Below are 112358 nucleotides of genomic sequence, written 5' to 3'. Positions count from 1 at the left end.
ACCAGTGGCCAGGCTTCAGCGCGAATGACTCGGGAGAGGCGAGTGATGAGAGGCGGGCGAAACGAGCGAAGGCGCCATGCTTGGCATGGCGCCCCTTGGGTTTGCTACCAGGGCAGTACCGCGCCGTCGGTACGCGGCTCGGTACCGCCGCACAGTACGCCGGTGGCGCTGTCGCGCAGGATGATCTGGCCGCGGCCGAAGCTGATCGGGTCGGCCGCCTTGACGATATGATGCCCGCGCCGCGCCAGCGCCTGGGCCAGGTGATCGGGGAAGTGCGGTTCCACTTCGACGGTTCGCCCCTGGGTCCACTTCCAGCGCGGCATGTCGAGTGCGGCCTGGGGGTTGAGGTGGTCGTCGAGCATGGCGGCGACCACCTGAACGTGTCCCTGCGGCTGCATGTAGCCGCCCATCACGCCGAAGGGGCCCAGCGCTTCGCCATCGCGGGTGATGAAGCCGGGAATGATGGTGTGATAGGGGCGCTTGCCCGGGGCCAGGGCGTTGGCGTGGCCGGGGTCGAGCGAGAACGACCAGCCGCGGTTCTGCAGGCTGATGCCGGTGCCCGGCACCACGATGCCCGAGCCGAAGCCTTTGTAGTTGCTCTGGATGAACGACACCATGTTGCCTTCGCCATCGGCAGTCGCCAGGTAGACGGTGCCGCCGCGGATCGGGTTGCCATGTTGGGGATCGAGTGCCCGTTCGCCGATCAATCCGGCACGGGCCTCGAGATAGTCGTCGGCCAGCAGCTGCTCCACGCTGGGGCCCATGCAGTCACGCTCGGTGATATAGCGCTGGCCATCGACATAGCCCAGCTTGGTGGCTTCGATGCGTCGATGCAGGGTCTCCACCGGATCGCGTCCCTCCTCGCCCAGGCGCTCCAGGATGCCCAGCGCCTGCAGGGCGATCAGCCCGCTGCCGTTGGGTGGGATCTCCCAGATGTCGTGGCCGCGATAGCGAGTGCTGATCGGATCGACCCACTCGGGCTGGTAGGCCGCGAGATCCTCGCGGCGCAGCAGGCCGCCATGCTCGCGGAAGAAAGCATCGATGCGCTCGGCCAGCTCGCCTTCGTAGAACGCCCAGCCGTGGGTGTCGGCGATGGCGCGCAGCGTGCGGGCGTGGTCGGGTGCCGCCCAGCACTCGCCGGGCCGCGGCGCACGGCCATCGGGGGCGAAGGTGTCGAACCAGGGCTTGAACGCGGCATCGTCATGCCGGCGATAGCTCTGGTAAGCCTCTTCCCACATCTGGTTGACGATAGGCGAGACCGGAAAGCCCTCTTCCGCCAATGCGATGGCCGGTGCCAACAGCTCGGCGAAGGGTAGCTTGCCGAAGCGCTCGGAGAGTGCCGCCCAGGCGGCGGGCGCGCCCGGCACGGTGACCGGCAGCAGGCCATGCTCGGGAATGCGCTCGTGGCCCAGCGCCTTGACCGCCTCGATGGTCGCCGCCCGGGGTGCCGGGCCGCTGGCGTTCAAGCCATGCAGCTCGCCGTTGACCCAGACGATGGCGAAGGCGTCGCCGCCCAGGCCATTGGACGTGGGTTCCACCACCGTGAGCGCGGCGGCGGTGGCGATCGCCGCATCCACGGCGTTACCGCCCTGTTGCAGGATCTGTATGCCGACCTGCGCCCCGAGGGCCTGCGAGGTAGCGACCATGCCGCGGCTGCCGAATGTTGCCATGCGTCGCGAGGGGCTGGGATAGTAATGGGGGTCGAAAGTCATCGGGAGTCTCTTCTGAACCTCTGTTCTGAACCTGTCAGGGGGTGCCGAGCAGAGTCAGGTTGCCACGTAGCCGGGCCTCCAGCGGTGTCAGGTCCACTTCGACATCACTGGGCCAGCCGACGCTGAGCAGGACGCCATCGCTGGCATAGTCGGCCGCCTCGACCGGTACATCGCGGCTTTCCAGCCAGGCGCGCGCTTCGGCTTCTCCGGCGAAGCCGACCTTGAGCCTGAGCGTGCTGCGTTCGATCACTTCCCGCCGGGGCAGGCCGTCGAGCGCTTTGGCCACGGCCTGGGCGTAGGCGCGGGCCAGGCCGCCGGTGCCGAGCTTGGTGCCGCCGAAATAGCGTGTCACCACGCAGCCTACCTGGCCCAGGCCGGCGCCTTCCAGCACCTGGAACATGGGACGTCCCGCGGTACCGCCGGGTTCACCGTCGTCGGAGAAGCCGATGGCGTTCTGCTCGCCGGGCGGGCCGGCGATGAAGGCACTGCAGTGGTGGCTGGCAGTGGGGTGAACGCGGCGGGCTTCGGCCAGCAGGGACTCGAAGGCCGCCACGTCGGGCGCATGGCAGAGCCAGGTGATGAAGCGGCTCTTTTCCACTTCGGTGACGCTCTCCCGCCAACTGCCGAGCGGCAGGTCGGGCACCGGGTAGCGCATCAGTGGGTCATCTCGTGCTGCTCCTGCTGGCGCACCACGCCCATCACCATGCCGAGCACCTGGATGTCGCTGTTCTTGAGGTAGATGGGCGCCATGTTCTCGTTGGCCGGCTGCAGGCGAACGCCGCTCTTCTCGATGTAGAGTTTCTTCAGCGTGACTTCCTGCTGGTTGATCAGCACCACGGCGGTTTCGCCGTTCTCCGCGCTCTCCTGGCGCTCGATGATGATCACGTCGCCGTCGAAGATGTTGCAGTCGATCATCGAGTCGCCGCGCACGCGCAGGGCGTAGGTGTTGCGGCGAACCATGCAGGCGGGGGCGCGGACGCTGCCGCCGCTGGGGCAGGCTTCGATGGGCAGGCCCGCCGAGACATCCCCTAGGAGAGGCACCTCGGTGAGGTCGGTGGCCTCGACACTGGCCCAGGAGGTGGCGATGGGCAGGTTCGGGCGTCGGTACAGGTACTGCATGGAAGGCGTTGGCATTGGCGTTCCCCCTCTTTGCGACCCTGTTGAAATGTACAGGTATCTTGCATCATACCAAGCGGTCGACGAGTGGCAAGTTTTGCTGATATATCTTTGCCTTGACCTGAGGCAAGGGTGGCGCCGTGACGCACCCGGATCGCTAGCGGCTCAAGGCCATTCAGTGTAGCATTTCCGTCGAATTGACCCTTTCCTGGAGAGTGCCGTTGAGCCTGCGTCTGCAAGCGCAAAGCCTGGCCTGCGAACGTGATGACCGCTGGCTGTTCCGGGGTTTGGACCTGGATATTCAAGCGGGCGAGATCGTCCGTGTGGAGGGCCCCAACGGCAGTGGCAAGACCACTCTGCTGAAGATCCTCTCGGGCCAACTGGCCGACTACGAGGGCGAATTGTTCTGGAATGAGCAGCCGATGCGCGAGGCCCGTGAGTCGTTCCTCGCGAACCTGCTCTACATGGGCCATGCGCCAGGCGTGAAAGCTGCACTCACGCCGCTGGAGAATCTCGCCTGGTACCAGGCGCTGGCCGGTCAGCCGGGCGGCGAGGCGGCACGCTTCAAGGCGCTGGAGGAGGTCGGCCTGGTCGGTTTCGAGGACGTGCCGGCCGGGCAGCTCTCCGCCGGGCAGCAGCGTCGCGTGGCGCTGGCAAGGCTCACGCTCACGCCGCGTCCATTATGGGTACTGGACGAACCTTTCACCGCCATCGACCGCGATGGCGTCGCGGCGCTGGAACGGCGCCTGGTCGAGCACGCTCGCCGTGGCGGCTGCGTGCTGGTCACTACCCACCACGAACTGACGCCCTGCGCCGAGCTGCGCCGCGTCCGCCTTGGCGGGGGAGGGGACGATGCCGGTATCTGATGGCGCACTGATCGAGGAGGTTGCGGTGGTTCGCGAGGAACCTCGCGGCGGCCTTGCTGTCGCAGTGTGGGCAACGCTGAAGCGGGACCTGGTATTGCTGCTGCGGCGTCGCAGCGAAGTGCTGAACCCCCTGGTGTTCTTCGCCATCGTCATTACCCTGTTCCCGATCGGCATTTCTCCCGATCCGGCGCTGCTGGCAGCCATCGCTCCCGGCCTGTTGTGGGTGGCGGCGCTGCTGGCGGCCCTGCTGTCGCTGGATAGCCTGTTCCGGGCCGATTACGACGACGGCTCGCTGGAACAACTGTTGCTGACACCCCAGCCGCTGGCGTTGCTGGCCCTGGCCAAGGTGGCCGTGCACTGGCTGCTGACCGGCCTGCCGCTGGCGCTGATGGCGCCCGTGCTCGGGATCATGCTGGCGCTGCCGGCGGGCAGTTATCTGGTGTTGGCCATTTCACTGGCACTGGGCAGTGCCAGTCTCAGCCTGATTGGTGCCATCGGAGCGGCGCTGACGGTGGGGCTCTCGCGAGGCGGCGTACTGCTGTCGCTGCTGGTGCTTCCCCTTTACATCCCGGTGCTGATCTTCGGTGCCGGGGCCGTCCAGGCAGCCATCTTCGGCGATGGCGTACTGGCGCATCTGGCGATTCTCGGTGCGCTGCTGGCGCTGGCGCTGATCTTTGCGCCCCTGGCGATCGCGGCATCGCTGCGCATCAGCATCAACGGTTGAGAGGTTGACGAGGCATGTGGGCCTTCATTAACAAGTTGCGTTCCCCCAAGTGGTTCTACGCCATCAGCGCCAGGCTCCAGCCCTGGTTCTGGGCGGTAGCGCTGATTCTTATCGTGACCGGCACCATCTGGGGGTTGGCCTTCGCCCCGGCCGACTACCAGCAGGGCAATAGCTTCCGCATCATTTACGTCCATGTGCCGGCGGCCTTCCTGGCCCAGTCGATCTTCGTTTCCCTGGCGGTGACGGGCCTGGTCTTCATGGTGTGGAAGATCAAGATCGCCGACATGGCGGCGGCCGTCATGGCGCCGCTGGGTGCCGCCATGACCTTCATTGCGCTGTTCTCCGGCGCGGTGTGGGGCGTGCCCACCTGGGGCACCTGGTGGATGTGGGACGCGCGCCTCACCTCGATGCTGATCCTGCTGTTCCTCTACCTCGGCGTCATCGCCTTGCGCGGCGCCTTCGCCAGCCGCGACAGCGCCTCCCGCGCCGCCTCGGTGCTGGCCATGGTCGGCGTGATCAACATCCCGATCATCAAGTACTCGGTGGACTGGTGGTACACGCTGCATCAGCCCGCCACCTTCACCGTCACCGGCCGTGCCGCCATGCCGGCGGAGATGTGGCTGCCGCTGCTGATCATGGTGCTGGGTTTCTACAGCTTCTTCATCGCCCTGACCCTGATGCGCACACGCAGCGAGATCCTGCGCCGCGAAGCCAACAAGCGCTGGGTGCGTGAGCTGGCCGAGGAGGTGGATTGATGGCTTTCGATACCTTCCAGGATTTTGTCGCCATGGGCGGGCATGCCCCCTATGTCTGGTCGGCCTGGGGCCTGACCCTGGCACTGCTGCTGGGCATCGTCTTGCATGCCCGCGCCGAGCGCCGCCAGCTACTGCGCCAGCTACAGCGTCGCGTGCGCCGCGAAGCCCGCCAGGCCGGAGCGCAATCGATTCAAACTAGCAGGGGTGGAAGCACCAATGACGCCTAAACGCAAACAGAAGCTGTTCATGGTCCTGGGCCTGGTGTCACTCGCGGCAATCGCCGTGGGGCTGACGCTCTATGCGCTGCGGGCCAACATCAATCTGTTCTTCAGCCCGATCCAGATCGTTGCCGGCGACGCGCCCTTCGAGCGCCAGCTGCGGGCCGGCGGCATGGTCAAGGAGGGCAGTGTGTCCCGTAATCCTGACAGTCTCGACGTCGAATTCACCGTGACCGATTACGTGGAGGACGTACGCGTCCACTACAGCGGCATCCTGCCCGACCTGTTCCGCGAAGGGCAGGGCGTGGTGGTGGTCGGCCAGTTGCAGCGCGATGGCTGGATCAAGGCCGACCAGGTGCTGGCACGTCACGACGAGAACTACATGCCGCCCGAAGTTGCCGACGCGCTGGAAGCGGCCGGCTACTCACCCGCCGACTTCCAGGTCAAGGCCGCCAGAGTGGCCGAGCGTGTCGAAGCACGCGAGGAAAAAGAAGGCGAGAGCCAGTACTGAGCCGGAGCTTCCATGCAGATTCAGATGATTCCCGAAATCGGCCACTTCGCCCTCGTCATTGCCCTGCTGTTCGCGGTAGTGCAGGCGGTGGTTCCGCTGGCCGGTGCCACCCTGCGCCGGCCGCTGTGGATGGCCTATGCCCGGCCCATGGCGGCCGGCCAGTTCCTGTTCGTCGCCATCGCCTATGCGGTGCTCACGGCCAGCTACATGCTGGATGATTTCAGCGTCGTCAACGTGGCCAACAACTCCAACTCCATGCTGCCCTGGTACTACAAGTTCAGCGCCGTATGGGGCAATCACGAAGGCTCGGTGCTGTTGTGGAGCCTGATGCTGGCGGGCTGGGGCTACTTCGCCGTGCGCTACTCGCGCGAACTGCCGCGCGACATGGTATCCCGGGTCATGAGCGTGCTGGGTATGGTGAGCGTCGGCTTCCTGCTGTTCATCCTGGTCACCTCCAATCCCTTCGAGCGAATCCTGCCCAACGTGCCGCAGGACGGCGCCGACCTCAACCCGCTGCTGCAGGACATCGGTCTGATCCTGCACCCGCCCATGCTCTACATGGGCTACGTGGGCTTCTCGGTGGTCTTCGCCTTCGCCATCGCTGCGTTGATCGGCGGTCGTCTCGATGCCGCCTGGGCGCGCTGGGCACGGCCCTGGACCAACCTGGCCTGGGCTTTCCTGACCATCGGCATCGCGCTGGGCAGCTGGTGGGCCTACTACGAGCTGGGCTGGGGCGGCTGGTGGTTCTGGGACCCGGTCGAGAACGCCTCGCTGCTGCCCTGGCTGACCGGCACCGCACTGATGCACTCGCTGGCGGTGACCGAGAAGCGCGGCTCGTTCAAGAGCTGGACCCTGCTGCTGGCGATCACCACCTTCTCGCTGTCGCTGCTGGGCACCTTCCTGGTGCGTTCCGGCGTGCTGACCTCGGTGCACGCCTTCGCCAACGACCCGTCCCGCGGCTTCTTCATCCTGATGCTGCTGGGTATCACCGTGGGCCTGTCGCTGCTGGTCTTCGCCCTGCGTGCGCCGCGCGTCAGCCACAAGGTGAGCTTCGGCTGGCTGTCCCGCGACGCCCTGCTGCTGGTCAACAACATCATGCTGGTGATCCTGACCGTCACCGTCTTGATGGGCACCGTCTATCCGCTGCTGCTGGATGCCCTCGACCTGGGCAAGATCAGCGTGGGCCCGCCCTACTTCAACGCCCTGTTCGTGCCGCTGACGCTGATCATGTGCATCTTCATGGGCCTGGGGCCGGTGGCGCGCTGGAAGGACACCAGCAGCAAGCTGCTGGTCCGGCGCCTGTGGATTGCCGCCGCCGTCGCGCTGGTGCTGGGCATGGCGCTGCCGCTGATCTTCGCCGAGCGCTGGAGTGCGCCGGTGGCCATCGGCCTGATCGCCGCGCTGTGGATCGTGTTGCCGATGTTTCGCGATCTCTTCGACAAGACCCGCAACGCCAGCTCGCTGGGCGCGGGGCTCAAGAAGCTGTCGCTGGCCTACTGGGGCATGCAGCTCGGCCACCTGGGCGTGGCGGTAACCATCGTCGGCGTGGCCGTGGTCTCGAACTACAACATCGAGCGCAACGTGCGCATGAGCGTCGGCGACAGCGTCAGCGTGGCGGGCTACAGCTTCACCATGACCGAGCTGACCAGCCGTCGTGGCGCCAACTTCCTGGCCGATCGCGCGGTGATCGAGGTGCAGCGCGACGGCAGCCGTCGCAGTTTCACCATGACTCCGGAGAAGCGCCTGTACATCGCCCGCGGCATGCCCATGACCCAGGTGGCATTGCGCCCCGGCCTGTTCCGCGACCTCTATGTCGCCATGGGTGAGGACCTCGGCGACAACAGCTGGGCCATGCGCGTGCAGTACAAGCCCTTCGTGCGCTGGCTGTGGCTCGGCGCCCTGTTGATGGCCGCCGGCGGCGTGCTGGCCGTGGTCGACAAGCGCTATCGGCGCCTGGCCACCGCGCCGGACCCGGAAGAAGCCGCCGCAGCGGAAAGCAAGCCGCGGGAGGCGACCGCATGACCCGTCGCCTGTTGTTGCTGCTGCCGCTGATCGGCTTCCTGGCGCTGGCGGTATTCCTGTACCAGGGGCTCTCGCTGAATCCCTTCCATCGCGATTCGGCGCTGATGGCGCGCGACTTCCCGGAGTTCGACATGGCCACGCTGGAAGACCCCGAGCGTCGCGTCGACCGTTCGCTGCTGGCCAACGGCGAGATCACCCTGGTCAACGTCTGGGGCGAGTGGTGCCCGGAATGCAAGCGCGAGATGCCGCAGCTGCTCGACCTGGCCGAGCGCGGCATCCGCTTGGTGGGTATCAGCTACAAGGATACCCGCGAGAAGGGACTCGGCTTCCTGAGCGACTTCGGCAACCCCTTCGAGGTCAACATCTTCGATCCCGACGGCGAGCTGGCCTTCGAGCTGGGTGTCTACGGTGCGCCGGAAACCTTCCTGGTCGACTCCGAGGGCATTATCCGCTACCACCACACCGGCTATATCTCGGCCAGTGACGTACGTGAACACATCCTGCCGGAGGTGCAGAAATGGCAGTGATTCGATTGGCCCTCGTTGGCATCCTGATGATGCTGGTGGCGGGTACCGTGCAGGCAGGCGCCATCGAAGTGCGTGAATTCGACGACCCGGTGCTCGAGCAGCGCTATCGCAGCCTGACGGCCTCGCTGCGCTGCCCGACCTGCGAGAACCAGGCCATCAACGACTCCAATGCGCCGGTATCCGGCGACATGCGCGACCGTGTCTACATGCTGCTTCAGGACGGCCGTTCCGACATGGAGATCCGCGACTTCATGGCGCAGCGCTTCGGCGACTACGTGCTCTACAACCCGCGCCTGGAAGGCCGCACCTTCATGCTCTGGGGGCTGCCGGCGGGGCTGGTGCTGGCCGGCGGCGTGCTGGTTGCGCTGGTGGTGCGCGCGCGGCGCAACGCCTCCGCCCGTGAACTGAGTGCCGAAGAGCGTGCCCGCCTCGAGGCCCTGATCAACCGCGGGAGGTCCGAATGACCCTGTTATGGCTTGCCTTTGCCATCCTGCTGCTTCCCGCCCTGTGGCTGCTGGTGGCCCCACTGCGTCGGGCGCGCCTGGTGCACGACGCCCAGCGCGACTTCGAGGTCAACGACAAGTCCGCCGAGCAGAACGTGGCGATCTACCAGCGCCGCCTGGCGTCGCTGGAGGCGGCGCTGGAGCGTGGCGACATCGATCAGGAGCGCTTTGCCACCGATCGCCTCGATCTCGACCGCAGCCTGCTCGAGGATACCGAGGGGCAGACCCGCCGGCCGCTGCAGTCGCCGGCCGCCGGCCGCATCGTGGTGCCCATCGTGGCCTTGGCGGTGGTGGTCGGCGCCGTGCTCTGGTACCAGCAGCAGGGCGCCGAGGGCGACCTGGCCCTGTTCAACGACTTCCGCCAGAGCGAGTCGCTGCCGGCCCTGGTGGAGCGCCTCGAGCAGCAGGCTCAGCGCCAGCCGGGCAACCCCAACGTATGGGCCTCGCTCTACCCGCTCTACCGCGATTCGGGCCAGGGTGAGGCGGCACTGAATGCGCTGGAGAACCTGATCGCCATCGAGGGGCGGGTGCCCTCGCTGTTGGCACAGAAGGCCCAGCTCAAGTTCTTCATGGCCGATCGCACCCTCACCGACGAAGTGCAGGCGCTGATCGACGAGACCCTCGAACGCGACTCCCGTGAACCCACCATCTTCGGCATGCTGGGCGTTCACGCCTTCGACCGGGGCGACTACGAGCAGGCCATCGACCACTGGCGGCGGGCCATCGCCGGCATGTCCGACTCCAGCTCCTCCCGGGCCCTGCGCGAGGGCATTCAGATCGCCCAGCAGCGCCTCGGTGTGGCCCCCGATGAGCAGGGGGCGATCGCCCAGGGGCCCGGGGTACTGGTCAGCGTCAGCCTGGCCGAGGAACTCCAGGGCCTGCTCGATGACGACACCCGCGTGTTCATCGTGGCTCGCGACATGGAGGGCGAGCTGCCGCCGCTGGCGGTGGCCCGGGTGACCCTCGGCGACCTGCCGGCGACCCTGGTGCTCGACGACCGCCACGCCATGTCCGATGCCGCCAGCCTGTCCCAGGCCAGCGAGGTGCGCCTGCTGGTCCGTGTGACCAAGAGCGGTGGTGCCACCCCCGAGACCGGCGACATGTATGGCGACCTGGAGGGCGTGCCGGTGGGCGACGTTGAAGGAGAACCCGTGGAGGTCGTGATCGACCGTGTCATAGAATAGCGGGATGCGACTCACCTCCATCCGCCTGAGCGGTTTCAAATCCTTCGTCGACCCGGTCACGGTGCCCTTCGACGGCAACATGACCGCCATCGTCGGTCCCAACGGCTGCGGCAAGTCGAACATCATCGACGCCGTGCGCTGGGTCATGGGTGAATCCTCGGCCAAGACCTTGCGCGGTGAGTCGATGACCGACGTCATCTTCAACGGCTCCACTGCGCGCAAGCCGGTGGGGCAGGCCGCCATCGAGCTGCGCTTCGACAACAGCGACGGCACCATGGGCGGAATCTACGCCCAGTACGCCGAGATCGCGGTCAAGCGTCTGGTCACTCGCGACGGCCAGTCCAGCTACTTCTTCAACGGTCAGAAGTGTCGCCGCCGCGACATCGCCGACCTCTTCCTCGGCACCGGCCTCGGCCCGCGTTCCTATGCCATCATCGGCCAGGGCATGATCTCGCGGCTGATCGAGGCGCGCCCGGAGGAGCTGCGCGCCACCCTCGAGGAGGCCGCCGGCATTTCCAAGTACAAGGAGCGCCGTCGCGAGACCGAGAACCGCATGCGCCGCACCCGCGAGAATCTCGAGCGCCTCGAGGACATTCGCGACGAACTCGACAAGCAGCTCGAACGCCTCCGGCGACAGGCCGAGGCCGCGCGACGCTACCAGACCCTCAAGGAAGAGGAGCATCGGCTCAAGGGCGAGCTGGCGCTGCTGCGTGGCCGCGCCCTGCGGGCCCGCCAGCGCGAGGAGGAGCACCGCGTGCGCGAGCTGGAGACCGCCGTCGAGCGCGAGATACTCGGCCTGCGTCAGTGCGAGACCCGCCTCGAGGAAGCCCGCGCCGATCACGACAAGCTGGCCGAGACCCTGGAGGCGCGCCAGGCACGCTTCTTCGAAACCAGCGGCGCCATCGCCCGGCTCGAGCAGAGCCTGGAGCACGCGCGCAGCCGCGAGGGCCAACTGGCCCGCGACCTGGAGAGCGCCCAGCGTGAGCTGGTCGAACTCGACCGCCTGGGCGAGCACGACCGCGAGCGGTTGGTACGGCTCGACGAACGGCTCGAGACCCTGGTGCCCGAACAAGAGGAGCTCGCCGAGCAGCTCGCCGAACTGGAGGCGATGCTGGAAGAGGCCGAGCCCGGCGCCGAGGAGGCCGAACTGGCCTTCGAAACCTTCAGCGAGGGCTGGCGCGCGGCCAGCCGCGATGCGGAGCGCAGCCAGGATCGCCTGCGCGAACTCGAGAGCCGCCTGGCGCGGCTCGAGGCCGATACCCAGCGTCGCCAACAGCAGCAGCAGGAGCTGCCGGACCTGGCCGAACTGACCGCCAGGCGCAACGAACTCAAGGAGCGGCTGGCGGAGTTCGGCCTGGCCCAGGAAGAGACCGAAGCGCGCCGCGAGCAGCTCCAGGTCACCCGTGAAGAGGCCCGCGAGGCCGCCGCCGCACTGGAAGGCGAGCGTGAGGCCGAGCGTAGCCGGCGCAGTAGCCTGCAGGGCGAACTGGCTTCCCTGGAGGCACTGATCCAGGCGGCCCTGACCGACCCCGACGACACCCTGACCGAGCACCTGGCGAGCCATGAGCTGGGCGAGCTTCCGCGGCTGGGCGAATCGCTCGAAGTCGAGCCCGGCTGGGAAGCCAGCGTCTCCTGGGTGCTGGCGCCCTGGCTCAAGGCACGGCTGGCCGCTCCGGAAGCCTTCCGCGCGGCGAGCGCCGAAGCGCCCGCCGAGCTTGGCGCGCTGTCGCCTGAAACCACTGTCGAATTCACACCGGCTAGCCTGGCCGCCCGGGTACGCGGTGCCGGTGCTGCCGCGGCCTGGCTGGCACCGATCCGCTGCGTGGAGAGCGACGAGCAGGCCTGGGCCGAGCGTGACGGCCTGGCTGCGGGCGAGAGCCTGATCACTCCGCAGGGCCTGTGGCTGGGGCGCGACTGGGTACGTCATCGCGGCCAGGGCGCCGGTCCCGATGCGCTGCTGGTCAGCCGGCGTCGCTTCGAGGAGGCGGCAGCCGAGCTCGACGAGATCGAGACCCGGCTGGCGGCGCGTGATCAATCGATCGAGGCCGAGCGCGAACGCGCCGAGCAGGCCGAGCGCGATCTCGAAGAGATCCGCCAGGAGGAGCGGCGCCTGGCTGGCGAGCAGCAGCAGTTGGCGGTGCAGGACAGCGGCCTGGCCAGCCGGCTGGAGCACCTGCAGGGGCGTGCCGGGGAGCTGGCCGAGGAGCTGGCGGGCCTGGACGAGGCCCGCGAGGAGGCGCGGCTGGCCATCGAGGAGGCCCGCGAGCAGTGGCAGCAGGCCATGGCGCGGCTGGAGGAGGGTGCCGAACAGCGCGAGCGCTTGGAGCGGGCGCGCAGCGAAGCCCGCGAACGCCTGGCTTCCCTGCGTGCACGGCAGCGCCCGTTGAACGAGCGGGTGCAGCAGTTGGCGCTGGAACGCCAGCGGCTCGCCACTGAGCGCGCCGGCCTGGCCGAGCAGCAGGGGCGCAGCTTTGAAGCCCGCGAGCGCCTGCTGGCGCGCTGCGAGGAGTTGACCGAGACCCTCGAACAGCTGCGTGAGCCCGACGAGGAACAGCGCGAGAAGCTCGACGAGCTGCTGCATCGCCGCGAAGGTGACGAGCGCTCACTCAATGAGGCCAAGGCGCGCGCCGCCGAGCTGGTGGAACGGCTGCGCGAGGATGAGCTGGCGCGGCAGAATCACGAGCGCAACCTGGAGGGCATCCGCGAGCGGCTGCAGGAGGCGCGCATGCAGGTGCAGGCGCTGGCGCTCAAGGCCGAGACCCAGGACGAACAGCTCGCCGAACTGGGCCACCAGGCTGCCGCGCTGGAAGAGAACCTCGACCCCAATGCCACCGAGTCGGCCTGGCAGACCCGCCTGGAGGAGACCGGCGAGCGCATCCGCCGCCTGGGGGCGATCAACCTGGCGGCGATCGAGGAGTACGACCAGCAGGCCGAGCGACGCAACTATCTCGAGGCCCAGCAGTCGGAACTCAACGAGGCGCTGGATACGCTGGAGCGGGCGATACGACGCATCGATCAGGAGACACGCACCCGTTTCCGCGACACCTTCGAGCGAGTCAATCAAGGCCTGCAGTCACTTTTTCCGCGAGTCTTCGGCGGTGGAACCGCATGGTTGACGCTGACCGGCGAGGATTTGCTCGACACCGGGGTAGCCATCATGGCGCGCCCTCCCGGAAAGAAGAACAGCACCATTCATCTTCTCTCCGGTGGGGAAAAGGCATTGACGGCCCTGTCGCTCGTCTTTGCCATCTTCCAGCTCAATCCGGCGCCTTTCTGCATGCTCGACGAAGTCGATGCACCACTCGATGATGCCAATGTCGGGCGCTATGCCAAACTGGTGAAGGACATGTCCGAGTCGGTGCAGTTCATTTATATCACCCATAACAAGATCGCCATGGAAGCTGCCGAAAGACTCATGGGCGTGACCATGCAGGAACCCGGTGTCTCGCGACTGGTAGCCGTCGGGGTAGAAGAGGCGGCGGCGCTGGCCGAGGCTTGAAAAGGGCTTGCAAGCGAGCGACAAACGCGATATCAGAAAGCACATCACGGTCATACCGCAGATTAGAAAAGCGAATTGACAGGGAAAGGCGCAGGGTCGATTTGACTCTCGGGCGATAATGCCGGGGCTTGACAAACAAAAAAAGTGGCCCTTTTTCTGGCAATCGCGCTATGCTGTTGACGAACATCCATCCGGCATGGCGCCCTAGTGATAGGCAAGACGACCCATGGAACTTAGAGAATGGCTGATCATTCTGGGGCTGGCCCTGGTAACGCTCATCGTGATCGATGGTGTGCGTCGCCTCAAGCGTCAGCGCCGAGTGCCCCGCCTGGACCAGGTAGGGGATAACAACAACCCAGGCAATGGCCAGGCAGCGGCCGACGATGAAGACAACTGGGAGTTGCCCAATGGCGGCGCCCGTGTCGTCAAGCCCGCCAGCTATTCCCAGATGCAAGCGAAGCCCAAGCTCGAACGTCAGGAGCACCCCGGGCCTTCGCGGGTACTGGCTGGCCTGAAGGGCGGCAGTGCCGATACCAAACCCATGTCGAGTCCCGACTCCGGCGCCACCGTGGCAACACGTCCAGTGGCTTCAGCCATGCCGGAAGCAACGGCCTCGACCGAGCCCGCCATGGCGGAAGCGAGCGGAAGGAATAGCGGAAGGAATAGCGGAAGGAATAAAGAGGTGGAAGCGCAGGCGGCGGATGCACAGGCCGCCCAGGTGCGTGACGATACGCCGAGCGTGACAGTCCGCCCTGCCGAGCCGGTTCATGCCGTGCGCGCCGAACCCGAAGCCGCCCTTGGCAATACCGAACCGCCCACGACCGCGCGTCAGGATGCGCCGCCTGCCAAGGCCTCCAGCTCTCCCCGGGGCGAGGTAGAGGCTACCGGAGCCACCGTCGAGCAGCCCGCCCCAGCCTCGCTGGAGCGGGATTCGCGTGAGGAGCGCCACGAGCCGACTCTTTCTGCCTTGGACGATGAGGCGGAACCGGTTGCCGAGGCCGCGCGGCTGGCCGCCGATCCCGACGATCACGATCCCCATCACGACGAGGACGAACGCTATCGGCTGGTCGACCTGGAAGGCATGGGCGACTCGATCAAGAGCGGCTCGCGCCGCATGGGTGAGTCGGTCCAGCGTTTCGGGCTTTCCATCCAGCAGCGGATGGCCAAGCGTCGGGAGCAGAAGCGCGAGGAGAAGGCACGCCGAGAGCAGGCGCGTGCCGAGAAGGCTGCGCTGGAAGCCCAGCAGCGTCGCGAGGCTGCCGAGGCCCAGGCCGCCCAGGAAGCCGAAAGGCGTCGCCTGGAAGCCGAAGCCATCGATCTGGCTGACGACGACGATCCTCTGTTTGCACCGCCACGCTCAAGGGCGGCAGAAGCCGATTACTCGGCGTATGCCGAGCCGGCCACTTCCGAGCCGGCCACTTCCGAGCCGGCCACTGCGGCGGCCGAGGCCATCAACGACGATGACGACGTGGTACGCGCCCACCCGACGCTGGCGCGGGCGCTGCGCCACAACGTCAATGCCGAGCGCGCCCGCGACACCCTGAGCCAGGCCGACGAGATCATCGTCATCAGCGTGCTGTCGCGCGAGGTAGAGGGCTTCTCCGGCGAAGCGCTGCTCAACCTGATGCTGGCTTGCGGCCTGCGCTACAGCAGCGACATGGGCATTTTTCACCGCTTCGAGACCGAGGACCCTGACAGCGAGCTGCAGTTCTCGATGGTCAACGTACTCAAGCCGGGTACCTTCCCGATCGAGGCGATGGACGATTTCCGCACGCCGGGTATCACCCTGCTGATGCCGCTGCCCGGTGCGCGGGACACCGCCGCCGCCTTCGAAGCGATGGTCGAGACCGCCATGGTCATCGTGCGCAACCTGGGCGGCGAGCTGAAGGACGAGAATCACAGCGTGATGACCGCGCAGACCGTGGAGTTCGCCCGCCAGCGCGTGCAGGAGTTCGAGCGCCGCAACCGCCTCAACCGCTACCAGGTGAACTAAAGCTGTAAGCTTGAAGTTTGAAGCTGGAAGACAACCCCCGTGAGGTAGCCCCACGGGGGTTGTTGCTTTGGTAAGCTAGGCGATCATGCCGGCTTCGAGCTTCGAGCTTCGAGCTTCGAGCTTCGAGCTTCGAGCTTCGAGCTTCGAGCTTCGAGCTTCGAGCTTCGAGCTTCGAGCTTCGAGCTTCGAGCTTCGAGCTTCGAGCCCTTCGCCATGGACGAGAACCCTGACGCAATGAGCCAGCCCGAACAGAACACCATTGATGAAGTCGCCAAGTTACGCGCCGAACTCGACGACGCCAACTACCGCTACTACGTGCTCGACGAGCCACAGCTTACCGATGCCGAGTACGACCGCAAGCTGCGTCGCCTGCAGGAACTGGAGCAGGCCCACCCCGAGCTGGTAACGCCTGATTCGCCGACCCAGCGGGTTGGGGCGCCGCCCGATGCCGGTTTCCCCGAGGTCGAGCACGCGGTGCCCATGCTGTCGCTGGACAATGCCCTGAACGAGGACGAGGTCGTCGCCTTCGTCAGGCGCGTGGCCGACCGATTGGAAACCGACGGCGAGACGATCCGTTTCTGCTGCGAGCCCAAGCTCGACGGTGCCGCCGTGTCGCTGGTCTACGAGCGGGGCGTGTTGATCAGTGGTGCAACCCGTGGCGATGGCCGCACCGGCGAGGGCATTACCTCCAACCTGCGCACGCTGCGCTCGATCCCGCTCAAGCTGCGCGGCGACGCGCCCGAGCTGCTCGAGGTGCGCGGCGAGGTGATCATGAGTCACGACGGCTTCGAGCGGCTGAACGAGCGCGCCCGCGAGGAGGGCGGCAAGGTCTTTGCCAACCCGCGCAATGCCGCGGCGGGCAGCCTGCGCCAGCTCGACCCCAGCATTACCGCCACGCGGCCGCTGGAGTTCAGTGCCTACCAGGTGGCACGCATCGAGCCGGACCCGGGCGATGCCAGCCACAGCGAACTGATGGCGCACCTCAAGGCCTTCGGCTTCCGTAGCAGCGCCCAGCTCAAGGTGGTCACGGGCAGCCAGGGAATCATCGACTACTGCCGCGGGCTGGGCGAGCGGCGCGACAGCCTCGGCTACGACATCGACGGGGTGGTGATCAAGGTCGACGACCTGCGCCTGCAGCGCGAGCTGGGCTTCGTCGCCCGGGCGCCGCGCTGGGCCACGGCCTTCAAGTTTCCCGCCCAGGAGGAGACCACGCGGCTCAACGATGTCGAGTTCCAGGTCGGCCGCACCGGGGCGATCACGCCGGTGGCGCGGCTCGAGCCGGTCTCGGTGGCCGGGGTCACCGTCTCCAACGCCAGCCTGCACAACGCCGACGAGATCGCGCGCCTCGGCGTGATGATTGGCGACACCGTGGCGATTCGCCGGGCCGGCGACGTCATTCCCCAGGTGGTGCGGGTGCTGGAAGAACAGCGCCCCGCCGATGCCCGCGAGATCGTCTTCCCCAGCCGTTGCCCGGTGTGCGACTCCGAGATCGAGCGCCTCGAGGGCGAGGTGGTGGCACGCTGTTCCGGCGGCTTGTACTGCGCTGCCCAGCGCAAGGAGGCACTTAGGTACTTCGCCTCGCGGCGGGCGATGGATATCGACGGACTGGGCGAGAAGCTGATCGACCAACTAGTCGAGCTCGACTGGGTCAAGACCCCCGCCGACCTGTTCCGGCTCGAGGCCGAGTGCCTCGCCACGCTTCCGCGCATGGCCCGGAAATCCTCCGAGAAACTGGTGGCAGCGCTGGAGAAGGCCAAGCAGACGACGCTGCCGCGTTTCATCTTCGCGCTGGGCATCCGCGAGGTGGGCGAGGCCACGGCGGCCAACCTGGCGCGCCACTTCGGCACCCTGGATGCGCTGATGGATGCCGAGCTGGCCGAACTCGAAGCGGTGGAGGACGTCGGCCCGGTAGTGGCCGCCCACGTGCATACCTTCTTCCGCCAGGCGCACAACCGCGAGACCATCGAGGCGCTGCGCGAGCAGGGCGTGACCTGGGCCGAGGAGACGGTAGGCGAGCGCCCCCAGCCGCTGGTCGGCCAGACCTGGGTGCTGACCGGTACGCTCGAAAGCATGACCCGTGACGAGGGCAAGGAGCGCCTGCAGGCGCTGGGCGCCAAGGTGGCCGGCAGCGTGTCGAAGAAGACCGCCGCGGTGGTGGCCGGCGAGGCGGCCGGCAGCAAGCTGGCCAAGGCCCAGGAACTGGGCGTCGAGGTGCTCGACGAAGCCGCCTTCCTCGAGCGGCTGGCCGCCTGGGAGCGCGGCGAAGGCGTGCAGGGCGACGAGGAGAGTGAGACATGAGCGGGCGCTTCATCGAGGTTCCCTACCGCATGCTGCCGGGCGAGACCCTGGACGCCCTGCTCGAAGCCTTCGTCACCCGCCAGGGCTACGACACCACCGACACCGGCGAGGGCATGCGCGGCTGGGTCGGCCAGCTCAAGCGCCAGCTCGAGCGCGGCGAGTTGCTCATCGCCCACGACCTGCAGACCGAAACCACCGAGGTGATGACGCTGGCCCAGTGGCGGGCCTTCGGGCGGGATCTTGCCGATGATGAGGAGGAAGGCTAGTCCGCCGTGATAGCGAAAGCCTGGCAATGCTGCATTGCACTACCAAGGTCCAACTGTGCTGGAGCGGAAATGTAGCCGGAAATTGATCCAGGTCAGAAGCTGAGATTCCTCATGCGGCAAGAATGACGCTTCTGATTCTTTCGCTGACGGCGGCTCCTCTAGGGATGGGTTGGCGCCTCACGTCGCGTCTGCCGAGTATCTTGATGTTCACCTACGCCCGCGCTTTTCTCGCTTGCCTGAAATCCCTGCAGGGGTTCGTGCTGGTGGCTATCCTTTCCGCCTCGCTCACCGTCTTCGTCGGCGTCACCCTTGTTTCATCGCTGCTCTACGAGAATATTCTGGTACGCCAGGCGGAGCAGACCTCCGAGACCCTGGCCCGGCAGAGCTTCAATGCCATGCTGCAGGTGATGCGCCAGGGCTGGAGCCGGGAGCAGATGGAATCCTTCATCGCGGAGACCAAGCGGGCCCATGAAGCCTCCGGCTACCGCTTCTCATTCTATCGCGGCGAGCGGGTCACGGAGCGCTACGGGGTGGTCGACCAGCCGCCCCTGGACATCGTCATCCGGTCCGCCCTGGCCTCGGGCAACGAGCGAGTGTGGCGCGAGGATGGCACGGTACGCCGGATCATGCCGCTGGTGGCCCGCCCGGAGTGCCTAGCCTGCCACCAGAATGCAGCTACCGGCGACGTGCTGGGCGTCATCGACATCCAGCACGACATAGCACCGATCAGCCGTGAAATGCGGCTCAACTACCTGGCCATGTTCATCGTTGCCGGCTTGCTCATCCTGCTGTTGGCACTGGGTATGTCGAAGGTGTTCGCCGAGCGCATCCAGGCCACCCTCAGGCAGTTCCGTGAGCGTCTGGATGCGGTCAACTCCGTCGAGGATTTCCGCAAGCTCGACGTCAGCGATACTCGGGTGCGTTTCCATGAGCTCGATGCGGCCCTGCAACAGGTCAATGCCCTGGTCGGCCGGCTCAGGAACGTGGCGGTAGACAAGGACATCCTCGAGTTCGAGATCCGCTTGCTGAGCAAGTTCATCATCACCTCCGATGTGGTGCGCGACTGGCGTGAGTTCATCAAGGAGCTGCTGGCCGACATCAACACCATCATCCAGGCGCATGCCCTGGTGACGATCTTCCAGGTGGAGGACGAAGGCTATGAGCTGGAGGTATTCTGGTACCGCGAAGTGGCGCCTGAAACCCGGGTGGCCTTCGAGCAGCTGCTGACCCAGCTGCTGGAGCGTAGGCACGAGGATCCGCCCGGGGTCAGTATCCTCAAGGTCCATCACCATACCGTGATGACCGGCAGTGAGTCGACGGCAAGTCTCTCGCCCGAGGACATCCGACTACAGACCAAGTCGCTGCTGCTCGAGGCGCCGAAGATCGGCGGCATCGTCGGCATCGGCGTGCAGTCGGACCTGGCCCAGGACCCGATCCGTCACATCGTCATCGACGGCATCCTGTCGACGCTGCTCAACCTGGTGGGCTCGGTCAAGGCGATCTACAAGTACACCCAGGACCTCGAGTACTACGCCACCCGCGACCCCCTGACCAGCCTGCACAACCAGCGCATCTTCAAGGACATGCTGACCTACGAGGTGGGCCGGGCGACGCGTCACCAGGACCACTTCAGCCTGCTGATGCTCGACCTGGACAACTTCAAGACCGTCAACGACCGCCATGGCCACGCCTTCGGCGACCAGTTCCTGCATGCCGTGGCCGATACCCTGAGCCAATCGATACGCCCCGGTGACTTCCTGGCGCGCTACGGCGGCGACGAATTCACCGTGATCCTGCCCCAGACCGGGGAGGAGCAGGCCTATTCGGTGGCGCTGCGCATCGCCGATAACCTCACCCGCCAGGCACTCACCGCACCCGACGGCACTACCGTGCGGGCCACCACCTCGATCGGCATCGCCAGCTATCCCAACCATGCCGGCAATCCCCACGACCTCTTCCTCATGGCCGACAACATGATGTACAAGGCCAAGCGCAAGGGTAAGAACTGCGTGGCCCTGCCGGAGCGGGAAGAAGTGGCCGAAGTGTTCCGCGAGGTGGGCGAGAAGAACCAGATGGTGCTCAGCGCGCTGGAGGAGCAGCGCATCGTGCCCTATTTCCAGCCCATCGCCGACGTGCGTACCGGTAAGGTCAATATCCACGAGCTGCTGATGCGCATCCAGCTCGACGACCGCCTGGTACCGGCCGGCGAGTTCATCGACATTGCCGAGAGCATCGGCGTGATCCACCGCATGGACTACCAGTTGATCGAGAAGGCCTTCACCCAGGTTCGCGAGCAGGGCTACGAGGGCATGCTGTTCATTAACCTCTCGCCCAAGTCGCTGATCGTCGGCGAGTTCATCGGCCGTATCCACCAGTTGGCGATCGATTATGACGTTCTGCCGGAGCGCATCGTTTTCGAACTGACCGAGCGAGAGACGGTAAGCAATCTCAAGCTGCTGGAGAAGTTCGTGCTCGACCTCAAGCTCGAGGGCTTCAACTTCGCCATCGACGACTTCGGCTCGGGCTACTCCTCGTTCCGCTACCTCAAGCAGTTCCCCATCGATGTGATCAAGATCGAGGGCGAGTTCATCCGCAACATGCTCGCCGACGAGACGTACATGGCCTTCGTCAAGAGCATCGTCACCTTGGCCCAGAGCCTCGGCGTGAGCACGGTAGCCGAGTACATCGAGGACGCGGACGTGCTGGAAGCCGTGAAGGCACTCGGCATCGACTTCGGCCAGGGCTATCACCTGGGACGGCCGGGACCGAGCTTCGCCGACCATCGGCAGCAGGTTTCGCACGCCAGCCAAGTTGTTGCTGATCGCAAGTAGGCGGTGGCTAGCGGTTTCTGATCAGGTCGCGTATGACCCGCCGCCCGGGGTGCAGGTGATCCACCAGCGGCCACTCCAGCGGCAGCGGCTCGTCGCAGATGCGCGAGGCGATCAGCTCGGCACACAGCGGCGCGCTGGCCATGCCGCGGGAGCCGTGGGCGGCGCTGATCCACAGCCCGGGGTGGTGACGCCCGGGCACGGCGGGCACCCGGGAGGCATCCTTGGCCAGCACGGCGTAAGCCGCGCGCCAGGCCTCGACGTCGGGCACTGGCCCGGCGTAGGGCGACTTGTCCGGGCTCGCCGCGCGCAGGGCAGCGCGACCCTGGCAGGCGGCAGGCTCGAGCGCCACGCCGGCCTCACGCAGCGCCTGGGCGAGGGCCGGCAGCTCCCTCTCCAGCTCCGCCAGGTTGGCGGCGTGGTCGGCCTCGCGCAGCGTGGTGTCGGTGTCGTTGGGCAGGAAGGTCGCGCCGAAGGTGAGCATTCCATCCAGCGCCGGCGCCACGTAGCCGCCACCGCACACCACCCGGGCCAGCCGTGGGGCGCCCTGGGGGAGTTCCAACTGGCTGACCTGGCCGCGAACCAACTGCAGCGGCAGCGCGGCGGTTGCGGCGAAGCGGTTGGCGGCGCCGGCATTGGCGATTACCACCTGGTCGGCTGCCAGCGTCTCGCCGTCGTCCAGTGCCAGCTGCCAGCCGCCATCGTTCTGGGCCAGGCCGGCGACCTCGGCCTGGCGATACTCGATACCCGGCCCCGCGGCCAGGAACTGACACAGCGCGCCGGGGCGTACCCAGCCGGCGGCAGGATAGGCCAGCCCGCCGTGCGCCAGGTCGATGCCGGCTGCCGCGCTGGCCTGCTCGGCATCGACGCCGTCCAGCAGCGATTCCGGTAGGGGGTGGGCAGCAAGGAAGCGCGCCTGGCGGCTCGCCTCGCGTTCGTTCATGGCCAACTGCAGCACGCCGCTGGGCGACCATAGCGAATGGCCCGGGTCGAGCTGTTCGAGCCAGCGCAGCGTGTACTGCAGGCCGGCCAGGTAGAAGCGGCTGTGGTCGTTGGCCTCGGCGGCGAGCTTGACGTAGAGCACGCCTTGACGATTGCCCGAGCCTCCCGCGCCGGGGGCCTCGCGGTCCAGCAGCGTGACGCGAACGCCGCGGCGCGCCAGCGCCCGGGCCATGCTGGTGCCGGCGATGCCGGCGCCAATCACCGCCACGTGGCCGGCCGGGCGCGGCGGCGGGGGGCTGAACCAGGGGGTGTGCTGGCGCCGCACCTGGGCCACGCCGGCCGGCGGAGCGGCGATCTCGCCAGCCAGCATTTCGCGCTTGCGCCCGTAGCCCGGCACCTTGCGCCAGGCGAAGCCGACCCCGGCCAGCCCGCGCTTGACCACCCCGGCGCAGGTGAAGGTGGCGAAGGTTGCCCCGGGCCGCGAGGCAGCGGCCATGGCGGTGAACAGTTCGGGGTGCCACATACCCGGGTTCTTGGACGGGGCGAAGCCATCCAGGAACCAGGCATCCACCTGGCCTTCGAGCAGTGTGAGGCGCTCGGCGGCATCGCCGAAGTGCAGGTCCAGCGTCACCCGTTCATCGAGCGGCAACCGGTGTACACCGGCCACTGGGTGTGGCCACTGGCGTATCAGCCGCTCGGCGCGCGAGGCCAGGTCTGGCCAGGCGGCCAACGCCCGGGCCAGGTCATCCCGGCGCAGCGGATAGCGCTCGGTGGAAACCAGGTGCAGCCGTGCCCCTGCCGGGGCGTGCGCGTCGAAACAGGCCCAGGCGCAGAGCATGTTGAGCCCGGTGCCGAAACCGGTCTCGCCGATCACGAAGGGGCGCTCGGCGGTCCAGGCGGCAAGGCGCCGGGGCAGGTCGTTGCCCTGCACGAAGACATGCTCGGTTTCCGCCCGGCCGTCGTGACGCGAGAAGTAGACGTCATCGAACTGCGTCGAGAGCGGGGCGCTCTCGCCGGTATCGTCGCAGCGCCAGTCGAGACGGGCGGGCTCCAGGCCGGCCAGCGGTGGAAGGGGGGTAACGGACACGGACTTCTCCAGAACCTGGCGCGACTGCTCAAAAAATGATCGAAAGCTCCACGGCGGCATGGGCTGGCGTATCGAGCAAGCCATCCGCGGCGTTTCAACAACGTTATCCACAGAAGCTGTGAGCAAAATTCCTGTGGATAATCGGGTTCGCCACGGCGGCCGTCGGGGCGTTTCGATGTGGCTTCAGGGCAGCACTTTCTTGAACGGTTTGACGGTCACCTTGGCGTAGACCCCGGCGATCATGTAGGGATCGGCGTCGGCCCAGGCCTGGGCGGTCTCGAGGCTGTCGAACTCGGCGACCACCAGGCTGCCGCTGAAGCCGGCATCGCCGGGGTCTTCGGCATCCACCGCGGGGTGCGGGCCGACCAGCACCAGGCGGCCCTCGTCGCGCAGCTTCTCCAGGCGCGCCAGATGGTCGGGGCGGGCGGCCAGTCGGCGCTCCAGGCTGTTCTTCACGTCTTCACTGATGATTGCGTACAGCATCGCAGCGTTCCTCGGGCAAGCGCGGTATCACCGCAGACTCCAAGCGTGCGTTGACCGCCCGCCGTCGGGCGCGCACCATGGGCCATCATTTTGACAAAGTTGCCTGCCTGCGTCATGCCACAGCCCTCCCTGCCCGAGCTTTTTGCCGGCGACCCCGGCCCCCTGGGGGTCGACCTGCACATGCACTCCACCGCTTCGGACGGCGCACTGGCGCCTGCCGAGGTCGTTGCCCTGTGTGCCGAGCGCGGCGTGACGCTGATGGCGCTGACCGACCACGACACCGTGGCCGGCGTGGCCGAGGCCAGCGAGGCGGCGAAGCGCCTGGGCGTGAGATTGCTGCCGGCGTCGGAACTCTCGACTCGCTGGCAGGGAATCGGCATCCATGTGGTGGGGCTGCTGCCGCAGGGCGCCCACGGGGCGCTTGGCGAAGGCCTCGAGGCCCAGGCCCGGGCACGCGAGGCGCGTGCCGAGGTCATCGCCAAGCGCATGGAGAAGATCGGGCTCGACGACGCCCTGGCCAAGGCCCGCGAGCAGGCCGGGCCCTATCGCCCCCTGGGGCGGCCCGACTTCGCCCGTGCCCTGGTGGCGGCGGGGCTGGTACCCGACGTGGCCACGGCGTTTCGCAAACACCTGGGCAGCGGCAAGGCGGGCGACATCAAGGCGCACTGGCCGGCCCTGGCCGAGGTGGTGGGCTGGGTGGTGGAGGCGGGCGGCGTGGCGGTGCTGGCGCATCCGTTGCGCTATGGGCTGACCCGGCGCAAGCGGGGGCAACTGCTGGACGACTTCGCCGCGGCCGGCGGCCAGGCCGCCGAACTGGTCAGCGGTTTCCAGAACGCCGATGTCACCCGCGACCTGGCCCGCCAGCTCGCCGAGCGGGAGCTGTACGCTTCGCTCGGCAGTGACTTCCATTTTCCCGGTGGCCACCTGGCCCCGGGCAGCATGAGCCCGCCACCGCGCACCGCCGTTCCCCCGGTGTGGACCCATCCGCGGCTGGCCGGCTTCGTCGTGGCGGGCTGCGACGAGCCCGCCTCCGGCGCGTTATAGTGGGCAGCGAGAATCGTCAATGTCAGGGAACATGACCATGAGCCAGTACCTCCAGATCCATCCGGAAAACCCGCAGAAGCGCCTGATCGACCAGGCGGTACAGATCGTCCGCCAGGGCGGGGTGATCGCCTACCCCACCGACTCCGGCTACGCCCTGGGCTGCCACCTGGGCGACAAGAAGGCAATCGAGAAGATCAAGTGGCTGCGCTCACTGGACGACAAGCACAACTTCACCCTGGTGTGCTCTGACCTCTCCGACATCGGCACCTACGCCAAGGTCGACAACAGCGTGTTCCGCCTGCTCAAGGCCAATACGCCGGGCGCCTATACCTTCATCCTCAATGCCACCTCCGAGGTACCGCGCCTGCTGCTGCACCCCAAACGGCGCTCCATCGGCGTGCGCGTGCCCGACCATCGCATCACCCACGCCCTGCTCGAGGCCCTGGGCGAGCCGCTGATGAGCGTGACGCTGATCCCGGTGGGCGAGGAGCTGCCGATGACCGATCCGGAGGAGATCCGCGATCGCTATGACGCCCACCTGGATGTGATCATCGACGGCGGCGCCTGCCACCTGGAGCCCACCAGCGTCGTCGACCTGCGCGAGCTGCCGCCGACCATCGTGCGCGAAGGCCGCGGCGACCTGGCGCCGTTCCGCAGCTGATCCCGATAGCCCTGCCCCGCCGATGCCCGGCTCATAGGCCGGCCCGCTTCATGGGGTGTCGCTGGGCGACGGCTCGGCGGCATTGGGGTCACGGTTTTTCTCGTCCAGCCAGGTTCCGCAGCGCAGGCAGTAACGAGCCCGCCGCTCATGCCGATCGTGCCCGCAGCCGGGGCAGGCTTCGTCCGAGTAACGTTCCTCGCGTATGGCACGAATGACCTCGGCCGAGAATACCCCGGTGGGAACGGCAATGATCGAGTAGCCGATCAACATCAGCATGACCGTGATCGCCTTGCCGATCGGGGTTAATGGCACGATGTCGCCATAACCCACCGTGGTCAGGCTGACGATGGCCCAGTAGATCGATATGGGAATGCTGGTGAAGCCGGCCTCCGGCGACTCGATCATGTGCATTACGGTGGCGAAGATGATGACCAGCATGAAGATGCCGAAGAAGAACAGGAAGATTTGACGTACACTGCGCCTCAATGCATCCAGCAGCAGGCGGCTTTCGCCGACGAACTGCATCAGGCGCAACACGCGGAAGATACGCAGCACACGCAGCAGACGCACGATTACCAGTGTCTGGGTGCCGGGCAGGAGCAGCATCAGCCAAGTGGGCAGTACGGCCAGGACATCGACGACACCGTAGAAGCTGCACAGATAGCGCCACGGTTTTTCCAGGCAGTAGATGCGTAGCCCCAGCTCGATGGTGAAGAGGATGGTGAAACCCCACTCCAGCCAATAGAAGAACTCTCCATAGGCGGCGTGCCAGGCGACAACGCTATCGAGCATCACCACCAGTACGCTGGCCAGGATCACCAGGATCAGAGCGATATCGAAGCCCTTGGCCAAGGGCGTGTCCGATTCGAAGATGATCTGGAACAGGCGCGTGCGCAGCCCCTCGGCGGCTGGCCGGAATGGATCGGTCATGCGATTGCTCCCTGTCTTGCTTCGCTCATTGCGTGAACATCCCTTGGTTGCCGTGCCGTCGCTCACGACGCCAGGCGATGCGCCAGCCGTAGCGCCGTACGGCCGAAGTCGACGTCGAGCCAGTCGTGGCTCTCCAGCATGGTGGCAAGCCGGCCCGCTTCGTCATCGCCGCTGGCCGCCAGCGCGTTCAGGGCCTCCCTGGCCACGGCACGCCAGGTATCGTCGCCGCTATCGGCCAGGGCATCCAGGGCCAGGATGGCGCGGTGCAGCCGCTCGCCAGCGCCATCGCCTTCCGCTGCTGCCCAGCGGCCGCTGAGTAGGGCGCTACCGCGGGCGGCCTTGCTGGCATCGGCGGGGCGCAGGGGTACCGTTTCGGCGAAGGCCAGCGCCAGGCTCCACAGCGCCTGCGGGTCACCGTCCTTGAGTTCCAATTCCAGCTCGCAAATCGGCACGCGCCGGCCGGCGGCGCGAATCTCACCCTGGTCCAGCGCTACCTCGATGGTGGCTTCGGCCAGCTCCAGGCGCCACAGGCGACGCTCGAAGTCGGTGGTGAAGCGCGGCTCGAGCCGTGCCAGTACCTCCGTGCCCAGCGCGGCCATGGGGGGCAGTTCGGCGAGCCCGTCGCGGTCGAGGCTGCCAGCCGCCACCGGCCACTCCCATTCGCGGCGGCGGCTGTAGCCACCACCGCCTTCGCCGCTGGTCTTGAGGGTCTGCACCCAGCTGTCGTCGCGGCGGCGCAGGCGCAGCGCCATGCGCGCGGCCTCCAGCTCGCCATCGGGCGTGTCGTAGTAGGTGTTGGCCAGGCGCTGGGCAGCATCCACCCCACCGCGCAGGAAGGGGTGCTGCAGCAATCTTTCCGGCCCTGTCTCGCCCAGCGCCAGCTTCATCTCGATCTCGTGGCTCATTCCGTTCCCGTTCTTTCGCCTAATATTTTCATGACGTGACAGGGTGCCATTCTTTATACTGGCGCCGCCATTTCACAAGCGCATCCTTTGCCATGGTCAAACCCAACCCCTTTTCGGCGATGTTCGGCCGTTCGCCGTTCCAGCCCCTGCTGGCCCATATCGCCAAGGCCAACGAGTGTGCCGACCAGTTGCTGCCGTTCTTCGAGGCATCGCTTACCGGCGACTGGGACGAGGCCGCCAAGATCCGCGGAGCCATCACCCAGTTGGAGCACGAGGCCGACAGTCTCAAGGCCGAGCTTCGCCTCAACCTGCCCAACACGATGTTCCTGCCCGTTTCGCGCAGCGACCTGCTCGACCTGATCACCGTGCAGGACAAGATCGCCAACAAGGTGCGCGACATCACCGGCATCATGCTCGGCCGTCGCATGCAGGTACCCACCGAGCTGGCTCAGCCCATGCGCGACTACATGCAGACCGCCGTGGCCTGCGTGGCCCAGGCACGCCAGGCCCTGGAGGAACTCCAGGACCTGCTCGAGTCGGGCTTCGGGCGACATGCTTCCGACGTGATGCTCAATCTGATTCGCGAGCTGCACATCCTCGAGCAGCAGGCAGACCAGCAGCAGATCGCCATCCGGCGCCTGCTCTTCGATCTCGAGGATCGACTCAAGCCGGTGGATGTGGTCTTCCTCTACAAGATCATCGACTGGGTCGGGGAACTCTCCGACCGTGCCGAACGTGTCGGTAGCCGCCTGCAGATTCTCACTGCCCGGTAGGACACCGCGACCGGCAATCCCGGGGCGATGTGCCCATAACCCGACAGCCACATAGGAACCAACCCTATGTCGATCATTGCGCAGCATGGTGAAATCTTCATCATCCTGGCCTGTCTCTTCGGCTTCTTCATGGCCTGGGGCGTAGGCGCCAACGACGTTGCCAACGCCATGGGCACTTCGGTGGGCTCCAAGGCCATCACCATCAAGCAGGCGATCATCATCGCCGTGATCTTCGAATTCCTCGGCGCCTGGCTTGCCGGCGGCGAGGTCACCGCCACCATCCGTGGTGGCATCGTCGACCCGGTATTGCTGCAGGCCAATCCGGAGCTGCTCGTCTACGGCATGCTCTCGGCACTGCTGGCCGCCGCCCTGTGGCTGCTGATCGCCTCGGCCAAGGGCTGGCCGGTCTCCACCACCCACTCCATCGTCGGCGCCATCGTCGGTTTTGGCGCGGTGGGGCTGGGCATGGAGGCGGTGGCCTGGGACCGGGTCGGTACCATTGCGTCGAGCTGGGTAGTCTCGCCGCTGCTGGCCGGTACCATCTCCTTCCTGCTGTTCAAGTCGGTGCAGTACCTGATCTTCGAGGCCAAGGATCCCTTCTCTGCGGCCAAGCGCACCGTTCCGTTCTATATCTTCCTGGTCGGCTTCATCGTCGCCATGGTGACGTTGACCAAGGGCCTGTCCCACGTGGGGCTGGACTTCACCTTCGGCCAAAGCTTCCTGCTCTCGGTGCTGCTGGGCATCGGCGTCATGGGCATCGGCATCGTCATGGAGAACCGGGTCAAGGGCGAGCGGCGCATCGGCGACCAGTTCGGCTATGGCAGCGTCGAGCGGGTATTCGGCGTGCTGATGATCTTCACCGCCTGCGCCATGGCCTTCGCCCATGGCTCCAACGACGTGGCCAACGCCGTCGGCCCCTTGGCGGCGGTGATCAGTGTGGTGCGCAGTGAAGGCGTGATCGACAGCGCCGCGCTGGTGCCCTGGTGGGTGCTGATTCTCGGCGGTGGCGGCATCGTGGCCGGCCTGGTCACCTATGGCCACAAGGTAATCGCCACCGTGGGTACCGGCATTACCGAGCTGACGCCCAGCCGTGGCTTCGCCGCCACCCTGGCCGCCGCTACCACCGTGGTGCTGGCCTCGGGCACCGGATTGCCGATCTCCACCACCCACACCCTGGTCGGGGCGGTGCTCGGCGTAGGCCTGGCGCGCGGCATGGCGGCGCTCAACCTGCGCGTGATCGGCACCATCGTCATGTCCTGGCTGATCACCCTGCCGGCCGGTGCGGGCCTGGCGATATTGTTCTTCTTCATGTTCAAGGGCTTTTTTGGGTAAGGGCAAGACACGAGCCACGAGCCACGAGCCACGAGCCACGAGCCACGAGCCACGAGCCACGAGCCTCGAGCCTCGAGCTAGGGAAGGAGCATAATCTGCCCGAAGCCCGAAGCCCGAAGCCCGAAGCCCGAAGCCCGAAGCCCGAAGCCCGAAGCCCGAATCGGCGGTACCACAGCAGTGGTGCCGCCGTTTTCGTCGCTCTGATATAGTCGAATTCGTAAACCCTTCTTCTCATCTGCTCCCGGAGAGCGGCCTTGGACACTCGTTTCCCCTTCGTCGACTGGTTCCGCAATTCCTCACCCTATATCAATGCGCATCGGGGCCGAACCTTCGTGATCCTGATCGAGGGCGAGGCCATGGCGCGAGGCCGAGGCGAGCAGCTGATCCAGGACCTGGCGTTGCTGCACACACTCGGGGTGCGGCTGGTGGTGGTGTTCGGTATCCGCCCCCAGGTGGATCAGGCGCTCGCCGAGGCGGGTATCGAGCCGCAGCGCCACGAAGGGCGCTGGGTTGCCGACGAAGCGATCATGGCCTGTGTCGAGCGAGTGGCAGCCGAACAGCGCCTGTGGCTCGAGGCGCGGCTGTCGCTGGGGCTGCCCAACACGCCGCTGCACGGCGTCGAGCTGACCGCGGTGTCCGGCAACCTGGTGATGGCCAAGCCACTGGGCGTGCGCCAGGGCGTCGACTACGACCACAGTGGCGAGGTTCGCCGGGTGCGGGTCTCGGCCGTGCAGGGGCTGCTCGACCGCGGCTCGCTGGTGCTGCTGCCACCGCTGGGCTTCTCCAGTACCGGCGAGGTATTCGACCTCGATGCCGCCGAGGTGGCCCAGCATGCGGCCATGGCGCTGGCCGCCGACAAGCTGATCCTGCTGGGCGAAGCCGCCGGGCTCTACGACGAGAATGGCGCCATGCAGCGGCAGCTCACGCCCGACGAAGCCGAACCGTTGCTGAACCAGATCGAGCCGGGCAGCGAGCAGGCGCGCCATATCGCCGCGGCCTGTGCTGCCGCACGCCACGGCGTGGCCCGCACGCACCTGCTCTCGTGGCACGACCACGATGCCCTGTTGGGTGAACTATTCACCCGCGATGGGGTGGGCACCATGATCACCCGGCATCGCTACGAGCAGCTGCGCCCGGCCGAACTCGGCGACATCGGCGGGCTGCTGGAACTGCTCGAGCCGCTGGAACGGCGCGGCATGCTGGTGCCGCGCTCGCGCGAGCGCCTGGAGCACGAGATCGACGACTACCTGGTGATCGAACGCGACGGCATGATCATCGGCTGCGCGGCGCTGCACCGCTTCGCCGAAGCCGAGATGGGCGAGCTGGCCTGCCTGGCGATCCACGTCGACTACCGCGGCGGGGCGCGAGGCGCACTGCTGCTTTCGGGAATCGAGCGCCGCGCACGGCGGCTCGGGCTCGGCGCGCTGTTCGTGCTGACCACCCACACCGCGCACTGGTTCGTCGAGCACGGCTTCCGCGCCTCCGACATCGAGTCGCTGCCCACGCTCAGGCGCGATACCTACAACCACGCCCGCAAGTCGAAAATCCTCGTCAAAGCGCTTTCCTGAAAGCCTGTTCGCAGGCCCTTTGCGAAGCCTTGCCGCCGCCTGAAAATTGCGTTCAGGCGGCGGCTGTCGCTTTGGGGCAACGCCAGCAGGATCGTTGTCTCAAAAAGGCAACAAGTTAATGCGTTGTTTTTAAAAAACTTCTTGAGACCTCTTCAGAATGGTGTCTCCAAACGGTGACGAAAAGCGGCCCTGCCACTCGCTTTTTTTCGCCGTTTTGCCGTTCGGTGACGGCGTGCCAGTTATTGTGTCGATTTAACCATCTGATTTTTATGGATTATAAAGATTTCTGGCACGCAACTGGCAATATGCAAAGCGAGCAACGATGAAGTGATTCAAACGGCTCGAATCACTTCGGATCGTCGAGAAGCTCGGGGAACACCACCCCCCCATGCCCTGTGCGACCCGGGCATCACGACGATAAACGTTCGCTCCGCGATGTGTAACTTAGGTTGCGATGAGACGGGTACCGCCGAGTCAGGCAAGGAATGGTACCAGATGGGCAAGGATGCCCCGGCAAGGATGCCTCATCCCCTTCGGGGGATCGAATTTCGCACCAGCGCTGACGTGTTTCACGTGGCGATGGTGACAAGGAACGAAGCAGGGCGGTTCGCCGCTCGCCCGTACCGACGGCTCCTGGTGGCACGAGGGTCGGCAACGGGGCTTCGGGGCCCTCGGGCCCGCTGAAAGTATGGGACATGGCTCGACCAGGCGATCGATGCCCATATTTTCACCCCCTTCAGTTCCCTGCGTATTAGGGCCGGCACTTGCCGGCCTTTTTTTTTCCGACAGGGTCGGGGGGGGCAGTAGCCGAGCGCGGAACTCTGTTATCCTTCAGGAACGTACCATGGTGGTCTCTTATCCTCTCCTGAATAGAACATTGGTCATGACCAAACGGGTCTCGCGCCGCTGGCGTCCACGCTCATTGCTGCAGCTCGTGCTGCTGGCATTCCTGGTAGTGATGCTACCGTTGGGAATTCTGATGTATCAGGCCGGTCAGGCCCTGTCCGAACTGTCACGCCTGGCGGATGTCAGTGCCCGCCAGGCGGTGGAAGAGAGCCGTCGTGCGCGGGTGCTCAGCAACCTGGCCGTCGAGATGGAGCGCAGTGCGCGCCAGTATGCGGTGCTGGAGCAGGAGAGCCTGCTCGAACTCTATGCCGAACGGCATGGCGAATTCCAGGAGCTGCTGGCGCAGCAGCGTCGTTTCCTGCCGAACGATCCGGATGTGCTAGCCCTGGAGGAACAGCTGCTGCTGCTTTCGCAACTGCCGGAGTTGGAGGCCGAAGCACTGGAGGTATGGCTGGCGCTGTTCGCCCCGTTCGCCGAGCATACCGAGGCGATGCGCCGGGCCACCAACCGCCAGATCGATGCCAGTATCGAAATGATCAGCGCGCGAGCGGAAGCCGTGCAGTCGCGGCTGTGGTTGCAGACCACGGCCCTGGTGTCCGCCAGTCTCCTGCTCATGCTGTTGTTCAGTTGGCTGATCATTCGCCCGGTGCGTCAGCTCGAGCGTCGCATACTCAGCATTGGCAGCGGCGTGGAAACCAACGACCGCGATAACATCCAGGGTCCTGCCGAACTGGTGCAGCTCGGCGACCGGCTCGACTGGCTGTCGACCCGGCTCAGCGATCTCGAGGCGCAGAAGCAGCAGTTCCTGCGCCACATGTCGCACGAACTCAAGACCCCCCTGGCCAGCGTGCGCGAGGGTTCGGCACTGTTGGCCGACGGCGTGGCCGGCGAGATGACGCCTCGCCAGCGCGAGATCCTGACGTTGATCGATGCCAGTGGCCGCGAACTGCAGCGGCTCATCGAACAGCTGCTCGACTACAACCTGCTGCAGCATAACCAGCGTATTACCCTCGAGCGGGTGGACCTGGCCACGCTGGTCAAGACCACCCTGGCCAAGCATCGGCTGGCGCTGGAGCACAAGGGCATGCAGGTAACCGCCTTCCATGGCCCGCAGGAGTGGGTAGTGGACCGTACCGCCATGGAGCGCATCCTCGACAACCTGGTATCCAACGCCATCGCCTACGGCGAGGACGGCGGCGAATTGATGATCCGCGCACATGCCGGGCGGGATCACCTGATCCTCGACGTGGCCAACAGCGGCGAACCGATTGCCGAGTATGACCGCACGCGGCTGTTCGAACCCTTCTACCAGGGGCGTTCGCGCCGCAAGGGGCCGCTCAAGGGCTCGGGTATCGGGCTCTCGGTGGCAGCCGACTGCGCGCGCATCCAGAACGGCAGCCTGGCGCTGATCGACGATCGCGAATTCGATGTGTGTTTCCGCCTGACGTTGCCGTACCAGGCGGTTCCCCTGACCAAGGAAAATAATAATATGGAGCCCCTGGAAGTGGGCCTCAACGCAAGGAGCGAGGAGCGATGGAGGTAAGAACTATCGGCTGTGCAAGAAAGGCCTTCTATGCTGGCGGGCTGGCTCTGCTGCTGGGTGGCTGCCAATACCTGCCCGAGCACGCCATGCTCGGCACGGAACCGGAAGAAGCCCAGCAGGCGGTCGCCTGCCGCGGAGCGGAACCGACCTTCGAGGACGAGGCCTGCCTGCTGCCCAACTGGGTGGCTTTCGGCCTGGCTTCGCAGCGGGGCGATGGAGAGTGGCGCCGCCAAGCGCTGAATGAGCTGGATAGTGCCTACGACAGGAGCGAAGCCGAACGCGAGCTGGCACGCGCCGTGGCGCTCTCCTGGGGCAGTGAGCGGGAATGGCAGCAGGCAGCGGAGCTTTACAAGGAGTATACGCATGCCGCGCCGGCCGACCTGCAGTCGTTGCTGCTTTATTGGCGCAACGAACTGGAAGGGCGGCGCTCCCTGGCCAGCCAGAGCACCAATGCACGCGCTCAGGTGGCGACCCTGCAACGTGAGAAGGCCGAGCTCTCCGAAAAGCTCGAAGCGCTTACCGCCATCGAGCAGAGCATGAACCTGCGACAGCAATCGCCCTGAGGGCGATCGGGCAACACGGGAGAACGATGTTATGGAAGCGGCTCGATTGACCGATACGCGCAAGAATGAGGCTCGCAGGCCGGCAACGGCTCGCACATCGGGTGCGAAAGCAGGCAATGCCCACGTTTTGCTGGTCGACGACGACGTCAGCCTGTTGCGTCTACTCGGCATGCGCCTGGAAAGCCGCGGTTACCGGGTCACCACGGCTGAGAGCGGCCCTGAGGCACTGCGCAGGCTCGAGGCCGAGCGCCCCGACATCGTGCTCTCCGACCTGCGCATGGACGAGATGGATGGCATGGCGCTGTTCCAGGCGATACAGCGCGAGGTGCCGGGGCTGCCGGTCATCATCCTGACCGCCCACGGCTCCATTCCCGATGCCGTGAATGCCACTCAACAGGGCGTGTTCAGCTTCCTCACCAAGCCGGTGGACCGCGACGAGCTGTTCAGCGCCATCGACGAGGCGCTGGCCCACATGCCCACCGGCAACAGTGGCGACAGCGAAGCCTGGCGCGCCAGCATCATCACCCGCAGCCCCGAGTTGGAGCGGGTGCTGGAGCAGGCTCGCATGGTGGCTGCTTCGGATGTCAGCGTGCTGATCACCGGCCCCTCCGGCTCGGGCAAGGAACTGCTGGCCCGGGCCATTCACGACGCCAGCCCGCGCGCCAGCAAGCCGTTCGTGGCGATCAACTGCGGTGCGCTACCCGAACAGCTCCTGGAGAGCGAACTCTTCGGCCACGCCAAGGGCGCCTTCACCGGGGCGGTGAGCGACCACAAGGGCCTGTTCCAGGCCGCCGAGGGCGGCACCCTGTTCCTCGACGAGATCGGCGACATGCCGCTGCCGCTGCAGGTCAAGCTGCTGCGCGCGCTGCAGGAGCGCCAGATCCGACCGCTGGGCTCGACCCAGTCGTTCCCGGTCAACGTGCGCATCCTCTCCGCCACCCACCGCGACCTCAGCCAGGCGATGCACCAGGGCGAGTTCCGCGAGGACTTCTTCTACCGCCTCAACGTGGTCAACCTGAAGCTGCCGGCGCTGAAGGATCGCGCCGAGGACGTGCCGCTGCTGGCGCGCCACCTGGTGGCCCAGGCGGCGGAGCGGCACAAGCCGTTCGTCAAGGGGTTCTCGCCGGAAGCGCTCAACCTGCTGGCCACCAGCGCCTGGCCCGGCAACGTGCGCCAGCTGGTCAACGTGGTGGAGCAGTGCGTGGCGCTGACCCGCTCGCCGATGATCCCCGAGGCCCTGGTGGCCCAGGCGCTGGCGGCGGAGGATTGCGCACTGCCGACCTTCAACGACGCCCGCGCCGGCTTCGAGCGCAGCTACCTGGTCAAGGTACTCAAGATCACCGAGGGCAACGTGACCCAGGCGGCACGCATCGCCGGGCGCAACCGCACCGACTTCTACAAGCTGCTCAGCCGCCACGAGCTGGAGCCGAGCACCTTCAAGCCCGAGTGACGCCAGCCCGGCTTGCCCCGTGAGCGCCTGTTACAGGCGCTCTTTTCATTTGAGGCGACGCTTCACCTCGACGCTCAACCTTCCCTCGCCGAGGCGGGCGGTCAGCGCCTGGCCGGGCTGGGTATCGGCCGCGCGCCGTATCACCTTGCCCTCGCCGTCCTGCAGGATGGCGTAGCCACGCCCCATCACCCCCAGCGGGCTCACCGCCTGCAGCTGTCGTGCCAGGCCGGCCAGGCGTTCGCGCTGGCGCGCCATGTCGCGCTGCATGGCCTGCTCGAGCCGGGCCCGGGCGCGTACCAGCCGCTCCCCGGCCTGCTCGACCCCACGCCGTGGGTGGCAGGCGCTCACTCTTCGCTGCAAGTGGCCCAACTGCTGGCGCTCGGTGGCGAGCCGTGCGCGCATGGCACGTTGCAGCCGGGCTTCCAGCTCGCCCAAGGTCCTGCGCTTCTGTGCCAGCACCTCGCCGGGGTGGCGCAGCCGGGCGCGCAGGTGATCGAGCCGCTGGGCTTCACGCTCCAGCCGCGCCTGGGTACAACGTGCGAGCTGGCGCTCCAGGCCGGCCAGGCGGCGCGCAAGGTCGCGCCCATCCGGCATCAGCATCTCGGCCGCGGCAGAGGGGGTGGGGGCACGCAGGTCGGCGGCCAGGTCCGAGAGGGTGGTGTCGACCTCATGGCCAACCGCCGACATGACCGGCAGGCGCGAGTGGAAGATGGCCCGCGCGAGGTGCTCGTCGTTGAAGGCCCAGAGGTCCTCCAGGCTGCCGCCGCCGCGAGTGATCAGCACCACGTCGCGGCTCGGGTCCAGCGCCTGCTGGCGGTTGAGCAACCCCAAGGCGGCGATCAATGCCGGGGCGGCCTCACGGCCCTGCACGGGAACCGCGATCAGCGTGACCCGGGCCAGCGGCCAGCGGACCTTGAGCACTGCCAGCACGTCACGTATCGCCGCGCCGGTGGGCGAGGTCAGCACCAGCAGATGGCGGGGCGGGCAGGGCAGGGCGCGCGCATTGGCGAACACCCCTTCGGCGGAGAGCCGTTGCTTGAGCCGTTCCAGCGCGATCAGCAGCTCGCCTTCGCCGGCCGGCTGCACCGCTTCGGCAATCAGCTGGTAGTCGCCGCGGGGTTCGAACAGCGACACCCGACCGCGCACACGCACCCGGTCGCCGTCGCGCATGGGGGCGGCCACGAAGCGGGCGCGATTGCGAAACAGCGCGCAGCGCAGCTGTGCCGAACTGTCCTTGAGGGTGAAATAGACATGCCCCGAGGACGGCCGCGACACGCCGGAAAGCTCACCCTCGACCCAAACCTCGCCGATGCCCTGCTCGAGCAGCAGCCGGGCGCGGCGGTTCACTTCGCTGACGGAAAGGGCGGTATCGGTGGGCTCAGGCATGGTGACTCCTGTCGGGCATCGAGCGTCAGGCCGGAGTCTATCACCCGGCGCCGGCATAGGGCTCTGATCGGGGGCACTGGGTGCGATAACGCCGTGTCAATCTTGGGGAGGGTCGGCTCGCCTCCGGTAATGGCGCTCGACCCGGGCGCGATTGCCGCAGACCTCCGTGCGGCACCAGCGACGCCGCTGGGCCTTGGACTGGTCGAGAAACAGCCAACTGCACCGGCCACACTCCTTGAGCCGGGGCAGGCGGCTGCTGTAGAGCAGTGCCAGGGTGGCCAGGGCGATGCGCTCGAGGAAGCACGGCTCGGCCGCGTGCAGAGGCGTCGGCTCGCCGAGCTCGAGCCGGCTAGAGGCGACGGCATCGGCGAGCCGGTCGCGTACCGGTTCCCAGGCCTCGGCGGGAGCGTGGCCCCGAGCGATCCCAGCGAACAGGGTATACAAGCATTCACGCAGGGCGAGCGCCTCGTCGAATTCCCGCTCGGAGAGCGGCAGCGCTGCCTCGGCCTCGACCAGACCACTGGCACGCGCCCAATCGATCAGCGCCTGGCGGTCCGTCAAGCGCTCCACCGACCGGGTCTTGCCGGTATCCCCCACTGTGTTGAGGAAATCGAGGCAAGGGTCGCCGGCAATGAAGTCGTGCTCGCTCCAGTGGTGTCGCTGCATGTGAGCCTGCCTCATTCGACTAATGGTATAAAACTACTTTACATGTTAATTGATCTGGTCTTGACTGTCTAACGCCATAAGCGAATTACAGGAGTTAGATAGATGAGCGAGCCAAGATCCGGATTCCGTTTCGAAGGACGTTTCGTGCATACCGAGGTGATCGGCGAAGGGCCTCCTCTGGTGGCGATTCACGGCACCCCCTTTTCGTCGCAAGTGTGGCGCCGGGTGGTGCCGCACTTCCGTCGGCAGCGTCGTATTCACTTGTTCGACCTGCTCGGCTACGGACGCTCGGAGAAGGCGCCGGGACAGGATGTCTCCCTGGGGGTACAGAACCGCTTGCTTGCCGCTCTGTTCGAACACTGGCAATTACAGGCGCCCGACGTCCTGGCCCATGACTTCGGCGGAGCCACGGCATTGCGTGGCCACCTGCTGAATGGCCTGGAGTACCGCAGCCTGACGCTGGTTGACCCGGTAGCGCTATCGCCCTGGGGGTCTCCCTTCGTGCAGCATGTCCGGCAGCACGAGGCCGCCTTTCGGGGATTGCCGCCCTACATTCACGAAGCGCTCCTAAGAGCCTACCTGCAGGGAGCGGCCTGGCGTGAGTTGCCGGAAGACGCACTGCGAATCCATGCCGATCCCTGGCAGGGGGAGGAGGGGCAGGCCGGGTTCTACCAACAGATCGCCCAGATGAATCAGTGTTATACCGACGAGATAGAACCCCTGTTGGATCGCATCCGCTGCCCGGTGCATATCCTATGGGGTGAGCAGGACACCTGGATACCCATCGCGAAGGGGCGAGAGCTGCAGGCGAGGATTCCGGGTGCATCCTTCACCCCCATCGCCGAGGCGGGCCACCTGGTCCAGGAGGACGCCCCGGAGGCCATCGTCGCGGCACTGGCGCGACTGCTGAATTGAAAGCACAAGAAGGGGCGGCGTTCTGTAGGTGGGGCGGCGTGAGACGAAAAAAGCGCCGGGCGGAGCCCGGCGCAAGAGTGTCATGGGGAGGGACACTTCAAGCTTGACGCTTAGTCGAAATCGTCCTCGATGTCGTCGTCGGTGTACTCGGCGTCGTCGGTGTCGCCCACGACATCGCCATCGGCTTCACCGTCGCGGAAGGCGGTATTGCCGTCGTCGCCCACGGCGCCGGTACCGGCGGTGCCGGTGGTTTGCCAGACGCTTTGACCACCATGCTCGCTGATGCGGCGATCGCGCTCGTCGTTGAACCACTCCTCGTCATACTCGGGGAAGTTCTTGAGTTCGTCCTCAGAGGCATCAACCAGGATACGGTGGGTCACGTCGCCCTGACCGAAGATACCGTCGTCGTCACGCTCGGTTTCCATGCTGAAATGCTCGATGCCGACGACGACATCGTCACCGCCCATGCCCCACAGGCCACCGGCGTTCACGATCAAGGCACTTACCTGCCCCTGATCGTCCAGCAGGATGTTCTCGACGCTGCCGACTTCCTCGTCGGGGTCGTTGGCGTGATAGACATCGGCACCGATGATGTCATTGGCGGAATAGAGGCCCTGAGCCGCCCTGGGGTCGTTCTCTGCCACTGCCTGCGTACCGAGGGCGAGGCTACCGGCGATGGTTGCGATTGCGATAGTCAGTGCACGCTTTTGCATTGCTAACTCCTTGACCTGTCCTTAGACCTTGGATTTGGCTTGCTAGCACTGGGTAGGTGTCAAAGACGCTGTGTCAAAGACCTCTTGCCCAGTCATCGACCTGGCGTTCCGCCTCCTCGCGCTCCAGGCCATAGCGCTGTTGGATCTTGCCGACCAGCTGATCCTTCTTGCCGCCGACCTGATCCAGTTCATCATCGGTAAGCTCGCCCCAGCTGCTGCGAGCCTTGCCCTTCATTTCCTTCCATTTGCCTTCAATCTGGTCCCAGTTCATCTCGCCACTCCTTTCCTTGAGTCGACCGTTTCCGTGATTGGACCCGTTGTGTTACTTCTTCAAGCTAGATCACCCAACAGCCGCTGTAAGTCAAAGTAAGTTTCGGACTGTTTCGAAGCGTAATTAGGATTTGGGGAAGCCAGGCGCGGCCCGGCCTGGGGCAGGCAGCTAGCCAAGCAGAAAGCCAAGCCAGAAGACCGGGCCTTGAAGCCGAACCCGAAGAGGGCGCTCGGATTGCCCGCCCCTCGGCCCGGGCGCTATAATGGTCGATTACTTTCCCCACTCCCCCCACCAGCACTGGGTGTTGCCGACTATGCTACGTATGGCCCAAGAAGCTCTTACGTTCGACGACGTATTACTCGTACCCGGCTACTCGGAAGTCCTGCCCAAGGACGTCAGCCTGCGGACCCGCCTGACCCGCGACCTCTACCTCAACATCCCCCTCGTTTCCGCCGCCATGGATACCGTGACCGAAGCCCGCCTGGCCATCGCCATGGCCCAGGAAGGCGGCATCGGCATCATCCACAAGAACATGGCCATCTCCGCCCAGGCGGCCGAGGTGCGCAAGGTCAAGAAGCACGAGAGCGTGATCGTCAAGGACCCGGTGACCGTCGGGCCCAAGGCCAAGCTCGAGGACCTGCTCTCCATGGCCCAGGAGTACGGCTTCTCCGGCTTCCCGGTGGTGGAGGGCGAGACCCTGGTGGGGATCGTGACCGAGCGCGACATGCGCTTCCAGCCCAACCACGGCGACCGCGTGGCGGACATCATGACCCCGCGCGAACGCCTGGTCACCGTGGCCGAGGGCACCGAACTCGACCTGATCAAGAGCAAGATGCAGGAACACCGAGTCGAGAAGATGCTGGTGGTGGATAACGACTTCCACCTGCGCGGCCTGGTCACCTTCAAGGACATCGAGAAGGCACGCACCTTCCCCAGCGCCGCCAAGGATGCCGACGGCCGCCTGCTGGTCGGCGCCGCGGTGGGCACCGGGCCGGAAACGCCGGACCGCGTGGCCGCGCTGGCCGAGGCCGGGGTGGATGTGATCATCGTCGATACCGCCCATGGCCACTCCAAGGGCGTGATCGACCGTGTGGCCTGGGTCAAGGAGCACTTCCCGCAGATCCAGGTAATCGGCGGCAACATCGCCACCGCCGCCGCCGCCCGCGCCCTGGCCGAAGCCGGCGCCGATGGCGTCAAGGTGGGCATCGGCCCCGGCTCCATCTGCACCACCCGCGTAGTGGCAGGTGTCGGCGTGCCGCAGATCACCGCGGTTTCCAACGTCGCCGAGGCGCTCAAGGAATTCGACATCCCGCTGATCGCCGACGGCGGCGTGCGCTACTCCGGCGACCTGGCCAAGGCGATCGCCGCCGGCGCCAGCGCGGTAATGGTGGGTGGCCTGTTGGCCGGCACCGAGGAAGCCCCGGGCGAGGTCGAGCTGTTCCAGGGCCGTACCTACAAGGCCTACCGCGGCATGGGCTCCATGGGCGCCATGGCCCAGAGCCAGGGCAGCGCCGACCGCTACTTCCAGGACAAGGACGCCGGCGCCGAGAAGCTGGTGCCAGAAGGCATCGAAGGCCGCGTGCCCTACAAGGGCGTGATGAGCGCCATCGTCCACCAACTGATGGGCGGCCTGCGCGCCTCCATGGGCTACACCGGCTGCACCAACATCCAGGAGATGCGCACCAAGCCGGAGTTCGTGCAGATCACCGGCGCCGGTTTCGCCGAATCGCACGTGCATGATGTGCAGATAACCAAAGAAGCCCCCAACTATCGAGCGGGCTAGCGACGCCGCTGATCTGGCGCCATGCGTTGTTGAAAACGGCCTCAGCATGCTCATTGACAACCACGTCAACTCCGCTGCTTTCGGCCGTTTTCGCCTAGCCTGACGCTCAGCCAGCGACGCCGCTCGTTCTTACTTATGTTGCCCGCCGCCATACGTTGCCTAGAGACGCCCAGATGACCGACATTCACGCCCACAAGATCCTCATCCTCGACTTCGGCTCCCAGTACACCCAACTGATCGCCCGCCGCGTGCGCGAGATCGGCGTGTACTCCGAAGTGCGTGCCTTCGACATCACCGAGGAGGAGATCCGCGAGTACCAGCCCAACGGCATCATTCTCTCCGGCGGCCCGGAATCCACCGTGGCGGCCGGCTCGCCCCGCGCGCCCCAGTGCGTATTCGAGATGGGCCTGCCGGTGCTGGGCATCTGCTACGGCATGCAGACCATGGCGGTGCAGCTCGGCGGCGAAGTGGAAGGCTCCAACAAGCAGGAGTTCGGCTACGCCCAGGTCAAGGTCGACGGCAACGACGACCTGTTCCGCGACATCAAGGACCATGTGGACCACGACGGCAAGGCGCTGCTCGACGTGTGGATGAGCCACGGCGACAAGGTCGCCCGCGCGCCGGAAGCCTTCACCGTGACCGCCTCCACCCCGAGCTGCCCCGTGGCCGCCATGAGCTGGGCGGAGAAGCGCTTCTACGCCGTGCAGTTCCACCCCGAGGTGACCCACACCCTGCAAGGCATGCGCATCCTCGAGCACTTCGTCGTCGGCATCTGCGGCGCCGAGAAGCTGTGGACCCCGGCGCGCATCATCGAAGACCAGATCGCCCGCGTGCGAGATCAGGTCGGCGACCGCCACGTGCTGCTCGGCCTCTCCGGCGGCGTGGATTCCTCGGTAGTCGCGGCACTGCTGCACAAGGCCATCGGCGACCAGCTCACCTGCGTGTTCGTCGATAACGGCCTGCTGCGCAAGAACGAAGGCGACCAGGTAATGGAAACCTTCGCCCGCCACATGGGCGTGAAGGTGATCCGCGTGGACGCCGAAGACCTGTTCCTCGGCAAGCTGGAAGGCGAGAACGACCCGGAAGCCAAGCGCAAGATCATCGGCAACACCTTCATCGACGTGTTCGATGAAGAGGCCAGCAAGATCGAAGGCGTCGACTTCCTGGCCCAGGGCACCATCTACCCCGACGTGATCGAATCCGCCGCCAGCAAGACCGGCAAGGCCCACGTGATCAAGTCGCACCACAACGTCGGCGGCCTGCCAGAAACCATGAAGCTGCAGCTGGTCGAACCGCTGCGCGAACTGTTCAAGGACGAAGTGCGCAAGCTCGGCCTGGAACTCGGCCTGCCCTACGACATGGTGTACCGCCACCCCTTCCCGGGGCCGGGCCTGGGTGTGCGCATTCTCGGCGAAGTGAAGAAGGAGTACGCCGACATCCTGCGCGAAGCCGACGCCATCTTCATCGAGGAACTGCACAACGCCGACTGGTACCACAAGACCAGCCAGGCCTTCGCCGTGTTCCTGCCGGTGAAGTCCGTCGGCGTGGTCGGCGACGGCCGCCGCTACGAGTGGGTCATCGCCCTGCGCGCCGTGGAAACCATCGACTTCATGACTGCACGCTGGGCCCACCTGCCGTACGAGCTGCTGGAGAAAGTCTCCAACCGCATCATCAACGAGATCCGCGGCGTCTCCCGCGTGACCTACGACGTCAGCAGCAAGCCACCCGCGACGATCGAGTGGGAGTGAGGCACGCCTAGGCTGAACGCCTGACGCGGCTAAGCTGACCGAGATCAAGGGCTTACCATTTGGTAAGCCCTTTTTCTTTGCAATTCGTTACAGGGTTTTGTTTACTCAGGTTAAGGTCGCCGAGACGACCGCCGATAGAACAGGTAGGACAACGCAGACAGGGCTGTCGCAGGGAAAGGATGTCATCCCCGGGCGGTAGCGTGATTTACACACAGGGGGCGCATCATGGAAATCTCTGAAGCTATTATTCATCAGATCGATAAGGCAAGCGGTAGTGATCAAGTCTCCCTCGACCTACGGCCCGACCGTTTGCCGATAGAAGACACACTCAGCAAATTGGTAACTGAGGTGTTGAGTATCTACAACCGTGTTTCCAACGGTTATGGAGCATTCGATGCGGATCAAATTATCTACCCGTTCTCAGGCCAGCTGCAAGCTTATTACCAAGAGGAAGTTGATTTTATTCAGCTGTCCGAGACTGCGTTGAGACTGATCGCCTCAAAAATGGGAAGTCAACGCTTTGCTACCGGTGGTTATGTGCTGTTGGTTCGCTATACTAATTTGGGTCGAGACTGGTTTCTAGTGGGTATTCTGAAAATGAGAGAAGCCACAGGGGTTGATCAAGACACTAAGGAATTGCTTCGACTTTTATCTTTGGACGTTGATCACCTGCATGAAGCAGCCCGAGTCGATATCAGAAAGTGGCAGGAGAATGAACAGTCATACCTTTCCTTCGTTAAAAAGCGTGCAGGAAAAGAGGACGTCACCAAGTATTTTCGTGAGGCTTTGGGCTGTACTGACTACACAGATTCAAAGCAAAACACTGTTGTTCTTTTAGAGGCCCTTCAGGCATATACCAACACCCAGACTGATTCTGCCAAAGGGGAGGATGCATGGACAAGAGAAAAAGCGAGAGAGGTCAGGCAAAAGACTTTTGAATATTGTCAAGAGAAGACGCGCAATAGGGAAGATATCAACCTAGGAGCACTCTCCAGCATTATTAATGATCGTGATCCAGAAGCATTTCGAAATTTTGTGCGTGACAATGGTTATCATCTTAACGATGAGTTTGCTCCTCATTCCAATACGTATCGAAAGCTTCAGCGCATTACCGGAAAAGCCAGTGGTAACATTAAGGTTGCGTTTGATGTCGATGACTTGGTTCAGAGGCGAATAAGTCTTGATGGGCAGAATCTAATCATTCAGGGCGCGAGCCCAGAGCTTATAGCGCAAATAGAGCAGGCTCAGGCGGATGATGATGATTCCGAATGAGAGCTTGGCGCTGACCGCGAAGTTATATTGTGAGCTACAAGATCTCACGGTAGAGGACAGATGCTTCTATGGTATATTGCCTGAAGGACAGGACTTCGATGCTGTATGCAGGCAGCTAGATAGCTATGACCTGCTTGAAAGCCATAACCCGAAGAGCCGAAAACTTGACGTGCGAATGCCTGGTCGCTCAAGCGGCTTTTTTGCGGTAAACCTTGCCGGGCTTATCCAAGCCTATAAATTAGAGTGTCCGCGGCGCTTTTATATCGCCGAGTTGAACTATTACCACGATCATGAGTCAGAGAGCATAGCGGACACTCCAGGCTTGGTTAATGACTACCTTAATACGCTTCAGCTTGTGGCGGTGCTTAAGGAGCTGGCTGAGCATGTATACATGGCTTCAGATGGTAATCAACACTTGGTTTTTCTTAGAGACCGCAAGGTTACGTTAGTTCTTGATTATGATGATGGAAGCCTGAGGCCGCTGGAGAAGTTGTCTGGGTTCAAAGAGCATTTTATTGATTCAAGGCAGCATCAAGATCAAAAAAATACGATAATTAAAACTTCTTTAATCGAGGTTTTGGAAGCAAGGCAAAGTGGCACAGAATATCGACTGTCTGACTTGTTGGACCAGTTTGATTTTTTCGTACAGAGAGTGTTTCAAGGCTATGAGCTCTACGTATCGGAGTTCTCGTTCAAGAAGGTCCGCCAAGAAGTTGAAAAAGAGAAGCTGGAATTTATTTTCAAGCTAAATAAGGTTTTTTCGGATATCCAGAATCAACTATTGGCTGTACCTTTGGCGTTGGTGCTGGTAGGGAGCCAGATGGAATTGGCTAACCCTTTCTCTACCAAGAACATCTTCATTATGGCAGGAATGTTGGCTTTTACTGTCTTTATGGATCTGCTAATCAGAAATCAGAAAAACAGTTTGGATGCTATAGGGGATGAAGTGAAACATCAGTGGGATAAGATCACACATGAACATAAAGCTATCGCTAACCGATTTGATGACATCTATAGAAAAATTAATCAACGGCTTAAGCACCAGAGACGCTTGATCAGAATAGTAGATGCAGTAGTGGCTGTTTCATTTGTTAGTGCTCTGGTTTTATGGATATCTGCAGGCGGGCTGTTGTGGCCTTTTTGATCTCTTCTAAGTATGGATGGACGATGGCGATAACCATGCCGCTAAGACATGGCTTTGGGAATTGCCTGAAAAGCAGCCAAAATGCTGGCTCTGGGCGTAAAGAGAGTTCCCTGGCACTGGTGATAAAAATGGTAATTATATGATTGATCCAGAAAGCCAAGCACAACTGAGAGAAGCCATAGCAGATTGCATTGGCTTTGATCAGGGGGTGCTTGATGCATTACGTGAAGAGATCCGGCCTTTAAAGAGCGTCACGCGCCGCATACAGCCGCGCGCCACGACATCGATTTCGCTGGTTGGCACCGATGGTGGTAATAATCAGCTCCAGTTCGACCCCTTCCTGATCCAACTGGTCCGGGTGGTGGACAGCAGCAACAACGAGTACTGCTTGGAGGCGGTTTCGCCCACTACCCCAGTCCAGCAGCTCAACCAGCGCCAGTTCGCAGCAGACGGGGTGGCCTGTACCGCGCTCGGCGAAATGATGTCCTTCTTGGGTGTGGATACCCTGCCATCCCTGTCCCATATGATTCGACCTAATGACAAGGGCAGGCCAGTTTCCCCCAGCTGGGTGCAGGTGTACCGGGAGCTAGTCGAATGGGCGACCCTGTTCGCCATCCTCAAGAAAGACTTTGGCACCGACACCTTGATCGTATGCGACGGTCTGTTGCGCAGCAAGGTTTTTGCCAAGGACTTGTTCCAACGCCTGCTACAAGGCATGAATGAACGCATCGACGCACAGTGGAGCAAGAGCCGCCGTCGTGTGTATCTGGCCGGTGTAGCCAAACACAGCAAGGTGCTTTCACGGTATCGCCTCGCCATGGCCTTGGAAGGCGTACTTCAGACTGACTACCCCGCCTACGTGGAGGTACCGCGCGAGGTGGAGGAGAAGGCCTACGTTTGGTCGGAGTTCGCGCGAGGAGATGACCGCGCTGATGAGGGGGGAGAGATTAATAAGTTCGTGGGCGGCAAGATGTTCCTGGTGAAGTTCGGCTCACATCGCCGGGATGCTGTATGGCCGATCGATATATTCGTACCGCAGGTCGTGGAAGCTCAGCCCATCCTCGGATCAATGCTCGCCGACGCGATCAATGGCTTCCCGGTACCTCACTATCCGCGTTGCCTGCAAAAGGCACATGAAAACGCGGCCTTGGTCGATTTTGATTTCGACATCCTACAGGACTTCATTTATGAAGGTGTGCGCTCAAGTCTCGGTAGTGACGCGGGGACTTTGGATGCGTTTCAGCTTCAAGATGCCGACCCAGCGCAACGCCGGTACGGATAAGGGAGAACAATATGGCAGAAATCCTACTCTTCCCTAGGGATCAGGTTGTCGGCATCTTCCGGGGCTTCCAGCAAGGGGGCATGGAGTTCCATGCCGATCTGGTCTTGCCGTACCGGAACGAGTTCCAGAACATCCCGATGCATGGGCAATTCCTTCTCGTGCAGCTGGAGACCCCTGATGAGGCCGTGTTAGGCCGCATTGCTTCCTTCTCCTCAGAAGGCAAGCTTTCATTCGGCTCCGGTGAGGAGTTCAATATCCGCGCAGTTCGCGAGGAGCGGCCGATCCCCGAAGATCTGCGCGAGCAGTATCTCAAGTACCGAGTGAACATTCGGGTTCTAGGCGTGCTGCGGCAAAACGGCAAAGGTCTGACCTTCGTCCCCTCCCACCGCCGTCTTCCCCACGTTGGCAGCAAAGTGGCTTTTCCAAGCAACGAGGTTTTACGCGAGATCGCGGGGCATAACATTGATGGGGCGCCCATCGGCCACCTAGCCTTCGGTGAGTACATCTATGCCGCAGGTGACAAATCATTCGAATCGCAGGAATGGATGCAGGTAGTCGACCCGGAGGTCTTGGTTCGTTTTCCTATCGAGTCACTGGTCTCTCGACGCAGCTTCATCTTTGCCCGAGCAGGCTTTGGTAAATCGAATCTTAACAAGCTGCTGTTTTCAAAGCTCTACGAGACGACGCCCTTTATCACGAAGCGGGCCGGCAAGCAGGTGCCAGTGGGTACAGTGATTTTCGACCCGGATGGCGAGTATTTCTGGCCTGACGACAAAGGCCGTCCCGGCCTCTGCGACGTCCCGGCCCTGGAGGACAAGGTCGTTGTATTTACCGACAGGAAGAACCCAAGCCCCTTCTATCAATCGTTCGTTGCCGGTGGTATCAAGCTTGATATTCGCCGTCTACGCCCAGGGGATGTGATCTCCATCGCGCTTGGAGCAGAACGCCAGGAGCAGCAGAACGTTAGGAAGCTGCGCGGGCTCCCCCAAGATCGGTGGGAGTCGTTGGTCAATCTGATCGACACAAACGGCAACACCACGCCACTTGATGACGTTTGCCGACTGCTCGACCTCGACCCACAACGACAGGAAGCCGAGGCGTTGGCTGCTAGAGGCAACATGACAGCGATCGTAAAGATGCTGCATGACAAAAGCAGCCAGCTCATGGATATGTTGGTTCACGCCCTCTCCGAGGGGAAACTATGCGTCATTGACGTTTCCCAGATGCGCGGCGGTCAGTCGTTAGTACTCTCGGGCCTGATCCTTCGGCGTATTTTCGATCGTAACCAGCAGGAATTCACTGCGGCGGACCCAAAGACCATTCCGACCATCGCGGTCGTCGAAGAGGCACAGTCCGTGCTGAACGAGAACGCGCCGGCTGCCGAGCCCTACGTCGCCTGGGTCAAGGAAGGTCGTAAGTACGATCTCGGCGCGCTGCTGATTACCCAGCAGCCTGGCAGCATTCCTGTCGAGATCCTCAGCCAGGGCGATAACTGGTTTATCTTCCACCTGTTATCGGCGGCGGATCTCACGTCCCTTAAGCGAGCCAACGCCCACTTCAGTGACGACTTGTTGAGCTCACTGCTTAACGAGCCAATCCCAGGTCAGGGTGTGTTCTGGAGCTCGGTGGGCGGAAAGCCCTACCCCGTCAGCCTTCGCGCCCTGTCGTTCGAGAAGATGTACTCGATGCGGGACCATGACTACAATCAGCTAGCCGGTCACACCTACGCCCAAACACTGCGGAACACCTTCGCCGGGATGAGGCAGATCGCGACGACTACCAGCGTTTCCGAAGACTCAGGTGCAGGCTCTTTGTTTCCCGAAGAAGCAGATACCGAAGAAGCCGAGCCGGTGGATGTCATGGCAAACATCGAGCAGCGGGCCATCGACGCCCTGCAAGCCGATGCCAATCTGATCGCAAGAATCGAATCTATCGATGGAGCTGCATGGGGCTCGATCAAGGCGTTCTTCCTCAATCAACTGCCGGAGCATCTGGATGACAGGGATACCCTAGCCTTCCGGCTTGTGAAAAAGGCGCTTGTCCATTTCTATGGCCCACAAGACCAGGGGTGGGAGCAATACCGCCATCCGACGCGCAACACTGCCTACGTCAGGAAGAGGAGTTAGGTAGTGACCAACGTACAAACGGCCCTGAACGGAATATGCCCCTACTTCACGATGTTCCCGCTCGACTTTCCGCTCAGTATTCTGAAGCGAAGAGCACGGGCAGGCGATGTAGTGCTTGATCCTTTCTGCGGTCGGGGCACCACCAATTTCGCTGCACGACTTGTCGGTCTCCGTTCCCTTGGGGTGGACTCCAGTCCGGTTGCTGCAGCCATTACGGCATCAAAGCTAACGACAGCCACCGTTGATGACATCCTTACCGAAGCACGCAGAATTCTGGCCGAACGTGAGGCGTGCCATATCCCGACTAGCGAGTTTTGGAAATGGGCGTTTCACCCGAACGTGCTTGACGCGCTGTGTCGATTCCGTGAGACATTTCTGGAGGACTGCACCACTGACACCCGCATCGCACTCCGTGGGATTGTTCTGGGTGCACTCCATGGTCCGAAGCAGAAGACCTTCCCGAGCTACTTCTCCAACCAATGCCCCCGAACCTACGCTCCCAAGCCTGCCTATGCAACACGCTTCTGGCAGGGGCGAGGGCTTGAGCCTGAGCCCATCGATATCTTGGCCGTGATTGAGCGGCGGGCGAAGCGCTACTACGGAACGTCTTCCGACATCACGGGAGCCGTGCGATTAGCGGACAGCCGGGAGGCCGAGGCGCTCCAGCCAGATACGCCGGAAGCTCGGTTCGACTGGGTGATCACCTCGCCCCCGTACTACGGTATGCGGACCTACATCCCAGACCAGTGGCTCCGCAACTGGTTCGTGGGTGGCCCCGATACTGTTGACTACACCAACCGCAACCAGGTTGTTCATTCGAGCCCCGAGGACTTTGCAGCCAACCTGCGTCAAGTCTGGCGCAATGCAGAGAACGTGTGCGCGGAAGATGCCAAGATGGTCATCCGGTTCGGCGGCATCACGGACAGACGGGCCAATCCGCTGGACCTCATCAAGAGCTCTCTCGGTGACAGCGGCTGGCGTATCACCACTATCAGGGAGGCCGGGGCTGCCACGGAAGGCAAGCGCCAGGCGGATTCCTTCCTGCGCACCAAGTCCCATCCGATGGTCGAGTACGATATTTGGTCTGTTAAGCAATGAGTCTTTATATAAGCAATCCGCTGAGACTAACGACGCCCAACAAGGCGCTGCAACTCCTCTGCGTTCCATTGCCGCCAGTGAGCTTGGGCGTGTGCATCCTCGGCGAAGTGAAGAAGGAGTAAGTCGACATCCTGCGTGAAGCCGACGTCATTATCATCGAGGAACTGCACAACGCCGACTGGTACCACAAGACCAACCAGGCCTTCGCCGTGTTCCTACCGGTCAAGTCCGTCGGCGACGGCCGCCGCTACGAATGGGGCATCGCTTCATGACCGCACGCTGGGCACATCTCCCGTAAAGAAAGTCTCCAACCGCATCATCAACTAGATCCGCGGCGTCTCCGCGTGACGTGCGACGTAGGCAGTAAGCCACCCGCGACGATCAAGTGGGTGTGAGGCTAGCCTAGGTAGAACGCCTGACACAGCTTAGCTGACCGAGATCAAGGACTTACCAATTGGTAAGTCCTTTTTCTTTGCATTTCGTTACAGGGTTTTGTTTTACTCGGGTTAAGGTCGCCGAGACGGCCGCCGATAGAACAGGTAGTACAACGCAGAGAGAACTGTCGCAGGGAAACGATGTCATCCCCAGGCGGTAGTGTGAACAGTGGAATTTAGCTTCGGCGTTTCTGAGGGTGCTGCTCCGGATCGCCCTTAGAGTAGATGGTTCTAAAACGATAGCGGCTGGCTATTACTTTTATAAGAATTAAAGAAAGTTTTAAAGCCTAATAATGGTTTTTGCTACATATGGTGAGCTTGTGTGGATTGCAGATGGTATTTTAAAATTTCAAATAAGAGAAACGTTAAATGCGGAATATGTTTGAGCTTGCTTCACTAAATAAATTTGATCAAGGTGTAATCTTTCAAGGGGGAGTTACCAATCTTCATCCGGATAAACCTTGTCTGGGTATTGTCCTGTCTGCAAGGTGTGACTTATCCCAGAAGAAGGTGGAGTCAGTAGCCTACGCGCCTGTGGTTAAAATGAGTGAATTTATTGAAAAATTCCTCTTTTTTAAAGCCGTGGAAGGTTTTGTAAAAGAAAAGAAAGGGCTGATAAAAAAACATCTTATACAGAGCAATCCTAAGTTAAGTAGTTGGATTGATGCAATAGGTGAAATGGCTGTTTTTGGTTATGAAAAAGATAATTTGAAACCCAAGTTGCGCGAATCTGTTGAAAAGTTATTTTCTGATATTGATACGGCATTAGAGCTTGAGTATTGTAAGCTAAATGGAAACGATAAAGTTGTGGAGTCTATAAGGAAAAAGATAAAAACACAAATTGAAGATATCGCCAAAGGAAAAGTGGAAGGGTATTTTATTATCGATAATATTTCCGATCCTCTAGAGGAGTCAGAGGGAGCGTATGTGGTGATTCTTAGAGAGGTAAGGTATTTGTCTATGCTGTTTTTAGAGTTGATAGCAAAAGGATTTACTGCTAGTCAGAAAGAAGAAATAAAGAAGAGCGATGTTTATTACAAAGAAGGTTTCTACTATTATTTGATTTGTCAGATGAAATCGCCTTATATAGAGCTTTTGATGCAGAGGTTTAGTAATTTATTTATAAGGATTGGGGTGGATGATATAGATGTTGGGGTTATATTGACAAACTCGGGGGTTGAGGTATGAGATATGTGGCAATAGATAAAAATGCAATAGAAGTTATCGTGCAAGAAAAAAGGTATCAAAGTGCTGAGTACGCAGAAGGCAAAGGCTTAGTAGAGATTTTTCTGGCAGATTCTAGTGAGTTAAATTTGCCTGGCCTTCAGGTTGTTGATAAAGAGAGCGGAAGGTATGTGTTCTCTTCAAACACTTTTGCTAGATGTTATTTAGTTGTAGATGTTGAGTCTTTTCTAGCTTTTTCTAGGCTGCCTGTTTCCCAGTCTCTTATAGTTCTGCAAAAAGTATGCAGGGCTAGTTTGAAAAGCTGGAATGGTAATCCATTAGCTAAAACTGAGAGAGTCACTAAAGATGATTTGTTGATTGTTTTTCCTTGGTCCTTTAGTAATGCAGATGGGAGCAGGGCGGTTATCGATAGGCGACCCGATAGGAAAAGACAGGAAAAGAGAAATACTAGGAATTTCCTGCTTTTTTCATTCTGTGATAAAGAAGTTGAAAAGCCCGAGTCATACACTGTCTTTAAGCGATTCTCGGAAGAATCAGGACTTATAGATATTCCTCAGTGCTCACAGCCAATCGAAAACAAAGGGCACTTAAAAGTACAGTCAGTTCAAGGTGGTTTTGTTCCCATTGACTCTCGCCAGTCTCTTGATACTTGGAGAGAGAGACTTACAGAAATACAGAAAAGTATTGCTTTTTCAACTGGAATGGGTCCAGAAAGAATTGAAGGCCCGGCTGGAACAGGAAAAACATTAAGTCTGGTCCTTAGGGCTGTTAATATTATAGAGGATGCTGTTAGAGCTGGCCTATCGAAAAAAATTATTTTTATCACACATAGTCATAGCACGAAAGAAAATATAGCAACAATTTTTGAGGCTAATGGTATAAATCAAGAAAAGCTGTCGTCAACTCTTGTTGAGCTTGTTATATCGACTCTGCAGGAGTGGTGCATTTACGAGTTGGGGAATAAAATAGAAGAAACTGAAATTATCGATAAAGATGCATCCGATTCGAAGGAGTATCAAAGAATAATTATTCAGGATGTATATGAAAAATACAACCTTGAGATTGACACGGCCAAGAATTTTCTCTCATCGCAACTCTACAGCTTTCTGCTGGAAAGCTCATCTAATGTTGAATACTTGATACACGTGTTACATCATGAGATTGCTGAGGTTATAAAAGGGCGGTCACAGCAAAGTATCGTTAACTATAAAAAAATACCAGCCGATCAGCATGCGATACCTGTTGTGACCGATAGTGATAAAGAGTTTATATTTAAAATATATAACGATTATCAAGATGCACTGCAGTCATCAGGGATGTTTGATACTGACGATATTGTTTTGTCTGCGCTAAGTCAACTAGATACACCTATTTGGAGACGCCGCGTAGAACGTGATGGTTTTGATGTTGCACTTGTGGATGAAACACATTTGTTTAATTTGAACGAACTTTCTGTGTTGCATCATTTATTAAAAGTCACGTCGAGAACTTCAATAATCTATACAATAGATAGATCGCAAAGCGTTGCTAATTCTTCACTTTCTTATTCGGATCTAAAATCGCTTCTTATTTCTGGGGATCAGAAAGAAACTTCATTGCTTAGTGTCTTTAGGTCTTCGCCAGATATAATGTCATTGGCTTGCGAGGTTTTGGCATCTGGCGCTGGTATATTTACTAGTTTGGAGAATCCGTTAAATAATGCCCAGTCAACTCTGACTTTGGCTGAAGAAAACAGGTGTGTTTACCCTAAGATAAAAGGGTATTCTTCTGAAGAAGAGATGATTTCTGCTGCATTTGAGGAGGCTAATTCATTAGCAGAGAAAATAGACTGCTCGAAGAGTAAAATCGCAATTATAGCTACAACAGATTCTGTTTTGGGCGATCTTAAAAGGCGAGCCGCGATAGAAAATAAGGCGCATGAAACTATTGAAAAAAGGGGTGATGTGGCAACCGTTGCTAAAGCTTCCCGTTCAGGAGGCTACTTGTTAGCAGGCATTGATTATGTTGGCGGGTTGGAGTTTGAAGGAGTAGTAATTTGTGGTGTTGATAAAGGAAGGCTGCCTCCAGCAGACTCTCTTGAAACTGATAGTAGGCATTTTCTTCGCCATGCATCATATAATAGACTTTATGTGGCGATGTCGAGAGCGAAGTATGGGCTTTCCATGATCTATAACAATAATCGTGGCCGCTCCTCACTTTTGGAAAGTGCGGCCCGTGGCGGGTTAATTGAGGAGGTTATATAGAATTTTGAGGTAATTGATTGTAGTGGCAGTGGTGGTATTAGCTCGACACTGTGTACAGTCCAAAAGGCAGGGAGACGTGGGTATCCCTGCGCCGAGTCTAACCAATACGTGAAGTTGTATAAAACGGGCGCCCTTGTGGCGCCCGTTTTCGTAGTGGAGTAGTGGCCTCACCTTCAGAAGCGATCGACGCGGAACGGAGCCATATCCATCGGGCGCTTCGCCATCGATCATCTGGGCGAGCCACAGCCCCTCCTTGCCGGGAGCCGGGCCGATTACCGGCTTCAATGTCGGGCAGGCAGGGCCGCGCGTTTTTCCAGGGCTGGCTGTCGCGACGCTTGCCCAGCGGGAACAGCTTGCGTGCCACTTTCTCGGCGGCGGCCACTGGGCGTTGCCAGTAACTCCCTCAGCTTCATCTTTTCCATCATGATGCCAGATAACCCTCGGTCTCGGATGCCTCGCGCGCCCGGTGGGAAGGGGAGTCGTGCCGCCATGTGCTAGCTTGAAGCGTAACTAAGCCAAGGATGGGGTTCAGCCTATGGGCGAGCCGGTGAGTTATCAGGATGCTGTGGCGTGCGTGGATCAGGTCGTCGATCGCGTGGGCAAGAACATAGTGTTGGGGCTGCCGCTGGGGTTGGGTAAACCCCTGCGTTTTGTGAATGCCCTCTATGCCCGTGCCCAGCGCGACCCGACGATCAAGCTGCATATCGTCACCGCTCTCTCCTTGCTGGCACCGGCGAGCGGCTCCTCCCTGGAGCGGCGTTTCCTGGGGCCTTTTGTCGAGCGCCTGTACGGCGATATCCCCGAGCTGGCCTATGCCCGGGATGCCCAGGCCAACCGCCTGCCGGACAATGTCACCGTGTCGGAATTCTTCTTCCAGGCCGGCAACCTGAAGAACAATGCCGACCAGCAGCGCCGCTATATCTGCACCAACTACACCCACGCGCTGCGCGATTTAATGGCCCAGGGCATCAATGTGATCGGTCAGTTGGTGGCGCCCGATGAGCGGGGCGAGACGGTGAGCCTGAGCTGCAACCCGGACCTGACCCTGGATCTGTTGCCCCGGCTGCGTGCGCAGCCCTATGCCACCGTTTGTGTCGCGGAAACCAATCGGCACCTACCGTATATGGGCAATGACGCGGCGGTGGCGCGTACCGAGTTTGACCTGCTGTTGGAAAAACCGGCTACCGACTACCCGCTGTTCAGCGCGCCCCAGACGCCCATCTCGTTGGCAGATCACCTGATCGGCTTCTACGCCAGCTGTTTGCTGAAGGATGCCGGCACGCTACAAATCGGTATCGGCTCCCTGGGGGCGGCGCTGGTGCACAGCACCCTGTTGCGCCAGCAGGACAATGCCCATTGGCAAGCGATTTACCGGGACCTGCAGGTGGCCCAGCGGTTTCCGGTGGCCGAGCAGTGGGGCGACACCCAGCCCTTCAGCCAGGGGCTTTATGGCTGCAGCGAGATGATGGTGGATGGCTTTGTCTACCTGATGGAAGGCGGGGTGCTCAAGCGCCAGGTCTTTGCGGACGCCGACTTTCAGGAAGCGATCAACCGGGGCGAGATCGACCCCGAGAGCAGCGACCACCCCAGCGCGGCCAAGGGGGTAGCGATGCACGGCGGTTTTTATCTGGGGCCACGGCGTTTCTACGACAAGCTGCACGCGCTGTCCGACGCCGAGCGCGCGCGCATCAACATGACCAGCGTCGGCTACATCAATGATCTCTACGATCACCGCTTCGGAGATCAGCGGCTCAAGGTGGCCCAGCGCCAGCACGCGCGGTTTATCAACTCTGCCATGCTGTGCACGCTCGATGGGGCGGTGGTCTCCGACGGCCTGGAAGATGGCCGGGTGATCAGTGGGGTGGGCGGGCAGTACAATTTTGTCGCCATGGCCCACGAGCTGAGCGGGGCGCGCTCGATCATTACCTTGCGCAGTACCCGCGAGAGCGACGGCGAAACCCGCTCCAACATTCTGTTCAGCTATGGCCACTGCACCATACCCCGCCACCTGCGCGATATCGTGGTGACCGAATACGGTATTGCCGATTTGCTCGGTCGGACTGATGAGCAGGTCTACCTGGCGTTGATCGCCATTGCCGATGCGCGTTTTCAGCCCGAGCTGCTGGCGCAGGCCAAGGACGCCGGCAAGGTGGCCGCCGACTTCGAGATTCCCGCGCACTGGCAGGACAATACCCCGCAGCGATTGGCGCAGCAGTTTGAGCGGATGGGGGGCGAGCAGCTCTTTCCCCGTTTTCCGTTCGGCACCGACTTCACCGACGACGAGCTGGCTCTGGGCAAGGCCCTCAAGCAGCTCAAGGCGCGCACCGCCACACGGCGCGGCAAGCTGAAAGCCCTGCTGGGTGCACTGGGCGCGGGCCAAGCCAACGACGCTGAACGGTCGTTGCTGGCCCGGCTCGAGCTGGATAAGCCCACCGGCTGGAACGAGCACCTGGAGCGGCGGCTGGTGCTGCAGGTGCTGCGATCGGGCTAGTGGGGCGGGATCATTCCGGGTGGCGGTGTTGCTTTTCTAGCCTTCTGCTAGCGATTGCCGCTGGAGGATTGGCTCCGTTCAGCCGCGCAGCTTGCGCACGTTCGAATGGGTCTTCGTGCTGTATGGCTTCAGCGCTGCCGCGGTGATCTTTGCGGGATCGGCGCCGCTTGCCATCGCCACTGCCGCTCGCTCGGTCGCCGTGGCGTAAATCGTCGCTTTTTCCATCATCATGCTCATGGCATCGGGCACGCTCATGGTGCCGCTGGCCATCATCATGCTGCGGCGGGCGATCACCTCACCGGAAGAAATCAGCATCTGGTTGTAGGACGATGCGATCTTCATCCATGCGAACATCATGTTCATCGGGTTGTTCGACATTTGTCTGGTACTCCTCGAAATTTAGGTCTTAGATCTGGTGCTTGTTCATGGGGATTGCCCTTGGAGATTGCTCCTGTGGATAGCGGTATCCACGCTGAGCCTAGCCATGAAGCCATCGGGACTCAGAGTTAGAGCCACACTAAACTGGCCTACGACCTGTGTCGGTGCGCTGGCCCACATTCACCAATCGGTTGTTTTCCGACCTTTCATGGTGGCTGGCCTTGCCAGATGATTGCTGGTCTATCTCGGGCGCAACTGGCCTGGCCCGGTGCACCGTTGGCGTACCAGCTTGCCGAGTTCTTCGCTGTGGCAAATGGGGGTGCCAGGTGGGCAGGGGAGTTGTAGGTAGGCATCAAAAAAGCGGATACCCTAAGGGCACCCGCTTTCGTCATGACCTCTCCTTCAGAAGCGATCGACGCGGAACGGGGCCATATCCACCGCGGGTTCTTCGCCATCCATCATCTGGGCGAGCAGCTCGCCGGTGGCCGGGCCCAGGGTAAAGCCCTGATGGCCGTGGCCGAAGGCGAGCCACAGCCCCGCCTTGTCGGGGGCCGGGCCGATCACCGGTTTCATGTCGGGCAGGCAGGGGCGTGCGCCTTTCCAGGGCTGGCTGTCGCGACGCTTGCCCAGCGGGAAGAGCTTGCGTGCTACCTTCTCGGCGGCGGCCAGCTGCTTGTACTGGGGCGGCGATTCCAGGTCGGCAAGCTCGGCGCCGGTGGTCAGGCGAATCCCGGCGCGCATCGGTTCGAGCAGGAAGCCCTTTTCGGCATCCATCACCCAGTGGTTGAGCTTGGCTTCCCCTTCGGCGGAGTAGTGCATGTGGTAGCCGCGCTTCACGAACAGCGGCACTTTCATGCCCAGCCTCCTCAGCAGTTCTCCGGCCCAGGGCCCCAGGGCCACCACCACCTCCTCTGCCTCCAGGGCTCCCTCGCTGGTCTGAACTCGCCAGCCGTCCTCACCCTGGGTCACGTCCTCGACGCTGGCCTGCATCACCCGGCCACCCTGTTCGGCAAAGCTGCGGGCGTAGGCCTGCACCAGGCCGCCCGGGTCCGAGACCATCCAGGGCTGCGTCCAGTGGATCGCTCCGATCAGCCCCTTGCCCAGATGCGGCTCCTTGGCGTAGAGCGCATCGGCGTCCAGCACCTCATACTCGACCCCAAAGCGCTCGTGGTTTTCCTGGGCTTCTTTCTGGCGCTCCTCCAACTCCTTTTGAGTGCGGTAAAGCTCCAGCCAGCCGCCCTTGCGCACCAGCGCCTCGGCGCCGGCGGCCTCGATCATCGGCGCGTGGGCATCCTGGCAGCGCATGATCAGCGACGCCCACTCGTTTACGATGCGCTCGTAGCGCTTACCGCTCGAGTTCAGCCAGTAGTCCAACAGCGGGCCCGCCGCGCTCAGCATGCCGGTGGGGCGGTAGCGGATGTCCACCTGGCGGTTGGGCACCACTCGCAGCAGGGTACCGATATCGCGGGGGAAGGCGTAGGGGCGAACCGCCTCGCGCTGTATGATGCCGGCATTGCCGAAGGAGGTCTCGAGCCCCGGCTCGCGGCGGTCCACCAGCGTGACGTCATGACCACGACGCACCAGATGCCAGGCCACTGAAACGCCGACCATGCCGGCACCAAGAACGATGATATTGCGGGCCATGAAGGTCTCCCTGCCGATGAATACGGAAAGCTCCGCCGTGGGCAGAGCCTGTCATGGGCGGAGTTTATCAGCACTTCCCAGAAAATCTGCTACCTGCTGATAATTAAGATTATTGCTCTAACTTTTGTATATAAAGCGGAATTTTTGTTCGCAGACAGAGTGATGAATGGAATTATTTGCGTATCTTTCTCCTGGCCTGCGTTCGATACGAGTCAAGCAGCGAGCCGCTAGCTGTCGAGTACGTTCCGCTCTCGCGCGACTGACCGGAACGGCATCGCCAGCGTGGATGGACAGCGCTGCGCGGACTAGGCTTTGTCTGAAAAGGCGACGAGCGTAGGCAGTTTACGGACAGAAGCCTAGCCTCAATGTAGTCAATTCTGCTGAGAAATGACGAGGAGAGACGCCGATGCTGAAGGCGGTCTTGCTCGACATCAGTGGTGTGCTGAGCGAGGACGGCGAGGCCTTGCCCGGCGCCGTGGACGCGGTGGCGCGGCTGCAGTCCAGCGGCCTGGCGCTACGTTTTCTGACCAATACCTCGCGCAAGACCTCGGCCGCTGTGTGTGAAGAGCTGCAGCGACTGGGCTTCGCCCCGGCGCCCGGGCAGGTGTTCACCGCACCGGTGGCCATCCGTCGCTATCTTGAGCGTAGTGGCCTTCGTCCCTACTTGCTGATTCATGAGCGGCTCGAGCCCGAGTTTGCCGACATGCCTCGTGAAGAGCCCAATGCGGTGGTGCTCGGCGATGCCGAGCAGCGCCTGGACTATGCCCACCTCGACGAGGCCTTCCGGCTGCTGCTGGAGGGAGCGCCGTTGCTCGCCGTGGGCACCAACCGCTACTTTCGCCATTCGGGCACCCTGCACCTGGATGCGGGCCCCTTCGTGCGCGCCCTGGAATACGCCGCCGGCATCGAGGCAAAGGTGCTGGGAAAACCCGCGAGCGATTTCTTTCATGCCGTACTCGACGAGATCGGCGTGGCACCCGGTGAGGCGCTGATGGTGGGCGATGACGTGGAGTGCGACGTGGTCGCCGCCATGGAGCTCGGCCTGCAGGCCTGCCTGATTCGCTCAGGCAAGTATCGCCCGCGGGATGAGGCGCGGGCGCCGCAGGCACGCTGCGAGGAGAGCCTGGCCGAGCTGGTCGATGCGTTGCTGGAGACGCGCTAGTCGTGGTTGCCACCTCTCCAACAGCACTTGCTCCAGGTATGATCCCGGTGTCTCGCAACGTAGTAGTTACCGCTCGGTAATTTTCATGGCGATGAAGACTTGAGTGAAGGAACAAATTACCGATCGGTAACTCCTGGCCGTATCCATGGGATCGGTCGACTGTCGCTGGTTATCGCGCAGCGCCGCGGATCTTATCCTCGCCTTCCGTCAATACGCTCCATGCCTGGCGCCTCAGCGCCTCGTCGCCCGCTGTCATCACTTCCAGCAGCCGGCGCTTCTCGGCCAGGTAGACCCGGGCGAAGCCACGGTCCCGCGCGACGATGCTGGTGGTGTTGTCGATCAGGTCGGCATACTTGATGGTCTGCGCCTCCGGGGAAACCTGGGCCAGCCTGTCACGCTCCAGCGCCTTGCGGTGAGCGCGGTTGCCGATTTCCGGATCGATGAATTGATCCGTCAGCTCCAGGACCAGGACGGCCACTCGTTCGCCGAAGCACGCCTCGATATCCAGCGCCGTCACGGCGGTATCCTCGAGCACGTCGTGCAGGTGGGCGGCGGCGATCATCTCCGCTGTCGCCGCCTCCACGGCCGCCACCATCTCGGCGACGGTGGCCGGGTGCTGCCAGTAGGGCTCGCCGGTGTACTTGCGCCGCTGCCCCACGGCTTGATGGGCGGCCCGGCTGAACAGCGCCGCCCGTTCGATCATGTCGTTCATTTGGGTAACGGCCTGCATTTAACATTCCCCATCAGGATGCCAGATATCTCTTGGCCTTGGGCCTCTCACGTAGGGGCAACATTGATAGGTGCTGCGTTGGCGTGCTCCAAGTAACGCGCCGCTAGCTCGGCTTGGGCCGGTAGGCAGGTGTCCGATTCATCGTTTGCATAGGTCTTGCATATGCGTGGCGCGGATACTATAGTGCCCTATGCAAAGCATATGCCCGGGGTGAGAAAAATGCGTACCGTGTCAATATTCAAGAACGGCAAGAATCAGGCAGTCCGACTGCCCGCCGACATGGCCTATGAAGGCATTAGAGAGCTGGAAATCACGCGGGAGGGAGATGTCATCACCCTTCGCCCTGTTCGGCCTTCCTGGGCGTCTCTGCATGATCTGCCGAAAGCCGATGACGACTTCCTGCAAGAACGGCCAACAGTCGTGGGCGATGAAGGTAGGTTCCATCTGTGACGACCTACATGCTCGATACATGCATTTGCTCATTCATCATGCGTGAGCACCCAGCATCGGTGATCCAGCGTCTGGCCACTGAAGTTGAGAAGGGCAACCGGATAGTCGTTTCTGCCATCACTTACGCCGAGATGCGTTATGGCCAAATTGGCAAGAAGGCATCAGCCAAGCACAAGATGTTGGTCGATGAGTTCGTGATGCGTCTTGATGCCGTATTGGCGTGGGATCAGCCAGCCGTGGATGCGACGGTGGTGGTGATGAGCGAGCTGGCTAGCGCTGGGACACCCATCGGACCTAACGACACGGCGATAGCAGGACACGCCATTGCCTCTGGCTGTACGTTGGTTACCAACAATGTTCGTGAATTCGGCCGTATCAAAGCCTTGGTTTACGAAGACTGGTGCCATTGACGGCCTTTCGTTGCGCATCGCCGGAAGGCGATACGCTTAAAGGTTAGGGGCGTTCTTCCGTTCAGGCTGCCTCAATCCCGCGGGAGCTTCTTCAAGCGCTCCTCGGCGCGCTTCACCGTTTTCATCTTTTCCGGCCGCTTCATGGCTTTCCACTGGCGAATCTCTTCCACCGTGCGGCCGCAGCCGATACATAGATCGCCTTTCAGCTGGCATACCGAGACACACGGGCTTTCGATCTTTTTCGCCATTCAATGCCTCGTTGGCTTGGTGCGTAGCCGACGTTGCCAGTCACCGCCGTGCTCGCGCCGGCACGCTTCTTCGCTGTCGAAATCGAGATGTCGCGAGACGTCGCCGATATCGAGGCCGGCCTCGGCCAGTGCCTCGGCGGTCAGGTCGGCGATACAGCGCCGGGCATCGCCCTTGAGTGCATTCGCCAGGTTGGAGTGGGTATCGAACACCCAGGTCACTACCAGGCTCTCGGGAAAGCGCTGGTAATCGACCTCGTGGGTCAGCCAGCAAAAGCCGGGCAGTAGAGGCTTGGCCTGCTCACAGGCATGGGACAGTGAAGCGACCAGTCGTCGCTCCATCTTGCCGCGTTCTCGCTTGGCAATCATTGCGTCTCCAAAACGTTTAGCCTGCCACGGGGAGCAATCCCGCGAAACCCTTGTCGCTACCGAAGGCCAGCCATGCGCCATTGGGCGACCAGGCCATGGTCGTGGACGGCGCCGTCTCCCGGCGGCTTTCGGTTCACCAGCGAAGACCAGAGCTACCTGCCGCCTTCTCTCGTAATAGGCATGGGGTGAGACAGCGTCGAATCAAGCGCTCGCTCCTCGCATGCTTCTCGGCCGCTCATCTGGCCGGCAAGGCAGCACTCGGCCACCAGTTTGGGCGGATCGCAAGGCCGAAAAACGAACGATTCTCCGACTGGTCTGTTACAACCGTTTAGATTGATTATACTTGGCCGCGAAGCGGCAGGGCGCCTTGGGCTGATGGGGCGGTTATTCAACTTAAGGGGATTTAATTCTCCGCCAGTTTGACACTTCCATAGGCCAAAAATAAGAAGGGTAGATGATGAAAGCCAAATGGCCTGGGGGGCTGGCTACAGCAACCCTGCTCAACATGGGTGTGCGAATTACCATCGTTATTATCGTTACAGCCTACCTTAGCTATCTACATATTATCAGTAACCTTGAGCAGCAAACGCTGAACAAGCTGCAAAAGTATATTAAGGAAAGAGCGCTTAAGGAATCTTCGGTTTTTATCCTTGCTCAGGATAATCACCGCGTGTTTAGTGAAAGCTTCCTTGAGCTCTGGCCCATGCGTCGGGATGTCCCTGCCGAACCAAGATTTTCCCAATTGTTCGAATCAAATTCCGATGGCACCGCCCATCTAGTACAAGCCGCTTTTAATGGAATGCCGCGTCAGCACAGTACAGGCAGCAGCTATATGGGAGAAAGCCGATGGATAAGTGGTTTTGTCGGCCTTGACACTCCAATTCAGGACAACCGATTCCAGAATCGTCTATTGCTGGCTTACGACCTCGTGGATCGCTTTGCCGAAGGCTGGGCAAACCGTTTTGCCAACACCTATGTCTCTTTTCCAGAAGGAGTAAACATCGTTTACTGGCCTCATCTCAACTGGGCGCAAGGTGCCACGGCCGATTTGGATATCCCCAGCGAAGAATGGGTTTATATCGCCAGCAAGGAAAACAACCCGACACGGGAGTCGGTCTGGACCGGACTCTACTATGACCAAACCGCCGATGAATGGATGGTTTCATGCGAAACGCCGGTCGATGGGCCTGACGGTCAACATCTGATCAACGTTGGTCACGATATTCTTCTCAACGACGTCTTTCAACGTGTATTCGACGACCATCTGGAAGGTGCTCACAATTTCATTTTTCGTCAGGATGGTCGCTTGATTGCCCATCCTAATTTCGTTGATGAGATCGAAGAAAGCGAAGGCTTGGTTAATATCCAAGACATCGGTAGCGAGTCTCTTCGGCATCAGTATCAAGCCATCATGCAATCGATGCGGGCGCACGGTGAGGAACCACAAATTATCGATGAAAACCGTTATTCCAACGCCTTTGTCGCTGTGGCTCCCATTGCCGGCCCTGGTTGGTTCTTTGTCACGGTTTATCCCAAAGCACTACTCTCGACTCCAGCTAAGCACGCAGCAGAGTTCATCTTGATGCTAGGTGTGATTTCACTTGTTGTTGAGCTTGTCATGCTATATCTGGTGCTGAGAGAGAAAGTTACACGACCATTGCAGCGTTTGGAAACGGCCTCTGGCCTGGTCAGTCAGGGTGAATATCATGGTTTAAAAGAAGTTCTGGCTAAGAATTTGAAACTCCAGCGTGATGATGAGATGGGAGAACTCTCCAGAGCCTTCATCCATATGGCTAATCGTATCCATGGTTATAGGCAGACATTGGAAGATAAAATTAAAGCCCGTACCCAAGAGCTGGAATTGGCAAGACGCGCTGCCGAAGAGCTAGCACGTACTGATCCTCTTACTGGCCTAGGTAACCGCCGTGCCTTTTTCGAGTTGGGTAACTATGCAATAGAAAATTCGAAGCGCAACGGCCAATGTTTGAGTGTAGTGATGCTCGATATCGATTTGTTCAAAAATATTAACGATACTTATGGGCACGCAGTCGGTGATCAAGTGCTGCTTGCTCTAGCCAGTGTGTTGAAAAAATCGCTAAGAGCCTCCGACCTTGTGGCCCGCCTTGGTGGAGAAGAGTTTGGCCTGCTTTTACCTGGCTGCGATTTACAAGAGAGTTTTGAAATGGCCGATAAGTTGCGGGCCCACCTGAAGAAAATTAACGTTCCTGCTGGTGAAAAAAATATCACTTTTTCCGCAAGTTTTGGGGTCGCCCAAGTCTCAGCCGATTTTCAGAGTCTGGAAAGTCTCTTAAAAGAAGCTGACATTGCACTCTATGAAGCCAAAAAATCGGGGCGGGACTGTGTCAAAGCTAAGGTGACCCTGCCTGGTTGTCATTCATGACGGTTCGGGGCGGTGCTCTACGAGCCTACGCTGTGCGGTGCTCCGGAGCTCGCTATGTCGTCAGCAGCAAGCCGCCCGCGACAATCGAGTGGGAGTGATTCAAACGGCGTAGGCTCGTAAGGTCGAAGTCAGTTCAGGGCGTCGATGACGGCTTCGGCCATGTACAGATCCTGAATGGATAGGCCGGAACTGTCGAAAACCGTGATTTCATCCGACTCCCTGCGTCCCTGAACCCGGCCGGAGAGCACCTCGCCGATGGCGATCAGTTCGGCCCCGCTCGGCGCGTGCTGAAATTCCCCGATGCGGCGCGATTGCTCGGGCAGGTCGCAGAACAGGCGCGCCCGTGGGAACAGGTCGGGCGGCAGTTCCTGCTTGCCGGTGGCATCCGAACCCATGGTCAAGACATGGGTGCCGGGCGGAACCCATCCCGCGTGAAAGAGCGGCGCGGTTGCCGTGGTCGCGGTGGCAATGATGTCGGCGGCGAGACAGGCAGGTTCGCCCTCGGCGGCTTCGGCTGGCAGGCCTTGCGCGCGTATATGAAGACCGCAATCTCCTCGCCGGAGTGGGTGGTCAATCGGTGAATATCGGCAAGTGCACGTTGGAGCCGTTAGCGGCGTTGGCAGATTACCCGGATTTTTCCGCCGATCCCAAAACGCAACAAGGCCCGCCTAGGCGGGCCTTGGTATCGAACCGGGGAGGTTCGAAAACTCGTGACCGTTAGGTCAGGCGAGTTTGATGTTCGAAGCCTGGAGGCCTTTCTTACCCTGGGTCACGTCGAAAGAGACGGCTTGACCTTCCTGCAGGGATTTGAAGCCTTCCGATTGGATCTCGGAAAAGTGGGCAAAGACATCGTCACTGCCATCGGCCGGAGTAATGAAGCCGAAGCCTTTGGAGTCGTTGAACCACTTGACTGTTCCAGTCGTCATAATATGTTCCTTCGCGCTGTCGCGCCTTGCAATGTTCCTGGTGTTACCCAGATGTTGTAGCGGGTAAAACAAAGGAAAAGATGCAGGGCTGCCGAAAGAATCGAACGCTACTGAAACTATGCCGCTTGCTTACCAACTGAGACCACGGTGTCATGCTTTGGTATCGCGGGTCAAAGGCTTTATTTTTTATTTTTTCGCCTCCGCGCTTCGGCAATGGTGCGATGGTGGGTGTCGGCCCAGGTCACCAGGGCTTGCATCGGTTCGAGGAAGGAGTGGCCGAGTTCGGTGAGGTCGTACTCCACACGCGGCGGCACTTCCGGATAGACCGTGCGGGTAATGAAGCCATCCTGCTCCAGGTGCTTGAGCGTACGCGAGAGCATCTGCTTGGAGATGTCGCCGATCTCGCGCATCAGTTCGTTGAAGCGCCTGGTGCCGGGCTGAAGGGTCAGCAGTACGAGGACGCTCCATTGATCGCCGATGCGGTCGAGTACGTCGCGAATGGGGCAGGGTGAGTCGAGTTCGACGATCTCGGGTTGTTGTTGAGGCATGGCGGGCTCCTGGGCGCTCATGGGTCATCGCGGTGTGACCGGGTCGCACGGCGGTGACTTCTTGCGGAGGGATGAGAAGTACCATAGTTTGCCGCCTAGGTCTATTTGTTAGACCTGGTCTCAAATTCAAGCCAAGGAAAACTTAGTCATGGCAAACGTCGCTCTCATCGGTGCTTCCGGCAACGCCGGCTCTCGTATCCTCGCGGAACTCTCCGAGCGCAGTCATATGGTGACTGCCATCGCTCGCCATCCTGAAAGAATTGCCAAGCTGCCTGGGGTCATGGTCCGCCATGGGGATGTCCACGACCGGGCGGGGTTGGCCGATTTGCTGCGCGGCCACGATGCGGTGATCAGCTCGGTGCATTTCGCTGCCAGCGATGCCGAGGCGCTGATCGGTGCGGTGCGCGACTCGGGTGTGAAGCGCTACCTGGTGGTGGGCGGCGCCGGCAGCCTGGAAGTCGCGCCCGGCCAGCGCTTCATCGACCAGCCGGACTTTCCGGCCGAGTACAAGGGCGAAGCGAGCGCAGGCGTGGTTTTTCTCGAGCGCCTGAGAACCGTCGAGGACCTCGACTGGACCTTCCTGTCACCCCCGGCGCTGTTCGTGCCTGGTGAGCGTACCGGCAACTTCCGCCTCGGCAAGGATGCGCTGCTGAGCAATGAGAACGGTTCCAGCATCTCGTTCGAAGACTACGCCATCGCCCTGATCGACGAGCTCGAGCGCCCTGCCCACATACGCCAGCGCTTCACCGTGGGTTACTGATTCCAGCGTTCTACACGCCGCACCACCCAAGATTGGAGTCGTCATCTATCGCTTCGCCCGGGAAACCCCGCACCGGTTCCGGACTGGACGAAGCGGTAGCCGGTAAGCTGTACTTCGACCAGCCCATGATCCGGGTAGCCTGGTGTCAGGCTCAGGTCCGTTGGGCCCTGAACGGAGCTGCCAGAGGGAAATGGCAGCAGGTACGCTCAAATCGGGAAGAGATGTATGAAACCAATCGGCTCATGCCTCCTTTGGGTAGCGTTGGCAGTGGCACTCACGTTTTCCAGCTTGGGTGTGGCGCAGGAGGAGGAGGAGAGCGAGGAGAGGGAGCAGTGGTTCTCTGTCGATTCGCTCAACGCTGGGCTGGGCGAGGTGCCCGAAGAGGTCAAGCGGCTGACGCCGCGCGATGCAATCCGTAGCTTTCTAGCGCTTGCCAAGGAGCAGGACTTCGCTGCTGCCGCTCACGTACTCAACCTTTCCGAGCTTGACGAGGCAGAGCAGCAGCAGCGGGGAGCCCAGTTGGCCATGCAGTTGGCCGAGGTGCTCAGGCGTGGTGAGTGGCTCAACGTTTCCAACCTTTCCGGGCGCCAGGATGCTGCCATCGAGGATCCCTCGGGCCAGCATCCCATGACCGGCCAGCCACGCCGGGACATCGAGCTGGCGTCGCTCACGCTCGATGGCGAAGCCTACGACATTCGCCTGGGCCGATATCGGATGGACGACGAGGAGCCGGTCTGGCTGGTGACCCCGGACAGCGTGGCGACCATCCCTACGCTCTACGAAGCTTACGGCCCCTCGCTGCTGGAGGAGTACATCCCGGATCGCTTCAAAACCTCGCTAGGCTGGCTCGAACTCTGGGAGTGGATCGCCATTCCGCTGTTCCTGCTGGCCATCGGCCTGGTGGGCTGGGGCGTCCATGGCCTGGTCGGGCTGCTGGCGCACTGGTTCCCCTCCGGCTGGCCGAGCATCTTCGCCGGCAGGATCGGCGGGCCCATGGCGCTGCTGGTCATGGCGTTCACGGCCCAGGCAGTTCTCGACTACTTGGTCTCCTTCACCGCCGTGGCGACCACGTTCATCCGTGTACTGCTGATGATCCTGATCGCCTGGGGGGTGGGCACGATTGCGCTGCGCCTGGTGGATACCATTTTGCTCAAGGTAACGCGGCGCATCGTCGGTGAGATCGACGACACCAAGCCCAAGGACGAGCGCAAGCTGCTGACCACGCTCTACGCCTTGCGCCGGGTCATCATCCTGATCACGGTCGTTGCCGTTTCCGTCTATGTGCTGAGCCAGATCCAGCTGTTCGAGACGCTGGGGTTGTCCCTGCTGGCGTCGGCCAGCGTGCTGGCGGTGCTGGTGGGTATCGCGGGCCAGGCGGTGCTGGGCAATATCCTCTCCTCGTTCCAGGTATCGTTGGCCAAGCCCATACGCATCGGCGACCTGGTGATGTTCGAAGGGCAGTGGTGCTATGTGGAAGGCATCTTCTACACCTTCATTCGGCTGAGAAGCTGGGATGAGCGGCGCCTGATCGTGCCGGTGACGTATTTCGTCTCCAAGCCCTTCGAGAACCTGTCGGTGAAGAGCGCCAAGATGTACCGGACGCTGGAGCTGATCGTCCATCTGAGCGCTGACATCCAGGTCATCAGGGAGAAGTTCCTGGAGTATGCCAAGGAGGAGGATAACGTCGTCGAGCACCACAAGCTCTCGTGCTATGTGACGGGGCAGACCGAGAGAGCCCAGACGGTCGCCTGCTACCTCATGGCCTCCGACCCCTTCGCCGGCTGGGTGGCGGAAATGAATATCCGCGAGAAGCTGCTGGCCTTCATCCGCGATAACCATCCCGAGTGGTGGCCGCGGGAGGTAGTGGTGCTCAGCCATCACGATATCGCCAAGGGCGAGCAGCCAGGTTCCCGCCCACCCCCTCATGAGGCAACGCCGGGTGGCGACGGGGAAGGCTGATGCCTCCTCTCGACATCCCGACGCTTCGGCACCTCGTGAGGGTCTCGTCGGCAGCCATTAATGACAGATACGACAGGGCCCGACATTGTGAACTGCACCCCGAAGGTTGGATCGGGTGTCCAACTATTGGGGGCCAGTTCAGTGCCGGGCCCATGGGAACTGCGTTGATTCCTCCTTCCTATTTAGGTCTCATCCTCTTCTTCGCCTAGGGAACTATCGGTATCGCTCGGGTCGGGCTCTTCGCCTCCCTGCGTGCCTTCACCTCCCTCTACACCAGGTGCGCCCGGGTCGCTGCTCACGTCGTCCGAGCCATCGCCGTTGCCTTCCAGCTCCATTCCGTTGCCGTTTTCCTCTTCCCATTTGGTGCCTTGCTTGGCATCCGCTCCAGCCGACCCGGAAGAGCCCGCTGTGCCGGAAGCGCCTTCCGTCATGGTGGAGGTACCGCTTTTCTCGCCGGAGGCATCCGTATACTTGTCACTACCGGCCGACCAGGCGAAGGGACTGGCAGCCAGGCCCATCGTCACCCCCAATACGCCGATTCGCTTGAGTACGTCGCGCGACAACATGGCATTACTCCTTGGACATCTTGTCCATATGCGAGCAGCCCCTACTCGTGGTGGCCGCTCCGCTCCTTTTGCCCGTGGCCTGGATGGTCGAGGCCACGATTGCCGCCGTCCCGTTCCTGGATTCTCCTGCCCGAATTACGACGGTGGCCATGAAATGGTCAAGGGTCTTGGTGAGGCCAGGAGGAGACGGTCCTTGAAGCATAGACCGCCGACAGAAGTTGCAGTGTTGGAAATTGAAAGCGTGGGTGTGAGTTCGAGACCCCGGCTGACCTGGCCGCCTCGTCAGCTAGGCCCTTCCCGTCTCGGCCGCGCGGGAGGCGGCTTTGTCTCGGTACATGGCGTCATCGGCCAGGGTGAACAGGGTGTCCAGGTCCTGGGTGTCATCCGGATAGAGGGCGATGCCGATGCTCAGGCTCACGGTGACCTCGAGGCCGTCTTCCATCTCGATGGGGGAGCGGCAGCAAGCCATCAGCTTGCGCTGGATCTTCTCCCGATCCTCCGGCGCCAGGCTCTCCAGCAGCAGCACGAATTCGTCGCCGCCCACCCGGGCCACGGTGTCGGTTCGCCGCGCAGTGGCCTGCAATCGCTGCGCCAGCTCTACGAGTACCCGGTCGCCGGAGGCATGGCCCAAGGTGTCGTTGATGGGTTTGAAGCCGTTGAGGTCTACCACCGCCATGGCCAGATGGCCGCCGTGGCGATCCACCCGGGCACGGGCTTCCAGGAGCCGCTCGTTCAATAGCTTGCGGTTGGCCAGGCCGGTGAGCACATCGTGGTTGGCCTGGCGCTCGAGCAGTTCGTGGCTTTGCTGGAGCAGGCGGTTGGCTTCCTCTAGGCGCTGGGTGCGCTCGGCGATCCTTGCCTCGAGCACTTGTTCGTTCTGCCGTCCCATTTCCAACATGCGTTGTCGGGTTGTCAGGGCTTCCGCCTGGGCGATGTCCTTCTGATGCTGCAGGTCGTGGATGCGGTCGGCCAGCGCCAGGGAGAGCAGCAGCATTTCCAGGGACGAGCCGATCATCATGGCATTGGTGACCCACAGATTGCTGGGCAGGATGCCGAGGTTATGCAGGATGTAGACCAGTACTCCCAGCAGCAGGCAGAACCAGGCCAGTACGAAGAAGCGGGCCCCCGGCTCGCGTCGGTAGAGGCTGACGCTGCCCATGCCCAGGGCGGCCGCCACGAACACCAGCGAGATGAGGTTTACGGCCAGGGTGGCCAGGTGATAGGACACCAGCAGTGAACAGAGAAAGGTCAGGCCATAGGCCAGGCTGAGACTCGGCATCAGCCACGACAAGCGCAGCTTGCGAGCTGTGCTGGCCAGGAAGCGCTGCACGAAAAGCCCACCGAACAGGCCGGCCAGGGTGACCCCACCGATCGGTGATAGGTTCGCCAGCCAGGCATTGCTTGGCCACAGGAACTGACTGGCCAAGCCGGACAGGCCGGCCTGTCCGATACCCAGGAAGCCGACGAAGCCCACGTAGGTCAGGTAGAGGGGATCACGCAGGGAGAGGAACAGGAAGAGGTTGTAGATGAACAGGCTGAGCAACAGCCCGTAATAGAGGCCCAGGACCATGTAGTGATGCTGGTCGCTCTGCCACAGGGCATCCGGTTGCCAGAGCGTCATGGGTACGGTCAGGGTGCCCTCGGAGCGGACTCGCATCAGCAGGATATAGCGGGTGGCCGGGGCCAGGTCCAGGACGAACAGGGGGTTGCGATGGGGCAGGGCGCGCTGGGTGAAGGGTTGCCGGTCGCCGTCATGGTATCGGCTGAAAGCGCCGCCTTCCTGGGCCAGATAGAGGTCGATATGGTCCAGGGAGGCGTGGCCAACTTCCAGTAACCAGCGCCGGGGCAGCGTCTCGGCGGTTTCCAGGGTGATCTGCAGCCAGAGTTCGTCTCGGGTCAGGCCGAAATTCAAGGCGCTGGTGGCATCCTCGGCTACGCGCTCGAAGCGCCCCTCGGCGAATCGCGCCTGTGCTTCCTCCAGGCTTAGCGGTTCGCCGGCATGGCGATGGATGAGAGCGCCATCCTGCAGCTGCAGGGAGCGATGGTCAGCGGTTACCTTCACCGTATCATTCGCGGCAGCTGGCTCGCAGATTCCGAGTAGTAGAATTAGGATGCCCAGCAGCCATCGATTCACCATGCACCCATCACTCCATCCTGCTTTACTGCCGTCAACTTGCGAGCCAGTGCCATCAGCCCCTGCTTTAGTCGGAAGTATACCGGAGCCTGACACTCTGGAACGCGCCATCCCCTCCCATCCTGTCAACGTTTAACCAGGCGGTGATGCGCATGCGTTGCTCCCCGGCGCGGCGAGGACGGCCGCGATTACTTGACTGTGCTACTCTCCTGACGGCTGGATGACAGGGGAGGGTGTTCGACATCCCGGTTTGTCGAGAAGGGTTGGCGAGAACAGCGCAAGGAAATGCCATGGCTTCGGTTCGTCATCAGCTGGTTGCCTTGATCGAGCGCGGTGCGATCCCGCGTGAGCAGGTGGCGCGGGCGGTCGCGCTTTCCGGGCTCCATCCTTCGGGGCGGGCCTGGGGGGTGTTCCTGGACCGCTTGCTGCTGTGGCTGGGCATGCTGGCGCTGGCCTGCGCGGTACTGTTCCTGATCGCCTACAACTGGACCGAGATGGGGCGCTGGCTGCGCTTCGGTCTGGTTCAGGCGGCGCTGGTGGCGGCCATCGGCGTGTACTGGTGGGCCGAGCGGCGCGGCGCAGCGAATGACGGCGCCGTGGGGAGCATCGTGGCCCGGGTGGCGCTGACGGCAGCCTCGCTGCTGCTGGGCGTGCTGCTGGCGCTGTTCGGCCAGGTCTACCAGACCGGCGCCGATCCGTGGCAGTTGTTCTTCTTCTGGGCAGTGCTGATGTTGCCCTGGGCGGTAGTGGCGCGCTTCGATGCGCTCTGGATACTGTGGCTGGGGCTGCTCAACCTTGCGCTGGCGCTCTACTTCCGCACCTGGGGCGGGGCGTTCGGTGCCCTGTTCGCCAGCGATACCGCCGCCCTCTGGGGGCTGTTCACACTCAATACCGTGGCACTCGCCCTGTGGGAGCTGGGTGCCCGGCACTGGCGCTGGCTGTCGACCGGATGGGCCACGCGCCTGCTGGCGCTGGGCAGCGGTATTCCCCTGACTCTGCTGGTAATCGTCTTGATCTTCGATGAGCGGGCCGATGTCTCGCCTGCCGTTCTGGTCTATCCGCTCTGGCTGGCGGCGCTCTACGTCGTCTACCGCCACTGGCGAGCCGACCTGTTCATGCTGGCGGGCGGCTGCCTGTCGGTCATCACGATCGTCACGTTGTTCCTGGCCCGCCACCTGCTGTGGCAGGGCGGGGCGGGCGGCTTCCTGTTCTTGTCCATGGCGGTGCTGGCGCTGGGGGCCGCCGCGGTGTTCTGGCTCAAGCGGCTACATGCCGAGATGCCGTCATGAGCCGCTGCGTGACACCTCTGCGAGGCGATCCAGCCAAGCCGACGGCTGGCCGAGATACCCCATGATATCCATGACCTCGTAGCGGCCTGCGCGCTCGAGTACCAGTGTCGGAAACCCCGCCCCATTCACGCGGGCCAGCAGTTCCCGGCTGGCATGGATATGCGCCTGGGTCGGTTCGCCCTGCTGCGTGGCATAGGCCGTGTCGAAGGCGGGTCCGTCGAGTCCGATATGACATGCCAATGCGCGCAGCACCAGTGGGTCGGCGATGTGCCGCCCCTCGACGTAGTGGGCTGTCTGCATGCGTGCCAGCAGATCCAGCCCACGGCCGGCGATCTCCTCCGCTGCCAGGATGGCGGTGATCGGCGGCTCGGAGTCGAAGAGGGCGCTTTGGTCGCAGAGCAGGCCGTTACGATAGGCTTCGCCAAACGTTTGGCCGCTGAGCTGGGCAATCCGCCGGTCGTGCGGTTCCACCATCTGGCGCAGCTGTGGCGTCACTGGGCGGCGGTTGGCGCCGGCCATCATGCCGCCGGCGTGTAGCTCTAACGGCAGGATGTGGTGGGCTGCCTGGACCAGCGGTGCGACGGCGTAGCACCAGCCGCACAGCGGGTCGAGGATGTAGTGCAGGGTTACCGCCCCGGCGTTGTCGGGGCGGAAAGAGGTTGCCTTGTCGTTCATGGGGTTACCACTCCATTTCGCCCGTGTTGACCTTGGCGCCGATCTCCAGCGCGATGTCCAGGCCCGCTTGCGGGTAGGCCTCCTGCATCGCCTCGATCAGTGCCGCGCTGTCCTCCGCTTGGGCCAATTCGGTCTCGAAGCGCTGCAAGTAGTCCTTGGTGTAAGCCACCTGCGAAGCATCCTGCGGCAGGCCGGGCAGCGAGTGGCCCGGTATCACGATGGCCGGATTCAGCGCGGCGATGTCGTCCAGTTTCTCCACCCAGGCTGTGCGCTCCGCCGCTGTCTGGGCATCGGCGGTCCATGCATGCAGACCGGCGTATACGTTCACGCCCCCGGCCACCGCTTTGATCGACGGAATCCACACATAGCTCCGGTGCGGCAGGCTGTCGTCCAGGCCGCGGATTTCCAGTACCTGATCCTCGAGCATGAGGGTGTTGCCGGACAGCACCTCGGGCAGCGGCACCTGCTGCGGTGCGTTGGCACCCATCCGCGGGCCCCAGACCTGCAGCTTGGTCGGCAGGGTGGCCTCGATCTTCTCCACCGTTGGCTCGGTAGCGACTACCTCCGCGTCGGGGAAAAACTGCTTGAGTACGTCGATGCCGAAGTAGTAATCCGGGTCGGCCTGGCTGATGTAGATCGTTTGCAGATTTTTTCCACTGTCCAGCACCATGGCCGCGATGCGCAGTGCGTCGGCGCGAGTAAAGCCGGTATCCAGCAGCACGGCGTCGTGCTCGCCGGACACCAGTACGGCATTGACATGGAAGCTGCCGGCATCGGCGTTATAGACCTGCAGCGACAGCGGTGCCGTCGTGGTCTCGTCGGTTTGCGCGTCGGCATTGGCGGATGCAAAGCCCAGCGCTGCTGTGGCGAAAGCGAACCAGCGGACCGTGGAGAGTGAATTCATCATCGCACTTGATTCCTGAAAGATGGGTGGAACGGTGTTGTGCGCATGGTATTGGTTCGGAATGGTGGGATATACGTTATTATGATGGATAGTTTGTCAACTATATCGAGCAAATAGATGGACCGTTTCACTGCCATGCAGGTATTCGTTGCGGTGACCGAGCGCGGCAGTGTGACCGCGGCCGCCGAGACGTTGGACATGTCGCGGGCCATGGCCAGCCGCTATCTCGAGAGCTTGGAGCGCTGGCTGGGCGCGCGGCTGCTGCACCGCACGACGCGGCGCATTGCGCTGACCGACGCCGGTCACGAGGCGCTTTCGCGCTGCCGCCAGATGCTGGACCTCGCTGATGAAGTTCAGCTTGCGGCCGGTGCGCGCGGTGTCGAGCCCAAAGGCCGATTGCGCATCGCCACCAGCCAATCGTTCGCCCAGGCCTGGCTTGCCGAGGCGGTGGCGGAATTCCTCGCCGGTCATCCACAGGCGCAGGTCGAGATGCTGGTGCTGGAGCGGGCCGTCAATCTGGTGGAGGAGCGAACGGACCTGGCGGTGCGCATCACCAACCAGCTCGATGAGTCGCTGGTGGCGCGGCGGCTGTGTACCTGCCGCTCGGTGCTGTGCGCGTCTCCCGGCTATATCGAGCGGCACGGCATGCCGCAAACGCCCGAGATGCTGGCTGAACACGATTGTGTGGCACACTCCTATGTCAGCCGTAGTGAGATCCGACTGCGCCGGGAGGGCCGCAGCGTGAGCGTGCCGGTGAGAGGAAAACTTTCCAGCAACGAGACGGGCGTCGTGCGCATGGCCACGCTGGCCAGCGCCGGGATTGCGATGCTGCCGACCTATTTCGTTGCCGACGACCTTCGCCAAGGCCGGCTGGTGCCCGTGATGCCCGCCTGGGAGCCGGAGCCACTGGGCATTCATGCGGTGTACCTGTCGCGCCGCCATCAGCCACTGCTGTTGCGGGCGATGATCGACTTTTTGGCGGAACGGCTCGGCGGCGATGTCGCGCCCTGGGATCGCGATATCGCCATTGATCGCTCCATTTATCCGGAGACAACTTGATGGGCCGCGCCACTACGCCGCTGAAAGATCAACTTGCCCAGGCCGGCATCGACGTGACCGAAGACAGGGGCGAGCCGACACTCGAGACACCCTGGTTCGTGCGGGCGCTGCAGGCGTTCTCGGGTTGGCTGGCGGCCCTGTTCCTGCTGGGCTTCATCGGCATGGGTGCAGTGTTCGTGCTCGACAGCAGTGCGGCCGCTGCCACGCTGGGGCTGGTGATGGTTGCTGGCGCCTTCGCATTGCTCAAGGCGGCCCCCGGCGACTTCCTGGAACATTTGGCACTGGCTGCCAGCTTGGCGGGGCAGTTGCTGGTGGCCTGGGCGGTGGTCTCGCTGCTGGAGGGGGAGACCGCCGGTTTATGGTGGTCGCTGCTGGTGTTTCAGGTGATTCTTGCCGTGGTCATGCCGAGCCTCACGCATCGCGCCTTCTCTGCCTTCGCTGCGAGCGTGGCGCTTTATCTGGCGTTGACTGTAGGTGTCGCATTGCCTTCCGTTGCCAGCGGCCTGGTGCTGCTGGCGCTGACCGTTGTCTGGCTCAACGAGTTTCGCTGGCCGGCACGGCTACGGGCGCTACAGGCGCTGGGCTACGGTCTGTTGCTGGGGCTGCTGGTCATCCAGGCCATGGGATACTCCGGCCAGTCGCTGCTCTTCTGGCGCTATTACCCCAGCATCGGCTTGGCCTGGCTGGAACCCTGGGCCGGGGATGCCCTGGGCCTGCTGGCGCTGCTGCTGCTGATCCGAAACGTCTTTCAGCACCATGCCGGTACAGTCGTGCCGTCCGTGCGCTTGGCAGCCTATGGCGCCGTGGCCGTGCTGATGCTGCTCTCGCTCCAGGCCCCTGGCCTGAGCCAGGGCGCGGTGGTGGTCGCGCTGGGCTTCGCCATCGGCAATCGTTTGGTCATGGGGTTTGGGGGGCTGTTACTGCTGCTTTCTATCACGAGTTACTACTACTGGCTCGAGGCGACGCTGCTGACCAAGGCGCTGACGCTGTTCGCCATGGGCGTGGTGTTGCTGGCGATACGCTGGGCCATGCGGCACGGCCGGTGGGCCAGGGAAGCGGAGGGCGCGGGCCAATGATAGCGGCAGCCAAGCTGAACAGGACCATCGTGGTGGCGACCCTGGTGCTGATTCTGGCGCTGGTCAACTGGAGCATCTGGGCCAAGGAGCGCCACCTGGCCGCAGGCGAGGTGGTGTACCTGGAGCTGGCGCCGGTGGACCCGCGCTCGCTGATGCAGGGCGACTACATGGCGCTGAACTTCGATATCGGCAACCGTATCCAGGACGCGCTGCTCGAAAGGCGCATGCAGAGCGGCGAGATGGATGCCGCCGATGGGCACGTGGTCGTTCGCCTGGACGCGCAGCGGATCGCGAACTTCGAGCGGTTAGATTCCGGGGAGAGTGCGCTGGAGGCCGACGAAATGCGCCTGCGCTACCGGATGCGCAACGGCCGGGTCCGGTTCGCCACCGATGCCTTCTTCTTCCAGGAGGGCCATGCCGAGCGCTACGAACCTGCCCGCTATGGTCAGTTCCGCGTCAACGGCCGCGGCGAACCCCTGCTCGTTTCCCTGCACGATACCGAGCTGGAGCTGCTGGGGGAGATGGAGCGGTGATATGGCTTCGTAGTTTATATGGCGCCGGGGTTGCTCACGAGCTAGCTCAAACCGAACAGCGCATGCGCCAGGTGTCCGCTGATGAAGGCGAGGCTGGCGGCGGCGCCTCCTATCAACAGGGTACGAAGCCCCGAGCGTAACATCGGCCGGTGGTAGACCAGGCTCTTGAGCATCCCGATGTTGAAGAACATTGCACCGGCGATAAGAAGACTTGCCAGGAATTGGGTGGTGGCATCCAGGCCCGGTAGCGCATAGGGCAGTAGCGGCATGGCGCCTACAATGATAAAAGCGAAGAAGGTCGTCAGCGCGGCGCGCAGGGGGCTCAATCCGACAGGCTGCAGGGAATACTCTTCCTTGAGCATGGTGTCCACCCAGATATCGTGATCGTCGGTCAGGGTTTCCACCACTCTTTCCAGCAATTCCCCCTCGAAGCCTTTTGCACGGAAAATCTGCCGTATTTCTTCTCTCTCTCCTTCGGGGATCAGCTGGATATGGTGATATTCGCGACGAGCGACACTGTCGATATGTTCCTGCTGCGCTTGGGAAGCCTCGTAGTTGCTGACGGCCATGCTGAAGCCGTCGGCAAGAAGGTTGGCGAAACCGAGTACCAGGGCGACCGTAGGGGAAAAGCCTGCGCCGAAAGCGCCAGAAACGACGGCGAATGTGGTTACGCACCCATCGATGCCCCCGAGTATTGCATCGGGCATGGAGTTCGCTTGCGGCGGTTGGGACAGGCGCTTCTTCACTGCCTCGGGGCGGTGCTCGGGCTCGAGATCTTCGCGGTCTTGTGCCATGGCGCCCATCCGGAGTGGGTATTATGCGTCTCTTCTCTATCCAAGGAGAATAGAAGAGGGCATCGGTAAACGTTAGCAGATGACATTAGGAGAGCAGCAGTGCACGGACCAGACCCGACCAATAAGCACCCCATGGAAGGGTTTCCCCAGGTGTGCTTCATCAAGAACGTGATCAAGAGCCCGAACATCGTCGTCGGCGACTACACCTACTACGACGATCCGGAGGATTCGGAGAACTTCGAGCGCAACGTGCTCTACCATTTCCCGTTCATTGGCGACAAGCTGGTCATCGGCAAGTTCTGCGCCATTGCCCGGGGGGCGAAGTTCATCATGAACGGGGCGAATCACAAGCTTTCCGGTATCTCCACCTATCCGTTCCAGATCTTCGGCAACGGGTGGGAGAAGGTCATGCCGGAGCCGGGCGAGCTGCCCTATAAGGGCGACACGGTCGTTGGGCACGACGTGTGGATCGGTTATGACGCCCTCATCATGCCCGGCGTGAAGATCGGCAACGGCGCCATCGTATCGTCGCGCTCGGTAGTGGTGAGCGACGTGCCGCCCTACACGGTGGTCGGCGGCAACCCGGCCCGCCCCATCAAGCAGCGCTTCCCGCCGGAGGCGGTCGAAACCCTGCAGGCCATTGCCTGGTGGGACTGGCCGGTGGAGAAGATCACTCGGTACCTGCCGCTGATCGTGGCTGGCGATGTCGAGGCGCTACGGCAGAATGGATTTAGCGAATGAGCGTATGGCAGGCAGGAGTATGAACAGGGAGTTGTGCCACAGGATCCTGATCGTTGCCGAGATGCTCTTGCTGGCACTGCCGGTTAGCGTGTTCTGCCTGTTTTTCGGTTTGGCCCTGCTAATGACGGTGGGATTTCCCTGGGGGCTGGAAGAACTCGCGATCATGATCTTCGTGTTGGTCGGCACGCTGGGTATCGTCGGGCTGTGGTGTGCTGCCATCACTTACCTGACCCGGCGGACGCGGTCCATCTGGTGGTGGCGGGCCGCCTGCATGGGCGCTGGGCTGGTGAGCGTTTCCCTGATGCTCTTCTGCCTGATCGCCTTTGGCTGGGAGCGGCCGGAGTGGGTGGTCATCATTGCCCTGGGGGTGTTTGCCAGCCCGTTGTTGATACCCTTTCTCCACCTTGCCTATCTGCTGCGAACGCCCCGGGAGCCTCTGTCGACTCAGGCGCAGCAATAACCTTTGAGGTAAGCTCGAACTTCGGTGGCCGGTATGCAGCAGGCGGCGTATTGAATCTACAAGGAGATGGCCGTGGAGTGGTGGACCTGGATAACCTACGTGGGTGTGATAACGGCCCTGATCATCTTCCCCGGGCCGGTGGCGCTGCTATGCACGACCCATGGCCTGCGCTTCGGTCGGCATCGGGCCTTCGCGACCGTACTGGGCGGCGGTATGGCTTCTCTCGTGCTGATGGCGCTTTCCGCGCTGGGCCTCGGCGCCGTTCTGGCCACCTCGGAAACGGCCTTCTTCGTGCTCAAGCTGATCGGCGGCGCCTACCTGGTCTACCTGGGGCTGCAGGCTTGGCTGACGGTGCCCCGCTCGCCGATGGACGAGGTGCCCCAGGCGGGGCCGGCAACGCGGCAACCCGTCCCCGCCCTGTTCCGCCAGGGTTTCCTGGTGGGGATCGGCAACCCCAAGGATCTGCTGTTCTTCGCTGCCCTGTTCCCCAACTTCATCACCATCGGCGAACCGCAATTGCTGCAGTTCGTCATCCTGGCACTGACCTGGCTGGTCATCGACACCACCCTGATGACGCTCTACGCCACCCTGGGCTCGGGCCTGGGCCGCTGGTTCGATAGCCCCGGCAGGATGCGCGCCTTTCATCGCACTACCGGCGGGCTTTTCCTGGGAGCTGGAGGCACCTTGATCGTCTCCAGCGCCAATAGGTGAGTCCACGCGTATGTAAAGGTAAGCCATTTCTACACCGTTATCGGCAACGTGCCACAGATACCCGCCGCTGCGATTCGTATGCTTTCCCGCGCGAGACCGACTCGAACCCCGAACCTTAACAGGCTATCTTTTGTCGGACTGGCATGGGGGCTGCCGCCTCCTAGCGGAGTGCCATGCCATATACCCCCGACAGGAGTCTTCATGAGCCAGGAACACGAGTACGTACCGCCGAAGGTGTGGAAATGGGAGAAGGCCAGCGGTGGCCAGTTCGCCAACATCAACCGCCCCATCGCCGGCCCGACCCACGACAAGGCGCTGCCGGTCGGCAAGCATCCGCTGCAACTCTATTCGCTGGCCACGCCCAACGGGGTGAAGGCCACCGTCATGCTCGAGGAGCTGCTGGCGCGGGGGCACGAAGGCGCCGAATACGATGCCTGGCTGATCCGTATCGGCGAGGGAGAGCAGTTCGGCAGCGGCTTCGTCGAGGTCAACCCCAACTCGAAGATCCCGGCGCTGATGGACCACAGCACCACGCCGCCTACCCGGGTGTTCGAATCGGGCTCGATCCTGCTCTACCTGGCCGAGAAGTTCGGCGAGCTGTTGCCCCGCGATCCGGCCGGGCGTACCGAGACCCTGAACTGGCTGTTCTGGCAGATGGGTAGCGGGCCATACCTGGGCGGTGGGTTCGGCCACTTCTACGCCTACGCCCCGACCAAGATCGAGTACGCCATCGACCGCTTTGCCATGGAGGCCAAGCGCCAGCTCGACGTGCTGGACCGGCGCCTGGCCGAGAGCCGCTACCTCGGCGGTGACGAATACACCATTGCCGATATCGCCAACTGGTGCTGGTACGGTCAACTGGCGCTCGACCGCGTCTACGATGCCGGCGAATTCCTGCAGGTGCAGGAGTACCAGCACGTGCAGCGCTGGGCCAGGGAGATCGACGCTCGCCCGGCGGTGCAGCGCGGGCGTATGGTCAACCGCACCTTCGGCCCACTGGAGCAGCAACTGCACGAGCGCCACGACGCCAGCGACTTCGAGACGCAGACGCAGGACAAGCGCTAGGTGACGGTCATAGCGCCAAGACGACTGGAACACCGTGACCTGGAAGCCTGCGCGGCACTGTTCGCGCAGGTGTTCTCTGTGGAACCTTGGAGCGAACCTTGGGGTGCCGATGGGGCTCTGGCGCGGCTCGAGCATTTCCACGCGTCGCCCGGCTTCGTGGGGATGCTGTCGTCGGGCGACAAGGGCGACGTCACGGGCTTCGTGCTGGGTAACCTCGAGCCCTATCTGGATTGCCACCTGTTCTACCTGAGAGAGATGTGCGTCGCCTCGCATCGGCAGGGCCAGGGTATTGGCTCGCAGCTCTATCGGGCCCTGGAGAGGGAACTGGCCTCGCGTGACGTTCGCGCGGTGTACCTGGCCACGGGCCGCAACGTTCCCGCTGCCGGCTTCTACCAGCGCCTGGGCTTTCGCTGCAGCGAGAGCATGGCGTTCTATGCCAAGGGCCTGCAGGGCTAGGCGACGCCTCGTTGGACACCTTCGGGGCGCTCTGGCATGCTTCGCGCTTCGCGAAATCCGCCCAAGAGAAACCCATGACTGCACTGCCGAACTGTCCCGCCTGCCATTCCGAGTACACCTACGAAGTTGCCGACATGTATGCCTGCCCCGAATGCGGCCATGAGTGGTCGGGCCTGGCGGAAGCCGAGCCAGGCGATGGGAAGGTGGTACGCGATGCCAACGGCAACGAGTTGCAGGACGGCGACAGCGTCACCGTGATCAAGGACCTCAAGGTCAAGGGCACCTCGTCGGTGGTCAAGGTGGGTACCAAGGTGAAGAGCATTCGCCTGGTGGAGGGCGACCACGACATCGACTGCAAGATCGATGGCTTCGGGCCGATGAAGCTGAAGTCGGAGTTCGTCAAGAAGGCATAAGCGTCGAGACCCAGGGCGTTTGGCCGGGTGCCCCGCAGGTTCAGCGGGGCACCCAGTCTTCGTTCAGGCAACCTGTCGCGGCCGGTCGCCAAGAGCGATTGCCCGATTCAGGAAGGCGCGATTCAAGGGGCTGAACGGCTTGATGGCCAGGCGCTCATGCGCCAAGCCCTCGGCCACGTCGCGGTAACCGCCACGCAGGGCGGCTTCGGTCAGCGTCCAGTCGATGATGTCGCGCTGGGCATGGCTGCCGCCGAAGCCGTTGGCGATGAAGCGCGCCGGATGCAGGCGCTCGACGGCAGTGCCATAGTCGCCCTGCCAGAACGCGATGAATCCTTCCACCAATGGCAGGCCCGTCTGCCTGGCCCAGACGCTCGCCTCCCGGCTTGCGCCGTTGTCTCGAAGCGCCGACAGCAGCCGGTCGATCCGGTCGCCACGGCCGGCGCCCAGATAGGCCATGACGGCATGCCAGTCGTTGAACGGGTAGAGCTTGCCATCGGCATGGCTGTCCCAGGCTTGTGCCAGTTCCTGCCAGCGGTTGCCGACATCCTGGCCGGTGAGGTGCAGCCGCCAGAGCAGGGCGGAGGCATCGACCATGTCGAGTACCACGGGGCTGCGCTCCTGGCGGATCGGGCCGTCATACAGCGCCAGTGCCCGCTCGGTCTGGCCCAGGTCGAGATGGCACAGGGCCAGGTGCCACCAGTTGTGCACCTTGAACAGGTTGTCCTCGCCCGCCCAGTGCGGTTTGCGCACCGTCATCCAGCCGATGCCATCCTCGGCGCGGCCCTGCATCTCCATCACGTGGGCCACGGCATGGTGCGCCCAGCAGTCGAGCGGCTGCCTGTCCAGGGCGTCTCGGCCGGTCGCCTCGGCCCGGGCGTAGGCGCCGGTCTCCTCCAGCCCGAAGGCGTAAAGGCCAAGGACGATCGAGTAGCCCGGGATATCGGGTGTCCACTTGGGTAGCACCCGGGCGATGCGGTCTCGCAGGTCGCGGGCATTGGCACGGTAGAAGTCGGTCAGGTGCCCGGCCTGCAGGGCCAGCAGGTCGTGCGGATAGCGCATGTTGTGCCGGTCCAGCGCGCAGGCACCCGCGCTCCACTCCCCGGCCAGCAGGTGATCGAGGGCGGCGACGTGGGAGGCTTCGCGATCACTCAGGCGATACGATTTCACGGCCGCGACATCGGCCCTGGCCGCTTCGGCGGCGTCGGGCTCGGTGGCCAGCGCAAACAGGTAGGCCCGGAGGATTCGCGCCATGGCGAAGTCGGGAGCCGACTCGATGGCCTGGTCCAGCGGTGTCACGGGGTCGCCGCGATAGAGGTTGAAGGCCTCTGCCGAGCGGGAATAGAGGTCCAGGGCTTCTGCGGTGGCGCCGGACAGGGTGTTTCCTTGCAGGTCGGTCAGCATTGTCGTTGTCGCTCCACATTCCGTCGTTTCGTCGGGGGAAATGGCGCCGGTCTTTGCCTGACGCCATGCTGCTAAACTACTGGCAGGCGCGGCGGACGATAATGAGCGAGACGCCGGACTTCTTGTCCGAGCCGCCGCCATCACGGGAGCGATGCTCGATGGAGGCTTCTCTCGATGTGCTGCGCACGATCCGCCTGACCGGGGGCATCTTCCTCGATGCGGAATTCACTGCGCCCTGGTGCGTGGCCGCCCAAGTCGCCCCGGAAGACTGTCACCCGTTCACGCCCCTGCCCAAGGGCATCATTGCCTACCATTACGTCAGCGCTGGCCGGCTACTGTTGCGCGTGGGCGAAGGGGCTCCGCTGGAAGTCCCGGCCGGGCACCTGGTGGTGCTACCGCGCAATGATCCGCACGTGCTCGGCAGCAGCCTGGATTGCCCGCCCGTGAGTGCCGAAGGACTCATGCAAGAGACCGTCGAGAGCGGCATCACACGGATCGTTCACGGCGGCGAGGGCGAGGCGACACGGCTCTGGTGCGGCTTCCTGCTCAGCGATACGACGACCGATCCTCTCGTTGCCATGCTACCGAGCGTGATGACGCTGGACGTGGCGCAGGGTGTCGCGGGGCCTTGGATCGAGAGTTCCTTCCGCCTGGCCGCCAGCGAGTTCGCGACAGGAGAGGTGCGCTCGCCGGCGCTGCTGTCGCGGCTGGCGGAGCTGCTCTTCATCGAAGCCGTGCAGTGTTACTTCGCCGGCCTGCCGCCGGAGCAGCTCGGTTGGCTGGGCGGGCTGCGCAACCCCTTCGTCAGCCGCGGCCTGGCACTGGTGCATGACCGCCCGTCCCGCCACTGGACGACCGAAGCGCTGGCGCGGGAAGTGGGGCTCTCGCGTTCCGCCTTCGCCGAACGCTTCACCGAACTGGTGGGCGTGCCGCCCATGCGCTACCTGGCGGGGCTGCGCATGGAATTGGCGGCGCGCCGCCTGCGGGAGTCGCGTGACCCCATTGCGCTGATTGCCGAGGAGGTCGGATACGAGTCGGAAGTCTCCTTCACCAAGGCGTTCAAGCGCACCTTCGGGACGCCGCCGGCAACGTGGCGACGGGGGCAGAAGGGAGGGCCGGCTACCCCAAGTGATAGGCACGATGAGGAGAGTGAGGAATGCTGAGTCCTGATGATTTACGTCATCTCCGCCGCTGCGTGGAGTTGGCCGCTGAAGCGCTCGAGAAAGGCGATGAGCCCTTCGGCTCCGTCCTCGTCGATGGTGGCGGCCGCGTGCTGGGCGAGGATCACAATCGTGTGGCCTCCGGTGACAGTACCCGCCATCCCGAATTTGCGTTGGCACGCTGGGCGGCTGCTCACATGAGCCCGGAAGCGCGCCGCGCGGCTACCGTCTACACCTCGGGCGAACATTGTCCCATGTGTGCCGCTGCGCATGCCTGGGTTGGGCTTGGGCGTATCGTCTATGCCAGCTCCTCGGAGCAGCTGTCCGCTTGGCTTGGCGAGCTGGGGGTTCCGCCGGCTCCTGTACATCCTTTGCCAATCCAGCAAGTTGCTCCAGGCATTATCGTGGAGGGGCCGGCACCCGAGCTGGCGGAGCAGGTGCGCGAGCTGCACTGTCGCTTTTATGGGGCTGGGCCACACTGAAGGCATGTCTCAGCGACGGAGCGACAGCGGAGGGAGCCATGAGCGAGACTACGCAGCGAAAGCGCCAGGGGCGGCTGCGCATCGGTACGTCCGGCTACCAATATCGCCACTGGAAGGGGCGCTTTTATCCGAGCGAGCTGGCCCAGAACGAGTGGTTCGGCCATTACGCCGGACAGTTCGACACGGTGGAGATCAACAACACCTTCTATAACCTGCCCCAGGCGGACACCTTCGACAAGTGGAAAGAGGCGGCGCCTGCCGGCTTCGAGTACGCGTTGAAATTCAGCCGCTACGGCAGTCACATGAAGCGCCTCAAGGATCCCGAGCAGAGCCTGGGAACCTTCCTCGAGGTGGCTCGGCGGCTCGACAGATGCCTGGGTCCGATCCTGGTGCAGCTGCCGCCTAACTGGAAATCGCGGCCAGAGCGGTTGCATGCCTTTCTCGCCGAGGCGCCGAAGCAGTATCGCTTGGCCGTCGAGCTGCGCGACCCCGACTGGTTGAACGACGAGGTGTATGACGTGTTGTGCCGGCACGACGCGGCGCTGTGCCTGCATGACATGCTGGAGCGCCATCCTCGGGTGTTTACCGCCGGCTGGACCTACCTACGCTTTCATGGCAAGCGGTATGCCGGCAGCTACTCACGCCAGTATCTCGTGGCCGAGGCAAAGCGTATCGCTGAGCTGCTGCGCGAGGGCTGCGATGTCTATGCCTATTTCAATAACGACCAGAAGGCTCATGCACCGCGCAATGCGCTGGATCTGAGACGCTTCGTGAACGACAGGCAATGAAGCGGGCGTTCCGAGGCATGCTACCTGGGCTGGCAGGAGTCGCTGACGCTGCTGGCGACACTGGTCGAGGCGGAAATTCCAGCCTGACGGCCCTGGCTGGCACGGATTGGCTGAGGGGGCCAATAGGCGCTGGGCACCGTTGAAATCTTGCCGATGAGAAACGGACCAAGGAGGATCAAGGCCGGAAGGGATACCCCCCGGCCTCTGCTTCCCTTGTGAGCGTCAACCGAGGCTGTATTCTTCCGCGGCTTCCTGAGAGATCAAGGCGTCGGCCAGTGCCCGCGAAGCAAGGGCGAACTCTATGCGTGCCGCGCTGAGGGCGCTCAAGTCCTTGCAGGAGTCGTCACGCTCCAGGCGGTCGAGCTGTATCTTGGCCATGACCAGGCGCTTGCACAGCGCCTCATTGGCGCTTGGTCCCACTACTTCGTCGGAAGAAGCTCCCGGCATACTCAGCATGTTCATCATTACGTCCCCCCTGCGTCCTTCGAACCGAAAAAGCGTTGCGATGCCCCTCGCTTGCACGCTTTTAAGCTTTATCGGTCAAGACGGGAGAAACTGTAGCCCTGATGAAGGTGAAACGCGTGGCGTCTTGCACCGCCTCACAGTGAGGCGATGCAAGTCGAGTGGCTTACAGGACGGTGACCATGACCGGTACCGTACCGCGCCGCAGCATGCCGAGTTCGCGTGCCGCCCGCTTGGAGAGGTCGATGATGCGTCCTTCGACGAAGGGACCGCGGTCATTGATCATCACTTCCACTTCCTGCCCCGTGTCTGCCCGAGTAACGAGCACCTTGGTGCCGAGGGGGAGGCTAGGATGGGCAGCCGTCAAGGCTTGCTGATCGAAGGAGTCGCCGCTGGCGGTGGTGGCGCCCTGGAAACGGTCGCTGTAGAAGGAGGCAATGCCTTCTTCCTGGACTTCAGCCTCGTGGGCCAGGGCATTGGCGGCGGATACCGCAAACAATCCTGCCAGGCAACAAGCGAGCAATTTTCTCGGTAGAGCTCCCATGGTATTACCTCAGGTTATCGTGTGGCGGTTATCGCTTTCATCGATGAGGTGCCGGGTGAGCGTTAGGGATAGTACCTTCCTTGGCCACATTGGGCAACCTAAGCCGTACGCTTCGATTCGCGTTCGTGGAAGAAGCCGTCGCGTTGGGCGGCGTTGGGCGCTGATCGATAAAGGGGTTTCGCTGTCGGCGGTACTGTAGCCGTGAAGAAGGGTTGATCGACAAACCGGGCGATACCTTGATAAGTATCATTTGTTGCCCTGCGGTGAGTGGATGTTCAATCGTGTCTCTTATATGCAGTACCCCTGATGTCATAGGCGACGTGACAGGAGGAGTTCCCCCTGTTTGCCGTCCGGCTCGGCTAGAGAACTGCTCCGTCCGATCGCACCTGCGGAATGGCCATGATGTCGGCGACGAGGTGCTGCGGATCGTAGCCGCCAGGCTGCGTTACCATCGGCGCCCCGGCGACCTGATGGCGCGGCTGGGAGGGGATGAGTTCGTGGTGGTGCTGCATGCTTGCTGAAGCAGGCCGGCTTGGCCTATACCGCGGGCCAAGCAGGCAGGAAGGGGGAGGGTAGCGGGCTTCGAAAGCAAGCTTGACTGCTTCTCGAAGCATGCACGTGCTGTCTAGCCGGCGCCCTGGGCACGGTTGGGCCAAGGGCTCGGCTCTTGCTCATGAGCGATGAGCCGCAGGTTCGGCACGGTTGCCGTGCGATTGCGCCCATTCTCCTTCGCCGCATAGAGGCCTTCGTCGGCCTGCTGCACCAGCACGGAGCGGTTGGCATTGCGTACCGGCAACATCGTGGAGACACCAATGCTGACGGTGACATGCTTTGCCACGGGCGAAGCGGGAAACGGGAGGGCTCGTTCCGCGAGCATGGCATGGACGCGCTCGGCCATGCGTACGGCACCTTCCATACCGGTATGCGGCATCAGCAGCACCATTTCCTCACCGCCATAGCGGGCCACCATGTCACCCGGACGTGCAGCGGCAGTACGGAGCACGTTGGCCACTCCACGCAGGCAGGTGTCGCCGGCCTGGTGTCCGTAGGTGTCGTTGAAAAGCTTGAAGCAGTCGATATCGATCATCAGCAGGCTGAGTGGCTGACGCTCGCGTGCCGCCCGGCGCCATTCCAGCTTCAGCACGCGCTCGAATTCCCGGCGGTTGGCAATGCCCAGCAGGCCGTCGCTGGCGGCCTCGTGAGCGAGTTCCGCATTCTGGGCGGCCAGGCGCTCGCGCTCCCGCAGTAGCCGGGCTTCCCGGCTACGGTAGATATGGTGCATCGGCAGGATGATCAGGGTAAGCGCGAGGGCGATGCCGCTGGCGAAGCCGGCAAGCGCGATGCCGGGGGGCAGCAAGTCCGCCGCCAGGGCTTCCAGGGAGGCGCTAACGCTGGGAAAGAGGGTGTTCTGCTCAGGTACCAAGCCGTTGAGGGAAAGGGCAGCGTCGAGCAGCAGGGTGGCGGCCAACACGCAGCCGGCAAGACAGGTCCTATTGCTCAGCGGAGACTTGGGCTTCGTATGCATGGCGTTCGTCTCGTTCCTGGGCCGTTCGGGCTGTTTGCCCGTGACAGGGTAGCGACTCTGGCCAGCTTTCGCTCGCGTGTCCTTGGCGTTCTGCTGCGTTTCTTGCGGTTAAAAAAAGGGCCGCAGAGCGGCCCAAGTACGCAGGGAACTAAAGGATAGTGCTAACTCATCGCAAGAGCGTGCCTTCGGCCGGTGGAAACAGATGAGGCTTGCTTGTCGGATTCCATCCCGCATTGCGCCGATCCGTGACGCTGCAAGTACCTCTGGTGACGAGCGGTGGCCATTTCGTATTGCCTGGCTCGTCATACCTTTGCCATTGCATTGGCATAAGCGAAAATAGTGCCATTTCTTAGTATTTTGTTTAAAAAACATGCAGTTAAAATAAGAATGGGAAGAGGTGGTACGTTTGGAGCGGGATAGCGGTACAGAAAAACACGTCAAAGTGTCCCTTAATGACGACGCCTATTGATCTTCTCTTGGAATTTTCAATAAAAACAAAGTGTTGCATGTCTCCTTTTGGAGACAGTGGGCGGGTGGTATCCAAGCCACAGGCCGGTGAGAGCGAACCGGACAGGGGAAACCTCGGAATTTTCCCAGAGAAGCCCGGGTGAACAGAGTGAGGGTAGACCGAAGGCGTCGCTCAGGCGAGACTGCCTTCGTACCTCTGACCTTTCCTGACAGGGAGAATCGAAATGGCGAGCATCTTCAGCCGTATCATCCATGGCGAGCTACCCGGCGAGTTCGTCTGGTCCGACGAGCAGTGCGTGGCCATCATGACCCTCAACCCAATGAAGCCCGGCCACCTGTTGGTAATTCCACGGGAGGAAATCGACCACTGGGATGACATGCCGGCCGGGCTGAGCGCTCATCTGATGTCGGTGTCGCAGAAACTGGCCAAGGCGCTCAAGCAGGCTTTTCCCTGCGAGCGCGTGGGAATGATGATCGTCGGCCTCGAAGTGCCCCATGCGCACGTGCATCTGGTGCCGATCGATGCGATGCAGGACATCCGCCTCGAAGGGCTTCCCCAGGCTCGGCCTGAGGAGCTGGCGGAGCATGCCGATCGTATTCGTGGGGCTCTCTAGGCGAGCCGGCCTTAGCCCAGGCGTGGCAGCCGGCTGCCTCTATGTACGCCATGGCTTACACACTTTAGCGCCGATGTCTGATAGCACTTCCGTGGCACTGGTCTAGTATGGGTATCTTCTTAAGCCTGCTGTGGTCACGGTGGGCAGTACCCGTCCAAGAGCTGGGCTTATGGAGGACACGGTGCACGAAAAACTGCTGGAGACTCGGCGGCAATGGTATGCCGCCTATATCGATGGAAACGTCGGTCAGTTGGATCATATCGAGCTCGACGACTTCGTCTTGATCGATGAAACGGGCTTGGAGGGCAAGCTGGATCAACTCGGTGGCATCGCCGAAGCCGTAGCAGCGGATCGGTGGTTTGCCCGTGGCAGCCACGCCGAGGACATCATCCTGAGACTGGTGCCGCTCGGCGATGCCGTGTCGATACACGGGCAAGGCCGGATCGTCGATGACGCCGGGATTCGACCCAGCCTCTATTTCAGCGAGCTGTGGCAGAAGGAAAATGGGGAGTGGCGGGTGCTGTCATTGCACTTCACGCATGCCGCCACTCCCTCGGGTTGAGTCGCTGGGGTTGTCTTCGTCGCGTCTTCAATCGCGCTGCTGGACACAGTTGGCATAGAAGCTCACGGTCGCCGGCCAGTCGGTGAAGATACCGATGATGCCAACGTCCTGCACCAGCGCATCGAGTGTGATCAGCTTGTCGCCTTCGCGGCGGATCACCTCTTCCGTAGTCTGGTGGTACCACTGGCCACCCTCGGCCAGCGGGCCGGAGCGCTCCAGGGTCCAGGTGATCAGCTCGAGCCCCGCTTCCTTGGCACGCTCGGCATATTCCGAAGGTACGATGCGGCTGTCGTCCTCGCCGAAGTCGGGATTGGCAGCCAGCAGCATCCAGGTCGGTGGCGCGAGAATCTGCACGCCCCGTTCGGCCAGCTCCTCCATGCTCGGCGACCAGGTGTCCGGGGCGGTATGGTCGAAGCCGTCGTCATCGTAGCGACCGTCCAGGTAGACCGCCTGCTCGCCGAACTCGGGTTCGTTTTCGATCCAGTAGAGCACGTCGTCGAGGTTGAACGACTGGGCAAAGACGTCACCGGGCGCCACATCCGCTGCCTTGTACTCGTCGATCAGCTTCTGCGCGTAATCCTGCTGGCTCATGCCGTTGAAGGGCATCTCCACCTCGGGCGCCTTGAGCTCGGGGGTCATCTTCACGCCGAGTTCCTTGAACAGGGCGATGGTGTCGGCGTGGCTCATCAGGGTGCCACGCGTGGCGTAGAGGTCGGTGCGCCAGCCTGGCGTTCCGGCCAGGTACTCCTCGAGGCTGCGCGCTTCGCGGTTGGCGCCTTCCATGGTGCCGCGCAGGGTGCGGTACTCGGCCAGCGTGATGTCGCTGGTACAGCAGCGGATCTCGGCAGCGTTGCTCAACTCGCCGCTCTCGGCGTCGATCTCGGGCGGTACGCTGCACTTCTGGGCCAGCTCGGTTTCCACGATGTTGGTGGTGTAGTGCAGGTCGCACTGGGAATGGCGGCAAACGAGTTCGTTGTCGCTGGTGAAGGTCACGTCGCATTCCACGATGCCAGCACCGCCCTGAGCCCCAGCCAGGTAGGATTCCAGGGTGTGCTCGGGAAACTGCAGTGGGGCGCCGCGATGGGCAATGACGAGATCCGAAGGCTGCCAGTCGGTGTGCCGCGCGGCGCATTCGCGCAGTTCGGCCTTGAGCTCGCGCTCGCGTTCGGTTTCCTCGCTCATGTCGTTGACCAGAAACAGCGGGCGTGGCCCGAGCGTTACCTGCCTGGCGGCTTCCACCAGGGCATCGTTCCACTCGGGAGCGTTCCCGGTCGTTTCCTGAGCCATCGTCGAGCCGGCGGCCAGCATGCCTAGGCAAGCTAGGGTGGGGAGTGTCTTGTTCATGGCGTGTCTCGCTTTCTTCCTTGTTGGCGTGGGCCACAGTTGACGCCTGTAGCCAGACTTGAGCGTAGCCATGCGTGACGAAGCGGGCTAGCGCTCCGATATCGCCAGGCGTACCGCCAGGGCGAGGAAACCCGCCGCGAAGGCGCGTCGCAGCCAGGCGAGAACCCGCGGACGTGTCAGGATCCGCTGGCGCGCGGCAGCCGCGCTGACGCCATAGACGATAAACAGCGCAAATGTCATTAGCATGAAGACGAGGCTCAGCTCGAGCATTTGTGTGAGCGGGGCCCCGTCGGTATCGACGAACTGCGGCAGGAAGGCGAGAAAGAACAGGGTGAGCTTGGGGTTGAGCAGATTGAGCAGTACGCCGCTGCCGATCAGTTGTCTCGCCTGTAGCGGCGTCTGGTCGGCGGCAGGGAGTGCGGTTTCACGCGACTTCAGCACGCTCCAGGCAATGTAGAGCAGGTAGGCGACGCCCAGCAGCTTGAGTAGCTGGAAGGCCGTGGCGCTGGCATGCAGCAGCGAGGCAAGCCCGGTGATGGCGGCGAGCATGTGCGGCACGATGCCAAGGGTACAGCCGAGTGCCGCCAGGATGCTGGCGCGTACGCCTCGGGCAAGGCCCGTGGCAAGCGTATAGAGCACTCCGGTACCGGGTGAGGCGACGACGACCAGAGAGGTCAGCAGGTATTCGAGGGTCATGGGCAGGCTCCGATAACGCAACCACGCTAGCGTGGTGCTATCGCCTGGCCGGGTCTTGAACGAAATTGCAGCCTCTCAGTGGGCTTGGATCGCGCGGCGGTAGCGCCCCGGGGAGAGCCCGAGCTGGCGGTTGAATGCCCGGCTCATCGCCATCAGGCCATCGACTCCCGTGGTGTGCGCGGCTACGTGATGACGCTCTTCTGGCATGTCGATTTTCCTGGGCCTGGAATGGCATCCACAGCCGGCTGAGGCCCAGCCAAGACTGAACGCTCCTTGGCAGGCCTCATCTCCAGTAACACTATATTTGTTACTTTAAAGATATATTCAAATGAATTATTTGAGAGGGGTGAGAATGTCAGCTTCCGGTTAGCCTAGTCAAGGCTGCTCTTCGGATGAAGAGCCGGGTGCCGGGCGCTCAAGATAGCGCCACAAGGCCTCGTGCGCAGCCTGTAACTGGCTGGCCTGGTGGGCCCAGCAGCGAAGTACTTCATCGTCGTAGCGTGCGGTAGAGGAGTAGATATGTGTCATGAACTGGTCCTCCTTCAGGACTACACCTCCAGCGTAGACGCTTTTTGCTGCAATGCAGCAAAAGATTTGTAACTGTCTGTCCCGTATCCATTCTCCAAACGCAAAACGCCCCATCCGGCGGTGGCCGAATGGGGCGTGAGTTGCTGTTGCGGTGAAACGTCAGCGCTGCGGATGTTCCTCGAACAGCTCGGCCTTGGCCTCGCGCATCACGTCCTCGCATGCGGCCTGGTGGGCGAGCTGGGTCAACAGGCTATGGGTCACGGCGAAGCCCTTGCCGAGACAGGTATCCACATCTTCGCGACTCAAATGAGGGGTCACGTCATAGTCGATCTTGATCGTTCTGCCACTACCGTCCAGCTTGTCGGCGAGGCTGCGGATGAACCAGGCGAAGCGCCCGCGCCAGCCGCTGGTCTCTTCCGTGCCTTCGTTCACGCTGAACGTACACCGCCACTCAGGTTTGTAGACTCGCATGAGTTATCTCCTGTACTGGCTTGGGTTATGGATGTTCGATCGTGATGCTCGGCTCCGCTTCTTCGACAAGACTACTTTTCCAACATAACAAAATTGTACCGAACTTTCACGGACTGTGCTGATTCGCTACGCATGCTGCTCATGGCTCTGAAGCAATGGCTGCGTTGCAGCAAGTCCTGTTCGGAACGACGCACAAGTACCCTATCGGCACAGTGACAGAAATCCTGAATGGATTCGAGCGGTATTCAAGCAGGCAAGAAGGTTGGCGGCATGCCGCTATCGGTCGGGCTGGTCGAGCCATCCGGAGAAATGGATCAGGTGAGCAGCCAAGTGCCCGCTCCTGGCGGGAGCGGGCACTTGGCATGATGGCGCACTCGCTGTATCGCCTGCTGGACAGTCCTCGGACTGCTACTCAGAGCCGTACCAGCATCTTGCCTCGGTTGGCCCCTTCGAACAGCTTGAGAAAGGCGTCGGGGGTGCGCTCCAGCCCCTCCTCGATGGTTTCCTCGTAGTCGATCTCGCCTTGGGCGACACGCGGTCCGACCTCCTCGAGGAAATGCGGATATTCGGTCCAGTGATCGAAGATGATGAAGCCCTGCATGCGGGCGCGCTGGACCAGCAGGTTCGCCAGATTGCTCGGGCCTTGCGCCTGGGTTTCGTCGTTATAATGCGAGATCAGCCCGCAGATGGCGATGCGTGCACCGACCTTGAGATTGTTCAGTGCCGCTTCGAGGCAAGCGCCGCCAACGTTCTCGAAGTACACATCGAAGCCTTCGGGACAGGCTTCCTTGAGGGCGGCACTCAGTTGCCGGGCATCCTTGCCCTTGTAGCTCACGGCGCGGATATCGTGCTGTTCCAGCCATTCGAGCTTGTCCGCTGCACCGGCGATACCGACCACCGTGCCACCCCTGGCCTTGGCCAGTTGCACGGCGAGCGAGCCTACGGCACCGCTGGCGGCGCTGACCAGTACATTGTCGCCTTCACGCAGGTTGGCAATGCGGTTGAGCCCCGTCCAGGCGGTCATTCCCGGCATGCCGAGCACGCCCAGATAGGCTTGCTCGGGGATCTGCATGTCGGGCAGGGGCTCCAGTACCTCCCCCTTGAGCTGAGCGATGTCCCGCCATCCCGCCATGTGGCGCACCCTGTCGCCCGCCTTGAAACGGGCATGACGCGACTCGATCACCTCGCCGATGGCGGCGCCTTCCAGCGGAGCGTTCAGATCGAACGGTGCGACGTAGGTCCTGACACCGCTCATGCGGCCCCGCATGTAGGGGTCGACCGAGAGCCAGGTATTGCGAATGCGTACCTCACCTTCATCCAGCGCGGGTAGCGCCTGGCTGTGCAGCTCGAATAGCTCTCTTGGCGGCATCCCTTTCGGGTAGTCGCAGATGGTGAAATAACGTGACTGCATGTCGGCTCCTTGACCAGCTTGCATCCTGCACTGCCTGGTAATTTCAGCGCGGTGGCCCTTGTTCGTACAGCTCGGCCTTGGCATCGCGCATCACGTCCTCGCAGGCGGCCTGCTGCGCCAGTTGGTTGAGCAGGGCGTGGGTGACCTCGAAACCCTTGATCAGGCAGGTATCGATCTCCTCCGCTGTCACGGCGGGCTCGACATTGCACTCGATCGTCACCGTGCGGCCCTTGCCGTGGAGCCTGTCGGCCCAGCGTCGAATGCGCCAGGCAAACCTTTCACGCCAGCTCGCTGACGCTCCGGCGGCTTCGTTCACGGTGAAAGTGCAGTGCCATTCCGGCTTGTAGATTTTCATACGAACCTCCCGTTCCGGCTGGGAACATCCCGCTGTCTCTCCTTGTTTACCGTGGTTAACGGTCGAGACGTCCATGTTTCCAGCATAGAAGCTTTATTGGCTGGGAGCAGGTTAGCGAGTGTGAAGGCCAAGTGAGAAAGCGCATACGGTGCGCAAGGCGGGGGCGGGATTGGACCGATTCCGTGTCTCTGTCCATGGTTAGGGTATCGATCAATTTCACAACCATGGACGGAATGGTGAACAAGGTCGCTCGTCGAGTTGCCATGACAATAGGGGCAGTGCTGCTGGTGCTGGTGGCCGCGGCGCTGTTCCTGGAGTCCGCCTGGTTTCGTGGCTGGCTGGAAGACCAGGCCGGCGAACAGTTGGGGCGTGAGGTGGCGATCGGTGATCACGGCATCGATTGGGGCTTGCCGTTGACCCTGCGGCTCAACGAGGTGCGCATCGCCAATGCGAGCTGGGCCGACGATCCCATGGCCCGCCTCGATGAACTGTCGGTGACCCTTGATGTGGGCGCCTTGCTGCAAGGCGAGATCGAGCTGGAACGGATTGGCATCCGCCGGCCGGAGGTGCTCCTGCTGCGCCGTGAGGACGGCAGCACCAATATCGATGACCTGCTGCAGGGTAAGCCGACCGAGGAGCAGGAGATTCCCCTTTGGCCCAGAGCCTTCGATATCGACCAGGGGCGGCTGGTTTTTCGCGATGCAGGCCATGGCGTCGAACTCGACATCGCTTTCTCCACCCCCGGTGAGAGTGTCGAAGAGCTGAGCGTGGTTCTTCGCGGGGAGGGTAGTGCACAAGGCGAGCCCGTCCGGTTTCAAGGCCTGCTGCACCTGCAGATGGAAGAGCGCCGTGGTGCCATCGAAGCATTCCAGGGGCGAATCGGAGATGGTCGCCTGCGCGGTGCCTTGGCGCTGGATCTGGGGCGCGAGATACCGCGCTTCGCGGCCAATCTCGAAGCCGACAGCCTCGACCTGGACCGCTGGATCGGTCTGTTTGCCGATGATATCCAGCCGGCCGAGCCCGATCCTGCCGGGCCGGAGCGCCCCTTGACGGACAGGCTGGGAGTGCTGCGCTCCTTCGAGGCTGAGGTCGATCTGGACATCGGCCGGCTGCAGCTCGCCGAGCGCGCCTTCCACGAGGTGGTAGTACAGGCCGCGCTACGAGAAGGGCGGCTGTCGATCGGGCGGTTGCAGGCGAGAGAACCGCTGGGGAATGGCGGGGAGCGCCTGTTGCAGGTTCAGGGGCGGGTGGACGTCGAGACCCGAGCCGCTGCCGTCGAGCAAGGGCGGCTGCGTTACCGGGATACGGTGCAGGATATCGAGCTCGAGGCGATCTTCGAGACCCCCGCTGAGGCCATCAACGGGCAGCGCCTGGCCGTACGCGGCGAGGGGCACGTTCAAGATGACCCCTTGGCGTTTCATGGCCTGCTTCGCCTTGACCTGGACACATGGCGCGGCGGCATCGACGGATTCGAGGCGAACATTGGCGATAGTCGCCTGGAGGGGCGGCTGGCGTTCGACCTGGGACGCGACGTTCCACGGCTGGCGGCCGAGCTGGACGCCGATGTACTCGATCTGGACCGTTGGGGCCTGTTCGAGGACGCCCAGGAAGATGCAACGCCTGGGGATGAAGATGCAGTACAGGATGATGAGGAGTGGGACCATCGCGTAGCCCAGGCCCTGGCAGGGCTGGAAGCGTTCGAGGCTTACCTCGACCTGGCGCTCGGGCAGCTTCGCTACGCCGGCCAGACCCTGCATGCCCTGACCTTCGATGCGACCCTGGAGGAGGGGCGGCTCTCCATTGCCCGGCTTCAGGCCATGCAGCAGGTCGATGAGGAGGCGCCGCGCTCGCTGAACGTCCAGGGCTGGATCGAGGTCGATGAGCAGCGCCTGGTAGCCGACCTGCAGGCGCAGTTGGACCGCATCGATCTGACCGCAGCGCTATCCCCGTTCGGGTTTGGTCCCTTGGGTACACTGGACGGCAACCTCAACACCCGCGTGGTCGACGGTGGGTTGCTGTTCGAGAATACCGCGCTGGACTATCTCGCTCCGCATTGGGGGCTTGCGCTCTCGTTCACTGCCGACACGCTCACCGAGGGCGTGGAGGGGCAACGGGTGCACCTGGTCGGCGAGGGCAGCTACGAACAGGAGCCCTTCGGCTTCGACCTGCTGGTGGGGCCGCTGCTGGACCTCACCAATCCCGATAGACCTTATCCGGTAGCCGGAGAGCTCGCCAGCGGCGATACCCGGCTTTGGATCGATGGCAGCGCGGTGCAGCCCTTCGCCCTCGAAGCGGTAGAGGGCCGTGCCCGCCTCGAGGGACCCAGCCCGGCGGAGCTTACCGACCTGACCGGCATCATCCTGCCCGAACTGCCGCCCTATCGGGTCAGCGGTTACCTGCGCTACCAGGATGGCCAGCTCGATATCGATGGCCTCGAAGGCGGCTTCGGCGACAGCGACGTGGCCGGTGACGTGCGCATGCACTTCGGTGACCGTCCCAGGATATGGGCGACGCTCGTCTCGCAGCAACTGGAAGCGGACGATCTGTTGCCGATGCTGGGCATGTCGCCGGAAACCGGTACGGACGAGACGGCTTCGCCCGAGCAGCAGCAGTGGGAGGCGGAGGAGCAGCGTGCTGGGATACTGTTCCCCGACCGTGAATGGGACCTGGAGGCGCTGCGCAACACCGACATCGTGCTGGACTACGAGGCGGTCGACGTGCAGGCGAAACACGTCCCGTTCGAAAACCTGGCGCTCGCCCTGGAGCTGGAACAGGGGGTAATGACGGTCGAACCCCTGCGGCTGGGGCTCGGTGGCGGCCGGGTCAGTGCCTCCTGGGTCATGGATGCACGCCAGGCGGCCTTGGAGGGCAACCTGCAGCTGGCGCTCGACCAGGTCAATCTCAGCGCGCTACTGGAAGAGGCCGGCCTGCCCGAGGTGGCCCGAGATACCCTGGGATTGATCGGTGGCCGTGGCGATTTCCGCTACCGCGGGCGCTCCATGCACGAGGTCATGGCCGGGCTCGATGGCGAGCTGGAGCTGGCCATGTCCCAGGGCTGGCTGGACATCATCGCCGCCGAACTGCTGCCGCTCAATGTGGCCAATGCATTGGTGGCGGCACTCACCGGCGAAGGTCAGGTACAGCTGGAGTGCACCTACCTGCGTTTCGTTGCCGATAGCGGCCTGGTCGATCTGGATGAGTTCTTCATGGCCACGGAGATCGCTCACTTCGAGGGAGCCGGTGCCATCAACCTGGCCACCGAGAGAATGGACTTGGCCTTCCAGGGGCACAATCTCGATCCCACGCTGTTCACCGGTAACTCGCCGGTGGAACTGAAAGGGTCGTTACGCGAGCCGGAGGTGAACGTCATCACCCAGGAGTTGATCGCGCGTGGTGCCCTGTCGCTACTGGGCGCCATCGTCGCGCCCCCCCTGGCAATTCTGCCGTGGATCGATCTGGGTGGTGGCGAACGGGTCGGGATGGGCTGCGAGCGGGCGCTCTCGGCGTTCGAGGAGTAAACCTGCCAAGGCGGCCGATAAGCAAAGGGTTACTGCGCCTCGTGCCACGCCTCATGGCCACAGCTCAGGCAATGGAAAAGCGCCTCATAGCCGGAATCGGTCGCATCCGAACGACGCAGCGTTCCCGCCTGGTAGGTGAAGGAGCGCAGCGAGCAGAGCGGGCAGCGAATCTCCTCGTGGCGCGGACCTCGCGGCAGGGCGGGTGACGTCGCGTTGACAGGGGCAGGCGCGCCGGCTGCTTCAGCGATGGCGCTATCGAGTTCCTTTTTCACCGACTCCGCCAGGTGACGTGCGGTATCGGCCTGGTCGGCAGCGGCGAGCTCGGCCAGTCGCTCGATGTCTTGTTGTACGGCTTTCAGCCGTGAAGCGATATCGGCCATCGGGGTCACCTGCCTCATCGTTTGCGCTCTCGTTCTATCAGCATAACCCGGACTTGCCGATATGCCATTCATCGTGTGTCAGTCAATTCACCGTGGCCGGCTCCAGTTCAGGAATGGAGAGCGGCCCCGGCGCGTATTTCATTGTTTTGTCAACGCTACTTTCCGTTACGCTATGCCGAGCTTCTTCCGCTGCCAGTCGAGAAGCGTCAAGGCCAGCGGCAGGACAGGTGCGGAGGCGAACATGAACAGGCCCGAACGGTTCCCCGAGGAAAAGCATCTTTCCTCGGTTGGCGACGACTTCCAGGAAGGCCCGCAAGGGGCCGTCTCGCGACTCTGGCGCGACCTGATGACCTCGGGTGGTCGCACCTCGGAGGGTTCCCCCACTATCTGCGCATTACTCTGCTGAACCTGATTCAGGGCGCGGCCATTTTCGTCTGGTCCCTGTTCCTGGTCTTGATCCTGTTCGGCGTGCTGGAATCCTCTCCGGGGCGCCTGGCCATCGATTCCGCAGGCCTGATGGTGGCGATCGGGGTCATCACCGGCCTGCGCCTGGGGCTTCCTGTCGCCTGGGCCGTGCATGTCACCCACGTCTTTCTCTTCGTTTGCCTGCTGGGGCTGTCGATCGTTCGGGCCGACAACCCTCTGACGATGACCCTGCCGCTGATCTACCCCGCCCTGGCATTCCTGCTGCTCGACGACATCCGCCGCGGGCTCGCCGGCACCCTGTTGATGACGGCGGCGCTCAATATCCTGCTCGCCACCGGGTTCGGCCCCACCCTGCACGATGGCACGATGCTGCTGGACGGGGCACTCACCGTTACCGTGGTGATGCTGTTCCAGGCTGCAGTCATGGCGCTCTACCTGTACCACCGCAAGCAGGCGATCCTGATGTTGAGGAGGATAAGCCTGAGCCTCAACGAACTCGCCAGTCACGATCCGCTGACCGGGCTCTACAACCGCCGTACCTTCATCGAAGTGCTCGAGCGTGAATTGTCGCGCCGGGATGACGACGAACGCCAACTGGCTTTCCTGCTGTTCGATGTCGATCGTTTCAAGGCGTATAACGATCACTTTGGCCATCCCCAGGGCGATGAGCTGCTGAAGCAGCTTGCCGGCACGGCCAGCGAGGTCTTCTCCCGTGGCGAGGACGTGGTGTTTCGTCTCGGCGGTGAGGAGTTCGGCGTGGTGTATCACACCGAGACGCCGGAACAGGCGGCGCACATGGCCGATCGGCTACTGGCCTCGGTCGAAGCCATGGGAGCCCCGGCACCCGCAGGACCACATGACAATGTCACGGTCTCAGCCGGGCTCTACCTGGTACAGAGGCGGCATGCCACTACCGCCAACCATGTCTACAGCCGGGCGGACCAGGCGCTTTACCGGGCCAAGGAGGCGGGCCGGGCACGCTGGCTGCACGCCACGCCATGAGCCTTGCCTAACCCCCGGGGCCATACTCGAGGCAGCGCTCGGTCATGGCCGGGCCCTGCAGCAGGGCGCTGTTGAGGTCGCGCAGGGCGCTGCGCAGGCCCTCCTCCAGTACCGGATGATAGAAGGGCATCTCCAGCATGCGCTCGACGCCCATCTTCTGCTCCAGCGCCCAGGCCAGCAGGTGAGCGATATGTTCCACGCGGGGGCCGAACAGCTCGGCACCGAGGAACTGGCCGGAACCGTGCTCGGCGTACAGGCGCATCAGGCCGCGGTTCTGGCGTATCACCACCGCGCGGCCCTGATCCTCGAAGGTGGCTTCACCTTCGGCGACTCCATCACAGCCGAAGCGCTGCGCCGCTTCGTCGCGGCTCAGGCCCACCGTAGCCATCTGCGGCTCGGTGAAGACGATCGACAGCGGCATACTGCGACGGCCTGCGCGGCGCTCGGGGTAGCGGCCGGCGTTATGCCCGGCGATACGGCCCTGCTGGTTCGCTTCGTGCAGCAGCGGTAGTTCCTGGCTGGCGTCCCCGGCGATGAAGACATGACTGCCATCGCCCTGGTCGCCAGCCTGGCGGCACTGCATGGTGAAGCGGTTGTAAAGGGGAACGCCCTTGTCGTCCAGCGCCAGGCCGGCGTTCTGCAGGTCGAGGCGGTCGAGGTTGGGGCGGCGCCCCGTGGCGGCCAGCAGGTAGTCGAAGCGTTCGGTCAGGCGGCGGCCGCTGCCGCGCTCGATGAAGCTGATCGCCACCTGGTCCCCGTCGCGCTCGATGGCTTCTACCTGAGCCGCGGGGTCGAGGTAGAACTCATCGTTGAAGATGCGTTCGGCGTAGTCACGCAGCGCCGGGTCCTGGAACGGGCCGAGCGAGCCGCTCCTGCCGAACATGCGAATACGCACGTCCAAGCGGCCGAGCGCCTGGCCAAGTTCCAGTCCGACGATGCCGGAGCCGAATACGGCCACCGATTCGGGCAGCTCTTCCCATTCGAAGATGGCGTCGCTATCGACCAGGCGATCGCCGGCCGGGGCGAAGGCCTTGGGCCAGTGGGGACGCGAGCCGGTTGCAATGATGATGGCCCGGGCGCGCAGGCGCAGATCGTCGCCGACACGCAGCGTATGTGGATCCTCGAAGCGGGCGTGGCCTCGGATACGATTTTCGGGCTCGATACGCTGCATGGAGGCGAGCACGCTCTCGACGAAGGCGTCGCGCTGACGCCTGACGCGGGCCATGACGTCCCGGCCGTTGACCTCGATGCTCCCGACTTCGATGCCGAAGCCAGCGGCCTCGCGGACCTGATGGGCCGACTCGGCAGCGGCGATCAGCAGTTTGGAAGGCATGCAGCCCACCCGGGCGCAGGTGGTTCCGGGCTCACCGCCCTCGATGAGTACTACCCGATCATGGTACTGCCTGGCCGTCTGCCAGGCACTCAGGCCGGCGGTGCCGGCTCCTATCACAGCGACTTCGACGTTGCTTTCCTGCATCGCTCGCCTCCCTTGACCCATTAGCATGGGCTCGAATGGCCCGACATGGTTAAAGCCTAGACGCCATTTGCCGGGAGTGATCGGTACAAGGCGGCGTGCTCACGACTTGCGGTTGTGGGTGGGTTTGTCCTTCTGGCTGGTCGAAGCCATCTTCTCGAGTTCCTTCTCGTCCATGGACTCGTACATCTGCTTCGATGCGCCTTCGAGTTCGCCGACCTTCTTCTCGCCGCGCTTGGCGGCAAGGGCGGCCCCGGCGGCCATTTGCTGGGCTTTTGATTTGGCTGGCATGGTCTGGTTCCTTCCTGTCGACACGGGATGGGTTTACCGATGTTCAGCTTAGTTTCAGCTTACTGTCGTAAAAGTTAGCCTGTGGCAAGGAAGCTTGTCGTTTCAATGTGTTACGGATGTCATGATTTGTTAGTCAAGAAAACACCGTTCTGCATGTAGGTGGCTGAGAACAGAACGGAAATAACTAAAATACGTTTTCCGGGGGTTTACAAAACCCCTTTTGACTGAGGGCTGTTTGCGTGATATTTGGACAATGCAAGACGGAAAATTATAACAATCTGGCGTGAGTTCATTCGGTTTGTCAGGAACACTTGATTCAAACTTTACGAATAAATCCGTTGATTCGCGGGGAAAGGAGTCTCATGCGCCAGCTTGTCATCCAGAGCCGATCCCAGGATCCGGCCAGCCAGTCCTGCCATGACGATGTCACTGGCCTGCACACGCGCCGCCACGCCGAGCATCATCTGGCGTCGTTGCTGGCGCGAGCCGCCGAGCAGGGTACGAAAGTCGCCGTCCTGCACATCGACATCGATCGCTTGAAGGAAATCAACCATTCGCTGGGAAGGCCCATGGGCGATGCCTGCCTGCGCTTGGTGGCGCAGCGGGTTACCGACATCGTCGATTTCAAGGGCGATGTCAGCCGACTCGACAGCGATGAGGTCATGGCCGTGATGCCCGACGTGGCAGCCTTGGAGTCGGTCATCCCGCTGGTCGAACGATTGCTGGAGCGTACCCGCCAGCCCATCGAGCTATCCGGGCGAACCCTCTTTGCCAGCTGCTGCATTGGGCTCGCGCTGTATCCCGACCATGGCGATACGGTCACCGAATTGATGCGACACGCCAACCTGGCCCGACGTAAGGCGCAGGCCAGGGGTAGCATGCAGTATTGCGTCTTCTCGTACGACCTGCTCGACAGCGGCCCCGATCGTATCGCGCTGCGCTGTGAATTGCGCGATGTCTTGGCACGCAGTGAAATGGAACTGCGCTATCGTCCCTTGCTCTGCGCCCGCAGCGGCCAGGTCGTGGCGGTGTCGGCCCAGCCGCGCTGGCGTTCGCCCCGCTTCGGTCTGCTGGAGGCGGCACAGTGGTTGCCTGCCGCCCGGGACAACGACCAGTTGCAGGAGATCTGCTGTTGGGTGCTGGCCAGGGCCTGTCGGCATGCTCGGTCCTGGTTTGAAGCAGGTTCCGGACTGCGGGTCGTCGTCAGCGTGCCGGCCGAAGGAGTGGTGGGCAACGTGCTGGTCGAAAGCGTCCGTGCCGCGCTCGAGGAGAGCGGCCTGCCAGCGGGGCTGCTCGAGATCGGGTTGACCGAAGGCGGGTTGATGCAGGAGCCCGATCATGTCGGCGCAGTGCTCGAGCGGCTCAAGGCGACAGGCGTGCGGCTTTCCATCGACGGTTTCGGCAAGGGGCCCTCCATCCTTGGCCACCTGAGCCTGTTTCCCATCGACACGCTGAAGCTCGATGCGCTGTTCATCGATGATTGCCTCGACAATCCGCGCCGCCAGGCCGTCATCCGCTCGGTCATCGGCATGGCGCACGAGCTGGGCGTACGCGTGGCGGCGAGCGGGGTCAGTTCACGCCACCAGGCCAATTACCTGCGCGAGCAGGGCTGCGACTTGTTGCAGGGCGGCCTGTGGGCGCGTTTGGAGTATAGCGACCCGCCCTCGGAGTAGCGGCGCCGCAGGGCGAGCATGCAGACGTGAGGTTGCGGCAAGGCCCCTTTGGGTCGACCATGAAGCCTTTCCATGACCCCCGCCCATGACAGGAGCCGACATGCCCATCGTGACCATCCAGCAGTTCCCGCGCGAGCTGGCGCAGAAGCGCGAACTCGCACGCCGTATCACCGAGGCCTTCGTCGAGGTCTATGGCGTCTCCGAGCAGAGCGTGCAGGTATTCTTCAACGAAGTGGACGGCGAAAGCTGGGCCAAGGCGGGAATGATGGGCTGCGATCGTAGCGGTGGGCAAGGCTGAACACGAGGAGGCGACATGCGACTGCAGCACGCTACCTGGCAGGAGGTCGAGACCTACCTGCAGCGCGAAACCGGTATCATCGTGCCAATCGGTTCTACCGAGCAGCATGGCCCCAACGGCCTGGTAGGCACCGACGCCATCTGCCCCGAGACGATCGCCTGGGAAATCGGCGAGCGCCATGGGGTGCTGGTGGCACCGACCCAGAACCTGGGCATGGCCCAGCACCACTTGGCGTTTCCCGGCACCATCAGCCTGCGTCCCAGCACGCTCATTGCCGTGCTGCAGGACACCGTGACTTCGCTGTCGCGTCACGGCTTCACGCATGTGTTCTTCCTCAACGGCCATGGCGGCAACATCGCTAGCCTGAGTGCGGCCTTCGCCGCAATCTACACCGAGCGCAGCATGGGCTTGGGTCTCCAGCCCGCCGGCGAGCTGCACCTTGCCACCAACAACTGGTTTGCCGGCCCGCGGGTGCGCGAACTGGCCGAGTCGCTCTATGGCGATGCCGAGGGCACCCATGCTACTGCCTCGGAGGTGGCGCTCTCCTGGTTCGCTCGCCCTGAAGCGATCAAGCGAGTGAGCATGTCGCCACGCATCGCCCCCCGCGGCAGCGCCCAGTGCGATGCCGACGAGTTCCGCCGTCGCTTCCCCGATGGCCGCATGGGCTCGGATCCGTCACTTGCCACCCTGGAGCATGGCGAGCGCTTCCTGGAGGCCAGCGTGGCCGATGTGTGGGAGGCGTACCGGGCTTTCACGCAGCCGGGCTAACGGCCAAAGAGAGAGGAGGATGAATGCTGCGCGTGATCTCCTCCCTGGCCGGTGTCTACGGCCTCGTGGTGTTGCTGGCCTGGTTCTTCCAGGAGCGACTTCTCTATCTGCCGCACATGGGGCGGGAACATGTCGCCACGCCGGCCGATCGCGGCCTGGCGTGGCAGCAGGTCGACCTGGTGACCGAGGATGGCGTGACCCTCGACGCCTGGTGGATCCCCGTCGAGGATGCCCGCGGCTACCTGCTGTTCCTGCATGGCAACGCCGGCAACATCTCCCATCGCCTCGATTCGATCCAGCAGTTCCATCGCCTGGGCCTGTCGGTACTGATCCTCGACTACCGCGGCTACGGCCGCAGCGAGGGCCGCCCCTCCGAGGAGGGCACGGCACGGGACGCCCGAGCCGGCTGGCGCTGGCTGACCGAGCAGGTGGGAGCGTCCGCCGATGAGATCGTGCTGTTCGGGCGCTCGCTGGGGGCGGCCGTGGCGGCAGAACTGGTCGCCTCGCTGGCGCCGCAGGTCCAGCCGGCGGCCGTGATCCTCGAGTCGCCGTTCCGTTCGGTGCCGGCGTTGGGGCAGCAACTCTATCCCTTCCTGCCGGTTCGCTGGCTGGCCACGCTGGACTATTCCACAGAGCGCTACGTGGCGCGTATCGAGGCGCCGCTGCTGGTGATCCACAGCCGCGATGACGAAATCATTCCTTTCTCTGAGGGTGAAGCGGTATTTCGGGCCGCAGGCGAGCCCAAGGAGTTGCTCACCATTCGTGGTGGCCACAACACCGGTTTCATCGAGAGCGAGCCGGAATATTCCTCGGCTATCGACGATTTCCTCGAACGCCATGCCGGAATGGCCACGCGGCCTTGAACTCTGTCATTCGACCTATTCTTGCCTGATTGTAGTGGTGTATCTCCCTGTTGGATTTGAGGCCATGAAAGGTAATCTTTTTTATCCGCCCATTGCGCTATTGTCATGCGCTTTTCTTCTCTCATGGAAAGCGAATTGACAGGCCTGCCACGAAGACTATTTTTCGAGTATCAGCCAAATTTTACGTCTGGATTGGACTGATTGCATGGAGCCCTTCTTGGGCGTGACGGCACATGGCAAAACATGGAGGTGGCAAATGAGTGATACCCATAGCCGCATGGATTCGGAGGCAAGTGCCGGCAACGGTAGCGGCCGGCATGGTCTCGATCGCGAGGAAATCCGCCACCAGGCGGAGGAGGCACGCGACGAACTGCGTGAGGCGGCCCGAGTGCAGGCCGAGAGCCTGCTCGATCGGCAGAAGGCTGCGGCGGCCGACCAAGCCGCGAAAGTGACCACGGTGCTGCACAAGATGGCGGATGAGTTCGAGCGCCAGGAGCAGCCCTACTTCTCCGGCTGCGTGAACGAGCTGGCCAAGCGCTCCGACGCCTTTTCACGCCACCTGCGCGAACGCGACCTGGAAACGCTGATGGAGCAGACCCGCCACTACAGTCGCCAGCACCCGGCATTGTTCATGGGGGGGGCCATTGCGGCCGGCTTCATGCTGTCCCGTTTCATGCGTAGCTCCAGCCACGGCAGCACCAGCCACAGCAACGTACCGGACCATTGAGTCGCAGCATGAGACGAAAGCGCTGGCTTTCGTCGAGTGAAGCTTTGCCGAAAGATGCAATGGAGGCGACACCTCATGGAAGCGAAAGACAGAATTCGTACGGGAGAGTCCACGATCGGCTCTCTCTTCTCTAGCCTGGCACGGGAAGTGACCTCACTGGTACGCAAGGAAACCGAGCTGGCCAAGGTCGAGATGAGCGAGAAGACCAGCCAGGCGGTGGGCGCTCTTGCATCGATCGCTATCGCCGGCGCGGTGCTGATGTGCGGTTTTCTAGTGCTGCTTGCCGCCGCGGTCTTTGGCCTCAATACCGTTCTTCCTCCCGAAACCACACCTTGGCTCTCCGCTCTTGTCGTCGGTGGGGTCGTGGTGGTGATCGGCCTCATCATGCTTCAAGCGGGGCGCAAGAAACTCAAGCAGGGAAACCTGATGCCAACGCGCACCATGGCGAGCCTGCGGCGCGACAAGGCGTTGACCCAGGAGCATGAAGAAGCGGTCAAGGAGGAGCTGAGATGAGCCAGGACGGTCGGCGCCGTACCGACGAGATCGAGAACGAGGTATACCAGGCGCGGGCGCGCCTGGACGAGACCCTTCATCAAATCGAAGAGAGACTTTCTCCAGAGCAGCTTATGAACACGACCTATGACTACCTACGCCAGGGCGGAGCCGAACGGCTCGTTTCCCGCCTGGGAAATACGATCAAGGAAAATCCGCTGCCCGTGATGGTAACCGGCATCGGCCTTGGCTGGCTGTTGCTGGCGCAGCGCAGCTCGCACCACGACCATGGGCAGTATGCCGTGCAGGGGGGCTACCCTGGCGCCACCATGCCGCGCACGCGGATGCCCAGCGGCGACGACATGCCCGCCAGCGGCGGTCATGAAACCATTAGCGGAGCCGGCACCACGACCCTCGGGCATGACCCTGCGGCGCTGGGGGCGACACCCCGGCACGGCGACGAGGCGCATGGCCACGGCATGACCCGCAAGGCGCACCAGATGGCCGAAAACCTGCGTGACAGGGCCGAACACCTGGGCGACCAGGTCAAGGAGCGTACCCAGAATATGAGTGAGCAGATGCGCGAACGCTCCTCGCACCTGTGGGATCGCCAGCATTCCGCCATGCAGTCGGTCACCCATCGCGCTCAGGATGCGGGTACCCAGGCCACTCACTTCGTGCAGGAACATCCGTTGGTGGCCGGCGCGCTGGGGGTGGCCGTGGGCGCCGTGCTCGGCAGCCTGTTCTCGCCGACCCGCGTGGAGAACCGCCATCTTGGCGCAATGCGCGACCGAGCCCTGCTTCGCGCCGAGGAGGCTGGCCAGGAGCAGCTCGAGCGGGCCGAGGAAAAGATCCATGAGACCGCCGAGCGGGTCAAGGAAGAGGCTCGTTCGATGCACTCCTCACACGCGACGTCCCCAAAGGCGCCGTCGTCGAACTCCTCGGGCTATGTAGAGAATCCCTCCAGCGAGGAACGCTTCGCCAAGGCCGGCGCTTCCGAGCCGGGCAGTTCGCAGCCGTCCGCCGGCGAAGCGGTCAGGAAGGGCGGTACCAGTGCGCCCAGCGCAAAGCCGCCGGGCAGCAGCTCTTCACCTGCCAAGGGCGGTTGATACCGCTTGGAGCCACTGTCGAGCGACGTGCCGTGCCGGTGACTCCGGCGCGGCGCGTCAGGATGCCACTTCGGCGTTGTGGAAGACGTTCTGCACGTCGTCCAGGTCGTTGAGGGCGTCGATCAGCTTCTCGAACATGGCCACGTCGTCACCCTCGACCGGAGTCGTGGTCTGGGGCACGAACTGGATCTCGTCGACCTCGAACTCGATCTCGCCGAAGGTGTCGATGAGCGCCTGCTTGGCCTTGGCATACTCGGTATGCGGGGCGAAGACGGTGATATGGCCCTCTTCATTCTCGATGTCGGTGACGTCGACATCGGCCTCCATCAGCGCTTCCAGCACAGCCTCCTCGTCGCTGCCGGCAAAGGCGAGAATGGCGCAGTGGTCGAACATGTGGCTGACGCTGCCCGGGGTGCCGAGCTTGCTCTTGGCCTTGTTGAAGCAGGCGCGCACGTCGCCGAAGGTGCGATTGGGGTTGTCGGTCAGGCAGTCGACGATGACCATGCAGTTGCCCGGACCGAAGCCCTCGTAGCGGGCCGGTGAGTAGTCCTCGCCGCCCACGCCGCTGGCCTTGTCCAGCGCCTTCTCGATCACGTGGCTCGGTACCTGGTCCTTCTTGGCGCGCTCCATCAGGCCGCGCAGTGTCAGGTTGCCGTTGGGGTCGGTGCCGCCCTGCTTGGCGCAGACGTAGATCTCGCGCCCGTACTTGCTGTACACCTTGGTCTTGGCGGCGGCCGTTTTGGCCATGGATTCCTTGCGGTTCTGAAAGGCCCTGCCCATAAACGTTGTCCTGTTGCATCGGATACGAGGCTGGATTCTACGAAACCGGCCTGTCCGGGAACAGCCCTATTTCGCCTTGCTGACGGCTGACGTGATACGGAGCACGACTACACTGCTCTGAGATTCCCGCGATTGACGGAGCCACGCCATGGATCATCACCAGTATCGCCACGCCCTGGCGGCACGGCTCGAGGCCAGCGAACTGGCTTTTTCCGAAAGCGAGTTCGATGCCCGCCTGGCCCGCGTTCGCCGCGCCATGCAGGAGGCCGGCCTGGACGCCCTGCTGCTGACGGACCCCGCCGACATCTACTACCTGACCGGTTACAACACCTTCGAGGTATCGGTGCATACCTGCCTCGTCTGCTCGGTCGAACGGCTGGTACTGCAGGTGCCCTCCATCGAGACCGGGCCGGCGGTGGTCACCGCCCGGGTCGACGAGTTGCTGGGCTATCGCTGGGAGGGCATCGCCGAGGTGCTCGATCCCCTGACCGAGACCCTGGCCCCCTTTCGCGCCATTGGCCTGGATCTCTACGGGGCGGGGCTGCGCCACGGGGTACTGCGCGAGCTGCAGAGGCGCCTGGGCGTCGAGCGCTTCCGCGACGATGGCGGCGATCTGCTCGACCGCATTCGTATCGTCAAGAGCGAAGCGGAACTCGCCTGCCTGCGCGAGAGCGCCCGGATCACCTCGCTGGGGATCGCCGCGGCCACGCGGGTCATTACCGCCGGCATGACGGACAGCGACGTGGCGGCGGAGGGCGCCCGCGCCATGCTGGCGGCCGGCAGCGAGTTCATGAGCATGCAGCCCATCGTCACCGCCGGCCGGCGCATCAGCGTGATCCACATGAACCATCAGCGCCATCGCATCGCGCCCGACGAGCCGGTGTTCCTGGAGTTCGGCTCCGCCTACCGGCGCTACACCGCGCCGATGATGAAGACGGTCGTGGCGGGCCGCGCCTCACCGCAGATGTTGGTGCTGCGCGATGTATGTCGCGACCTGTTCGAGTCCTTGGGCGCCTCGATGCGCCCCGGCAACACCTTCGACGATGCTGCCCGGGCCGCCGAGGCCGTGCTCGAGCCCCATGCCGATCGGGTGTTCTTCTCGGGCGTGTTCGGCTACGCCGTGGGCGCCCAGTTTCCGCCCAGCTGGGTCGAGGGCAGCGGCTATATCGCCCGTGGGCAGCAGCGCGAATTCGAAGCCGACATGGTCTTTCACCTGCCGCTCTGCCTGCGTGTCCCGGGCGTGTGGGGCGTTGGGCTCAGCGATACCGTGCGGGTCACGCCGCAGGGCGCAGAGCCGCTCACCGACAATGACTGGAAGCTGGTCGAGAGCGATGCCACCTGAGCGGGCAAGCCGACGGTGGTTGAGCAAAGAGAGGCCTGGCCCGCGATGGCGGGCCAGGTGGGTCAGGCTGAACGGGCCAGCTCCATCGGGGCGATGTTCTGGTTCACGCGGAACAGGTTGTCGGGATCGTACTGCTGCTTGAGCTGCTGCAACCGGAGGTAGTTTTGCGCATAGGCGCTGTCGACGCGGCCGTCCTCATCCTCGGTGAAGAAGTTGACGTAGCCGCCGCCGGTGGCAAACGGTGTGGTGTCGCGAAACACCTGCCGTGCCCAATCGCGAACGGTGTCATCCTGCCCCGGGTCCTGCCAGCGACCATGCACGTTCATCACGAAATTGGCGTTGCGCCCGGCGTAGGCGGTAGCGGTCTCGTCCACGTCGCCCATGGCACCTCCCAATTGGGCAATGAAGGTTTCGCACTCGGGGCCGGGCAGCGTCGCCGCTCCCTGGATCACGGCGTCGATCAGGTCGTCGCTGACCTCGACGAAGTTGTGGGACTTCCAGTAGTTCCTGGCGCCCGGTGCCAGCAGTGGGTCGAATGCGGTCTGGAACCCGGCGTAGGGCTGGGGGCCAAGCATGCTACCGAGCGGGTCGCCGAAGCCGAGTACCTCCGTGGCCAGGCGTTCGCCCGTGGCGATATCGCCGTGGTGCAGCAGGGCGAACACCACGACTTCCTTGCCGTGCACCGACTCGGGCAGGAAGGGCAGCGGAGGCGCCTGGCGCAGCACCGTCCATATGCTGAATTCGCGGGGGGCGTTGGCGGCAAAGTCGCGCCAGGCCTGCAGCACCTGCTTGGCCTGGGCGAAGGGGAACACGACCAGGCCGGCATAGACCTCAGGCCCCACGGGGTGTAGCTGGAACTCGAAAGAGGTGACCACGCCGAAGTTGCCGCCGCCACCGCGAATGGCCCAGAACAGCTCCGGCTCCTGAGTGGCCGAGACGACGCGCAACTCGCCGTCGGCGGTCACGATATCGGCGGAGAGCAGGTTGTCTGCGGTCAGGCCATGTTGGCGAGTCAGCCAACCGAAACCGCCGCCCAGGCACAGGCCAGCCACTCCGGTGGTGGAATTGATGCCGAGTGGCGTGGCCAGGCCGAAGGCTTGGGTTTCATGGTCGACGTCACCCAGCAAGGCACCCGCGCCAACGCGTGCGGTACACTGGTCGGGATCGACCCGTACGTGGCGCATCGGTGAGAGGTCGATCGTCAGGGCGCCGTCGGCAATGGCATTGCCGGCAATGTGGTGACCGCCACCGCGCACGCTGAGCAGCATACGGTGCTGGTGGGCAAAATCGACCGCATGGCGCACATCCTGGGTACCCAGGCAGCGGGCAATGAGGGCGGGGTGGCGATCGACCATGCCATTCCAGACGCGGCGCGCTGGCTCGTATTCGTTATCGGCAGCGGTTAGCACGCCGCCGCGGATGTGCTGGGAAAACGATTCGACCTGCTCGGAGGATAGCGAGGCGAGTTCGCCGTCCAGGCTGCGGTAGGTCAGGGATTGCATGGTGCTTCTCCTTGCTTACGTCTGCAGTTGTCATGAATGTTGTTGCGACGTAAGCCAGTATCGATTCTTGTCACTCTGCGTGACTGACTGGGACTCCAGACGAATTGCTCCGAAATCCGATTCCGGCATGGCGATTGGCGGCATCGTCCCCGATACTGCTTCAGACAGGGCGCGCGCTGCCATCTCATCGGCCCTGGGCGGGGCAGGCATGAGCCAGGACACGTTGTCGGTTGTTCTACGCTGCGTACGGCTACGCGGCGCGGTGTTCTATCACGTCGAAGGCGATACTCGCTGGGTCAGCGAATCGCCCTCGGCGATAGAAATCGCCGACCTGATCATGCCGGGTGTCGAGCATGTGATGGCCTATCATGTGCTGACCCACGGTAGCTGCTGGGCATCGGTCGTCGACGAACCGCCGGTGGCCCTGCACGAAGGGGACGTGGTGATCTTCCCTCGCGGTGATCCGCATGTGATGTCGAGTGAGCCCGGCATGCGAGGCCAGGTGGATCTCAGTCCTTACGCTCTTCCGCGCCCCGAGCAGTTGCCCTATTTCGCCAGCCAGCGCGGCAGCTCGATGCGGATGTCGCGCCTGGATCCCGAGCAGGAGCGGCACAGCGCTACCCTGGTGTGTGGCTTCTTCGGCTGCGATGCCAACCCCTTCAACCCCCTTCTGGACAGTCTGCCGCACCTGCTGCATGTGCCCGCGAGGCAGGACGACGACGATTGGATCGCCCACTTCATTCGCTTCGCCCTGGCTGAATCGATCCATAAGCGACCGGGGGGCGAAGCGCTGCTCGAACGGCTCAGCGAGGCCATGTTCGTCGAGTTGGTGCGCCGATACCTGGAAACGATGCCGGAAGGGCAGTCGACCTGGCTGGCCGGCCTGCAGGATCGACATGTCGGTCGCGCTCTGGCATTGCTGCACCAGCGGCCGGGTGATGCCTGGACGATCGACAAACTCGCCGCTTGCACCGGGTTGTCGCGCTCCGCGCTACACGAGCGTTTCGCTCGCTTTACCGGACACGCCCCGATGCACTACCTCGCCAAGTGGCGCATGCAGGTTGCCGCTGGCCTGCTGCGCCAGACCCGCGCCTCGGTGGCATCGATCGCCCTCGAGGTCGGCTACGAATCGGAAGCGGCCTTCAGCCGGGCCTTTCGTCGTGAAACCAGCTTGCCCCCGGCGACCTGGAGGCGGCGACAAACCCGGCCCATGCAATGACAGGTACTATACTTGAGGCGCACGAGGACAAGCCTGCACACGGCTTCTCCCAACCCAGTTGCCACGAGACCAGTTGCCACGAAAGAAGGAGGGTGCCATGACCCTGACCGTAACGGCGACCTACCATGACCTGATGAAGGCCACCAACGCCTACGATGAGCTGATCTCGGAGGGCTTCCCGCGCGAAAAGCTCTATTTCGACAAGGAGGCGCACCAGATCAAGGTGATCGTGCCGGATACCTCGAAAGACGGGGCAGAGAAAATTCTCGGCCGCCATCAGCCGGACGACCTCTGGGCGCGTCCCTACGAGACGCAGTGACCTGCGGTGCAGAGGGTATCGGTTGAAACCTAGGCCATGGCCTGGTCGTCGAGCGCAGTGGCGCGCCGATAGGCATCGCGATCGCTGACCCGCGACCAGTAGTCGACGAAGGCCGGGCACGATTCCAGGCTGCCGAACAGCAGCCCCCAGCCGATGTGCGAGCCGAGGTAGACATCGGCCGCGGTGAAGCGGGGGCCGGCAATGTACTCGTGCTCGCTCAGCGCCTGCTCCAAGGTCTCGAGCACCGCTTCGATGGTGCCGTAGCCCACACGGCCCTGCTGCTCGACATTGGGTTCCATGCCCAGGTCGCGGTCCGTCATGGCGGCCTCCAGCGGGCCGGCGGCAAAGAACAGCCAACGATAGTAGGCGCCGCGCTCGGTTAGTGGCGGGGCCAGGCCGGCGGCGGGAAAGGCGTCGGCCAGGTAGGCGCAGATGGCGGCGCACTCGGTCACCACGGTATTGCCGTGCTGCAGTGCCGGGACCTTGCCCATGGGGTTGATGAGAAGGTAGCCGGGTGCTTTCATCGCCGGGCCGTAGGGAAGGTTTTCGGTGCGGTAGGGGGCACCGACCTCTTCCAGCATCCAGCGGGCGATGCGCCCG

General features: G+C 62.7%; 108 protein-coding genes and 2 pseudogenes (1 of these 110 running past the window's edge). 68 read left to right on the top strand and 42 right to left on the bottom strand.

What is annotated here, in order from left to right; genetic code table 11:
* Positions 1-104: 104 nt before the first annotated feature.
* The 3 genes from ACUY1T_RS07010 to ACUY1T_RS07000 are packed head-to-tail and all read right to left on the bottom strand — an operon-like array spanning position 105 to position 2846.
* Positions 105-1712, bottom strand: coding sequence for a gamma-glutamyltransferase family protein (locus ACUY1T_RS07010; protein ID WP_446021317.1), 1608 nt, complete (start codon positions 1710-1712; stop codon positions 105-107).
* 34 nt (positions 1713-1746) lie between these two features.
* Positions 1747-2367 carry an IMPACT family protein gene (locus ACUY1T_RS07005; RefSeq protein WP_446021315.1) on the bottom strand — a complete coding sequence of 207 codons (621 nt, stop codon included), beginning with the start codon at positions 2365-2367 and terminating at the stop codon, positions 1747-1749.
* On the bottom strand, positions 2367-2846 hold the full coding sequence (locus ACUY1T_RS07000; protein ID WP_446021313.1) for a LexA family protein: 480 nt from the start codon (positions 2844-2846) through the stop codon (positions 2367-2369). Before ACUY1T_RS07000 ends, ACUY1T_RS07005 begins: the two co-directional genes overlap by 1 nt.
* Before the next feature lie 203 nt (positions 2847-3049).
* On the opposite strand from ACUY1T_RS07000, the gene ccmA reads away from it, so the two are divergent.
* The 14 genes from ccmA to ACUY1T_RS06930 all read left to right on the top strand — a co-directional run bounded on the left by ccmA (position 3050) and on the right by ACUY1T_RS06930 (position 21025).
* Positions 3050-3694, top strand: coding sequence for a cytochrome c biogenesis heme-transporting ATPase CcmA (gene ccmA, locus ACUY1T_RS06995; RefSeq protein WP_446021312.1), 645 nt, complete (start codon positions 3050-3052; stop codon positions 3692-3694).
* A complete protein-coding gene (gene ccmB, locus ACUY1T_RS06990) occupies positions 3681-4418 on the top strand; it encodes a heme exporter protein CcmB (RefSeq protein WP_446021310.1) in 738 nt (245 codons plus the stop codon). The genes ccmA and ccmB overlap by 14 nt, the downstream gene beginning before the upstream one ends.
* Before the next feature lie 14 nt (positions 4419-4432).
* Positions 4433-5173 carry a heme ABC transporter permease gene (locus ACUY1T_RS06985; protein ID WP_446021308.1) on the top strand — a complete coding sequence of 247 codons (741 nt, stop codon included), beginning with the start codon at positions 4433-4435 and terminating at the stop codon, positions 5171-5173.
* Positions 5173-5400 (top strand): heme exporter protein CcmD, encoded by a 228-nt coding sequence (ccmD, locus tag ACUY1T_RS06980; RefSeq protein WP_446021306.1) that lies wholly within the window; start codon positions 5173-5175, stop codon positions 5398-5400. The genes ACUY1T_RS06985 and ccmD overlap by 1 nt, the downstream gene beginning before the upstream one ends.
* Positions 5390-5902, top strand: coding sequence for a cytochrome c maturation protein CcmE (gene ccmE / locus ACUY1T_RS06975; protein ID WP_446021304.1), 513 nt, complete (start codon positions 5390-5392; stop codon positions 5900-5902). Before ccmD ends, ccmE begins: the two co-directional genes overlap by 11 nt.
* Positions 5903-5914: 12 nt before the next feature.
* The gene (locus tag ACUY1T_RS06970) at positions 5915-7924 is read left to right on the top strand and encodes a heme lyase CcmF/NrfE family subunit (RefSeq protein ID WP_446021302.1); all 2010 of its coding nucleotides are present in this window, start codon (positions 5915-5917) and stop codon (positions 7922-7924) included.
* Positions 7921-8451: a DsbE family thiol:disulfide interchange protein gene (locus ACUY1T_RS06965; protein WP_446021300.1), complete on the top strand. Its 531-nt coding sequence runs from the start codon at positions 7921-7923 to the stop codon at positions 8449-8451. Before ACUY1T_RS06970 ends, ACUY1T_RS06965 begins: the two co-directional genes overlap by 4 nt.
* On the top strand, positions 8442-8915 hold the full coding sequence (locus tag ACUY1T_RS06960) for a cytochrome c-type biogenesis protein (protein WP_446021298.1): 474 nt from the start codon (positions 8442-8444) through the stop codon (positions 8913-8915). Before ACUY1T_RS06965 ends, ACUY1T_RS06960 begins: the two co-directional genes overlap by 10 nt.
* Positions 8912-10138, top strand: coding sequence for a c-type cytochrome biogenesis protein CcmI (gene ccmI / locus ACUY1T_RS06955; protein ID WP_446021296.1), 1227 nt, complete (start codon positions 8912-8914; stop codon positions 10136-10138). Before ACUY1T_RS06960 ends, ccmI begins: the two co-directional genes overlap by 4 nt.
* A gap of 4 nt (positions 10139-10142) precedes the next feature.
* Entirely contained in the window at positions 10143-13637 is a 3495-nt protein-coding gene (gene smc, locus ACUY1T_RS06950) for a chromosome segregation protein SMC (protein WP_446021294.1), read from the top strand.
* A gap of 226 nt (positions 13638-13863) precedes the next feature.
* Positions 13864-15630, top strand: coding sequence for a cell division protein ZipA (gene zipA / locus ACUY1T_RS06945; protein ID WP_446021293.1), 1767 nt, complete (start codon positions 13864-13866; stop codon positions 15628-15630).
* 234 nt (positions 15631-15864) lie between these two features.
* Complete coding sequence (gene ligA, locus ACUY1T_RS06940; protein ID WP_446021291.1) at positions 15865-17928, top strand: NAD-dependent DNA ligase LigA; 2064 nt, start codon at positions 15865-15867, stop codon at positions 17926-17928.
* Positions 17925-18194, top strand: a complete 270-nt coding sequence (locus ACUY1T_RS06935; RefSeq protein ID WP_234274180.1) for a YheU family protein — start codon at positions 17925-17927, stop codon at positions 18192-18194. Before ligA ends, ACUY1T_RS06935 begins: the two co-directional genes overlap by 4 nt.
* A 203-nt stretch (positions 18195-18397) precedes the next feature.
* Positions 18398-21025 (top strand): putative bifunctional diguanylate cyclase/phosphodiesterase, encoded by a 2628-nt coding sequence (locus tag ACUY1T_RS06930; RefSeq protein WP_446021288.1) that lies wholly within the window; start codon positions 18398-18400, stop codon positions 21023-21025.
* Between the two features lie 7 nt (positions 21026-21032).
* Here the strand turns inward: ACUY1T_RS06930 and mnmC are convergent, their stop codons facing one another.
* Together mnmC and ACUY1T_RS06920 are read right to left on the bottom strand one after the other, a co-directional pair.
* Positions 21033-23051 carry a bifunctional tRNA (5-methylaminomethyl-2-thiouridine)(34)-methyltransferase MnmD/FAD-dependent 5-carboxymethylaminomethyl-2-thiouridine(34) oxidoreductase MnmC gene (mnmC, locus tag ACUY1T_RS06925; protein WP_446021286.1) on the bottom strand — a complete coding sequence of 673 codons (2019 nt, stop codon included), beginning with the start codon at positions 23049-23051 and terminating at the stop codon, positions 21033-21035.
* A 183-nt stretch (positions 23052-23234) separates the two neighbouring features.
* Positions 23235-23534: a YciI family protein gene (locus tag ACUY1T_RS06920; protein WP_446021285.1), complete on the bottom strand. Its 300-nt coding sequence runs from the start codon at positions 23532-23534 to the stop codon at positions 23235-23237.
* A 114-nt stretch (positions 23535-23648) separates the two neighbouring features.
* Between ACUY1T_RS06920 and ACUY1T_RS06915 the strand changes: the two genes are divergently transcribed.
* Positions 23649-24578: a PHP domain-containing protein gene (locus tag ACUY1T_RS06915; protein WP_446021284.1), complete on the top strand. Its 930-nt coding sequence runs from the start codon at positions 23649-23651 to the stop codon at positions 24576-24578.
* 37 nt (positions 24579-24615) lie between these two features.
* Complete coding sequence (locus ACUY1T_RS06910) at positions 24616-25239, top strand: L-threonylcarbamoyladenylate synthase (protein ID WP_411793414.1); 624 nt, start codon at positions 24616-24618, stop codon at positions 25237-25239.
* 48 nt (positions 25240-25287) lie between these two features.
* On the opposite strand, the gene ACUY1T_RS06905 is transcribed toward ACUY1T_RS06910, so the two are convergent.
* Positions 25288-26169, bottom strand: coding sequence for an ion transporter (locus ACUY1T_RS06905; RefSeq protein ID WP_446021282.1), 882 nt, complete (start codon positions 26167-26169; stop codon positions 25288-25290).
* Between the two features lie 62 nt (positions 26170-26231).
* Entirely contained in the window at positions 26232-27074 is an 843-nt protein-coding gene (locus ACUY1T_RS06900) for a CYTH domain-containing protein (protein WP_446021281.1), read from the bottom strand.
* A gap of 92 nt (positions 27075-27166) precedes the next feature.
* Here ACUY1T_RS06900 and ACUY1T_RS06895 point away from each other — a divergent pair, with 92 nt between their 5' ends.
* From ACUY1T_RS06895 to glrR, 6 genes are all read left to right on the top strand, one after another.
* A complete protein-coding gene (locus ACUY1T_RS06895; RefSeq protein ID WP_446021279.1) occupies positions 27167-27847 on the top strand; it encodes a TIGR00153 family protein in 681 nt (226 codons plus the stop codon).
* Positions 27848-27913: 66 nt separating this feature from the next.
* A complete protein-coding gene (locus ACUY1T_RS06890; RefSeq protein WP_446021278.1) occupies positions 27914-29179 on the top strand; it encodes an inorganic phosphate transporter in 1266 nt (421 codons plus the stop codon).
* Positions 29180-29433: 254 nt separating this feature from the next.
* On the top strand, positions 29434-30747 hold the full coding sequence (gene argA, locus ACUY1T_RS06885; protein WP_411793409.1) for an amino-acid N-acetyltransferase: 1314 nt from the start codon (positions 29434-29436) through the stop codon (positions 30745-30747).
* 883 nt (positions 30748-31630) lie between these two features.
* Complete coding sequence (locus tag ACUY1T_RS06880) at positions 31631-33136, top strand: sensor histidine kinase (RefSeq protein ID WP_446021276.1); 1506 nt, start codon at positions 31631-31633, stop codon at positions 33134-33136.
* Positions 33127-33699: a hypothetical protein gene (locus ACUY1T_RS06875; RefSeq protein ID WP_446021274.1), complete on the top strand. Its 573-nt coding sequence runs from the start codon at positions 33127-33129 to the stop codon at positions 33697-33699. The genes ACUY1T_RS06880 and ACUY1T_RS06875 overlap by 10 nt, the downstream gene beginning before the upstream one ends.
* 169 nt (positions 33700-33868) lie before the next feature.
* On the top strand, positions 33869-35149 hold the full coding sequence (glrR, locus tag ACUY1T_RS06870; RefSeq protein ID WP_446021609.1) for a two-component system response regulator GlrR: 1281 nt from the start codon (positions 33869-33871) through the stop codon (positions 35147-35149).
* A 45-nt stretch (positions 35150-35194) separates the two neighbouring features.
* Here the strand turns inward: glrR and xseA are convergent, their stop codons facing one another.
* Complete coding sequence (gene xseA, locus ACUY1T_RS06865; RefSeq protein ID WP_446021272.1) at positions 35195-36535, bottom strand: exodeoxyribonuclease VII large subunit; 1341 nt, start codon at positions 36533-36535, stop codon at positions 35195-35197.
* 96 nt (positions 36536-36631) lie between these two features.
* A complete protein-coding gene (locus ACUY1T_RS06860; RefSeq protein WP_446021270.1) occupies positions 36632-37201 on the bottom strand; it encodes a CGNR zinc finger domain-containing protein in 570 nt (189 codons plus the stop codon).
* A gap of 102 nt (positions 37202-37303) precedes the next feature.
* Here ACUY1T_RS06860 and ACUY1T_RS06855 point away from each other — a divergent pair, with 102 nt between their 5' ends.
* Complete coding sequence (locus ACUY1T_RS06855; protein WP_446021268.1) at positions 37304-38116, top strand: alpha/beta fold hydrolase; 813 nt, start codon at positions 37304-37306, stop codon at positions 38114-38116.
* Positions 38117-38226: 110 nt separating this feature from the next.
* Here ACUY1T_RS06855 and ACUY1T_RS06850 read toward each other — a convergent pair whose 3' ends face one another.
* Together ACUY1T_RS06850 and ACUY1T_RS06845 are read right to left on the bottom strand one after the other, a co-directional pair.
* Complete coding sequence (locus ACUY1T_RS06850; RefSeq protein WP_446021266.1) at positions 38227-38829, bottom strand: PRC-barrel domain-containing protein; 603 nt, start codon at positions 38827-38829, stop codon at positions 38227-38229.
* 73 nt (positions 38830-38902) lie between these two features.
* Positions 38903-39100: a CsbD family protein gene (locus ACUY1T_RS06845; RefSeq protein WP_446021264.1), complete on the bottom strand. Its 198-nt coding sequence runs from the start codon at positions 39098-39100 to the stop codon at positions 38903-38905.
* 313 nt (positions 39101-39413) lie between these two features.
* Here ACUY1T_RS06845 and guaB point away from each other — a divergent pair, with 313 nt between their 5' ends.
* The 10 genes and pseudogenes from guaB (at position 39414) to ACUY1T_RS06795 (ending at position 53415) form a co-directional block, all read left to right on the top strand.
* Positions 39414-40883: an IMP dehydrogenase gene (guaB, locus tag ACUY1T_RS06840; protein ID WP_446021607.1), complete on the top strand. Its 1470-nt coding sequence runs from the start codon at positions 39414-39416 to the stop codon at positions 40881-40883.
* 173 nt (positions 40884-41056) lie between these two features.
* Complete coding sequence (gene guaA, locus ACUY1T_RS06835; protein WP_446021262.1) at positions 41057-42631, top strand: glutamine-hydrolyzing GMP synthase; 1575 nt, start codon at positions 41057-41059, stop codon at positions 42629-42631.
* 225 nt (positions 42632-42856) lie between these two features.
* Positions 42857-43903 (top strand): nucleoid-associated protein, encoded by a 1047-nt coding sequence (locus ACUY1T_RS06830; protein ID WP_446021261.1) that lies wholly within the window; start codon positions 42857-42859, stop codon positions 43901-43903.
* The gene (locus tag ACUY1T_RS06825) at positions 43884-45047 is read left to right on the top strand and encodes a hypothetical protein (RefSeq protein ID WP_446021259.1); all 1164 of its coding nucleotides are present in this window, start codon (positions 43884-43886) and stop codon (positions 45045-45047) included. Before ACUY1T_RS06830 ends, ACUY1T_RS06825 begins: the two co-directional genes overlap by 20 nt.
* Positions 45048-45186: 139 nt before the next feature.
* A complete protein-coding gene (locus ACUY1T_RS06820; protein ID WP_446021257.1) occupies positions 45187-46329 on the top strand; it encodes a hypothetical protein in 1143 nt (380 codons plus the stop codon).
* 11 nt (positions 46330-46340) lie between these two features.
* Complete coding sequence (locus ACUY1T_RS06815) at positions 46341-48455, top strand: ATP-binding protein (protein WP_446021255.1); 2115 nt, start codon at positions 46341-46343, stop codon at positions 48453-48455.
* 3 nt (positions 48456-48458) lie between these two features.
* The gene (locus tag ACUY1T_RS06810; RefSeq protein WP_446021253.1) at positions 48459-49553 is read left to right on the top strand and encodes a DNA methyltransferase; all 1095 of its coding nucleotides are present in this window, start codon (positions 48459-48461) and stop codon (positions 49551-49553) included.
* A 65-nt stretch (positions 49554-49618) separates the two neighbouring features.
* Positions 49619-49948, top strand: a pseudogene (locus tag ACUY1T_RS06805) (GMP synthase (glutamine-hydrolyzing)); the annotation flags it as partial.
* 408 nt (positions 49949-50356) lie between these two features.
* Positions 50357-51175, top strand: coding sequence for a hypothetical protein (locus tag ACUY1T_RS06800; protein WP_446021251.1), 819 nt, complete (start codon positions 50357-50359; stop codon positions 51173-51175).
* A complete protein-coding gene (locus tag ACUY1T_RS06795) occupies positions 51172-53415 on the top strand; it encodes a UvrD-helicase domain-containing protein (protein WP_446021250.1) in 2244 nt (747 codons plus the stop codon). Before ACUY1T_RS06800 ends, ACUY1T_RS06795 begins: the two co-directional genes overlap by 4 nt.
* Before the next feature lie 173 nt (positions 53416-53588).
* Here the strand turns inward: ACUY1T_RS06795 and ACUY1T_RS06790 are convergent.
* Positions 53589-53797: pseudogene (locus ACUY1T_RS06790) on the bottom strand (amino acid dehydrogenase); the annotation flags it as partial.
* Positions 53798-53989: 192 nt separating this feature from the next.
* Here ACUY1T_RS06790 and ACUY1T_RS06785 point away from each other — a divergent pair.
* Positions 53990-55906 carry an acetyl-CoA hydrolase/transferase C-terminal domain-containing protein gene (locus ACUY1T_RS06785; RefSeq protein ID WP_446021249.1) on the top strand — a complete coding sequence of 639 codons (1917 nt, stop codon included), beginning with the start codon at positions 53990-53992 and terminating at the stop codon, positions 55904-55906.
* A gap of 78 nt (positions 55907-55984) precedes the next feature.
* Here the strand turns inward: ACUY1T_RS06785 and ACUY1T_RS06780 are convergent, their stop codons facing one another.
* Together ACUY1T_RS06780 and ACUY1T_RS06775 are read right to left on the bottom strand one after the other, a co-directional pair.
* On the bottom strand, positions 55985-56284 hold the full coding sequence (locus tag ACUY1T_RS06780) for a hypothetical protein (RefSeq protein WP_446021247.1): 300 nt from the start codon (positions 56282-56284) through the stop codon (positions 55985-55987).
* 402 nt (positions 56285-56686) lie between these two features.
* Complete coding sequence (locus ACUY1T_RS06775; protein WP_446021245.1) at positions 56687-57928, bottom strand: NAD(P)/FAD-dependent oxidoreductase; 1242 nt, start codon at positions 57926-57928, stop codon at positions 56687-56689.
* A gap of 406 nt (positions 57929-58334) precedes the next feature.
* Here ACUY1T_RS06775 and ACUY1T_RS06770 point away from each other — a divergent pair, with 406 nt between their 5' ends.
* The gene (locus ACUY1T_RS06770; protein WP_446021244.1) at positions 58335-59090 is read left to right on the top strand and encodes a TIGR01458 family HAD-type hydrolase; all 756 of its coding nucleotides are present in this window, start codon (positions 58335-58337) and stop codon (positions 59088-59090) included.
* Positions 59091-59259: 169 nt separating this feature from the next.
* On the opposite strand, the gene ACUY1T_RS06765 is transcribed toward ACUY1T_RS06770, so the two are convergent.
* A complete protein-coding gene (locus ACUY1T_RS06765) occupies positions 59260-59820 on the bottom strand; it encodes an HD domain-containing protein (protein WP_446021242.1) in 561 nt (186 codons plus the stop codon).
* 183 nt (positions 59821-60003) lie between these two features.
* Here ACUY1T_RS06765 and vapB point away from each other — a divergent pair, with 183 nt between their 5' ends.
* Together vapB and ACUY1T_RS06755 are read left to right on the top strand one after the other, a co-directional pair.
* The gene (gene vapB, locus ACUY1T_RS06760) at positions 60004-60270 is read left to right on the top strand and encodes a type II toxin-antitoxin system VapB family antitoxin (protein ID WP_446021240.1); all 267 of its coding nucleotides are present in this window, start codon (positions 60004-60006) and stop codon (positions 60268-60270) included.
* Complete coding sequence (locus ACUY1T_RS06755) at positions 60267-60680, top strand: type II toxin-antitoxin system VapC family toxin (RefSeq protein ID WP_446021238.1); 414 nt, start codon at positions 60267-60269, stop codon at positions 60678-60680. Before vapB ends, ACUY1T_RS06755 begins: the two co-directional genes overlap by 4 nt.
* 71 nt (positions 60681-60751) lie before the next feature.
* Here ACUY1T_RS06755 and ACUY1T_RS06750 read toward each other — a convergent pair whose 3' ends face one another.
* Together ACUY1T_RS06750 and ACUY1T_RS06745 are read right to left on the bottom strand one after the other, a co-directional pair.
* The gene (locus tag ACUY1T_RS06750; RefSeq protein WP_446021236.1) at positions 60752-60928 is read right to left on the bottom strand and encodes a DUF1289 domain-containing protein; all 177 of its coding nucleotides are present in this window, start codon (positions 60926-60928) and stop codon (positions 60752-60754) included.
* Positions 60929-61294 (bottom strand): hypothetical protein, encoded by a 366-nt coding sequence (locus ACUY1T_RS06745; RefSeq protein WP_446021234.1) that lies wholly within the window; start codon positions 61292-61294, stop codon positions 60929-60931.
* Positions 61295-61748: 454 nt separating this feature from the next.
* Here ACUY1T_RS06745 and ACUY1T_RS06740 point away from each other — a divergent pair, with 454 nt between their 5' ends.
* On the top strand, positions 61749-63695 hold the full coding sequence (locus tag ACUY1T_RS06740) for a sensor domain-containing diguanylate cyclase (protein WP_446021232.1): 1947 nt from the start codon (positions 61749-61751) through the stop codon (positions 63693-63695).
* 128 nt (positions 63696-63823) lie between these two features.
* Here ACUY1T_RS06740 and ACUY1T_RS06735 read toward each other — a convergent pair whose 3' ends face one another.
* The 3 genes from ACUY1T_RS06735 to ACUY1T_RS06725 form a co-directional block, all read right to left on the bottom strand.
* Positions 63824-64231 carry a hypothetical protein gene (locus tag ACUY1T_RS06735; RefSeq protein WP_446021605.1) on the bottom strand — a complete coding sequence of 136 codons (408 nt, stop codon included), beginning with the start codon at positions 64229-64231 and terminating at the stop codon, positions 63824-63826.
* A gap of 186 nt (positions 64232-64417) precedes the next feature.
* Positions 64418-64621, bottom strand: coding sequence for a cold-shock protein (locus ACUY1T_RS06730; RefSeq protein WP_446021230.1), 204 nt, complete (start codon positions 64619-64621; stop codon positions 64418-64420).
* A gap of 179 nt (positions 64622-64800) precedes the next feature.
* The gene (locus ACUY1T_RS06725) at positions 64801-65169 is read right to left on the bottom strand and encodes a winged helix-turn-helix transcriptional regulator (protein ID WP_446021229.1); all 369 of its coding nucleotides are present in this window, start codon (positions 65167-65169) and stop codon (positions 64801-64803) included.
* A 148-nt stretch (positions 65170-65317) separates the two neighbouring features.
* Here ACUY1T_RS06725 and ACUY1T_RS06720 point away from each other — a divergent pair, with 148 nt between their 5' ends.
* Both ACUY1T_RS06720 and ACUY1T_RS06715 read left to right on the top strand, forming a co-directional pair.
* The gene (locus ACUY1T_RS06720; protein ID WP_446021227.1) at positions 65318-65929 is read left to right on the top strand and encodes an NAD(P)-dependent oxidoreductase; all 612 of its coding nucleotides are present in this window, start codon (positions 65318-65320) and stop codon (positions 65927-65929) included.
* Between the two features lie 225 nt (positions 65930-66154).
* Entirely contained in the window at positions 66155-67888 is a 1734-nt protein-coding gene (locus ACUY1T_RS06715) for a mechanosensitive ion channel family protein (protein ID WP_446021225.1), read from the top strand.
* Positions 67889-68070: 182 nt separating this feature from the next.
* On the opposite strand, the gene ACUY1T_RS06710 is transcribed toward ACUY1T_RS06715, so the two are convergent.
* Both ACUY1T_RS06710 and ACUY1T_RS06705 read right to left on the bottom strand, forming a co-directional pair.
* Positions 68071-68454, bottom strand: a complete 384-nt coding sequence (locus ACUY1T_RS06710) for a hypothetical protein (protein ID WP_446021223.1) — start codon at positions 68452-68454, stop codon at positions 68071-68073.
* A gap of 286 nt (positions 68455-68740) precedes the next feature.
* The gene (locus ACUY1T_RS06705) at positions 68741-70516 is read right to left on the bottom strand and encodes a 7TM diverse intracellular signaling domain-containing protein (protein WP_446021221.1); all 1776 of its coding nucleotides are present in this window, start codon (positions 70514-70516) and stop codon (positions 68741-68743) included.
* A 362-nt stretch (positions 70517-70878) separates the two neighbouring features.
* Here ACUY1T_RS06705 and ACUY1T_RS06700 point away from each other — a divergent pair, with 362 nt between their 5' ends.
* Entirely contained in the window at positions 70879-71877 is a 999-nt protein-coding gene (locus tag ACUY1T_RS06700) for a DUF2157 domain-containing protein (RefSeq protein WP_446021219.1), read from the top strand.
* Here the strand turns inward: ACUY1T_RS06700 and ACUY1T_RS06695 are convergent.
* Together ACUY1T_RS06695 and ACUY1T_RS06690 are read right to left on the bottom strand one after the other, a co-directional pair.
* The gene (locus ACUY1T_RS06695; RefSeq protein WP_446021217.1) at positions 71872-72552 is read right to left on the bottom strand and encodes a DsbA family protein; all 681 of its coding nucleotides are present in this window, start codon (positions 72550-72552) and stop codon (positions 71872-71874) included. The two genes, ACUY1T_RS06700 and ACUY1T_RS06695, sit on opposite strands and share 6 nt — an antisense overlap.
* A gap of 4 nt (positions 72553-72556) precedes the next feature.
* Positions 72557-73459, bottom strand: a complete 903-nt coding sequence (locus tag ACUY1T_RS06690) for an MBL fold metallo-hydrolase (protein WP_446021215.1) — start codon at positions 73457-73459, stop codon at positions 72557-72559.
* 114 nt (positions 73460-73573) lie between these two features.
* Between ACUY1T_RS06690 and ACUY1T_RS06685 the strand changes: the two genes are divergently transcribed.
* Genes ACUY1T_RS06685 through ACUY1T_RS06675 form a run of 3 tightly spaced genes read left to right on the top strand, consistent with a single transcriptional unit; the run spans position 73574 to position 76124 of the window.
* Entirely contained in the window at positions 73574-74515 is a 942-nt protein-coding gene (locus tag ACUY1T_RS06685) for a LysR family transcriptional regulator (protein ID WP_446021213.1), read from the top strand.
* Positions 74515-75591, top strand: coding sequence for a DUF4401 domain-containing protein (locus ACUY1T_RS06680; RefSeq protein ID WP_446021211.1), 1077 nt, complete (start codon positions 74515-74517; stop codon positions 75589-75591). Before ACUY1T_RS06685 ends, ACUY1T_RS06680 begins: the two co-directional genes overlap by 1 nt.
* On the top strand, positions 75588-76124 hold the full coding sequence (locus tag ACUY1T_RS06675; RefSeq protein WP_446021210.1) for a GDYXXLXY domain-containing protein: 537 nt from the start codon (positions 75588-75590) through the stop codon (positions 76122-76124). The genes ACUY1T_RS06680 and ACUY1T_RS06675 overlap by 4 nt, the downstream gene beginning before the upstream one ends.
* A 41-nt stretch (positions 76125-76165) precedes the next feature.
* Here the strand turns inward: ACUY1T_RS06675 and ACUY1T_RS06670 are convergent, their stop codons facing one another.
* Complete coding sequence (locus ACUY1T_RS06670; protein WP_446021209.1) at positions 76166-76870, bottom strand: VIT1/CCC1 transporter family protein; 705 nt, start codon at positions 76868-76870, stop codon at positions 76166-76168.
* Positions 76871-77017: 147 nt separating this feature from the next.
* On the opposite strand from ACUY1T_RS06670, the gene ACUY1T_RS06665 reads away from it, so the two are divergent.
* The 6 genes from ACUY1T_RS06665 (at position 77018) to ACUY1T_RS06640 (ending at position 80764) form a co-directional block, all read left to right on the top strand.
* The gene (locus ACUY1T_RS06665; protein WP_446021207.1) at positions 77018-77659 is read left to right on the top strand and encodes a Vat family streptogramin A O-acetyltransferase; all 642 of its coding nucleotides are present in this window, start codon (positions 77018-77020) and stop codon (positions 77657-77659) included.
* Positions 77660-77678: 19 nt separating this feature from the next.
* Positions 77679-78119: a hypothetical protein gene (locus tag ACUY1T_RS06660; RefSeq protein WP_446021206.1), complete on the top strand. Its 441-nt coding sequence runs from the start codon at positions 77679-77681 to the stop codon at positions 78117-78119.
* 72 nt (positions 78120-78191) lie between these two features.
* Positions 78192-78830 carry a LysE family translocator gene (locus ACUY1T_RS06655; RefSeq protein WP_446021204.1) on the top strand — a complete coding sequence of 213 codons (639 nt, stop codon included), beginning with the start codon at positions 78192-78194 and terminating at the stop codon, positions 78828-78830.
* 201 nt (positions 78831-79031) lie between these two features.
* Positions 79032-79895 carry a glutathione-dependent disulfide-bond oxidoreductase gene (yghU, locus tag ACUY1T_RS06650; protein ID WP_446021202.1) on the top strand — a complete coding sequence of 288 codons (864 nt, stop codon included), beginning with the start codon at positions 79032-79034 and terminating at the stop codon, positions 79893-79895.
* On the top strand, positions 79896-80351 hold the full coding sequence (locus ACUY1T_RS06645; RefSeq protein ID WP_446021200.1) for a GNAT family N-acetyltransferase: 456 nt from the start codon (positions 79896-79898) through the stop codon (positions 80349-80351).
* A gap of 74 nt (positions 80352-80425) precedes the next feature.
* On the top strand, positions 80426-80764 hold the full coding sequence (locus ACUY1T_RS06640) for a zinc ribbon domain-containing protein YjdM (RefSeq protein ID WP_446021198.1): 339 nt from the start codon (positions 80426-80428) through the stop codon (positions 80762-80764).
* 63 nt (positions 80765-80827) lie between these two features.
* Here ACUY1T_RS06640 and ACUY1T_RS06635 read toward each other — a convergent pair whose 3' ends face one another.
* Positions 80828-82165: a tetratricopeptide repeat protein gene (locus tag ACUY1T_RS06635; RefSeq protein WP_446021196.1), complete on the bottom strand. Its 1338-nt coding sequence runs from the start codon at positions 82163-82165 to the stop codon at positions 80828-80830.
* 158 nt (positions 82166-82323) lie between these two features.
* On the opposite strand from ACUY1T_RS06635, the gene ACUY1T_RS06630 reads away from it, so the two are divergent.
* The 3 genes from ACUY1T_RS06630 to ACUY1T_RS06620 are packed head-to-tail and all read left to right on the top strand — an operon-like array spanning position 82324 to position 84595.
* Positions 82324-83328 carry an AraC family transcriptional regulator gene (locus tag ACUY1T_RS06630; RefSeq protein WP_446021194.1) on the top strand — a complete coding sequence of 335 codons (1005 nt, stop codon included), beginning with the start codon at positions 82324-82326 and terminating at the stop codon, positions 83326-83328.
* Positions 83322-83807, top strand: coding sequence for a nucleoside deaminase (locus ACUY1T_RS06625; protein WP_446021192.1), 486 nt, complete (start codon positions 83322-83324; stop codon positions 83805-83807). Before ACUY1T_RS06630 ends, ACUY1T_RS06625 begins: the two co-directional genes overlap by 7 nt.
* Positions 83808-83845: 38 nt before the next feature.
* Positions 83846-84595: a DUF72 domain-containing protein gene (locus ACUY1T_RS06620; RefSeq protein ID WP_446021190.1), complete on the top strand. Its 750-nt coding sequence runs from the start codon at positions 83846-83848 to the stop codon at positions 84593-84595.
* A 222-nt stretch (positions 84596-84817) separates the two neighbouring features.
* Here ACUY1T_RS06620 and ACUY1T_RS06615 read toward each other — a convergent pair whose 3' ends face one another.
* Positions 84818-85057 (bottom strand): hypothetical protein, encoded by a 240-nt coding sequence (locus ACUY1T_RS06615; RefSeq protein ID WP_446021188.1) that lies wholly within the window; start codon positions 85055-85057, stop codon positions 84818-84820.
* 166 nt (positions 85058-85223) lie between these two features.
* The gene (locus tag ACUY1T_RS06610) at positions 85224-85601 is read right to left on the bottom strand and encodes a septal ring lytic transglycosylase RlpA family protein (RefSeq protein WP_446021187.1); all 378 of its coding nucleotides are present in this window, start codon (positions 85599-85601) and stop codon (positions 85224-85226) included.
* Between the two features lie 263 nt (positions 85602-85864).
* Here ACUY1T_RS06610 and ACUY1T_RS06605 point away from each other — a divergent pair, with 263 nt between their 5' ends.
* Positions 85865-86122: a diguanylate cyclase gene (locus ACUY1T_RS06605; RefSeq protein ID WP_446021603.1), complete on the top strand. Its 258-nt coding sequence runs from the start codon at positions 85865-85867 to the stop codon at positions 86120-86122.
* 104 nt (positions 86123-86226) lie between these two features.
* On the opposite strand, the gene ACUY1T_RS06600 is transcribed toward ACUY1T_RS06605, so the two are convergent.
* Positions 86227-87126 (bottom strand): diguanylate cyclase, encoded by a 900-nt coding sequence (locus ACUY1T_RS06600; protein ID WP_446021185.1) that lies wholly within the window; start codon positions 87124-87126, stop codon positions 86227-86229.
* 692 nt (positions 87127-87818) lie between these two features.
* Between ACUY1T_RS06600 and ACUY1T_RS06595 the strand changes: the two genes are divergently transcribed.
* On the top strand, positions 87819-88208 hold the full coding sequence (locus ACUY1T_RS06595) for an HIT family protein (protein ID WP_446021183.1): 390 nt from the start codon (positions 87819-87821) through the stop codon (positions 88206-88208).
* Positions 88209-88389: 181 nt separating this feature from the next.
* The gene (locus ACUY1T_RS06590; RefSeq protein ID WP_446021181.1) at positions 88390-88770 is read left to right on the top strand and encodes a nuclear transport factor 2 family protein; all 381 of its coding nucleotides are present in this window, start codon (positions 88390-88392) and stop codon (positions 88768-88770) included.
* Between the two features lie 27 nt (positions 88771-88797).
* On the opposite strand, the gene ACUY1T_RS06585 is transcribed toward ACUY1T_RS06590, so the two are convergent.
* From ACUY1T_RS06585 to ACUY1T_RS06555, 7 genes are all read right to left on the bottom strand, one after another.
* The gene (locus tag ACUY1T_RS06585) at positions 88798-90114 is read right to left on the bottom strand and encodes a glycerophosphodiester phosphodiesterase family protein (RefSeq protein ID WP_446021179.1); all 1317 of its coding nucleotides are present in this window, start codon (positions 90112-90114) and stop codon (positions 88798-88800) included.
* 87 nt (positions 90115-90201) lie between these two features.
* Positions 90202-90810 carry a LysE family translocator gene (locus tag ACUY1T_RS06580; protein WP_446021177.1) on the bottom strand — a complete coding sequence of 203 codons (609 nt, stop codon included), beginning with the start codon at positions 90808-90810 and terminating at the stop codon, positions 90202-90204.
* Positions 90811-90885: 75 nt separating this feature from the next.
* Positions 90886-91017, bottom strand: a complete 132-nt coding sequence (locus ACUY1T_RS06575) for a hypothetical protein (protein WP_446021175.1) — start codon at positions 91015-91017, stop codon at positions 90886-90888.
* A 168-nt stretch (positions 91018-91185) separates the two neighbouring features.
* The gene (locus ACUY1T_RS06570; RefSeq protein WP_446021174.1) at positions 91186-91338 is read right to left on the bottom strand and encodes a hypothetical protein; all 153 of its coding nucleotides are present in this window, start codon (positions 91336-91338) and stop codon (positions 91186-91188) included.
* Between the two features lie 159 nt (positions 91339-91497).
* A complete protein-coding gene (locus ACUY1T_RS06565; RefSeq protein WP_446021172.1) occupies positions 91498-91809 on the bottom strand; it encodes a hypothetical protein in 312 nt (103 codons plus the stop codon).
* Positions 91810-92221: 412 nt separating this feature from the next.
* Positions 92222-93220, bottom strand: coding sequence for an NADP-dependent oxidoreductase (locus ACUY1T_RS06560; protein WP_446021170.1), 999 nt, complete (start codon positions 93218-93220; stop codon positions 92222-92224).
* 43 nt (positions 93221-93263) lie between these two features.
* Positions 93264-93575, bottom strand: a complete 312-nt coding sequence (locus ACUY1T_RS06555) for a hypothetical protein (RefSeq protein ID WP_446021168.1) — start codon at positions 93573-93575, stop codon at positions 93264-93266.
* A gap of 194 nt (positions 93576-93769) precedes the next feature.
* Between ACUY1T_RS06555 and ACUY1T_RS06550 the strand changes: the two genes are divergently transcribed.
* Positions 93770-97093 carry an AsmA family protein gene (locus tag ACUY1T_RS06550; RefSeq protein WP_446021601.1) on the top strand — a complete coding sequence of 1108 codons (3324 nt, stop codon included), beginning with the start codon at positions 93770-93772 and terminating at the stop codon, positions 97091-97093.
* A 29-nt stretch (positions 97094-97122) separates the two neighbouring features.
* On the opposite strand, the gene ACUY1T_RS06545 is transcribed toward ACUY1T_RS06550, so the two are convergent.
* Complete coding sequence (locus tag ACUY1T_RS06545; RefSeq protein ID WP_446021167.1) at positions 97123-97491, bottom strand: hypothetical protein; 369 nt, start codon at positions 97489-97491, stop codon at positions 97123-97125.
* A gap of 450 nt (positions 97492-97941) precedes the next feature.
* On the opposite strand from ACUY1T_RS06545, the gene ACUY1T_RS06540 reads away from it, so the two are divergent.
* The gene (locus tag ACUY1T_RS06540; protein WP_446021165.1) at positions 97942-98901 is read left to right on the top strand and encodes a GGDEF domain-containing protein; all 960 of its coding nucleotides are present in this window, start codon (positions 97942-97944) and stop codon (positions 98899-98901) included.
* 7 nt (positions 98902-98908) lie between these two features.
* On the opposite strand, the gene ACUY1T_RS06535 is transcribed toward ACUY1T_RS06540, so the two are convergent.
* Entirely contained in the window at positions 98909-100378 is a 1470-nt protein-coding gene (locus ACUY1T_RS06535) for a dihydrolipoyl dehydrogenase (protein WP_446021163.1), read from the bottom strand.
* Positions 100379-100477: 99 nt separating this feature from the next.
* Positions 100478-100666 carry a DUF3008 family protein gene (locus ACUY1T_RS06530; protein ID WP_446021161.1) on the bottom strand — a complete coding sequence of 63 codons (189 nt, stop codon included), beginning with the start codon at positions 100664-100666 and terminating at the stop codon, positions 100478-100480.
* Between the two features lie 362 nt (positions 100667-101028).
* Here ACUY1T_RS06530 and ACUY1T_RS06525 point away from each other — a divergent pair, with 362 nt between their 5' ends.
* The 7 genes from ACUY1T_RS06525 (at position 101029) to ACUY1T_RS06495 (ending at position 106596) form a co-directional block, all read left to right on the top strand.
* Positions 101029-102339 carry a putative bifunctional diguanylate cyclase/phosphodiesterase gene (locus ACUY1T_RS06525; RefSeq protein WP_446021159.1) on the top strand — a complete coding sequence of 437 codons (1311 nt, stop codon included), beginning with the start codon at positions 101029-101031 and terminating at the stop codon, positions 102337-102339.
* Positions 102340-102439: 100 nt separating this feature from the next.
* Positions 102440-102637: a tautomerase family protein gene (locus ACUY1T_RS06520; protein ID WP_446021157.1), complete on the top strand. Its 198-nt coding sequence runs from the start codon at positions 102440-102442 to the stop codon at positions 102635-102637.
* Positions 102638-102652: 15 nt separating this feature from the next.
* Positions 102653-103405, top strand: coding sequence for a creatininase family protein (locus ACUY1T_RS06515; protein WP_446021155.1), 753 nt, complete (start codon positions 102653-102655; stop codon positions 103403-103405).
* A 23-nt stretch (positions 103406-103428) separates the two neighbouring features.
* Positions 103429-104268, top strand: coding sequence for an alpha/beta hydrolase (locus tag ACUY1T_RS06510; RefSeq protein WP_446021153.1), 840 nt, complete (start codon positions 103429-103431; stop codon positions 104266-104268).
* A gap of 256 nt (positions 104269-104524) precedes the next feature.
* A complete protein-coding gene (locus ACUY1T_RS06505; RefSeq protein ID WP_446021151.1) occupies positions 104525-104995 on the top strand; it encodes a hypothetical protein in 471 nt (156 codons plus the stop codon).
* Positions 104996-105070: 75 nt separating this feature from the next.
* Positions 105071-105508 (top strand): phage holin family protein, encoded by a 438-nt coding sequence (locus tag ACUY1T_RS06500; RefSeq protein ID WP_446021149.1) that lies wholly within the window; start codon positions 105071-105073, stop codon positions 105506-105508.
* Positions 105505-106596, top strand: coding sequence for a DUF3618 domain-containing protein (locus ACUY1T_RS06495; protein ID WP_446021147.1), 1092 nt, complete (start codon positions 105505-105507; stop codon positions 106594-106596). The genes ACUY1T_RS06500 and ACUY1T_RS06495 overlap by 4 nt, the downstream gene beginning before the upstream one ends.
* 57 nt (positions 106597-106653) lie before the next feature.
* Here ACUY1T_RS06495 and ACUY1T_RS06490 read toward each other — a convergent pair whose 3' ends face one another.
* On the bottom strand, positions 106654-107376 hold the full coding sequence (locus ACUY1T_RS06490; RefSeq protein ID WP_446021145.1) for a YebC/PmpR family DNA-binding transcriptional regulator: 723 nt from the start codon (positions 107374-107376) through the stop codon (positions 106654-106656).
* A gap of 148 nt (positions 107377-107524) precedes the next feature.
* Between ACUY1T_RS06490 and ACUY1T_RS06485 the strand changes: the two genes are divergently transcribed.
* Complete coding sequence (locus ACUY1T_RS06485) at positions 107525-108718, top strand: M24 family metallopeptidase (protein WP_446021144.1); 1194 nt, start codon at positions 107525-107527, stop codon at positions 108716-108718.
* A 62-nt stretch (positions 108719-108780) separates the two neighbouring features.
* Here the strand turns inward: ACUY1T_RS06485 and ACUY1T_RS06480 are convergent, their stop codons facing one another.
* Positions 108781-110220: an FAD-binding oxidoreductase gene (locus tag ACUY1T_RS06480; RefSeq protein WP_446021142.1), complete on the bottom strand. Its 1440-nt coding sequence runs from the start codon at positions 110218-110220 to the stop codon at positions 108781-108783.
* A 208-nt stretch (positions 110221-110428) separates the two neighbouring features.
* Between ACUY1T_RS06480 and ACUY1T_RS06475 the strand changes: the two genes are divergently transcribed.
* Together ACUY1T_RS06475 and ACUY1T_RS06470 are read left to right on the top strand one after the other, a co-directional pair.
* Entirely contained in the window at positions 110429-111439 is a 1011-nt protein-coding gene (locus tag ACUY1T_RS06475; protein ID WP_446021141.1) for a cupin domain-containing protein, read from the top strand.
* A 97-nt stretch (positions 111440-111536) separates the two neighbouring features.
* Positions 111537-111758: a hypothetical protein gene (locus tag ACUY1T_RS06470; RefSeq protein ID WP_446021139.1), complete on the top strand. Its 222-nt coding sequence runs from the start codon at positions 111537-111539 to the stop codon at positions 111756-111758.
* 29 nt (positions 111759-111787) lie between these two features.
* Here the strand turns inward: ACUY1T_RS06470 and ACUY1T_RS06465 are convergent, their stop codons facing one another.
* Positions 111788-112358 carry the 3' portion of a glutathione S-transferase family protein gene (locus ACUY1T_RS06465; protein WP_446021138.1) on the bottom strand. Its footprint extends 41 nt past the window's final position, so 571 of the gene's 612 nt are visible here — the last part of the coding sequence; the start codon falls outside the window, past its right edge; the stop codon is at positions 111788-111790.

The organism is Billgrantia sp. Q4P2, from assembly GCF_052806135.1.
Note: the sequence above shows the minus strand (reverse complement) of the source record. Positions and strands in the feature narration are given on the sequence as shown.

Coding starts and splice junctions, on each gene's coding strand:
- ACUY1T_RS07010 (WP_446021317.1), bottom strand. CDS start 1,712: ATGACTTTCGACCCCCATTACTATCCCAGCCCCTCGCGACGCATGGCA.
- ACUY1T_RS07005 (WP_446021315.1), bottom strand. CDS start 2,367: ATGCGCTACCCGGTGCCCGACCTGCCGCTCGGCAGTTGGCGGGAGAGC.
- ACUY1T_RS07000 (WP_446021313.1), bottom strand. CDS start 2,846: ATGCCAACGCCTTCCATGCAGTACCTGTACCGACGCCCGAACCTGCCC.
- ccmB (WP_446021310.1), top strand. CDS start 3,681: ATGCCGGTATCTGATGGCGCACTGATCGAGGAGGTTGCGGTGGTTCGC.
- ACUY1T_RS06985 (WP_446021308.1), top strand. CDS start 4,433: ATGTGGGCCTTCATTAACAAGTTGCGTTCCCCCAAGTGGTTCTACGCC.
- ccmD (WP_446021306.1), top strand. CDS start 5,173: ATGGCTTTCGATACCTTCCAGGATTTTGTCGCCATGGGCGGGCATGCC.
- ccmE (WP_446021304.1), top strand. CDS start 5,390: ATGACGCCTAAACGCAAACAGAAGCTGTTCATGGTCCTGGGCCTGGTG.
- ACUY1T_RS06970 (WP_446021302.1), top strand. CDS start 5,915: ATGCAGATTCAGATGATTCCCGAAATCGGCCACTTCGCCCTCGTCATT.
- ACUY1T_RS06965 (WP_446021300.1), top strand. CDS start 7,921: ATGACCCGTCGCCTGTTGTTGCTGCTGCCGCTGATCGGCTTCCTGGCG.
- ACUY1T_RS06960 (WP_446021298.1), top strand. CDS start 8,442: ATGGCAGTGATTCGATTGGCCCTCGTTGGCATCCTGATGATGCTGGTG.
- ccmI (WP_446021296.1), top strand. CDS start 8,912: ATGACCCTGTTATGGCTTGCCTTTGCCATCCTGCTGCTTCCCGCCCTG.
- smc (WP_446021294.1), top strand. CDS start 10,143: ATGCGACTCACCTCCATCCGCCTGAGCGGTTTCAAATCCTTCGTCGAC.
- zipA (WP_446021293.1), top strand. CDS start 13,864: ATGGAACTTAGAGAATGGCTGATCATTCTGGGGCTGGCCCTGGTAACG.
- ligA (WP_446021291.1), top strand. CDS start 15,865: ATGAGCCAGCCCGAACAGAACACCATTGATGAAGTCGCCAAGTTACGC.
- ACUY1T_RS06935 (WP_234274180.1), top strand. CDS start 17,925: ATGAGCGGGCGCTTCATCGAGGTTCCCTACCGCATGCTGCCGGGCGAG.
- ACUY1T_RS06930 (WP_446021288.1), top strand. CDS start 18,398: ATGTTCACCTACGCCCGCGCTTTTCTCGCTTGCCTGAAATCCCTGCAG.
- ACUY1T_RS06920 (WP_446021285.1), bottom strand. CDS start 23,534: ATGCTGTACGCAATCATCAGTGAAGACGTGAAGAACAGCCTGGAGCGC.
- ACUY1T_RS06915 (WP_446021284.1), top strand. CDS start 23,649: ATGCCACAGCCCTCCCTGCCCGAGCTTTTTGCCGGCGACCCCGGCCCC.
- ACUY1T_RS06910 (WP_411793414.1), top strand. CDS start 24,616: ATGAGCCAGTACCTCCAGATCCATCCGGAAAACCCGCAGAAGCGCCTG.
- ACUY1T_RS06905 (WP_446021282.1), bottom strand. CDS start 26,169: ATGACCGATCCATTCCGGCCAGCCGCCGAGGGGCTGCGCACGCGCCTG.
- ACUY1T_RS06900 (WP_446021281.1), bottom strand. CDS start 27,074: ATGAGCCACGAGATCGAGATGAAGCTGGCGCTGGGCGAGACAGGGCCG.
- ACUY1T_RS06895 (WP_446021279.1), top strand. CDS start 27,167: ATGGTCAAACCCAACCCCTTTTCGGCGATGTTCGGCCGTTCGCCGTTC.
- ACUY1T_RS06890 (WP_446021278.1), top strand. CDS start 27,914: ATGTCGATCATTGCGCAGCATGGTGAAATCTTCATCATCCTGGCCTGT.
- ACUY1T_RS06880 (WP_446021276.1), top strand. CDS start 31,631: ATGACCAAACGGGTCTCGCGCCGCTGGCGTCCACGCTCATTGCTGCAG.
- ACUY1T_RS06875 (WP_446021274.1), top strand. CDS start 33,127: ATGGAGGTAAGAACTATCGGCTGTGCAAGAAAGGCCTTCTATGCTGGC.
- glrR (WP_446021609.1), top strand. CDS start 33,869: ATGCGCCTGGAAAGCCGCGGTTACCGGGTCACCACGGCTGAGAGCGGC.
- xseA (WP_446021272.1), bottom strand. CDS start 36,535: ATGCCTGAGCCCACCGATACCGCCCTTTCCGTCAGCGAAGTGAACCGC.
- ACUY1T_RS06860 (WP_446021270.1), bottom strand. CDS start 37,201: ATGCAGCGACACCACTGGAGCGAGCACGACTTCATTGCCGGCGACCCT.
- ACUY1T_RS06855 (WP_446021268.1), top strand. CDS start 37,304: ATGAGCGAGCCAAGATCCGGATTCCGTTTCGAAGGACGTTTCGTGCAT.
- ACUY1T_RS06850 (WP_446021266.1), bottom strand. CDS start 38,829: ATGCAAAAGCGTGCACTGACTATCGCAATCGCAACCATCGCCGGTAGC.
- ACUY1T_RS06845 (WP_446021264.1), bottom strand. CDS start 39,100: ATGAACTGGGACCAGATTGAAGGCAAATGGAAGGAAATGAAGGGCAAG.
- guaB (WP_446021607.1), top strand. CDS start 39,414: ATGCTACGTATGGCCCAAGAAGCTCTTACGTTCGACGACGTATTACTC.
- guaA (WP_446021262.1), top strand. CDS start 41,057: ATGACCGACATTCACGCCCACAAGATCCTCATCCTCGACTTCGGCTCC.
- ACUY1T_RS06830 (WP_446021261.1), top strand. CDS start 42,857: ATGGAAATCTCTGAAGCTATTATTCATCAGATCGATAAGGCAAGCGGT.
- ACUY1T_RS06825 (WP_446021259.1), top strand. CDS start 43,884: ATGATGATGATTCCGAATGAGAGCTTGGCGCTGACCGCGAAGTTATAT.
- ACUY1T_RS06820 (WP_446021257.1), top strand. CDS start 45,187: ATGATTGATCCAGAAAGCCAAGCACAACTGAGAGAAGCCATAGCAGAT.
- ACUY1T_RS06815 (WP_446021255.1), top strand. CDS start 46,341: ATGGCAGAAATCCTACTCTTCCCTAGGGATCAGGTTGTCGGCATCTTC.
- ACUY1T_RS06800 (WP_446021251.1), top strand. CDS start 50,357: ATGCGGAATATGTTTGAGCTTGCTTCACTAAATAAATTTGATCAAGGT.
- ACUY1T_RS06795 (WP_446021250.1), top strand. CDS start 51,172: ATGAGATATGTGGCAATAGATAAAAATGCAATAGAAGTTATCGTGCAA.
- ACUY1T_RS06780 (WP_446021247.1), bottom strand. CDS start 56,284: ATGTCGAACAACCCGATGAACATGATGTTCGCATGGATGAAGATCGCA.
- ACUY1T_RS06775 (WP_446021245.1), bottom strand. CDS start 57,928: ATGGCCCGCAATATCATCGTTCTTGGTGCCGGCATGGTCGGCGTTTCA.
- ACUY1T_RS06770 (WP_446021244.1), top strand. CDS start 58,335: ATGCTGAAGGCGGTCTTGCTCGACATCAGTGGTGTGCTGAGCGAGGAC.
- ACUY1T_RS06765 (WP_446021242.1), bottom strand. CDS start 59,820: ATGCAGGCCGTTACCCAAATGAACGACATGATCGAACGGGCGGCGCTG.
- ACUY1T_RS06750 (WP_446021236.1), bottom strand. CDS start 60,928: ATGGCGAAAAAGATCGAAAGCCCGTGTGTCTCGGTATGCCAGCTGAAA.
- ACUY1T_RS06745 (WP_446021234.1), bottom strand. CDS start 61,294: ATGATTGCCAAGCGAGAACGCGGCAAGATGGAGCGACGACTGGTCGCT.
- ACUY1T_RS06740 (WP_446021232.1), top strand. CDS start 61,749: ATGATGAAAGCCAAATGGCCTGGGGGGCTGGCTACAGCAACCCTGCTC.
- ACUY1T_RS06730 (WP_446021230.1), bottom strand. CDS start 64,621: ATGACGACTGGAACAGTCAAGTGGTTCAACGACTCCAAAGGCTTCGGC.
- ACUY1T_RS06725 (WP_446021229.1), bottom strand. CDS start 65,169: ATGCCTCAACAACAACCCGAGATCGTCGAACTCGACTCACCCTGCCCC.
- ACUY1T_RS06720 (WP_446021227.1), top strand. CDS start 65,318: ATGGCAAACGTCGCTCTCATCGGTGCTTCCGGCAACGCCGGCTCTCGT.
- ACUY1T_RS06715 (WP_446021225.1), top strand. CDS start 66,155: ATGAAACCAATCGGCTCATGCCTCCTTTGGGTAGCGTTGGCAGTGGCA.
- ACUY1T_RS06710 (WP_446021223.1), bottom strand. CDS start 68,454: ATGTTGTCGCGCGACGTACTCAAGCGAATCGGCGTATTGGGGGTGACG.
- ACUY1T_RS06700 (WP_446021219.1), top strand. CDS start 70,879: ATGGCTTCGGTTCGTCATCAGCTGGTTGCCTTGATCGAGCGCGGTGCG.
- ACUY1T_RS06695 (WP_446021217.1), bottom strand. CDS start 72,552: ATGAACGACAAGGCAACCTCTTTCCGCCCCGACAACGCCGGGGCGGTA.
- ACUY1T_RS06690 (WP_446021215.1), bottom strand. CDS start 73,459: ATGATGAATTCACTCTCCACGGTCCGCTGGTTCGCTTTCGCCACAGCA.
- ACUY1T_RS06685 (WP_446021213.1), top strand. CDS start 73,574: ATGGACCGTTTCACTGCCATGCAGGTATTCGTTGCGGTGACCGAGCGC.
- ACUY1T_RS06680 (WP_446021211.1), top strand. CDS start 74,515: ATGGGCCGCGCCACTACGCCGCTGAAAGATCAACTTGCCCAGGCCGGC.
- ACUY1T_RS06675 (WP_446021210.1), top strand. CDS start 75,588: ATGATAGCGGCAGCCAAGCTGAACAGGACCATCGTGGTGGCGACCCTG.
- ACUY1T_RS06660 (WP_446021206.1), top strand. CDS start 77,679: ATGAACAGGGAGTTGTGCCACAGGATCCTGATCGTTGCCGAGATGCTC.
- yghU (WP_446021202.1), top strand. CDS start 79,032: ATGAGCCAGGAACACGAGTACGTACCGCCGAAGGTGTGGAAATGGGAG.
- ACUY1T_RS06640 (WP_446021198.1), top strand. CDS start 80,426: ATGACTGCACTGCCGAACTGTCCCGCCTGCCATTCCGAGTACACCTAC.
- ACUY1T_RS06635 (WP_446021196.1), bottom strand. CDS start 82,165: ATGCTGACCGACCTGCAAGGAAACACCCTGTCCGGCGCCACCGCAGAA.
- ACUY1T_RS06630 (WP_446021194.1), top strand. CDS start 82,324: ATGGAGGCTTCTCTCGATGTGCTGCGCACGATCCGCCTGACCGGGGGC.
- ACUY1T_RS06625 (WP_446021192.1), top strand. CDS start 83,322: ATGCTGAGTCCTGATGATTTACGTCATCTCCGCCGCTGCGTGGAGTTG.
- ACUY1T_RS06620 (WP_446021190.1), top strand. CDS start 83,846: ATGAGCGAGACTACGCAGCGAAAGCGCCAGGGGCGGCTGCGCATCGGT.
- ACUY1T_RS06615 (WP_446021188.1), bottom strand. CDS start 85,057: ATGAACATGCTGAGTATGCCGGGAGCTTCTTCCGACGAAGTAGTGGGA.
- ACUY1T_RS06610 (WP_446021187.1), bottom strand. CDS start 85,601: ATGGGAGCTCTACCGAGAAAATTGCTCGCTTGTTGCCTGGCAGGATTG.
- ACUY1T_RS06600 (WP_446021185.1), bottom strand. CDS start 87,126: ATGCATACGAAGCCCAAGTCTCCGCTGAGCAATAGGACCTGTCTTGCC.
- ACUY1T_RS06595 (WP_446021183.1), top strand. CDS start 87,819: ATGGCGAGCATCTTCAGCCGTATCATCCATGGCGAGCTACCCGGCGAG.
- ACUY1T_RS06585 (WP_446021179.1), bottom strand. CDS start 90,114: ATGAACAAGACACTCCCCACCCTAGCTTGCCTAGGCATGCTGGCCGCC.
- ACUY1T_RS06580 (WP_446021177.1), bottom strand. CDS start 90,810: ATGACCCTCGAATACCTGCTGACCTCTCTGGTCGTCGTCGCCTCACCC.
- ACUY1T_RS06575 (WP_446021175.1), bottom strand. CDS start 91,017: ATGCCAGAAGAGCGTCATCACGTAGCCGCGCACACCACGGGAGTCGAT.
- ACUY1T_RS06570 (WP_446021174.1), bottom strand. CDS start 91,338: ATGACACATATCTACTCCTCTACCGCACGCTACGACGATGAAGTACTT.
- ACUY1T_RS06565 (WP_446021172.1), bottom strand. CDS start 91,809: ATGCGAGTCTACAAACCTGAGTGGCGGTGTACGTTCAGCGTGAACGAA.
- ACUY1T_RS06560 (WP_446021170.1), bottom strand. CDS start 93,220: ATGCAGTCACGTTATTTCACCATCTGCGACTACCCGAAAGGGATGCCG.
- ACUY1T_RS06555 (WP_446021168.1), bottom strand. CDS start 93,575: ATGAAAATCTACAAGCCGGAATGGCACTGCACTTTCACCGTGAACGAA.
- ACUY1T_RS06550 (WP_446021601.1), top strand. CDS start 93,770: ATGGTTAGGGTATCGATCAATTTCACAACCATGGACGGAATGGTGAAC.
- ACUY1T_RS06545 (WP_446021167.1), bottom strand. CDS start 97,491: ATGAGGCAGGTGACCCCGATGGCCGATATCGCTTCACGGCTGAAAGCC.
- ACUY1T_RS06535 (WP_446021163.1), bottom strand. CDS start 100,378: ATGCAGGAAAGCAACGTCGAAGTCGCTGTGATAGGAGCCGGCACCGCC.
- ACUY1T_RS06530 (WP_446021161.1), bottom strand. CDS start 100,666: ATGCCAGCCAAATCAAAAGCCCAGCAAATGGCCGCCGGGGCCGCCCTT.
- ACUY1T_RS06525 (WP_446021159.1), top strand. CDS start 101,029: ATGCGCCAGCTTGTCATCCAGAGCCGATCCCAGGATCCGGCCAGCCAG.
- ACUY1T_RS06520 (WP_446021157.1), top strand. CDS start 102,440: ATGCCCATCGTGACCATCCAGCAGTTCCCGCGCGAGCTGGCGCAGAAG.
- ACUY1T_RS06515 (WP_446021155.1), top strand. CDS start 102,653: ATGCGACTGCAGCACGCTACCTGGCAGGAGGTCGAGACCTACCTGCAG.
- ACUY1T_RS06510 (WP_446021153.1), top strand. CDS start 103,429: ATGCTGCGCGTGATCTCCTCCCTGGCCGGTGTCTACGGCCTCGTGGTG.
- ACUY1T_RS06505 (WP_446021151.1), top strand. CDS start 104,525: ATGAGTGATACCCATAGCCGCATGGATTCGGAGGCAAGTGCCGGCAAC.
- ACUY1T_RS06500 (WP_446021149.1), top strand. CDS start 105,071: ATGGAAGCGAAAGACAGAATTCGTACGGGAGAGTCCACGATCGGCTCT.
- ACUY1T_RS06495 (WP_446021147.1), top strand. CDS start 105,505: ATGAGCCAGGACGGTCGGCGCCGTACCGACGAGATCGAGAACGAGGTA.
- ACUY1T_RS06490 (WP_446021145.1), bottom strand. CDS start 107,376: ATGGGCAGGGCCTTTCAGAACCGCAAGGAATCCATGGCCAAAACGGCC.
- ACUY1T_RS06485 (WP_446021144.1), top strand. CDS start 107,525: ATGGATCATCACCAGTATCGCCACGCCCTGGCGGCACGGCTCGAGGCC.
- ACUY1T_RS06480 (WP_446021142.1), bottom strand. CDS start 110,220: ATGCAATCCCTGACCTACCGCAGCCTGGACGGCGAACTCGCCTCGCTA.
- ACUY1T_RS06475 (WP_446021141.1), top strand. CDS start 110,429: ATGAGCCAGGACACGTTGTCGGTTGTTCTACGCTGCGTACGGCTACGC.
- ACUY1T_RS06470 (WP_446021139.1), top strand. CDS start 111,537: ATGACCCTGACCGTAACGGCGACCTACCATGACCTGATGAAGGCCACC.